Below are 114,393 nucleotides of genomic sequence, written 5' to 3' on the forward strand. Positions count from 1 at the left end.
GAGTAAGGCGAGGCAATCGATATTTAGGTGTGCCTACCCTGGTCATGGCGAAACGTTGTAATGTTCACGCGTCTACTACGAGGAGGCTCGATGAAACTGCATCTCGCATGGCCCGTGTCGGTTACGGCCGCGGCCTTGGTTCTAGCCGGTTGCTCCAGCAGCGAATCCGGCAGCACCGAAGAGAGCAGTGCTTCGAGCTCGGCCGAGACGTCGACGTCCGCGGCCGCCGCTCCGAGCCCCGAGGCCGAGAAGGCCGCGACCGACTACAAGGCCTACGCCGTCGGTCAGATCGACGAGCTCGTCGGCGCCGTCAAGGTGCTCACCGACGCGGTGCGGGCCAACAACCTGCAGGCCGCCCAGGACGCCTACGCGCCGTCGCGCATGCCGTGGGAGCGCATCGAGCCGCTGGCGGGTCTCGTCGAGGAGATCGACGGCAAGGTCGACTCGCGCGTCGACGACTTCGCAGGCGAGGACGATCCGGCCTTCACCGGGTGGCACCGCCTCGAGTTCCTGTTGTTCAACAAGAACACAACCGAGGGCGGCGCACCGTTCGCCGACCAGCTCGACAAGGACATCGCCGACCTCAAGACGCAGTTCGCCTCGGTCGAGGTGAAGCCGCTCGACGTGGCCAACGGCGCCGCCGAGCTGATCGAAGAGGTCTCCGAGGGCAAGATCACCGGCGAGGAAGACCGCTACTCCAAGACCGACCTCTGGGACTTCGACGCCAACCTGCAGGGCTCGCAGTCCGCGATCGACAAGCTGACGCCGGCGCTGCAGAAGGCCGATCCCGCCCTGCTCGGCAAGATCGACGGCGGCATCTCGCAGGTTTACGAGACGCTCGCGCCGCTGCGCAAGGGCAACGGCTGGGTGCTGTTCTGCCCGGAGAAGGATCAGTACCCGTCGCCGCGCTGCCCGGCCGTGACCGTGACGCCGCAGGTGGTCGACAAGCTCAAGGCGCAGCTGGCCGGGCTTTCGGAGAACCTGTCGCAGGTCGCGGGAGTCCTGAAACTGCAGTGACGTCGCGGCCACCACGCACCGGTATCTCGCGCCGCGGCTTCGTCACCGGGGCGTTGGGCACCGGTGCCGCGGTGGGAGCGGGCGCGATGCTGGCCGGGTGCTCATCGGCCGGTCCGGCCGCGCCCACTGTGCCGCAGGCCGCCCTGATCCCGTTCGAGGGCAAGCACCAGGCGGGCATCACCACGCTGCCGATCCCCGAACAGGGCCTGATGGCGTCGTTCAACCTGCACGTCAGCGACCGCGCCGGGCTGAAGCGGACCCTGCAGGAGCTCACCGAGGAGATTCGCGGACTGATGGCGGGCAAGCCGCCAGAAACCCGTGACCCGGCCTATCCCCCGGTCGACTCAGGCATCCTCGGCGACAAGCCGCCGGCCGACAACCTGTCGATCCTGGTCGGCGTCGGAGCCTCGGTGTTCGACAAGCGATTCGGGCTGGCCGATCGCAAGCCCAAGCAACTGGAAACCATGCCGTTCCTGGCCAACGACCGGCTCGACCCGAAGCTGTCACACGGCGACGTCTCGATCATCTTCGAGGCGGGCCACAACGACACCGTGCAGTTCGCGTTGCGGCAGTTGATGCGCCGCACCCGAAGCGAGCTGACACTGCGCTGGATGATCGACGGGTATGCCCGCGGCATCGGCGCGGGTAAGACATCGGAAGCCGCAACGCCGCGAAACTTGTTGGGATTCAAGGACGGAACGGCCAACCTCGACGTCGACGACGGCGCGCTGATGGACAAGCACGTCTGGGTGCAGCCCGGCGACGGCGAGCCCGAATGGGCGGTCGGCGGCTCGTATCAGGCTGTGCGCATCATCCGGATGTTCGTCGAGTTCTGGGACCGCACCCGCCTCGGCGAGCAGGAGGCGCTGATCGGCCGGAAGAAGGTCACCGGTGCCCCGTTGGGCATGACCGACGAGTTCGCCGACCCCGACTACGCCGAGGATCCCGACGGCAAGCGGATCCCGCTGGACGCCCACATCCGGTTGGCCAACCCCCGCACCACCGAGACCGAGCAGAACCTCATCCTGCGAAGAGGGTTCAACTACTCCCGCGGGTTCGACGGCGCAGGCCGACTCGACCAGGGCCTGGCGTTCATCGCCTACCAGCGCAGCCTGCAGAAGGGTTTTCTGGCGGTGCAGGAACGGTTGAAGGGCGAGCCGCTCGAGGAGTACATCATGCCGGTGGGCGGCGGGTTTTTCTTTGTGCTGCCGGGTATTACGGGTGCCGACCGGTTCCTCGGCGATCAACTCGTCGACTGACCGCGGCCTGCGTCGAGCGTGAAGCCACCGCGAGATTTCGGCGATTTCTTCGCACTGAGTGCACGTTCGAGGACGTGTCGGTGGCGCGAAGCACACTCCGTCACATGGGCGAGCCATTCATCGGCAGTGAAGCCATTGCGTCAGGCGCGCTGACGCCGTACGCCTTGCGCAGTCGGTTCATCGCGCTATACCCGGATGTGTATCTTCCGCCGGCCGCCGAAGTGACGGCTGCGATTCGCGCAAGAGCCGCGTGGTTGTGGTCGGGTCGCCGCGGTGTGGTCGCCGGACAGTCGGCCGCCGCATTGCACGGCGCGAAGTGGGTCGATGCTTGTAAGCCGGCGGAGCTACTCTGGGCGAATCGGCGGCCGCCGAGAGGTATTCGCACATGGTCTGACCGGTTCGCAGAGGACGAGATCGAATTGGTTGACGGCGTGTGGGTGACGACACCGGCGAGGACGGCTCTGGACCTGGCATGCCGATATCCGCTCGGCCGTGCGGTCGCGGCCATCGACGCCTTGGCTCGCAAGACGCACATGAAGATCGCCGACGCCGAGCTACTCGCCGACAGGTACCGGGGCAGACGCGGCATTCGGCAGGCCCATACCGTCCTCGATCTCGTCGATCCCGGCGCTGAGTCGCCGCAGGAAACATGATTGCGGCTGGTCGTCATCAGGAACGGCTTCCCGCGGCCACAGACACAGATTCCGCTTTACGACGAGTTCGGAGCACTGGTCGCCGTTTTCGATCTCGGCTGGGAGGACCGCAAGATCGCCATGGACTACGAGGGCGAGCACCACCGGATCAATCGCAGACGCTTCAATCACGACATCCGCAAAGCGGAAACGGTCGCCGAGCTGGATTGGACGGACATTCGGGTCACAGCGGAGGACGGTGAAGGCGGAGTGATCCGACGACTTTCAGCGGCGTGGCGTCGACGAGCGTGAAGCCATTGCGAGATTTCACGCCAATTCCCGCAGTGGGCGCACGTTCGGCGATCAGGAGGTAGCGGGCTCAGCCTCATCGACGGGTTCTTCGTCGACGGGTTCTTCGGTCTCACCCACCTCGTCGAGCTCCGCCTGTGCTTCATCGACAGGTTCGGGCGCGGGCTCGACAGCGCCCGGCCAGAATGCCCGCCACTCCTCCTCGGTGATGACCCCGAGCGACGCGATGTCGAGCTCCTCGGGCACGTCTTCACCGCGACGGTCCGCGGCGATCGCCTTCTCCACCGTGCGCACGGTATCCATGAACTCCAGAACCGTTGTCCGCAAGACATTTTCCGCATCGCCGTCCCGCGACACCGTCACGGCGGTCATCGAAGCCGGAATGAGGTCGCCGGGTAAGCCGGCCTGGCTGATGCGATCAATGACCTTCTGCGCCAACGCCAACGCGGGCTGGCCCGTCGGTACACCGTCCATCGAAGAGTTACGGGACTTCTCTGCGGCCTTGCGCTCTTCCCACTGCGCCAGTTGGTCTTCCAGCGATATCGACTCGCCCGCGAGCACCGCGGGTACGCGGTTGGCGAGCTTACGCAGGAGCGATTCGGCGACATCGTCGATGGTGAACGAATGGTGCGTCGCATCCTCGGCGATGCGGGCCTGGAACAGCACCTGCAGCAGCACGTCGCCGAGTTCCTCGCGCAGTTCGTCGGCGTTGCCGCTGCGGACCGCGTCGAACAACTCGTAGGTCTCCTCCAGCAGGAAGCGTCGCAAGGAATCGTGCGTCTGCTCGCTCTCCCATGGGCCCGCGGTGCGCAGCTTGTCCATCATCGCGACGGCATCGACCAGCCGCTCGCCCGGTTGCGGCTCGGGCGCGGAGATCAGCCGGTCGCCTGCCGCGAGGCGCGTCTTCACCGCCGGGTGGTCGGGGTCGGACGACAACAGCACCGGCGCGTCGTCACCCTCGTAGGCGGGCCGGGCCGACGGCAGCGACCACGGCACCTTGACCGGCATCTCTTCGGTGTACTGAACGTCGCCTGTCAGGAATTCGATCGCCTCGACAGGGATCAGCGAAGGGCGGCGCGGGTCGACCAATACGACGGTCATGGCCTCACCCCTTCAGACGTTCGACGACCGTTGATTTCGTTATACCCGACATGGGATGGCCGCCCCGCCCGAAGGCAGAGCGGCCATCGTGCCACATTTCACCGCTGGCGACCCCGGCAGTATGAGAAGAGCCCTGAGCCCCGCTGTGTCTGTCGATCAAACAGGTGAAACCGAGTTGGCGGTGATGTCGACGCTGCCCTGCGGTTTTCCGTTCAGGGCCAGAATCAGGTCGGCGACCATCTGCACCAACTCGAGATCACGGATGCGCGGTGCGCCGACACCGCTACCCGACCGCGGAATCGGCACCTGCACCGTCGACGTCGTCGCGCGGTAACCGGCACTTGGATGCATCCGCTTCAGCCGCAGCTGCCCCGAGTCCAGCAGCGTCATCGGCGACACCCGCAGCGTCGACGCCGACGGCGCACTGATCTCGGTGATGCCGTATTCACGGGCCAACAGCCGCAACCGCGCGATCGATACGAGCAGCTGCGCGGGTTCCGGCAGGGGGCCATACCTGTCGACGAGTTCGTCCACCACCGCGCCGACACCGTCCTGGTCGGCGGCCGACGCCAGGCGCCGGTAGCCCTCGAGCCGCAGCCGATCGCTGGCGATGTAGTCGGGCGGCAGATGCGCGTCGACGGGCAGGTCGATGCGCACATCCTTCGGTTCCGGCGCGGCGGCAACGGTTTTGCCGTCGGCAGCGGCTCGATACGCTTCGACTGCCTCACCGACCAGTCGCACGTACAGGTCGAACCCGACACCCGCGACATGGCCGGACTGCTCGACGCCGAGCACGTTTCCCGCGCCGCGAATCTCCAAGTCCTTCATGGCGACTGCCATGCCCGCGCCGAGCTCGTTGTTCTGCGCGATCGTCGCCAGCCGGTCATACGCCGTCTCCGTCAACGGAACCTCGGGCGGATACATGAAGTAGGCGTAGCCGCGCTCACGTGAACGCCCCACACGGCCCCGCAGCTGGTGCAACTGCGACAGGCCGAACGTGTCGGCGCGCTCGACGATCAACGTGTTGGCGTTGGAGATGTCCAGCCCGGTCTCCACGATCGTCGTACAGACCAGCACGTCGTACTCGCGGTTCCAGAACCCCTCGACGGTGCGTTCCAGCTGTTCCTCGGGCATCTGCCCATGTGCGACGACGACGCGCGCCTCCGGCACCAGCGCAGCCACCTTCGCGGCCGCCTGGTCGATCGAGCGCACCCGGTTGTGGATGTAGAACGCCTGCCCGTCGCGCAGTAACTCGCGGCGCAGCGCGGCGGCGATCTGCTTGTCGTCGTGCTGGCCGACGTACGTCAGCACCGGATAGCGCTCCTCCGGCGGCGTGAGGATTGTCGACATCTCGCGGATCCCGGCCAGGCTCATCTCGAGTGTGCGCGGGATAGGGGTGGCACTCATCGTCAGCACGTCGACGTGGGTGCGCATCGACTTGATGTGCTCTTTGTTCTCCACGCCGAAGCGCTGCTCCTCGTCGACGACGACGAGGCCGAGGTCCTTCCAGGTCACCCCGGTCTGCAACAGCCGGTGCGTGCCGATGACGATGTCGACCGAGCCGTCCTTCATGCCGTCGAGCACTGCGCGCGACTCGGCGGGGCCGGTGAACCGCGACAACCCCTTCACGGTGACCGGGAAGCCGGCCATCCGCTCGGCGAACGTCTGCAGGTGCTGATCGGCGAGCAACGTCGTCGGCACCAGGACCGCGACCTGCTTACCGTCCTGGACAGCCTTGAACGCCGCCCGCACCGCGATCTCGGTTTTGCCGTAGCCGACGTCGCCGCAGATCACCCGGTCCATCGGGATCGGCTTCTCCATGTCGCGCTTGACCTCGGTGATGGCGGTCAGCTGGTCCATGGTCTCGGTGAAGCCGAACGCGTCCTCCATCTCGGCCTGCCACGGCGTGTCGGGGCCGAACGCATGGCCCGGCGACGCCTGCCGCTTGGCGTACAGCGACACGAGCTCGCTGGCGATCTCACGGACCGCCCGCCGAGCCTTGGTCTTGGTGTTCGCCCAGTCGCTGCCGCCCAGCCGGCTCAGGGTGGGCGACTCGCCGCCGACATACCGCGAGAGCTGATCGAGTGAGTCCATCGGCACGAACAACTTGTCCGATCCGCCACCGCGCTTGCTCGATGCATACTCCAGCACCAGGTACTCGCGCCGCGCGCCGCCGACGGTGCGCTCCACCATCTCGACGAAGCGGCCGATGCCGTGCTGGTCGTGCACGACGAGGTCACCCGCGGTCAGGGCCAGCGGGTCGACGACATTGCGGCGCTTGGCCGCCAACCGCTTGCCGCCGGGGGCGCTCACCCGGTTGCCGGTCAGGTCGGTCTCGGTGACGACGACGAGGTTCGCCCCCGTCAGCACGACGCCGTCGTGCAGCGGGCCCTTGAGCACGCCGACGACGCCCGGTTTCGGCGTCTCACCCGACTCGAGCATCGCCGCGGGCGTGTCCGCATCCGCCAACTGCTCGCAGACGCGGTGCGCGGTGCCGGTGCCTGGTGTGACGATGGCGGCGGTTCCACCCGTCGCGACATGGGCCCGCAACATCGCGAAGATCTCGTCGACGCCCGACTGCTGTCCGCGGGCCGACGGCGACGAGCGAATGTCCAACTCGATCGCGTCCTCGGAGCCGAGTTGGCTGAGCGTCCACCACGGATGGCCGCCATCGCGGGCACCCGCGGCCACGCCGTCGAGGTCCAGATAGCCCGATGCGCCGAGCGCCTCGATGTCGATGGGCGCGTCGCCGCCGACCGCCGCCGTCGACCAGGACGCCTCCAGGAACTCACGACCCGTCTTGATCAGGTCGGCCGCACGGGTGCGGATCTTCTCCGGATCGCAGATCAGCAGCGGTGTCTCCGCGGGCAGATGATCGCTGAGCAGCGAAAGCTCGGTGGGCCGCAGCAGCGGCAGCAGGGCCTCCATACCGTCGACGGGAATGCCCTCGCCGAGCTTGGCCAGCATGTCGGGCACGCTGCCGGGCACCTCGTTGCCGGTGCGCGGGTGCTCGGCGGCCAGCTCGAACGCGCGGATCCGGACGTCGTCGGTCAGCAGCAGCTCGCGGCACGGCACCGCGATCATGACGTCGACGTCGATGTCCGGTATCGAGCGCTGGTCGGCGACCGAGAACATCCGCATCTCGGAGATCTCGTCGCCCCAGAACTCGATGCGCACCGGGTGCTCGGCGGTGGGCGGGAAGACGTCGAGGATGCCGCCGCGGACCGCGAACTCTCCTCGCTTGCCGACCATGTCGACGCGCGTGTAGGCCAGCTCGACCAGCCGGTGGATGACGGCATCGAAGTCGGCCTCGCCGCCCAGCGCCAGGGTGACCGGTTCGATCTCCGCCAGGTCTGGCGCCATCGGCTGCACCAGCGACCGCACCGTGGTGACAACCACGCGCAGCGGGGGACCCAGCCGCTCGTCGTCGGGTCGGGCCAGCCGCCGCAGCACCATCATCCGCGCGCCGACGGTGTCCACACCCGGCGACAGCCGTTCGTGCGGAAGCGTTTCCCACGACGGGAACAGCGCTGCCGAGTCGCCGAAGACGCCGTGCAGCTCGGCGGTCAGGTCGTCGGCCTCGCGGCCGGTCGCGGTGACCACCAGCAGCGGCCCGGCCTGGACGAGCGCGCAGGCGGCGAACAGCCTCGCGCTGGCCGGGCCGACGAGCGCGAGGTCGGCGGGTCGATCGGCGGCACGGCCGATGACGTCTTGCAGACAGGGGTCGCGGAGCGCCAGGTCGACGAGGCCGGCGATCGGGGTCTCGACACGAATGGTCCCCGATGCGGTCATGATGATGCCATCGTAGTTACTTGCGAATTGGGCGCGCTCACGTGCGCTGAGCGTCGATTACCGCGCCGAAATCGCTACTCGTCGAGCAGCTGCGGATCGTCCTCGAGATGCATCAGCCCGTTCCAGCACAGGTTCACCAGATGCGCTGCGACCACTTCCTTCTTCGGCTCGCGCACATCGAGCCACCACTGCGCCGTCATCGACACCGAACCGACCAACGCCTGGGCGTACAGCGGCGCCATGTCGGGGTCGAGGCCGCGCCGCTCGAAGTCCCCGGCGAGGATCGACGACACCTGGTTGACGGCCTCGTTGAGAAGCGTCGAATACGTGCCCGACGTGATGGCCGCAGGCGAGTCGCGGATCAGGATGCGAAAGCCGTCGGTGCGCTCGTCGACGTAGGTCAGCAGCGCCAGCGCCACCCGCTCGATGCGCAGCCGGGACCGGTTGTTGGTGGTCCTCGTCAACGACGACGTGATGCCGTCGAGCAACGCGGACATCTCGCGGTCGACGACGACGGCGTAGAGGCCCTCTTTGCCACCGAAATGCTCGTAGACGACGGGCTTGGAGACGTTCGCCCGCTGAGCGATCTCCTCGATCGAGGTGCCCTCGTACCCGCGCTGCGCGAACAACGTCCGCGCGACGTCGATGAGCTGGTGACGCCGCTCGGCACCGGTCATCCGGGCGCGGGGTGCACGCAGTTCCTTGTCGGGTAATGCCACACCGGTCAGCCTAGTTGCTTGGACTACCATCACGGGTTGATCAGTCCGTCGTGGTGTAATCGGCAGCACCTCTGATTTTGGTTCAGATAGTTCAGGTTCGAGTCCTGGCGACGGAGCGTCTGCAAGGGTGAAGAGATGACCGAGCACGGCCAATCCGCAATCCTGGTGATGGCCGCCGGTGCGGGCACACGAATGCGTTCCGACATCCCGAAGGTGCTGCACACGCTGGCGGGCCGCAGCATGCTCTCGCACGTCATGCACTCGGTGGCCAAGGTCGCCCCCCAACACCTCGTCGTCGTCCTCGGCCACGAGCGTGAACGCATCACCCCGGCCGTCACCGAACTGGCCGAGACCCTGGGCCGCACCATCGACATCGCCGTACAGGAACAGCAGCACGGCACCGGCCACGCTGTCGCCTGCGGGCTGACCGCCCTGCCCGGCGACTTCGCGGGCACCGTCGTGGTGACCTCCGGCGACGTTCCGCTGATGGACGCCGACACCCTGGCCGACCTGATCGTCACCCACAGCGCCGAAACCGCCGCGGCGACGGTGGTGACGACGACGGTCCCAGATCCGACGGGCTACGGCCGGATTCTGCGCACGCAGGATCGCGAGGTCATCGGCATCGTCGAGGAAGCCGACGCCACCCGTTCGCAGAAGGCGATCGACGAGGTGAACGCAGGCGTGTACGCCTTCGACATCGAAGTGCTGCGTTCGGCGCTCGACCGGCTGCAACCCCACAACGCCCAGCAGGAGCTGTACCTGACCGACGTGATCTCGATCATCCGGCAGGACGGCCGGATCGTGCGCGCCAAGCACATCGACGACGCCGCCCTTGTCGCGGGAGTCAACGACCGCGTGCAGCTGTCCGAGTTGGCCGCCGAACTCAACCGACGCATCATCGCCACCCACCAGCGGGCAGGCGTCACGGTCGTCGACCCGGCCAGCACGTGGATCGACGTCGACGTGAGCGTCGGCCGCGACACCGTCATCCAGCCGGGCACCCAGCTGCAGGGCGCCACCCGTATCGGCGGCCGCTGCGAGATCGGCCCGGACACCACCCTGACCGATGTCACCGTCGGCGAGGGCGCGACGGTGGTCCGCACTCACGGTTCGGCTTCGGCGATCGGCGACGGCGCCACCGTCGGCCCGTTCACCTATCTGCGCCCCGGCACCACGCTCGGCGACGTCGGCAAGCTCGGCGCCTTCGTGGAGACGAAGAACGCCACGCTCGGCACCGGCACCAAGGTGCCGCATCTGACCTACGTCGGCGACGCCGACATCGGGGAGCACAGCAATATCGGCGCGTCGAGCGTCTTCGTCAACTACGACGGCGAGACCAAACGCCGCACCACGATCGGGTCGCACGTACGCACCGGCTCCGACACGATGTTCGTCGCGCCGGTGACCGTCGGCGACGGCGCGTACACAGGAGCGGGCACAGTGGTCCGCGACGACGTGCCCCCGGGTGCGCTGGCCGTCTCGGCGGGCCCGCAGCGCAATATCGAGGGCTGGGTGGAGCGCAAGCGTCCAAACTCCTCCGCCGCGGAGGCCGCCAGGCGAGCCCGTGAATCCAGCGAAGGCGCCGAACCCGGGGACGATCAGACGACGTGAGCCGGTCGGTTTCCGTTTGTGTTCTGGCTACCCGGCCACGCACGTCCAGCCGTGAAACGTACGATAAGGCGACATCGATCCCCGACCGGCAAGGGCACACAGTGGGCACCGAGTGGACCGACAACCGCAAGAATTTGATGCTGTTCTCGGGTCGCGCGCACCCGGAACTGGCTGAACAGGTCGCCAAGGAACTCGACTCCCCGGTCACCCCGCAGACCTCCCGCGACTTCTCCAACGGCGAGATCTTCGTCAGGTTCGACGAATCGGTCCGCGGATGCGACGCGTTCGTCCTCCAGAGCCACCCTGCGCCGCTCAACAAGTGGCTGATGGAACAGCTGATCATGATCGATGCGCTCAAGCGCGGCAGCGCCAAGCGGATCACCGCGATATTGCCGTTCTATCCCTACGCGCGTCAGGACAAAAAGCACCGCGGCCGCGAGCCGATCTCCGCACGCCTGGTCGCCGACCTGCTCAAGACCGCAGGCGCCAACCGGATCCTCACCGTGGACCTGCACACCGACCAGATCCAGGGCTTCTTCGACGGACCGGTGGACCACATGCGGGCGCAGAACCTGCTCACCGGCTACATCGCTGCGAATTACCACGATCACGACATGGTCGTGGTGTCGCCGGACTCCGGCCGTGTGCGCGTCGCAGAGAAGTGGGCCGACGCGCTGGGCGGCGTACCGCTGGCCTTCATCCACAAGACCCGCGATCCGTTGGTGCCCAACCAGGTGGTGTCCAACCGCGTGGTCGGCGACGTGCGGGGCAAGACCTGCATCCTCACCGACGACATGATCGATACCGGCGGCACGATCGCCGGGGCGGTGAAGCTGCTGCGCGAAGACGGCGCCAAGGACGTGGTCATCGCAGCGACGCACGGCGTGCTGTCCGATCCCGCCCCTCAACGGCTGGCCGACTGCGGCGCTCGCGAGGTGATCGTCACCAACACCCTGCCGATCGGCGAAGACAAGCAGTTCCCGCAGCTGACCGTGTTGTCCATCGCGCCGCTGCTGGCCGACACCATTCGCGCCGTATTCGAGAACGGTTCGGTGACAGGACTTTTCGACGGGTCTGCGTAAGTGACTGAGTCCGTCATCTATCACAATCCCCGCTGCACGACGTCTCGCAAGGCGCTGGAGCTGTTGCGCGACAACGGGATCGAGCCGGAAGTGATCCAGTACCTGAAGTCGCCGCCATCGCGCGCCGAGCTGGTCAAGCTGATCGACGACGCGGGCATCGATGTGCGCACCGCGGTGCGCAAGCGTGAATCGCTCTACGCCGAGCTGAATCTCGACGACGCCGACGACGACGCGCTGCTCGACGCCATGGTCACCCATCCGATCCTGATCGAGCGACCGTTCGTCGTCACTCCACGAGGCACCCGGCTGGCCAGGCCGCTCGACTCCGTTCGCGAGATTCTGTGACGCGTCACCGCGCACGCGAGGAGCGAAAAAGGCACCGCGCACGCGAGGAGCAGAAAAGTACCCGCATAGCGGCGATCTTCGCGTTGCTGTCCATCGCCGCCGCGGGCTGCGGCGCGCAGTCCGCCGACTACACCTCGGTGTTGACCACCACCACGAGCGCCAAGCCGACCGAGACCGAGACGCCGGTCCCGATCGCGCAGTACCTGGAGAGCGCGGGGGTTATCGGAAAACCCGTCGCGGCTGACAAGCTGACCGACCTCGTCATCACCCTGCCGCGGCCTAAAGGCTGGGAGCCGTACAGCAATCCGCGGTTCGCACCGGGCACCCGCGTCATCGCCAAGGGCGACACCTACCCCACCGCGATGTTAATGGTCTTCCAGCTGACCGGCGGGGACTTCGACGCGAAGAAGGCCATCGAACACGGCAACGCCGACGCCAAGCTGTCGCAGAACTTCAAGGAGCTCAACGCGTCGCTCGATGACTTCAAGGGCTTCCCGTCCTCGATGATCGAGGGCAGTTACGACCTCAACGGCAGGCGAATGCATTCCTACAACCGCGTCGTCCTGGCGACCGGAGGGCCGCCGGCCAAACTGCGCTATCTGGTGCAACTCACCGTGACCGGCTACGCCGAAAAGGCGCAGGCCGATGCGCCCGACATCGAGTCGATCATCGGCGGGTTCAACGTCGCCCCCAAGAAGTAGCCGGCGCCGCGCGAGGAGCCGACAAGGCGCAGCCGGTTAGGGTGGCCGTCATGAGTGGATGGACTGCCGCCGACCTGCCCTCGTTCACCGGCCGCACCGTCGTCGTCACCGGCGCCAACAGCGGGCTCGGCGAAATCACCGCGCGCGAGCTGGCCCGGGTCGGGGCCAGGGTGATCCTCGCGGTGCGCAACACCGACAAGGGCGATGCGGCCGCTGCGGGCATGACGGGTGACGTCGAGGTGCGCAAGCTTGACCTGCAGGATCTCGCGTCGGTGCGCACCTTCGCCGACAGACTCGACGGCGTCGATGTGCTGGTCAATAACGCCGGAATCATGGCTGTGCCGTATGCCACGACCGTCGACGGGTTCGAAAGCCAGATCGGCACGAACCACCTCGGCCACTTCGCGCTGACCAACCTTCTGCTGCCGAAGATCACCGACCGGGTGGTGACGGTGTCGTCGATGCTGCACCTGCTGGGTTACATCAGCCTGAAAGACCTCAACTGGAAGTCTCGGCCGTACCTGGCGTGGCCGGCCTACGGCCAGTCGAAGTTGGCCAACCTGATGTTCACCAGTGAGCTGCAGCGCCGGCTGACCGCGGCGGGCTCCAGCCTCAAGGCGCACGCGGTGCATCCCGGGTATTCGGCCACCAACCTGCAGGGTCACAGCGGCAATGCGATCGGCGAGCGGTTCGCGAAGGCGGGCAACCGCCTGGCCACCGACGCCGCATTCGGCGCGCGGCAGACGCTCTATGCGGTGTCGGCGGACCTGCCGGGCGACACCTTCGTCGGCCCGCGGTTCGCAATGTGGGGCCCGAGTGGACCCGCGATGCGCAGTCCCCTGGCCCGCGACGCCACGAAGGCGGCCGCCCTGTGGGAGCTGTCCGAGCAGCTCACGGGCACCGAATTCGCACTGTGAGGCCCTGATCGGATAACCTGTGCGGGCGTCACGGCGAGGGTGGCACGTGCCACCGTTATCGACGGGATTCCGCAATACGTAGTTGCGACCCTGCCGCGGACGAGGACTGACCGGCACAAGAGGAGCAACACGCATGGCCAAGACTGCGGCTCGCAGCGAGAACAAACTGACGGCATCGGTACGCCAGGAGACCGGCAAGGGTGCATCGCGCCGCGCGCGCCGCGCCGGCCAGGTCCCCGCCGTGCTGTACGGCCACGGCGCCGACCCCCAGCACCTGCTGCTGTCGGGTCGCGACTTCGCCGCCGTGCTCAGGCACACCGGCACCAACGCCGTGCTGACCCTCGACATCGAGGGCAACGAGCAGCTTGCGCTGACCAAGTCTTTGGAGATCCACCCGATCCGGCGCAACATCCAGCACGCCGACCTGCTCGTCGTCCGCCGCGGTGAGAAGGTGACCGTCGAGGTCAACGTGATCGTCGAGGGTGAAGCGATCCCGGGCACGCTCGTCACCCAGGACACCAACACCATCGAGATCGAGTCCGACGTCCAGGCCATCCCCGACCAGCTGACCGTGTCGGTCGAGGGCGCCGACATCGGCACCCAGTTCACCGCGGGGTCGATCACCCTGCCCGGCGGCGTCTCGCTGATCTCCGATCCGGAGATGCTCGTCGTCAACGTCGTCGCCGCACCGACCGAGGAAGATCTCGAGGCCGAGGGTGCAGGCGAGGCCGCCGAAGGCGAAGCCGCAGAGGTCGTCGAGGGCGAAGAGGGTGCCGACGGCGAGGCGGGCGAGGGCGGCGACGCCGCCGAAGAATCCTCCGAATAGCCGGAGACTCTTCACCACATGGCCGAGCCACTCTTGGTGGTGGGCCTCGGCAATCCCGGGCCCAACTACGCCACGACGCGGCACAACCTCGGCTTCATGGTCGCCGACATACTCGCCGACCGGATGGGCTCGACGTTCAAGGTGCACAAGAAGTCCGGTGCCAAGGTCGTCACCGGCAGGCTCGCGGGCCGGGCGGTAGTGCTGGCCAAACCCCGGGTGTACATGAACGAGTCGGGCCGCCAGGTCGGGCCGTTGGCCAAGTTCTACTCGGTGCCCCCTGCCGACGTGGTGGTCATCCACGATGAGCTCGACATCGACTTCGGCAGGATTCGGTTGAAGTTCGGTGGCGGCGTCGCGGGCCACAACGGCTTGCGGTCGGTGGCTTCGGCGTTGAGCAGCAACGATTTTCAGCGCGTGCGGATTGGTATCGGACGTCCGCCCGGCCACAAGTCGGGAGCGTCGTTCGTGCTGGAGAACTTCGCCAAGGTCGAGCGCCACGAGGTGCCGGTGCTCTGCGAGCAGGCCGCCGACGCTACGGAGTTGCTCGTCGCGCAGGGCCTCGAGCCGGCCCAGAACACCGTGCACGCCTGGGATTAGCTCCTACCGCGAAATGGCATTCCAGCAGAGAAAGTGCGAGAGCGGGCAAGCGTGGCTGCAGTCTCGCGGAGTGTGGACGCGCTAGTTCTCGGTGCGACGCGCGTAGGCGCGCAATGCGACCGGTGCGAATATCGCCGTCAGCGCGAGCGAGTACAGGATGGTGGCGAGCACGGGGTGGTGCAGCGGCAGCTGCGCATCCGGCGGTGCGGCCGGACCGTTACCCCACAGTTCGCGCATCGCCTGTGCCAGCGATGACACCGGGTTCCATTCGGCGATGACGCGCAGCCAGTGCTGCATCGGCTCCGTCGGTGCAAAGGTGTTGGCCAGGAACGTGATCGGGAAGAGCACGGTGAACATCACGCCGTTGACCGCCTCGACCGAGCGCATCAGCGAGCCGATCAAAATGCCGAACCAGATCATGCCGAACCCGAATACCAGGATCAGCCCGAATGCCAACACCGCTTCTGCAACGCTTCCCCGGATCCGCCAGCCGATGCACAGGCCCGTCACCGCCATCACCACGACACCGATCGACGAGTGCAGCAGGCTCGCGACGCTGCGCCCGATGAGCACCGCTGACCGCCTGATCGGTAACGAGCGGAAGCGATCGATGATGCCTTTCTCGATGTCGGCGGTGATCCCTGTCGATACGACGAAGGCGGTGAAGACGATGGTCTGGGCCTGGATCCCGGGCAGCAGGAACTCGCGGTAGGACGCGCTACCCCTTGTCGCGATCGACGCACCGAACACGAAGGCGAACAGCAGCACGAACATGATCGGCTGCACCGTCACGTCGCTCAGCATCTCCGGCATCCGCTTGGTGTGAGTCATGTTGCGTTTGACCATGATCCACGACTGCTCGAGGATATTGGTCGGTCGGATCTGCGGCCTGTTCGATGTGGTGCTCGACTGTGGCACCGTGACGGTCATGCGCCCTTCTCCTCGGCTTGGTCGGCGTCGGCCCGGTGGCCGGTGAGCGAGAGGAACACGTCGTCAAGACTCGGCCGGGACAGGCCGATGTCGTCGACTTCGATCGCGCTGTCCTGCAGCCAACCGGCCACCCGGGTCAGCTCGGCGATGCCGGTGGCCGACGCGGTGAGCTGCCGCGCACCGACGTCGACGTGCACATCGGCGCCGGTACGGCCGAGCAGTTCGCGCGCTGCAGGCAGGTCGGCGGCATGCGAAACGGTGACGAGCAGGCTGGCCGTGCCTGCCTGCTGCTTGAGCTGGAGCGGCGTGCCGTGGGCGATGATCCGGCCGTGGTCGATGACCACGATGTCGTCGGCCAATTGGTCGGCCTCTTCGAGGTATTGGGTGGTCAGCAGCAGCGTGGTGCCCTGTGCCACGAGCCCGCGCAGCATCTCCCACAGATCGCTGCGGCTGCGCGGGTCCAGACCGGTCGTCGGCTCGTCGAGGAAGAGCACCGGCGGCGAGGCGATGAGGCTGACGGCGAGGTCGAGCCGCCTGCGCATCCCACCCGAGTACGACCGCACCGGCCGGTCAGCGGCGTCGGCGATCGAGAACTGTTCCAGCAGTTCATCTGCCAGCCGGTTGAGCTCTCGTCGGGCGATGCCGTACAGGCCGCCGATCATTCGGATGTTCTCGCGCCCGGTCAACAGTTCGTCGACGGTGGCGACCTGGCCCGTCAGGCCCATGTGGCGGCGCACCATGTCGGGTTCGTCGCGGACGTCGTAGCCGGCGACCCGGGCGGTGCCGCTGGTCGGTACCGACAGCGTCGTCATCATCCGGACCGTGGTGGTCTTGCCCGCCCCGTTGGGGCCGAGCAGCCCGAGCACGGTTCCAGGAGCCACGGAAAAGCTGACGCCGTCGACGGCGGTGTTGTCGCCGAACCTCTTCACCAGATCGACGGCTTCGATGGCGGAAGGAGAAGGCATGACACCCACCGTATCGGCGGCCGTCGACACCTCGTTACCCCGCGACGATCCGCGCAATGCCGCCGGATAGCGGCGTGTCGGACGCAGACAACGCCGGCGGAATTAGGTGACCAGTGCGACGGAGTTCGCGCGGCGCAGCTTGCCCGACGGTGTCTTCGGAATCGTGCCCGGGCCCAGCACCACGACGTTGCGCGGCCGCACGTCGACCTCGGCGACCACCTCGTGGGCCACCTGACGCTCGATGCGGTGCACGGCGTCGGGGTCCTCCCACGCGTTGGACTCCACGGCGACGGCGAACGTCTCCCTGGCGTGCCCGGCGTCGAGCCGCACCGCGACCGCGCAGCCGGGGCGAACGCCTTCGACGCGGCTTGCCGCCCGCTCGATGTCGGTCGGGTAGATGTTGCGCCCGGCCATGATGATGACGTCCTTCACGCGACCGCAGACCACGATATGTCCGTCGTCGGTGATGTAGCCGAGGTCGCCGGTGTCATACCAGCCGTGCTCGTCCTGAGCCGGGATGAAACCGCCCATGGTGATGTAGCCGGGGGTGACGGGCTCGCCGCGCAACTCGATGATGCCGACGCCGCGGGAGGGCATGACATTGCCCTGCTCGTCGATGATGCGTGCCTCGAGGCCTTCCAGCAGCGGGCCGAGGGTGGCTAGCCTGCGGGTGTTGCCCTTCGTCGCGGGCACCGCGCGCCGCAGAGCGGCAAGCAGATCGGCGTCGACCTCGTCGACCACCAGGCCGGCGTTGCACGGCGAGAAGGACACCGCCAGCGTCGTCTCGGCCATGCCGTAGGCGGGCAGGATCGCACCCGGCGTCAGGCCGAACGGCTTACCCGCGTCGAGCAGATCCTCGACGTCCGCGGGTTCGACGGGCTCGGCGCCCGAGAGCGCGAACCGCAGCGTCGACAGATCGAACTCGCCGGGCTTGGCCTGCCGCCGCAGCCGCTTGGCCAGTAGCGCGTACGCGAAGTTCGGCGCCGCGGTCATCGTGCCCTTGTACTTGTCGATCAGCCGCGCCCACAGCAGGGTGTCGCGCAGGAAGTCCATCGGCGTGACCTTGACCAGCTCGGCGCCGAAGTACATCGGAATCGTCAGGAAGCCGACCATGCCCATGTCGTGGAAGCACGGCAGCCAGCTGACCATGACGTCCTTTTCGACGTCGTACTCGGCGCCGATGAACATGGCTTCGGCGTTGGAGTAGATGTTGCGGTGGGTGATCTGCACGGCCTTCGGCGAGCCGGTGGAGCCCGACGTCAGCTGCATCAGCGCCAGGTCGTCCTCGTCGACGTCGATCGGATCGATCGGGTCGGACGCCAGCAGCTCGGGAACGGTCAGAACCTCGATGCCGTGCTCCTCGAGCACGGGCACGGCGACCATGAACGGCTCGGAGACGATGACGGCCTTGGCCTCGATCATCTGCACGACGTTCATGGTGTCTTCGGCCCAGACCACAAGGTCGGTGCGCGGAGTGGGCTGGTGCAGCATGGTCAGGCTGGCGCCGCGCATCCACAGGCCCTGAGCGGTCGGCGCGATCTCCACCGGGAAGCCGGCGAGCACGCCGACGGCGTCGCCATGACCGATGCCCGCGGCGGCGAGGCCACCCGCGATCTGGCGGGCGCGCTCGTGCACCTCGCCCCAGGTGTGACGGACGGGTTCGTGGGGTTCACCGGTCACCATGCCCGTAGTGGCGTTACGGGCACTGCGGTACATCTTCTCGGTGAATCTGCTCACGACAGCCTCCTCGGGGTCACCGCAAATGCCAAGGTTTTATGCTCCACCTGCTGGTAGGCGCCTTCTGGGAGGCGCGCGCACATTTGGAGCGCGGTTAGGTCTCGATTCGGTGATTCGCTAGGGCGGGACGCCCGCCCACCGGATTTCCCGGCGGCGGTAGCGTCCGCATCTTGACCGCTAGTTTTCACCGCTGATCATCTTAGGCAACTCTTAAGTAACTGCCAAACCAATGCAGCGATTGAGGTTCGTGTCACACCTGCGGTGTGGGCGCAGGAACCACCCGCGCGCCCTGAACCGGGCCGCTGGCCACCCGCACAGTGCGGCACACGCCCGCCCCAGCCAGCTCCGCACCGACGTTGACTGCCGACGACGACGACCGGCACAGGAACGCGCACGTCGGCCCTGAACCGGACACGACCCCGGCAAGGGCGCCCGCCTCGACACCCGCCCGCAGCGTCCGGCGCAGGCCCGGGTTGAGGCTCAGCGCCGCGGACTGCAGGTCGTTGCCCAGCAGCGGGGCCAATGCCGCCGCGTCTCCCGACGCAAGGGCGGCAAGCACGGGCTCGGGATCCTCGAGCGCGGGCGGCAGGGCGCGGTCCTTCGCATCGCGCAGCCGGTCGATCTCGGCGAAGACCGCCGGAGTGGACATGCCACCGTCGGCGAATGCGAGCACCCAGTGGAACGTGTTCCTGGCCAGCACGGTCGCCAGTTCCTCGCCGCGGCCGGTACCCAGCGCCGTGCCGCCATGCAGCGCGAACGGCACGTCGCTGCCTAGCCGGGCGGCCAAGGTGTGCAGGTCGCGGCGCGGCACGCCGAGCTCCCACAGCGAGTTGATGGCGACAAGCACCCCCGCCGCGTCGGCGCTGCCGCCTGCCATCCCGCCCGCGACCGGGATCGTCTTCTCCACGGTGATCGCCACGTCGGGGGCTCGACCGACGTGTTCGGCCATCAGTTCTGCGGCCCGCCAGGCGAGGTTGCGCTCGTCGGTGGGCAGCGAGGCCGAGCCCTCCCCCACCATCTCGAGTGACAGCACATCGGCGTTGCGGACGGTGACCTCGTCGAGCAGCGAAACCGCATGGAAAACAGTGGTCAGCTCGTGATAGCCGTCGTCGCGGCGGTCGCCGACTTCCAGATAGAGGTTGACCTTGCCCGGCACCCGCACGGTCACCGACCCGGTGGGAACCCACTCGGATGCGATGCTGCCGCCTGCCACGGCACGACATTAGCGCCGAGATGCCGCGCAGAAGAAGTCATGCGAGCAAAAGGCAGGGCGCTGGGCCGTCCTAGGCTGGGAGCGTGCTTCCCGTAGGCGTGGAGTTCGAGGGTTATGTCGTCGACACCACCCTCGGGCGTGGCGGATACGCCGCTGTGTACCGGGCACATACCGCCGCCGAGCCGAATCACGCTGTGGCGCTGAAGGTTCTCGACGAGCATCACCGCGGTGACGATCAGATCGCCAAGCTGCGAAAAGAATTCGAGTTCGCGCATCAACTCGACCATCCCCACGTCATCACCGTGTACCGGCAGGGCCACGGCTGGCTCACGATGGAGTTGGTCGATGGCGGCACCGCTACCCGCCTTATCACCTGGACCGACAAGCTCCGAACACTCGCCCAGATCGCCGATGCGTTGGACTACATCCATCAATGCGGGATCGTGCACTGCGACGTCAAGCCGACGAATATTCTTGTATCACAGGATTGCTCGCGGTCAGTGCTCATCGACTTCGGCGTCGCGTTCGCGGTCGCCGAGACGGTCGGCTGGCATGCGACACGCATCGAGACCTCGCTGCCGTACTCGGCGCCGGAGTTGCTGCGCGGCAGGCCGCCGTCCGCTCTCACCGATCAGTACGCGCTGGCATGCACCGCCGTGGAGCTGCTGATCGGCCGTCCGCCGTATTCAGCCGAGACGTGGATGGAACTCGTCGACGCACACCTCAGCAGGCCGGTGCCCAGCTACTCGAAGAAGATCCCTTGGGTGCCACGCCTTTTCGACACGTGGCTGCACAGAGCGTTGGCGAAGCTCCCCGAGAGCCGTTACGACTCTTGTGTGCAACTGATCGAACAGCTCGATCGCGCGCTGGGCTAGCGGCTACGGCGATTCAACGGGTTCGATGACGCGTTTCGTCTGGGGGTCCCAGACACCCGAGCGCTCCAGCAGCCTCACGAAGTCGGCGACGGACAGCGTCTCGCCCCGTCGGGACGGGTCGATGCTGGCGGCGAGCAGCCGTCGCGCCGACTCATTGCCGCTGCCCGCCCACTCGGCGAAGGCGTTGCGAGATGTCTTGCGGCGCTGGGCGAAAGCGATGTCGATCAGGTTGAACACCTGCTGACGGAAGCCTTCGTCGGTCGGCCACGGCGAGGTCTCGTACCGGTCGATGCGAACAAGACCCGAGTAGACGCGCGGGATTGGCCAGAACACCGTCGGTGACACCATGCCGTGCCTGCGCACTTTGCCGTAGAACCGGATCTTGGCGCTCGGCACGCCGTAGTCCTTGCCGCCGGGTTCGGCGGCCAGCCGCTCGGCCACTTCGGCCTGGACCATGACCATCACGGTGCGGATCGTCGGGAAATCGGCGAGCAGGTGCAGCAGGGCGGGAACGGCGACGTTGTACGGCAGGTTCGCAACCAGCGCGGTCGGCTGCTCGGGCAGGTCACCTGGTGCCAGGTCGAGCACGTCGTGATGCAGCACGGAAAGCCGGTTGATCTCGCTGTGCGAGTGCTCGGCGACGGTGTGCGGCAGTTGACCCGCCAGCACCGGATCGATCTCGACAGCGGTGACCTTCGCGCCGCGGTCGAGCAGTGCGAGCGTCAGTGATCCGAGTCCGGGGCCGACCTCGAGAACATGGTCGTGGCGGTTGACTCCGGATGCCGAAACCGCACGGCGCACGGTGTTCGCGTCGTGAACGAAGTTCTGGCCGAACGACTTGCGCGGCCTGAAGTCAAGCTCTTTGGCGAGGTGCCGAATTTCGGTACGGCCCAGCAATCTGATGGTCAGGACGCCCCCACTCTCCCGCTACATACGGGCCACGCACCCCAACCTTGACGGGCTCGAGTGACCTCAGCAATCGCGATCTGTTCTTCACGTGTTGCCAAATCTGCCCGAGCAGCATACCTCAGACCGCCGTTCCGCTCCCAGGTGTTTTGATCAAATTGCACACCGCCGAAGTATCCGTTGCCGGTGTTGATTGCCCAGTTGCCGCCGGCTTCGCATCCGGCCAGCGCATCCCACGTGCCGCCATTGGACACCGGCGGCACTTCCGTGCCCGGCTTCACACCCACCCGAAGCACCCCATCGACGGCCGGAGTGACGATGACATTGGCTACTGGCAACCTTCCGGTCTCCGCCCCGTTGACCTTCGCGACGGCAAACGTTACGTCTTGAACGCCGGGAGTTCCGGGGTTCTCGACGACCTGACGGCTCATGTTCATCGTCGGGTCCTCGATGCGCTGGTTGTTCGGCGGCAACGGCACGCGCTGGGTGACTTTCTCAATCCGGACCCGGGTGACCTTGATCTGCATGCCCTCCACAACCGGGGCGGAGGCGGCGGGCACCACCGAGTCGTTCTGATCCAGCGGAGCCCCTGCGGCGGCCAGCAGGTCGCCGACACTCGGCGCGGCCATCCGCACCGTCCGCATCACGCCACCGTCGTTGAGCTGCACGTTCTTGGCACTGACCACCGGTAGTGACATCCCGCCGAGCGGCACGCGGCTGCCGCGCGACGCCGCCGCGGGGGCCTTGTCCGCCATCGCCAGCTGAGCCAAAGCCTCGTCGACGGTGGACGCAGTCGTCCACAGCTCGCGGCTGCTCCGGCCGTCCTCGGAGATGTGCAACGGGCGGCTACGCCGCAGCACGATCGCCTCGGCCTGGTGCACGGATTGGTCGCCAGCCGGGTAGAGGTCGTCGCGGTCGCCGACGTCGTAGCCGTTCTCCGTGACGACGTCGATGACCCGCGACTTCATGGTCGCGACCGTCATTTCGGTGCCGTCGACGGTCAGCGTGACGGTCTTGTGGGCGGCCACCGCGAAGCCGCCGGCGAACGTGAGGGCGAGCAACGTCACGAAAACAAGCGCCCGCAGGTGCGGCGAGCGCGATTCATGGAGCTTGTTCAATGCATTCAAATCAGTGCTAATCCCCGACTCGGACCCCGGTCTGCTTCAGTCCCCCCGACATCGATCACAAGACGGTAACGAAACGTCTCAGCAACGGCAACTCGCGTCCCGTTCACCGCGTGTTCACAGCGAGGCCATAGACCAGGGCGGCGGTCGCCGACGTCTCGGCCGCCACGTCGACGGCGGGCCGGCCCACGATATCGGCCAGCGCGCGCACGGTGTAGGGCAAGCAGTACGGCTCGTTGGGCGCGCCGCGATAGGGATGCGGGGTCAGAAACGGCGCGTCGGTCTCCACCAACAGCTGGCCGGCCGGGATCAGCGTGGCCGCCTCGCGTAGTGCGCGGGCGTTGCGAAAGCTCACGGTGCCCGACAGGCTCAGCACCCATCCCGCGTCGACACAGGTCCGCGCCATCTCGGCGTCGGACGAGAAGCAGTGGAAGATGACCGTCGGCGGGGCCCCCTCGGCCCGCAGCACGTCGAGCACGTCGGCGTCGGCGTCGCGGTTGTGGATCATCAGCGGCTTGCCCATCCGCTTGGCCAGCTCGATGTGCCAGGCGAACGCCTCGCGCTGCTCGCCGGGCGTCGCGCAGCCGTCGAGTCGGCCGGGCCAGTAGTTGTCCATGCCCGTCTCGCCGATCGCCACGACGCGAGGGTGGCCAGCCAACCGTTCGATGACCGTCTTCGCCTCGTCGGTGAGCGCGTTGGCGCGCGTCGGGTGCAGCGCCACGGCTGCGTAGACCCGCGGGTCCCAGTCGGCGGCCTCGGTGGTCCAGCGGGCCGACTCGAGGTCGTCGGCGATGGTCACGACGGCCTGCACGCCGACGGCCGCGGCGCGGTCCAGGATTGCGCGCACGTCGTCGGCGGTCGCGGCTCCGCAGGCGTCGAGGTGGGTGTGGGCGTCGACCAGCGGGGACAACGGTTCGGGGGGCGGTGGCGCCGAACGGCTACTGCTCACACGCACACCATAAGGTGGTGTGGAAATGAGCGAGCCGTACTACATAACGACAGCGATCACGTACCCGAACGGTGCTCCGCACATCGGGCACGCGTACGAATACATCGCCACCGACGCCATCGCCCGTTTCAAGCGGCTTGACGGCTTCGACGTGCGCTATCTGACCGGTACTGACGAGCACGGCCTGAAGATGGCCGAGACCGCTGCGGCCGAGGGCATTCCGACCGCAGAGCTGGCTCGCCGGAATTCCGACGTGTTCCAGCGGCTGCAGGACAAGCTCAACATCTCCTACGACCGATTCATCCGCACCACCGATGCCGACCACATCGAGGCATCCATCGACATCTGGAAGCGGATGAACGAGTCCGGCGACATCTATCTGGACTCGTACAAAGGGTGGTACTCCATTCGCGACGAGCGCTTCTTCACCGAGGCCGAGACCAGCGTCGGCTCCGACGGAGTTCGCATCGCGACCGAGACCGGTGCGCCGGTGACATGGACCGAGGAAGCGACGTACTTCTTCAAGCTTTCGTCCTATGCCGACAAGCTGCTCGCCCATTACGAGGCGCACCCGGAGTTCATCGGCCCCGACGTCCGGCGCAACGAGGTGGTCAGCTTCGTCTCCGGTGGACTGCGCGACCTGTCGATATCGCGCACGACCTTTGACTGGGGCGTGCAGGTGCCCGACCATCCCGACCACGTGATGTACGTCTGGGTCGACGCATTGACCAACTACCTGACCGGCGTCGGCTTTCCCGATACCGACTCCGAGGCTTTCCGTCGGTTCTGGCCTGCGGACCTGCACATGATCGGCAAGGACATCATCCGGTTCCACACCGTGTACTGGCCCGCGTTTCTGATGTCAGCCGGAATCGAGTTGCCGCGCAGGGTGTTCGCGCATGGCTTTGTGCTCAATCGTGGCGAGAAGATGAGCAAGTCGGTGGGCAACGTCGTCAACCCGGAGAACCTCGTCGACACCTTCGGCGTCGACCCGGTGCGCTACTTCTTCCTGCGGGAGGTGCCGTTCGGGCAGGACGGCAGCTACAGCGAGGACGCGATCATCAGCCGCATCAACGCCGACCTCGCCAACGAGCTGGGCAACCTCGCGCAGCGGTCGCTGTCGATGGTGGCCAAGAACCTCGACGGGATCGTGCCCGAGCCGGGCGATTTCACCGACGAGGACCGCGCGCTGTTCGACGAAGCCGATGCGCTTTTCGGCAAGGTGCGAGCGCACTTCGAGGTGCCCGCGATGCACCTCGCGCTCGAGGCCGTCTGGGCGGTGTTGGGTGAGGCGAACCGGTACTTCTCGTCGCAGGAGCCGTGGGTGCTGCGCAAGTCGGAGGCCGAGGCCGATCAGCGCCGCTTCCGCACGGTGCTCTACACGACGATGGAGGTGGTGCGGGTAGCGGCGCTGCTGTCGCAGCCGGTGATGCCGGAGTCGTCGGCCAAGCTGCTGGATCTGCTGGGCCAGCCAGATGACCAACGGACTTTCGCCGCGATCGGCACCCGGCTGGCCCCTGGCACGCACCTGCCCGCCCCGGTGGGCGTGTTCCCTCGTTACCAGGTGGAGTGACCTCGGCGAGCAGACGCAAAAGTTCCCATTCCTCGGCGTGTCACGGCACTTTTGCGTCTGCTCGCGGGAAACGAGAGTGACGCGTGTCACACTCTGTCACGTCTCGGTCGTCGGCGGTGTCTTGAGGGCATGACTGATCACAACGCACCCAAGAAGGTCGTCGTCATCGGCGGCGGCTACTCCGGCACATTGGCGGCCAACCACCTCCGGATGCGCGGCGACATCGACATCACGATGGTGAACCCGCGACCGAAATTCGTCGAACGAATCCGGCTGCACCAAGTCGTGGCCGGTAACTACGACGCGACGGTCGATTACGGCTCACTGCTCGGCGCGGGCATCAAGCTGGTCGTCGACGAAGCCACCCGCATCGACACCGCGGACCGGCACGTCGAGCTGGCATCGGGCGGCGCGCTGGACTACGACTACGTCATCTATGCCGTCGGCAGCACCGGCGCCGTACCCGCATCAGTGCCCGGCGCGGCCGAATACGCTTATCCGATAGCAGAGTTGGAGCAGGCGCAGCGCCTGCGCGCCGCGCTCGACGACGTGCATCCAGACGCCCCGGTGACCGTTGTCGGCGCCGGGCTGACCGGGGTCGAAGCGGCCAGTGAGCTCGCCGAGCAGGGCCGGAAAGTGACGCTGGTTTGCGGCGGTCAATTAGGGCCGTACCTGTCCGCGCCGGGACGGCGGTCGGTCGCCAAAGTGTTGCGGAAGCTCGGAGTCACAGTGCTCGAGGCCGACGTCGTCACCGAAGTGCGGCAGGACGCGGTGGTCTTCGCCGATGGCGCCGTCCGTCCGAGCGCTATCACCATATGGACGGCGGGTTTCGGCGTACCAGAACTCGCCACTGTCAGCGGCCTGCGCACGGATTCGCTGGGTCGACTGCTCACCGATGAGACCCTGACGAGTGTTGACGATCCGCGCATCGTCGCCGCGGGCGACTGTGCCTCTCCGTCGGGCGCACCGCTGCGGATGTGCTGCGCATCAGCCTCTCAGCTGGGGCCGCAAGCCGCCAACACGGTGTTGAGCCGAATCGGGGGAACGCAACCCGCGGACTTCGAGTACGGGTTCGCAGGAGCGTGCATCAGCCTCGGCAGGCGCGCCGGGCTGCTCCAGTTCGGACGCAAGGACGACAGCCCGGTGGATTACTTCGTCGGCGGACGCATCGCAGCGTCGCTGAAGGAGGCGATCTGCAAGGGCACGGTGTGGGGACTGCGCCGCGGTGCACGCAAGCCGACCTTCGGTTTCTGGTTCAAGGGCGGCCCGCGTCCCGAGCAGCCGGCCTTCGCCTCCCGGGTGGTCGCGGAAACGTGACCACCCCGGGGAGCGAGCATGCCGAGCGGTTCATGCATCTGCGGCCGCTGCTGTTCACGATCGTCTACGAAATCCTCGGCTCGGCAACCGAATCCGACGACGTGCTGCAGGACAGCTATCTGCGGTGGGCCGAGGTGGACCTCGCGACCGTTCGCGACACCAAGTCGTACCTGGCGCAGCTGGTGACCAGCCAGGCGCTCAACGCGCTGCGGACGCGAGCCCGTCGTCGCGAGGACTACGTCGGGCCGTGGCTACCGGAGCCGGTTCTGCTCGATTCTGATGCGTCGGCTGATGTCGTTCTCGCGGAATCGGTTTCAATGGCCATGCTGGTGCTTCTCGAAACACTCACTCCCGACGAGCGGGCGGTGTTCGTCCTTCGCGAAGTGTTCGGCTTCGACTACGACGAAATCGCGGGCGCGGTCGGCAAATCCACGGCGTCGGTGCGCCAGATGGCGCATCGCGCCCGTGAGCACGTACATGCGCGGCGTAAGCGGTTCGGCCCTGTCGACGCGAAGCGCAACGCCCAGATCACCGAGCAGTTCCTGGCCGCGGCGAGCACCGGCGACATGGAGGGGCTGATGGCGCTGCTGGCGCCGGGGGCCACCTGGACCGCCGACCACGGCGGCAAGGCGAGCGCGTTGCCGCGCCCGCTCGTCGGCGCGAGGAAGGTCGCAACTGTGATGATGGCGCTCTTCCGGGCGTCCAAACGGATGGACCTGAGGTTCGAGATGGCGGTCTACAACAGCGCGCCCGCAATGGTGATCTACAGCGGGGGCGACCATCTGGAGGGCTTATTCGTCTTCGAGATCATCGACGACCAGATCACCAACCTCTACGCGATACGCAACCCGGACAAGCTGGCTAATATCACGATTCCCCGCATGCTCAGCCGATCGTGACGTCCGCCACACCGCGGGAAAAGCTGTCACACTCCGGATGTGGGTGGTGTCTCGAGGTCAGACCGGCCCAACGGAGAGCCGGGGTGACCCGAGGAGATACAGAATGACCGAGAACAAGGCCCGCGTCGTGGTGATCGGCGGCGGCTACGCCGGCGTGATGGCCGCCAACCGGCTCTGCAAAGGCGCCGCGGACGTCACGCTGGTGAACCCGCGCGCGACGTTCGTCGAGCGGATCCGGTTGCACCAGCTCGCGATCGACAACGACGACGCGGTGGAGGACTACGCGACGATCCTCAACGGCGACATCCGGCTCGTCGTCGACGGCGCCGAGCGCATCGACGCCGCTGCCCGTCGCGTCGAGCTGACGTCGGGCGCGGCGCTGAGCTACGACTATCTGGTCTATGCAGTCGGCAGCACCGGCGCCGTGTCGGCCGGTGTGCAGGGTGCACGCGAGTTCGCCTATCCCCTGAGTGAACTCGAGCAGGCCCAACGGCTGCGGGCCCGGCTGGCCGATACCCCGATGGCGGCGCCGGTCGTGATCGTCGGCGGTGCCTGCCCGGTATCGAAGCCGCCTCCGAGTTCGCCGCGGCGGGCCGGACCGTGACGCTGGTCAGCGACAAGCTGGCGCCGTCGCTGAGCGATCCTGGCCGCCGGTCGGTGGCCAAGCGGCTGCGCAAGCTCGGTGTCACCGTCATCGAGACGCCCGTGTCGGCGGTGACAGCCGACGCGGTTCTGCTGGCCGACGGGCAGGCGCTGCCGAGTGCCGTGACCGTGTGGACCGCGGGCTTCGGCGTTCCCGGCCTCGCCGCGGCCAGCGGACTCACCACCGACGCAGCGGGGCGGCTGCTCGCCGACGAGACGCTCACCAGCCTCGACGACGACCGGATCGTCGGGACCGGCGACGCCGTCTCGCCGTCGGGCCTGCCCTACCGGATGAGCTGCCAGGCGGCCCTGCCGTTGGGCGCCCAAGCCGCGAACACCATCCTGAGCCGCATCGCGGGCACCGATCCCGCGGAGGTCAGCGTGCCGATGTCCGGTCAATGCATCAGCCTCGGCCGCGGCGCAGGCACGGTGCAGCTTCAGCGCAAGGACGACACCCCGACAAACGCGTACATCGGCGGCAGGGCGGGTGCGTTCGTCAAGGAGCAGGTGTGCCGGTGGACGCTCAAATGGATGGCGGGCGAGGCGAAGAAGCCGGGCTCGTACAGGTCATTGAAGGGCGCCGACCGCAGGTTGCAGCTGTCGGAAGCCGGAAAGCTGGCTGCAATCCGATGAGCGCCAAGCCGGGTGACGAACACGCCGAACGGTTCACGCATCTGCGTCCGCTGCTGTTCACGATCGCCTACGAGATCCTGGGCAGTGCAACGGAATCCGACGACGTGCTGCAGGAGAGTTACTTGCGCTGGGCCGACGTGGACCTCGCGACGGTGCGCGACACCAAGTCCTACCTCGCCCAGCTCGTCACCCGGCAGTCGCTCAACGCCCTGCGGGCGCAGTCCCGAAGGCGCGAGGACTACATCGGCCCGTGGCTGCCCGAACCGTTGCTGGTCGAATCCAAGGACGCGTCGGCCGATGTGGTGCTCGCCGAATCGGTTTCGATGGCGATGCTCGTCGTGCTGGAGACGTTGAGCCCCGACGAACGCGCGGTGTTCGTGCTGCGCGAGGTATTCGGCTTCAGCCACGAGGAGATCGCGTCGACGATCGAGAAGTCGCCCAGCGCGGTGCGTCAGCTGGCGCACCGGGCACGCGAACATGTGCAGGCGCGCCGCAAGCGGTTCGAGCCCGTCGACCCGACGATGTCGATGGAGATCACCGCGCGTTTCTTCGCCGCCGTCTCGACGGGCGATGTCGACGGACTGCTGAAGATGCTGGCGCCCGACGTCGTGTGGACCGCCGACAGCGACGGCAAGGCGACCGCCGCCCGCAGGCCGGTGAGGGGCGCGGAGAAGGTGGCGAAGCTGGTGGTCGGGCTGGTCCGGGTGGCAGGCGAATCGGGCCGCGTCGAACCGGCGATGTACAACAACGCGCCTGCGCTGAAGCTGTATCTCGGCGACAGTTTCGAGGGCATCATCACCGTCGAGATCACCGACGGGCTGATCAGCAACTTCTACGCGATGCGCAATCCCGAGAAGTTGTCCGGCATTGACATCCCGCGGCAGATCAGCCGCGACGTCTGACAAGCTGAGTCGATGCGGATCGAGCGGCTCGGCGACCCCGGCAGCGCCCCGCGGGTGCTGCGCGCGATCGCTGCTGCCGCGGAGCGACGCGGCATGGCGCCGCCAGGCGCGTTGATCGGCGAGTGGTTCGGCTCAGGGGCGGTCATCGCGCCGTCACTCGCGGTCGAGCCCGTCAGCGATTTCGGCGCGCTGGGTAACGCTCAGCGTGACCAGGCGCGCCGAAATCGCGACGACGAGGCCGTGGGTGGTGGCTGGTTCGGCTACCTGTCGTATCCGGATGCCGGGGCCGACGGACGTCCACCGCGTATCCCCGAAGCCGCCGGCGGCTGGACCGACTGCGTGCTGCGTCAGGACAGCGACGGGCACTGGTGGTACGAGAGCCTCACCGACGCAGCACTTCCGGAATGGGTCGAAGAAGCACTGCGGAATCCGTTGCCTGCGAGCGACTTCCACATCACATGGGGCGAAGCTGATCGCGACGCGCATCGGCGGGGTGTGCTCGCGTGCCTCGAGGCCATCGCCGCGGGCGAGATCTATCAGGCGTGTGTGTGCACGCAGTTCGCGGGCACCATCGATGGCGCACCGATCGACTTCTTCGTCGACGCCGCCGAACGGACTTCGCCTGCGCGCGCGGCGTTTCTGGCGGGTGACTGGGGTGCGGTGGCGTCGCTTTCACCCGAGCTGTTCCTCCGGCGGGCGGGTGATGCGGTGACGTCGAGTCCGATCAAAGGCACGCTGCCGCGGTCGGCGGATCCCGCGGCGCTGCGGGCGTCGGTGAAGGACGTCGCAGAGAACATCATGATCGTCGACCTGGTCCGCAATGACCTGAGCCGCGTTGCGGTGACGGGATCGGTGACGGTACCGGAGCTTCTCGCGGTGCGACCGGCGCCGGGTGTGTGGCATCTGGTTTCCACCGTGTCCGCGCGCGTACCGATCGACATGCCGATGGCGCAGCTGCTGGACGCGGCGTTCCCGCCCGCATCGGTCACCGGCACACCGAAGGCGCGGGCCCGCCGACTGTTGGCGGGCTGGGAATCGCATCGGCGCGGGGTTTACTGCGGCACAGTCGGTTTCGCGTCACCGATTGCGGGGTGTGAGCTGAACGTGGCAATCAGAACCGTCGAGTTCGGCGCCGACGGCTCGGCGGTACTCGGCGTCGGCGGCGGCATCACAGCGGACTCCGATCCCGATCGCGAATGGGACGAATGCCTGCACAAGGCGGCGCCGCTCATCGATACAGCCGACAGCGCTCGACGAGCACCTCGGCCAGCAGTTCGGGCTCACTGACCATCAGGTTGTGGCAGGTATCCATCGGCAGCATGGTGTGCACCCCGCCCAGCGCTGCAATCGACCGCTGCTGCGACGCCACCGACAGCGCGCGGTCACGCAGCGTCAGGATCCAGGTGCGCGGCACGTCGTCGGGAAGACCGGACCGGTCGACCTTGTCGAAGATGATCGACGACGACTCCGGGTAGAACCGGACCCGGTTGAACCTGCGCTGCGAGCGCGTCATCCCGTTGCAGAACACGAACTCCGCCAACAATGGTGGCAGAGTTCCGGAGATGCGCTTGTGCGCGTTGCGGCGGGTGTAGCGTCCGATCGGACCCGGCAGAGTGTCGACGACGGCGGCTCCCTGCGGCGGGACGAAAGCGGCGGCGAGCACCATCTCGCGCACGCGCGACCGGCCGAGCTTGGCCACGACTCCGGGCACGGTGAGCCCGGCAAGGGAATGGCCCACGATGACGAACTCGCCGATATCTGCATCGTCGATGTCGGCGAGCAACGAGTCCACCCAGTCGTCGATGTGGGCGTCGAGAAGGTCGCCGCGTTTTCCGCGCCGCCCGGGCAGGTCGAGCGTGAGCACGGCCAGATCCGGTGCCCGGCGGTGGATTTCGTCGACCGTCGCATCCCAGCAGTCGGCGGCGTGCTGGCCGCCGTGGACGAGGACGAGCGCGGGCAGCGTCACGGCGACGTGGGCGCTCCGGGTGTAGCAGCCGAGAGCGCGGCTATCCAGCCTGCGGTACCCGAGAAGACGTAGAAACCGATCTCACCCGCGGCAGTCTCCACGATCAGATGGTTGTGTCCGCCAACCACCGATCCCTTGAAGACGGCCGCCTCCCGCACGCCGGTGATCGCGTCGACGGGCACGTCGATCAGCTTGCCGGTGAGTGTCAGAAAAACCAGCCGGCGTCCCGTCAGCGCAATCAGTCCCGTGTTCTTGACCATCGGATAGCCGGGTGCCGTCGCTCCGCGGTACGAGCCCTTCTCCGGTGCTCGCACAACCGTTTCGCCCTCGATCTCTGTCGCCAGCCGGCCTGCCGCGGCGCGTGCGCGACGGCGAAGCCACGCGATGATCGGAATCCAGACCAGCACCAGCACGGCCAGGACCCCGACGACGATCAAAACCACAGATATCGCGGTACTCACGAGGGCCCACCGTTCTCTCAATCGCGCGAGCGCAGAACCGCATCGTAAAGCTCGCGCCGCGACGGCGAGCCGGGATTGGCGGCGACGACCTGTGCGCACGCGTCCTTGACCCGCGCGCCGTCGTCGACGAGCGCGGTCACCTCGGCAACCAGCGTCTCCAGGTCCGCGTGCGGTTCTGCGCCGGCCAGCACGATGGTGATCTCGCCCAGCACACCGTCGACGGCCCACTCGGCGAGTTCGGCGAGCGAGCCGCGGACGACCTCTTCGTGGGTCTTGGTCAGCTCGCGGCACACCACGGCGCGGCGCTGCGGCCCGAGCACCTCCACTGCGTCCCGCAGGCAGGCCGCGAGCCGCCGAGGCGACTCGAAGAACACCGCGGTGCGCTGCTCGGCGAGCAGGCCCGTCAGCCATGTCCTGCGGGCCGAGTGCTTGCGCGGCGGGAATCCCTCGAAGCAGAACCGGTCGGCGGGCAGCCCCGAGACCGCCAACGCCGTCGTCACCGCCGAAGGCCCCGGTAGGCAGCTCACGGTCAGCCCGGCGTCCACGCACGCCGACACCAGGCGGTAGCCGGGATCGTTGATCACGGGCATGCCCGCGTCGCTGACCACAAGCACCGTCGCACCGGACTTGATCTCCTCGACGAGCGCGGGCACCCGTGTCGCCTCGTTCTGGTCGAACAGGCTCACGACTTTCCCGGCAATCCGCACGTCGAGGGCCTTCGCCAGCGTCCTGACGCGGCGGGTGTCCTCGGCCGCGACCACGTCGGCAGTGCTCAGGCCGCTGATCAGCCGCGCGGAGGCGTCAGCGGGCAGCCCCAGCGGGGTGGCCGCCAGCAGCAATCGACCGGGACTCATCACAGCACAGCCTACGATCGCATCCGTGACCGCCACCGCCATCGAATCGCAGTCGCCCGCGCGCTCGGTGCCGGTGATCAGCCCGGGGCCGCTGATGCCGGTCGCCGATTTCGGGCCCGTCGACCGCCTCAACGGCTGGGTGATGACAGCGGTTGTCACCTCGCTGGCCGCGATGACGCGGTTTCTCAACCTGCGTTCGCCCACAGATGCGGGCACGCCGATTTTCGATGAGAAGCACTACGCCCCCCAGGCCTGGCAGATGTTGCACAACAACGGCCTCGAGGACAATCCCGGTTACGGGCTTGTCGTGCACCCGCCGGTCGGCAAGCAGCTGATCGCCTTCGGCGAGGCCCTCTTCGGCTACAACGGCCTCGGCTGGCGGTTCACGGGTGCGGTGCTCGGGGTCATCGGGATCGCGCTGGTGGCGCGCACCGTGCGGCGGATCAGCCGCTCGACGATGGTCGGTGCGATCGCCGGGCTGCTGCTGATCTCCGACGGGGTCAACTTCGTGGCGTCGCGGACGGCGCTACTGGACGGCTTCCTCGCCTTCTTCGTGATCGCGGCGTTCGGCGCGTTGATCGTCGACCGGGACCAGGTGCGGGAACGCATGCACGTCGCACTGCTGGAAGGTCGGATCGGCGAAACGCCGTTGGGACCGCGGCTCGGCGTTCGCTGGTGGCGCTTCGGCGCAGGTGTTTTGCTCGGATTGGCCTGTGCGACAAAGTGGTCCGGGCTGTACTTCATCGTGTTCTTCGGGCTGATGACGCTGGCGTTCGATGTCGCGGCCCGTCGGCAGTACCGCGTGCCGAGGCCGTGGGCGGGAATGCTGCGCCGCGACCTCGGGCCGGCCGTCTACGCGCTTGGCCTGATTCCGTGCGGTGTCTACCTGGCGTCGTATGCGCCGTGGTTCGCGTCGGAGACGGGGGTCAACCGGTACGAGGTCGGCCAGTCGATCGGGCCTGGCGGATTTCTGCCCGACGCGATCCGGTCGCTGTGGCACTACACGCACGCGGCGTACCGGTTTCACGCCGGGCTGACCAACGCCGACGGCAACCACCACCCGTGGGAGTCCAAGCCGTGGACATGGCCGATGTCGTTGCGCCCCGTGCTGTATGCGATCGACCAGGACAACGTCCCAGGGTGCGGCGCGCAGTCGTGCGTGAAGGCCGTGATGCTGGTCGGCACGCCCGCGATGTGGTTCATCGCAGTGCCGGTGCTCGGCTGGGCGCTGTGGCGGGCGTTCGTGAAGAAGGATTGGCGATACGGCGCTGTGCTTGTGGGCTACAGCGCGGGCTTTCTGCCGTGGTTCGCCGACATCGACCGGCAGATGTACTTCTTCTATGCCGCGACGATGTCGCCGTTCCTCGTGATGGCGATCGCACTGAGCTGCGGCGACATTCTGCACCAGCCGAACCAGAACGCCGAGCGGAGAACGCTGGGCCTGATCGTGGTCAGTTGTTATGTGGCGCTGGTGATCACGAACTTCACGTGGATGTACCCGATTCTGACGGGCCTGCCGATCTCGCAGTCGACATGGAACCTGCAGATCTGGCTGCCCAGCTGGCGCTGATTGTGCTCCCGCTCGCGGGGAGCTACAAGTGGTCGCGGGCTGCGGGGCAGGACATGCAGCGGGGCCCGCCGCGGCCGGTGCCGAGCTCCGAGGCGGCGATCGGTAGCACTTCGATGCCTGCGTCGGCGAGGCGTGCATTGGTTTCGATGTTGCGCTCGTAGGCGACGACGACGCCCGGCGCGACCGCGAGCGTGTTGTTGCCGTCGTCCCATTGCTCACGCTCGGCGGTGACGGGGTCCAGGCCCGTGGCGATCACGCGCAGCTTCTCGATACCCATTGCGTTCGCGGCGGCTTCGACGAACGGCGCGGCGTCGTCGATCCTCACCCCGCCGTCCCCGTTGCGATGAATGGTGAACGCCGACAGCGAGTCGACGATGTTGGGATACATGACGGCGGCATCGGTGTCGACCATCGTGCAGACGGTGTCGAGGTGCATCTGCGCGCGCTCCTGCGCGATCGGCACGGCCAGCACCGTGTGGGCCAGATCGTCGTCGAACAGGCTGCGCGCCAACGCTTCTGCTCCGGCAGGCGTCGTGCGCTCCCCCACCCCGACGGCGACCACACCGGGCGAAAGCAGCAGCACATCACCGCCTTCCACCGGCGCGGACCGGGACTCGTAGGCTCGCCGCACGCCGAGGAACCGCGGATGGTGCGCATAGATCAGGTCGGTCAGCGACGTCTCGCGAACCCGAGCGGGCAGTGCCAGCGACGTGATCGCCACCCGCGGGCCGATCCAGAACGACGAGTCGCGGGTGAACAGCAGATTGGGCAGTGGCTCGATGACGAAGTCGCCGCCGTGGTGCATGCGGCGAACCAGGGACACCTCGCCAACTGCGATCGGCAGCTCGGTGAACGTCATCCCCGCCATCAGGACATGCGCAAGCCCCGCCGGCTCCAGCGTCCGCAGGTACGTCGAAAGATGTTGAGCCAACGGCAGTCCGAGCCGTCGCGAGTCCACCGCGGCCGAGATGCCGTGCATCCTTGCCGCGCCGCTGGCCAGCGCCTCGGTCAACAGGTCCGACACCAGCAGCACCTCGACGCCGCGCGAGCGCAGGACCTCGGCGAACGCGTCGTGCTCCGCCTGCGCCTTGGCCACCCAGGGCAGCCCGTCGAACAGCAATGCGTCGTTGTTGCGCGGCGTCAGGCGCTGCAGCTCGGCGCCGGGACGGTGCAGGATGACCACCCGCAGCGTCCCGACCTCGGAATTCACCCCTAGCGCGGAACCGGACACAATAAGCACCGTAGCGCGGCAGACGCCTTTTGCTCCTCGCGTGCGCGCCGCCACCTCAACTATGGTTTAGGTGTGGACATCCACGAACTGACGCCGGGCGAGATGGCCGACCGCAGTGGGGTGGCCGTCTCGGCACTGCACTTCTACGAACGCGAGGGTCTGATCGCCAGCAGGCGTACGTCGGGCAACCAGCGCCGCTATGCGCGCGAAAGCTTGCGGCGGGTCGCGTTCATCCGCATGTCACAGCGGCTCGGCATCCCGCTTGCCCGGATTCGCGAGGCCCTGGCCACGCTGCCCACCGACCGCGTTCCGACCAGTAAAGACTGGGCCCGGCTCTCGGCAGGTTGGCGCCAGGACCTCGACGACCGCATCCTGCATCTGCAGCGGCTGCGCGACAATCTCACCGGCTGCATCGGCTGCGGCTGCCTGAGTCTGAAGACCTGCGCACTGTCCAATCCAGGCGACGTACTCGCCGGCCAGGGGCCCGGCGCGGTGCGGCTCTAAAAAATCGAACGCGTGTGCGATAAGCTGAAGCGCATGGAGGTGGCGCTGCAGAGCTCTCTCTTCGACCCCGCCCCCGAGCGCCGGCATCTCGGTGACGGCGCCTGGGTTGAGGTGCGGTCGGGCTGGGTGACCGACGCGGACTCGTTGTTCGACGAGCTAATGGACGCCATCCTTTGGCGCGCCGAGCGCAGGCAGATGTACGACCGCGTTCTCGACGTCCCCCGGCTCGTCAGCTTCCACCACCTGATCGACGAGCCGGTCCCCCATCCCGTGCTCAAGCAGATGCGCAGACGGCTCAACGACGCTTACGGCGGCGAACTCGGCGAACCGTTCACCACCGCGGGCCTGTGCCTCTACCGCAACGGCGACGACAGCGTGGCCTGGCACGGGGACAACATCGGCCGCAGCAGCATGCAGGACACCATGGTGGCTATCGTAAGTTTGGGTGCCACAAGGACATTCGCGTTGCGCCCGCGCGGAGGCGGTAAGTCGCTGCGGCTGCAGCACCACCACGGTGACCTGCTGGTGATGGGCGGCTCGTGCCAGCGCACCTGGGAGCATGCGATACCGAAGACGGTGAAACCTGTCGGGCCGCGGATCAGTATCCAGTTTCGGCCGCACGACGTGCGTTGAGCCTCAGGCTTTCACGGCGGACACGCCGGCGGCGAGCAGTGCACCCGCGCGCTTGGTGTCGACCGGGGCGACGGGCTTGTTCGGGACGACGAGCGGGTTGGCGGTGACGATGACCAGAAGCGATCCCAGCCGGGCGATGTAGTTGTACAGCTCACCGGTGCGCGGCTTTCCATCAACCGTCGTCTGGATCACCCGGTGGGAGCCCTGCGTGTCGGCGCCGTCGATCTTCGGCGCGTCGACGGTCTCGATAAGCCCGCGCATCACCGGGCCGGCGAAGCCCACTTTCTTGCAGTTCTCCGGCGGGCCGTTCACTGCGATCTTCTCCGAGGTCTCGACCGCGATGACGATGAACCTGTTGCCGTCGCCTTCGGCGGTGAGCGCCGCCATGTTTCCCTTAACGCCGGCGGGCAGAACCTGCTGGTTGGCGAACTTCGCGCAGTCGGCAGGATCAAATTTGATTTGCGCAGGGAGCTTTTGGGGCTCGACGATGCGAGGGTCGATTGCCGTCGGCGCGATGTCGGTGACCTTGAATGGCGCGGGGAAATCCGATCGAAGACTCTTGATATTGGCGATGTCGGCGCGGGACAGGTCGGGCTCTGCCGATTCGGCGGAGCCGCACGCGGCGAGCGCGCCGACGCATGCGATGCCGAGCACCGCCCTCAGGTTCAACATCGCCGCCAATGTACCCGCCGACACGGGCTCAGCCCCGTAACGCAGACACCGTTTTGACCAATAGATCGGCGGCGAATTCCCGGCCGAGCGGAGGGTTCGGCGACCCCGGATCGGTGACCACGGTGACGAACGCCAGGTAGTCCTCGAAATAGGCGCTGAACGTGTACGCCGCGGACGTCGTCTCGGTACCGCCTTCGACGAAGGTGTTGGCCCGCGTGTCGATGCCGACGGTGGTGGCATTCTCGATGGCGGGCGCCTCGATCAGATTGACGGTGCCCGTGGCGTTCCCCGACGCGATCGTCCACTGCCCACAATCGGCGACGATCGCCGGGTCCAGGGCGACCGGAGACGCGTGCGACCCGGTGACCGCGACGTGCACGATGCCGCCGGGCCCGGACCCCGACCATCCCTTCGTCGTCGCCTCGTCGGTGGGCGGGTCCGCCAGTACTCCACATTGCGGCGGGTCGGTGACCCATCCGGGCTTCAAGCCCCAGAACGCCGCAGGCGAGGCGGGCCCGCCGAGTTCCGCTATCTCGTACCCCGGCGGCAGCTGGCTGCGAACGCGGCTGATCCTTGCCGGGTTGACCTGCGCCTTGGCTGTGGACGTGGTGGTCGCCGAGGTCTGTGTGGACGTGTCCGGTTGGGCGCAGGCGTTGACGACGCAGAGCACCGCGAGAGCGTGGATGAGCCCGGTCCGGCACACGCCCGTTTGATACCACACGAGGCGATTTGAACCGATCGGCAACACTTTGCGTGTCTAAAGCGATCATTAAGTGGGTCGGACCTAAAGAAATATGGAGAACTGTCATGCGCACAGCAGCGTGGGGTATGGCAGGGGGGATCGTGGTGGCGGGCGTGGTGCTCGCGCCGACAATGACAGCAATGGCTGAGCCCATTCAACCGGGCGGCGCCTACGCGACTATCGGGCAGCTCGAAGCCGCGGGATACGACGTGAATGTGGACCGGGTGGGCAGCGCCCCGCTCGATCAGTGCATCGTGACCAGTGTGCGGAATCCGCAGGACATCACCCGGACAATCCGGGTCGATAACGGCCGCAAGGGCGACGAGCGAGACTTCGACTACGTGGAAGTCGTGGTGCGCCGGACGATCACCGTCTCGCTCAACTGCGACGCGCGTCCCTAAGCGGCGTCGTCCTGGCCTGCCGGTTCATTGGCGGCCGGTGTCTGCGATCCGGATGTAGTTCGCTGACCGGTCAAGGTATTGACGATGCGCGAGACCGGACCTTCACCCGGGCGGATTCCCAGGGGCCGGTGGCTGGAATCGGCCTTGAGCCCTTCACGCCACTTCTCCAACGGCAGCAACGGCTTGATGGCCTCCGAGGTTCCTGCCTTTGATGTGTCTGTGTCGTTGCCGAGCTCATCCGCGTCCGGCACGACGGTGAGCTTGTTCTCGGCACCGCCTTGGGGAGCCGCAGCCGTCTGCAGGGCACTCTGGTCGTCGTAGTCGCCGGCTCCCGTGGGGAGACCGATGTTGTCGTCGACTGGTTGGCCTGTGGTCTTGTCGTAAGCCTGGCCGCCGACACCGAAGGGCCGATAGACATCCGCCGTTCCTAGCGGCCGCAAGGTCGAGCCGGCTCCGGTGGCCTGCTGCACGGTGTCATCGATACCCACCGGGATGGCCCCGAGCATGTTGCCGACGAGATTTATCGGATTTCCGATCGGGCTCAGCTCGAACGGCACGTGCTCGCCCGGGCTCAGGTCGCGGCGGTACTTGTCCTCTATCCATACGCGTAGCAAGGCGTCTGGAAGCGCCAGGACCGGTCCCGGCACACCGGCCTGCTCGATAAGCATGAGCAGCGGCAGTCTCGGTGCGGTCACCATGTAGTACGTGGTGTCACCGTAGGTGTCTTGATAGATGACGTAGGGATCATTGGGGTCAGTGCCGCCCGGTGCGATTGACCTGTCTGGCATTAGACCGTGTAGGAGGCTGTAAGCCGCGATCGAATTCGCGAATGCCAGCGGATCAAGTCGAGCCGGAGCGTCGCCACCCAGGAAGTCGTATTGCTGCGCGACATCGACCGTCGGGAAGACGAGGTCGTCCTCTTCCGCTGGACTGCAAGGATCAGCGGTCGGACAACTGTTCTGTGTCGGCCCGTAGAACGGAATGCCGATTATCGGAATCGTTTGGCCCTCGAATCCACGTCCCAGGATGCCTCCGTTCGGCCGCATGGGATTGGAGACCAGCACGAACTCCGTCCCATCCAAGTTCTGATCGGGCGTGGGGTCATTGATCAAGTCGTTCTTGACGAGCGAGGCGATTACGGCGCTCTGTGAGTAGCCGAAGACAATGAAGTGTTCATTCGGACCAGGAAGCGGGGGCTCTCCAGCGGGGCTATCTACGTCAGGATCATTGTTGTAACCACAGTTGTTCGCGGTGTTGTCGATACACTGCCCTAAGTTCTGACGGCCGGCAGCAACGGAGTCTTCGAAGGTCGTCGTACCAAACGCGGGGAAGAACTCGGCCGGATAGGTCACGGCGTAGGTGTCGACGGACCCCGCCGGCACGGTGAGACCTGGCGCGATGAAGTTGTTCACCGCTTGCGCAAAGTAGCTGTTGACAAAGTCGTCCGTGTCGCCCGTCGGCGACAGCGGATGGTCCGTTCCGCCCATGATCAACGCCGTCGTGGCCAGTAGCTGAACGGCGGATGTGATCGCCGTCGACACCACAAGCGCCGGCACGGCGATCAGCGCCACCAGGACAACGACCAGCGAACGCGCAATCGCCTTCATTAGCGGAACTTCCCTTCCCCACTTCACCGAATCGCGCCCGCCCACTTTCAGCGACGACGCTAAGAAATCACTGCGAGTCCCCACCTCCCAGTACAAAAGCATTTTGCACCATATCTGAAGGAATTGATAGCTATACGGGCAAAGTTTTCTGAGTCTCGCGAAGCGGCTATCCATTGCGCGCAAACCGGCCGCTGCGCCACCTTGCGAGGCAAACCGATGTCGCACCCCGTCAGCTCCGGATGACGACCGGCGCACCTTCGCGGCGATTCTCCCTCCATCGGCGTTTTGCCGACCGTAGAGTCATGGCGCAGATTTCAACCGACACGGGAGACCCAATGAGAAAACTGAGGGCCGGCGGCATCGCGATTCTTGCCGTCGTACTCGGCCTCGGCCTGGCGAGCTGCAGCTCCGACGAAAAGAAGGATGACGCGGGCGGCTCAGCGCAGGCTTCGTCTTCGAAGGCGCCGAGCACCACAAAGGCGCCCTACTCCCCGACGATCCCCGAGTACATCAAGCAAAATGGCATCACCGAGGCGCCGGTGAAGAAAGGCGATCCGGGGTCACCCGACGTAATTCTTCCGTTCCCACCCGGTTGGGAAGACATAGGCCCCGGCACCCCCGCGTGGGCCTGGGGCGGGATCAAATTCACCGGCGACCCGGCGGTGGCCCAGAACCCGCCGACGATCATCGCGCTCCTCTCAAAGCTGACGGGCAATGTCGATCCGGCGAAGATCCTCGAGTTCGCCCCCGGTGAGATGAAGAACCTGCCCGGTTACGAAGGCGATGGTGTCGGCTCCGCCACCAAACTCAGCGGTTTCGACGCCTGGCAAATCGGCGGCACCTACATCAAGAACGGCGTCAAGCATGCTGTGGCGCAGAAAACGGTCGTCATCCCGGCACGTGACGGCGTGTTCGTCCTGCAGCTCAATGCTGACGGCACGGAGGATCAGATGGGAGTCCTGGCGGACGCTACCAACATCATCGACGAGCAAACCAAGATCACTCCGGCGCCGTGACGGCGGTTCAGCCCTCCGCACCGATCGAGCCGCGAGCGCCGCAGCGCGGGCAGACTCGAGAGGAGCGGGGCCGCGACATCAGCGCTGCCCAAGCGGAGGCCGAAGCCGAGACCCCGACGGTGAAGAAGTACCTCAAGATGGCAAGCCCGCAGTTCCTGTGGTCGATGGCCGAGGGATACCCCGTGGTGCTCAAGCAGTTCATCCAGTTCTGTTTGATCATCATCTATCCCGACCAGAGAAAGCACCATCCCGAGGAGTACGCCGAATCGCAGAGGAAGAAGTAGCGACAAGGCGTGGGACTCTTAGATCGCTCGTCAAATGTACGCGTGACGGTGACGCCTGACGTGGTTCGTCCGCGCCAGGCGGTCACCGCCACCGTTACGACCGCAAAGCCGATCGACAAGGTGACTGCGGCGCGGCTGGAATGGGGCTACGACAACTTCTATCGCTACCAGTGGGCCGGTCGCGCCGACTCGGCGGCCGCTGCGGCCAACGACACGCTGTGGATGGCCGGGGAAGTCGGCACCAACTACGGCGGTGAGCGCGACACTGACGACTGGGTCAGCGTGAGCAACGTCGAACTCCCGATGGTGATGGACGAATTCACCGGCGCAACAGACAGTTTCAAGGTGCCGTCGTGGGCGCCGGGCTCATCGGCAGAGGTGGCCCGGTGGGCGTGCCGGCTCGTGATCGACCGCGGCGGACGCGACGTCGACGTACGCGCCGAGTTTCGCGTGGTGATCGGTACGGCCGACGTCGACGTTCCCGACGAACCGATCGAGCGCTACATGGGTGAGGGCGCCACCCATATCGATATCCTGATTCCGTCGTCGGTTTGCATTGCCGGCCAAGACATCACGGGCCAACTCGTGTGTCGCCCACAGCAGGACCTGCCCACCGCCGACATCGCCGTGTACTGGCAACGTCACCGTGAACACCATCCGCTCAAGCGTTATCCGGGCCAGGACGGGGCGCTCGACGGGCCACCGCTGTATCTGGGCAAGAAGATCCCGATGCGTGGCGGAACCGAGTTCGGCCTACCGTTTGCGCTGCCGTTACCCGCCGACGCCGCGCCCACCGCGACGGCGGTGCACTCGTCGGTGTCGTGGTTCATCGGCGCGCGGATCTCCTACACCGGCTTCACCACACATCAGCTCGAACGCGTCCGGCGGCCGATCGCGGTCGTCAATGCCGAATAGTCAGGCCCGCGAGACAGCCGACGCGTCGGCGACCTGCTCCGCTGTCGGTCGCACTCCCGTGTAGCGCTCGAACTGTTCCGCGGCCTGCAGTGCGATCACCTCGCCTCCGGTGATGACCTTCACACCTGCCTCACGCGCCGCGACTACCAGCGGCGTCTCCGACGGCAACGCCACCACATCGAAGACGGTGTGCGCCTTGCGGATTGTCGGGTTCTCGAAGGGACTCGTCTGAGCTCCCGGTCCGCCGGCCATCCCGATCGGCGTCACATTGACGATGACGTCGGCCGTGTGCACTCCCACCTCGGATGCGTAGTCGTAGTCGAGCTGACCTGCCAGCGCGCCGCCGGTCTCCTCGTTGCGGGCGACCAGCAACCCGTTGCGAAACCCGCTGTCTCGGAATGCCGCACCGACCGCACTGGCCATACCGCCGCTGCCGTGGATCAGCACTGACTGCGAGCTGTGCAGGCCGTGCTCGTCGATGAGCCGCTGCACGGCGATGTAGTCGGTGTTCGAGGCGGACAGGTGTCCGTGGTCGTTGAAGATCGTGTTGACGGCATTGATCGCCCGAGCGGAGTCCTCGACCTTGTCGACGAGCGCTAGGACGTCCTGCTTGAACGGCATCGACACCGAGCAGCCACGGATTCCGAGCGCGCGCACGCCACCGATCGCCGCGCCGATATCGGTTGTGGCGAACGCCTTGTAGATGAAGTCGAGCCCCAGCAGGTCGTAGAGATAATTGTGAAACCGCGTGCCGATGTTGCTCGGCCTGGCGGCCAGCGATATGCACAGCCTCGTGTCCTTGCTCAGCGGTGGTCGCATCAGCCGACCGCTCCAATGACTTGCCGTGCCACAGCATGGATTTCGCGGTAGAGGTCGCGGGAGATCGATATGTCGCGCAACGACGGTACGTCGATGACGGTCGTCACCACGCCGAGATCCTCACGCTGCCACTGCGCGCCGAAGCTGTCGAGGATCTTGCGCATCGCGAGGTTGTCGGAAAGGACTCGCGCCGTGAACCGCCGCACACCGTCGCTGCGCGCGGCAACGGCCAACGCCGCCATCAGGAACGAGCCGATACCGCGGCCTTGGTAGTCGTCTCCGGCGATGAACGCCACCTCGGCGACGGTCGGGTCGGCTTCGTCGCGCACGAATCGGGCGTCGGCCACCACCGGCCCTTCCGGCCCTTCCGTCATCACCCAGACGAAGTGGTCCTTGTAGTCGACCTCGAAAAGGTAGGTCATCAACGACTTGCTCGGCGACCGCGGTGTCTGGAATCTGCGGTACAGCGTCTCGCTGGAGAACTCGATGGTGCCGTCGGAGGCGCGTTCGCTGTCGCCGGGTAGCACCGGTCGCAGGTAAAGCCAAGAGTCGTCGCGCATTTGGATCGGAATGGGGGTGATGAACGCGGCGAGGCGCTGGCGCGCCGTGCGTACCATCCTGTCCATTACGCCGGGCACGTCGAGCATGGCGGCGAAGGCGCCGTGGCCGCCGACCCACCCGGTCATCGGCTCTGTCGCCACCACCGTCGCGGTTCTCGGCGTTTCGCGCAGCAGCGCGATTTCGCCGACGATCAGCGGCGGCGACAACTCAAGGACGGTCGGCACCCCGTCGCCGTCGGCATGTGTGACCTCCGCTTTTCCGGAGTTGATCAGGAGAAACGATTCCGCGCGCTCTCCCTGGCGCATCAAGACCTTGCCCGCCGCCGCACTCAGCGGGCGAAGCAGCGCCGCCAGCGACACCAGAGCCTCCGGACGGCAGCCCTTGAAGATGTCGAGGGCGGCGAGTTCGTCGGCGCTGACGGCCGTCAGTCCGGCCACGTGACGAGGCTACCGTCCCGGCGCGTCGGGTGCGGAGAACTCCGTGGCCTGCGTTCGGCCCCGCAGCACCTCGCTGCCCTTGGCGGTCCACTGCCCGCGTTCGTCGGCATCGGCCCGCTCGATCGCCGCCGACGAGCACAAAATTCGCCGATCCGACGTCTTCGCGAGGTCCGCGAGCCGCGCCGCCTCGTTGACCGGGTCGCCGATCACCGTGTACTCGTATCGGTTCTCCGCACCGATGTTGCCCGCGAAGACCGGACCCGCCGACACACCGATCCCGAAGTCGACCAGGGGCAGCTCCTTCAACTGCTCGCCGAGGGCGCGGGCGGTCGCCAGCGCCGCCGAAGCGGCGCCTTCGCTGTGAAACGGCGCACCGAACACCGCCAGCGCCGCGTCGCCCTGGAACTTGTTGATCATCCCGTCTCTTGCGTCGACGGCGTTGACGACGATGCGGAAGAAGTCGTTGAGCACCTCGGCGACCCGTTCCGGCGGATGGCTGGCCGCCAGTTCCGTCGACCCCGTCAGATCGATGAACAGGATCGCCGCTTCCTCGACGTCGCCTTTCATCGACGCGCCCTCTTCGATGGCACGGCGGGCGACGTTGGTACCGACATGCTTGCCGAACAGGTCGCGTACCCGTTCGCGTTCCGCGAGACCGGCGACCATTCTATTGAATCCGGCCTGCAGCCTGCCGATTTCGGAACGTTCGAACATGTCGACCTCGGTGTCGAACCTACCCTTCTCGATCTCGGCCATCGCGTCAACGACTTCGCCTATCGGATCGGAGATGGATCTCGACGTGAGGATCATTGTCGGCAGACCCAAAAGGACCGCCGCCAACGCAACAACCAGCGCCGCGCTTTCGACCGACGCCGTCTTCGGGATCAACCAGCCGTTGGTGCGCACGACTACCAGCGCAACGATGACAAGGCACGGCAGCGCACTGCAGAGCAGCCAGAGCAGAATCAGCCGCGCGAAGACGCTGGGGGCCGCGACGAGGCGTTCCGAGGCGTGAGTCGCGGCCGCAAGCATCGGGCGAATGAGTCTGATCGTCAACAACAGGCCGATACCTGTCGCGGCCGATCCGCCGAGCACGACACCGAAAGCCGTTGCCACGACAACGCCCATCCCGCCGTCCAGGTTGAGCAGGACCGAGATGGCCCCGCTGATCGTCCACGTGCCCGCAAGGAGCGCGGATTGGCGAGCGAACAGCCGGGTCAACCCTTTTCGCTGCTGATCATCAGGCTCGAGACCGTGGTTGAACCACTTCAGCGTCGGCGAGATGTTCAACACAGCGCCCACTACGATGACGACCGTGCCGACGGCGACCAGCACTGCCGAGCCGATGATATTGGCCCTGGTGAAGTAGTTCTGCGCGCCGGTGAGCGCCTCACCGCCGAGCGGGATCAGGATTGCGACGGCCGCGGTGATCGACAGCAGGTATGCACCTGCGAGCCGGCTCGCATAGTTGGCCGCCAAGCTGCTCATGTGAACAAGGTAGCGACCTGCGCCGCTTTACGGGATCGCCTTGAACTCCATGTGCAGTTCGGCGAGTCCGCGCATGATGAATGTCGGTTCATAGTCGTATCGGCGGGCGTCCTGCGGACCGTGGTGCTCCTCGGAGATGCGGAAATCGGTCAGCCTGTCGAGGATCCGGTTCAGCGAGATCCTCCCTTCTGTCCGCGCCAGCGGGGCTCCTGGACACGAATGCACGCCGCGGACGAATGCGATCTGCTCGCGGACATTGCGCCGGTCGGGGCGGAATGTGTCGGGGTCGTCGAACTTGCGGGCGTCGCGGTTGCATGCGCCGGGCAGCAGCATGACGGTGCTGCCCGCGGGCACAGCGGTTCCGCCGATCGTCGTCGATGTGCGGGCCATCCGGAAGTGCGACTTCACCGGGCTTTCGATCCTCAGGGTCTCCTCGAGAAACGCCGGGATCCGGCCACGGTCCTCACGGAGATACGTTTCGTACTCCGGGTTCTCGGCCACGATGCGCATCGCGGAGCTGACGAGCTTCGTCGTCGTCTCGGTTCCTGCGGCGAAAAGGAACGTGGAGAGATTCATCACATCTTCGATGTCCGGCGTCGACCCGTCCTCGTACTTGGCCTGCGCCAGTTCGGTCAGCACGTCGCCCCGCGGGTCGCGGCGGCGATTCTCGATGTAGGCGTAGAACTTGTCGTTCAGCCACTGCAGGGGGTTGTGCGTGGTGGGCGCCTCCTCGCCGAGTTGACCGACCAGTTCGCCGGAGAACACGGCGCGAAACTCCTCGTGATCCGCGGCGGGCACACCGAGCAGGTCGGCAATGACCAAGAGCGAGAACGGCTTCGCGTAGTCGTCCAGGAACTCGCACGATCCGCGATCGACGAAGTTGTCGAGCTGTAGGTCGGCGAGCCGCCACATGAAGTCCTCGTTCTCCTTGAGGCGTTTGGGCGTGATGAGTTTGTTCAGCAGACCCCGTGTCCTGGTGTGCAGCGGCGGGTCCTGGGTGGTGATGTGCTCGCTCATCGGGACCGCCATGCGGTGCTGCTCGATCAGGTCGGAGACGTCGTCGCCGCCCGGCCCGAACGGCATCCCGGCGAACGGGCCCGCCACCGAGTTGCACGATGAGAACGCCGGGTCCTTGTAGACCGAGAGCGCCTCCTCGTAGCCCGTCACCGCCAGCACGTTGAACGGCGTGGCCTGTGTGACAGGACATTTCGACCGCAGGTGATCGAAGTACGGGTACGGGTCGGGAACGAGCGACTCGTCGGTGAAGAAGTCGACTGTGTCGAAGTCGGTCACGCAACACTCCTGTTCATGGCGAGCTTGGCGCGGGGACGGGGTCGTAGAGCACTGGTAGTGAGGTCGGCGAGCGAAACACCATGCCGCGGATGTGCGGGTCGTCGCCGTCGGGGTCCAGTCGCAGGTTTCCCAGCCGGTCCAGCAGGAGGTTGACCGCTGTGCGCATCTCGAGCCGCGCCAGATGCATGCCGAGGCAGACGTGCACGCCGTGTCCCCAACTGATCGGTACCTTCGCCTGCCGGAAGATGTCGAACCGGTCAGGGTCGGGATAGCGGTCCTCCTGCCGATTGGCGGCGCCGAGCATCGGCATCACCGAACAGCCCTGCGGGATCGAGACTCCGCCGAGTTCGGTGTCGCGCGTCGCGACCCGCGTGATGTTGAGTAGCGGGGCGTCCCAGCGCACCGCCTCCTCGATGGCCTGCGGGATCAGCGACCGGTCCGCGCGGACCGCCTCGAGTTGATCCTCGTTGGTCAGCAAGCCGAACAGCAGGTTGCCGAGCGATCGGTACGTCGTCTCCACCCCGGCGGGCAGCAGCAGCCGGATGAAGGAGTAGATGTCCTCGTCGTCGAGCTTGTGCCCGTCGATTTCCGCCGCCGCCAGGCTGCTGATCAAGTCCTCGCGCGGTTCTTTCCTGCGCTCCTGCAGGATCGGCTTGAAGTAATCGACCAGCGCCTGCGACGCGGCCAGGCCACGCTCCGGGTTGACGGTGAAGCTCAGCATCGAGATCGACCAGCGCTGAAACTGCGGAAAGTCCTTCTCCGGCAAGCCGAGCAGCGCGGCGATGATGCGGGTCGGGTACGGGAACGTGAACGTCTTGACCAAGTCGGTCCTGCCGTCGGCGGCGAACGTGTCGATCAGCTCATTGCCGATGCGCCCGACTATCTCGTCCTCCCAGCGCACCAACGCCTTCTGGGTGAACGCCTTGGTGACCAGCGACCGGAGCCTGCCATGCACCGGTTCGTCCATGCCCAGCATCACGCCGTGGCCCAGCACGTCGCCGAAGATCTGGATCACGGCGTTCGACGAGAACGTCTCGTTGTCACGCAGCATCTGCTGGATATCTTCGTGCCGGTAGACGATGAAGACGGGCTTGCCCTCTTCGCCCGGCATCGCGGACATGTCGATGCGCTGAATGGGTGTCTCGCGACGCTGTTTGGCCAACTCGGGGTACGGGTCACGCACGTTCCCCGAGACGACGTCGTCGAATGCCCCGAAGTCCTCGAGGTCGTCGAACAAATCTGACATGCTGCTCCTTCTAACTCGCCGGATAGGCGACGGACTTCACTTCGGTGTACTGGTCGAACCCGCAGAGCCCGTTCTGCCGTCCGACACCGCTGTCCTTGTAGCCGCCGAACGGTGTGTCGGCGCCGTAGCCCACCGTGCCGTTGACGCCGATGAATCCGGCGCGCAACCGTTTACCGACGGCAAGGGCGCGCTCGAGCGTCCCGGCCATCACATTGCCCGCGAGCCCGTACGGGCTGTCGTTCGCGATCCGCACCGCGTCGTCCTCGTCGTCGTAGGGAATGACCGCAAGCACGGGACCGAAGATCTCTTCCTGCGCGATCGTCATCGCGTTGTCGACGTCGGTGAAAAGCGTTGGCCGCACGAAATATCCCTTATCGAAGCCGGTCGGCGCCTCGGGGCCGCCGACAAGGGCGGTCGCCCCCTCGTCGACGCCCTTCTGGATGTAGCCCAGCACACGTCCGCGCTGTCTTTCCGAGATCACCGGACCGCACAAGGTGCCCGGATCCTGTGGGTCGCCGGGCATCTGGCTTTCGTAGATCCCCCTCAAGATCTCGACGCCTTCGTCGTACCGGGACCGGGGCAGAAGCATTCGGGTGGGGTTGGCGCAGCCCTGTCCGGCGTGCATGCACGGCGCGATGCCCATCATGCAGCCGACCGCGAAGTCGGCATCCTCGAGCACGATGGTGGCAGACTTGCCGCCGAGCTCGAGGAAGAGGCGCTTCAGGGTGGCAGCGCCTTTTTCCATGATTCGCTTGCCGACGACTGTCGACCCGGTGAATGAGATCAGGTCGACCTTCGGTGACAGCGTCAGTTCCTCGCCGACGAAGTGATCCGAGGCGGTGACGACATTGACGACACCCGCTGGAATGTCGGTTTTCTCGACGATCAGCCTGCCCAGCCTCGTCGCGTTGAACGGAGTGTTCGGCGCCGGCTTCAGCACCACGGTGTTGCCGGTCGCCAGCGCTTGGCCGAGTTTCTGGATGGTGACTTCGAACGGGAAGTTCCACGGCACGATCGCGCCGACCACGCCGACGGGTTCACGCCACACGACACGAGTGGTGTTGACGCCGGTGAGCGAGATCAACGCATCGCCGAGCGATGTCTCCCAGGGGTATTCGTCGATCAGCTTGGCCGGGTACCGCAGCGCGTCGGCCAGCGGGGCGTCGAGCTGCGGCCCATAGGTGATCGCCCGGGGACAGCCGACCTCGAGGATGAGTTCCTCGCGAAGCTCCTCCTGCTCCGACTCGATCGCGTCCTGCAGTTGCAGCAGGCACTTCTGCCGAAATGCATGATCGGTCGACCACATCGTCTCGTCGAATGCGCGCCGTGCAGCGTCGATGGCGCGGTGCATATCGTCCTTGGACGCGTCGGCGACCTCACCGATGACTTCTTCGGTGGCCGGGTTGATGTTGGTGAACGTGCCGGATGAACCGTCGACGAGCTTGCCGTCGATCATCATCTTCGATTCGAAACGAACCGTAGGTGTGTCAGCCATTCTCGTCGCGCTCCTTGGTGTGTGGGTCGGGTGCGCCCATGGTCGCGTGCGGCGTGCCTGCGAGGGCGCCGAATCGGGGGATGCCCATCATCAGACGCGTCAGCGTGTGCATCGCGGCGGCGGGTAGCACTTTGTTGGCGATCAACAGCATTCGGGCGTCGGGTCCTACCGAACGCCGGACGAAGGGCTTGGTGCCTTCGAGTGCCTCGGCGAGGCCGGCGGCGAAGCGCTCGGGCGACTTGGCCGCCCGCCTCATCGCCTCGCGCCCGCGCTTGTCCATGGTGTGGTGGTGTCGGGCGTATGGGCCGTCGAGAACCCGGCTGTCCGTGGTGCCCGCGTCGGTGATGATCTCGGTGTCGTAGGTACCCGTCACGAGGATCGTGACGCCGATACCGAACGACGCCACCTCACCGGCCATGGATTCACCCCACCGCTCCAGGGCGCCCTTGACAGCGGAATAGGGTGCGGTGGCGGGCATTCCCCGCACACCGCCCGCACTCGAGATCAGGACGATGCGGCCTCGACCAGCAGCCCGCATCGACGGAAGCAGCGCCTTCGTCAGCGCCACGGGGCCGAAGATGTTGGTGGCGAACATGGTTTCCCATAGACTCATCGGCGCTTCTTCGGTCATGCCCGCTGCGGAGATGCCCGCATTGTGCACGAGCGCGTACGGGGCGCCGACGGCTTCGGTGATCGACTTCGCCGCCGCCGCAACCGATGCGGAGTCAGTGAGGTCGAGCGTGACGCCGATCAGTCGTGGATCGTTCTCAGCCGCGCCCGTCGCCGCGCGTAGCCTCTCCATCCCGGTGTCCACCGACCGCATCGCGCCGACGACCTGCCACCCGCGCTTGTACAGCAGCGCGGCCGAAGCCAGCCCAAGCCCCCGTGAGGCCCCGGTGATGATGACAGACCGAGGTTCAATCATCTCTGGTCTTCGGTCGCACAGCGCATACTCTTGCTACCCGGTTCGACGTCGGGACGGCCGTCCGGCAGCCCCTGCTGCCAGGTCGACCACTTACCGACGGAGTACGGTCCTTCGGCGCCGTTCTCCTCGTAATACCCCTGGGGGTCGTACACCTTCGCCTCGGGGAACGGCCAGGGGCAGGCCACCGATGTGGCCAGTCCGCTCGCCTTGATCGCCCAGAACCACCCGCCATAGGCGAAGTACGAAACGTTGATGATCGCGAACATCACCAGGAACGTGCCGAGAACCGGCTTCCTCGGGAACAGCTTTGCTTTCGCAGCGAGCTTCTCCGCCACCGACTTCCCTGTGTCGTCGCGGTAGACAAGGATGGCCGCCGGGATCATCACGAACGTCACCGAGAGCGACTCCCATATCAGCGGGAATTGGAATGTGCTGCCCGGGAATAACGTTCCGAACGGAATTGCCTGCGAATAGATGTACAGCCCGGTGCGCACCAGGCTGATCTCCAGGATCGCGTCGAAGATGAAGCCGATCACCAGCACCAGTCCCCCGAGGCTGATCAGCGGGTGCCGGGAGACGAAGGACTCCGGCCCGTACTTGGCCTGCCATTTGCGCAAGATCCAGATCGCCGGGAAGTACGGACCGAAATAGAAGGTGACGTAGCCGAAGACGATGAACGGCTCGACCGTCGGCGACATCATGATCAGGTACCAGCTCTCCGGCCAGTGCAGCAGCGCCGGGTTGTACACCGCGTACGGCGACCAGTTCATGATCGGGTCCTGCCACACGATCAGCGTCGTCACCAGAACCATCAGGAGCACCGGGCTGCCGGGGTTCTTCCGCCAGCCGCGGATGAAGACGATGGTCAGCACCACGACCATGATCAAGGCGCCGACCTGCGGAATGACCTGCCAGTGGTCGAACCCGGTCAGGAACTCGACCGGGCGGGGCCGCCCTTCGACATTCGGATTCGCAACCCGGGGGTCGACTTCGGTGCGCCCGACGGCCGCGAACAACCCTAGGAAGCCGAGCCACGCAAACAGTGAGATCCACCGCCCCCAGTTCGGGCCTGTGCGCGCAGTGCCCGGAGACCCAGCCTGTGACTCGAGCGGTGAAGATTCCTGTGTCGTCATGTCAGGCTTCCTCACCGAATCGGTCGACTAGTTGGGAGTTGACGCCGTCCGGGTCGAGTGTCCTTGCCACCAGGTAGCCGGAGCCCATCCACGCGCGGCGGGTCCATTTGCCAAGCGACACACGGGTTCCCGGGGCGCCGGAAGCAGCAGGCATCATCTTGACTCGCTCGAGCGCCTCCTTGACGCCGCGCGGGCTCAACGGATGGGCATCGGTGAAGGCGCGCACCAGAGTGGCGGCGACGTCGTGGTTGACCACCGACACGCAGTACTCGGGTCGACTGCCGTTGTACTTTTCCGCATACCGATCGAGCCATGCCTGCCCGACCGGGTTGTTCTCGTCGTACTGGTCGACGCCGACCCACCCGAGGAACGCGTTCCACATGATCGGGTTGACCCAGGCGTTCTGAAATGCCGTGGTGGTGAACCGGGGCGGTTCCCAGCCGACGGCCTCGAGCGCGGGGTTGATGAACACGATGCCGAAGCCGAATCCCAGGTGCACGATCGCCTGGGCCTTGGCCTCGTACAGCGTACTCACGGCTTCGTTGATGTCCTGTGCCGTCTGCGCGATCGCCACCTCTGCCACGATCCGGACACCTTTTCTGGCACAGGCACTTCGGAGGTTCCTAAGGTAGCTCTCGCCGATCAGGCTCTGCTCGACCAGCACTCCGATCTCGGTCAGTCCCCGTTTCGCCACCAAGTCGGTCAAGAAGATCGGCTCGTCGGTCATCGATCCCTGGGGGAACGCGAAGGTCCACTCGCCAAGCCAGTCGTCGGTACCCGTCACGCTGATGGCCGGAACCTTGAACCGCTCTTCGATCGCCTCGCGCACCGGAACGCAGTTGTCGGTGATGTTCGGGCCGAACACCACCAGGCAACCTTCGTCGACCAACTCGCCGTGAGCGTCGATCACCGATTTGACCGAGCCCTTGGGCAGGCCTTCCACCTCGCGGTAGATCATCTGCACGGGCCGGTCCATCAATCCTTGTTGGACCGCCTCCTCGAAAACGAGGTCGAAGGTCTGGGTGAACGAGGCTTTCAGCTCCTCGGGGAATCCCGGTGGCAACGTGAAGTCCATCAGGTAGCCGACTTTGATCGGCTCGGCCGTGCTCTCGTAGGACATGCAGCCTCCTGCTGTGTGCGAGCCGTCAGTCGATGGGGGGTTGTTCGGCCAGGTAGGCGTCGATCATCTCGACGAGACCTCGGGTCACCGTCTTATCGTCGGTCAGCGGCCCGGCGATCGCCGCGCGCGCCGCATCGCGGGGGCTCAGTCCCTCGGCGATGAGTTGGCCCGCGGCGATCAACACACGCGTCGACGCCACCTCACGCAAACCACCGGTCTCCAGCCGGCGGATGGCCTGCCCGAGCCGGACGAGTTCGGCGGCGCGTTCGTGCCCAACGCCCGCCTCGTTGACGAGGATCTTCTCCTCGACATCCGGCGTGGGAAAGCCGAAGTCGATGGCGACCATGCGCTGACGGGTCGAGTCCTTGAGGTCTTTCAACACGCTCTGGTATCCGGGGTTGTAGGACACGACAAGGCAGAAACCCGGTGCCGCATCCAATGTCTGGCCGAGCCGCTCGAGCGGCAGTTGGCGCCGGTGATCGGCCAGCGGGTGCAGCACCACCGTGGTGTCCTGGCGCGCCTCGACGACCTCGTCGAGATAGCAGATCGCCCCTTCGCGTACCGCTCGGGTGAGCGGGCCGTCGACCCACTCGGTGTCACCGCCGCGAAGCAGGAAGCGTCCCACGAGATCCGCGGTGGTCAGGTCGTCGTGGCAGGAGACGGTGACGAGCGGACGGTCCAGATCGTGGGCCATCGCTTCGACGAACCGTGTCTTGCCGCAGCCCGTCGGACCCTTCAGCACGACGGACAGGCCCTGTCGGTACGCGGCCTTGAACACCTGCTCTTCGTTGGCCACTGGCACGTAGTAGGGGCGCGGCGGCTTCACCGGCATCGTTTCCTCTCTCGGCTTCCGCTTTCGAGCACACTAGCGCGGAACAGATGTTTGGTTCAAGACTGTAAGTCTCATAAAACCTTGCGGCGCAGGTCCGCGGTCCGCAGTGCGGCACGAAACAGCGGTCCGATGACGTCGGCGAGCTGCGTCGGCTTGGGTATGGACGCGTGCGCCGCGCTGCCGAACACCTTGCGCAGTTCGCCGGTGTCGGTGCCCGCGCCGATCGTCAGGCACAGGCAGCCGATCCCCTGCTGACGGGCTTCGGATAGCGCGCGGCGGGCGTCGGCGGCGCCGTGGACGCGTTCATAGCCGTGGTCGTAGGCCAGTCCGTCGGAGAGCACGACGAGCAGTCGTCGGGATGTACCGGCCTTCTCGCTGATCACCGCGGTGCCGTGGCGAATCGCCGCGCCCAGCCTGGAGTACGCCCCTGGCGTGAGGCTGGCCAGCCGCTGCGACACCTTCGCGTTCAGGTTCTCGTCGAAGCGCTTGACGGGAAACATGTGCACGGTGGACCGCCCCTGTGACTGATAGGCGTAGAGCGCAACGCGATCGCCGAGCTCGTGCAGCGCGATGGTCAGCGCCGCGGCGGCCGTTCGCTGCTGTTCGTGCACCGTCTGGCCGAAAGTCCCTGCCTCTGCGGAGGATCCGGAGACGTCGAGCAGCACGAGCACGGCCAGATCGCGTCGGCGCCGCAGACTGTCGACATACACGGCCTCGGCGGGCGCCGACCCCGCAAGCAATTCCACCCGCGCCTCGACCGCCGCGTCGACGTCGATGTCGTCACCCTGCGCCTGGCGGTGGGCGCGGTCCAGTCCGATGCCGAGTCGGGTCAGCGGCCTGCGCAGCGCATGGACATCGGGGCGTTCCAGTTGGCGGCCCTGCTTGGCGGGCGCGTCGATCTCGTGGACGGTGCACCAGTCGGGCTTGTAGCGCCTCCGGTGGACATCCCACTCCGGGTACTTCCGACCCTCCCCCTCACCGGCCGCGGCGTCGTCGCCTTCAGACGGTGGAGTCGCCGTCGACGTGACCAGACCCGCACCGCGAATTCCGTTGTGCGAACGATGTGTTTGTGTGTCGGCGCCGGGTGGCCCATTGCCGTTGAGTTGTCTGACCCGGCTCAGCATGCGCTGCAGCAGCTTGCCGATCGCACCACCGCCACCGACCGGGCTGGAGAACGGATCCCCGTCGTCGCCGACGACACCATCGGCATCGTCGTCGAGTTCGGCGAGGTTCTTCGACGGGTCGCGGCGGGGGCTGTGGCCCCCCTCGCCGTCTGCTTGACCGACACTCGCTTGGGTGGCGAGCAGGTTTCGAGGCTTCAGCACACCGAAGCTGACGGGCGGGTCGGTAACCTCACCGCTCACGGCGACGGCAAGCGACTCCGCGGGCGAGCCGACGCGCGCGGCCACATCGAGGTCGATGAGCGATCGCACGGAATACGGCAGCAAGTCCTCGTTGGCGGCCAACGCGCGGTGGCCTTCCACGGCGAGGTACTTCCTGGCCAACGCGGCTCGGCGACCGAGTTTCCGCAGGACTTCGGGGTCGAGACCGCCACCGGCGAGCAGCGACGCCTGTACGGTGACCGATTCGAGCTGCCGCTTGGGCGGTTGCGACGCATCGACGAAAACCGTGATGCCGTCGGTCCACGCGGGCTCGCCGGGGCCGCCCGATGCCACCGCCAGCGTGCGGCCCGCCAGCGCCGACGCCAGCAGGGCAAGCCGCTGCGGACCGTCGTCGTCGACCGTCGTCGGACCCGTCTCCACCAGACCTCGCTTGTTGACCAAATATCTGTTCCGACAGTAGTGTCCGGACCCGGGCCAGTCAACGAGCCGGGAGCAGTCATGATCACCTTCGAGGGACAGGTTGCGGTCGTCACAGGTGCCGGGCGCGGGCTCGGCCGCCTCTATGCGATGGAGTTGGCACGACGTGGCGCGTCGGTCGTCGTCAACGATCTCGGCGGGACCATGCACGGCGCAGGCGCCGACAGGTCCGTGGCCGGCCAGGTCGTCGAGGAGATCGCAGCGGCGGGCGGAACCGCTGTCCCGTCTCACGACTCCGTCGACCGTGCGCGGCCTCGCCTGCCGCGCCGAGCCTGCTGACAGATCGCGAAACAGCGACGTTTCGCGATCTCCCCGCAGTGTCGAGCCCCTGATGCGACCCGTCTGAGCGGCGCTTTCCTCGCGTCGGGCCACCAGGCGCGGACCGGGCCTTCTGGTAGCGTTAACCAAACATTGGGTCAGTCAGGCAAACCCGCGACGGGAGTCAGCAGCCGTGGAGGTGTTGTGGGGCGTCCGCCGGTGACGCCGACGAACGCCGGCCAGGCCTACGGCGACGGCACCAGACGCACCGAGATCCTGCAAACCGCGGCGTCGTTGATCGCCAGCTCCGGCCTGCGCACCTCGCTTCAGGAGATCGCGGACGCGGCCGGCATCCTTCCCGGCAGCTTGTATCACCATTTCGAGTCGAAGGAAGCGATCCTCGTCGAGTTGCTCAATCGGTATCACGCCGATCTGGATCGCATCGCCGAGCACGCGCAGGGGAAGCTGGACGACCCGACGTCGTTGTCGGCCTTTGACCGGATCGTCGATCTCAGCGCCGCGATCGCGCAGTGCGCGGTGACCCACGGCGCGGCGCTGCAGATGACCTTCTACGAGGGACACGGTCCGAACAAGGAACTCACCGCCCTGGCGCAACAGCGGCCGACGGCGATCCTGGACGCGATGGCGCAGACGTTGCGGGCCGCCCGCTGGAGCGGCTATCTGCAGTCCGATGTCGACCTGCCCGTCCTCGCCGACCGGCTCGTCCAGGTAATGCTGCAGGTCGGGCTCGACGTGATCCGGTACAACGCCAGCGCCGACAAACTGGCCGATCTGCTGTGCCGGATCCTGTTGGAGGGCCTGGCAACTGGCTCACCAACCGATGCGCAACTCGACGGGTCGGCCGCGTTCATCGCGGCTGACGATGTGGTGAAGTCGTGGAGCGACGACGCCGACGCCGAACCCGGCGACAAGGCGGCCCATGTCCGAGCAGTCGCGCGCGCGGAGTTCGGCCGCAAAGGCTATGAGGTCACGACCATCAGGGATATCGCGTCGGCCGCCCAACTCGGCACCGGCACGGTGTACCGCCTGATCGGGTCGAAGGATCAACTGCTGGCGTCGATCATGCAGTCGTTCGGCGAGAAGGTCGCCGAGGGCTGGACCCGCGTGCTGCGCTCCAACTCATCGGTGATCGAGAAGCTCGATGCATTGAGCTGGGTCAACACCAACGTGCTCGACCGCTTCGGAGACGAGTTCCGCATCCAGCTGGCCTGGATGCGGCAGTCTCCCCCAGACGCACCGAACATCGGCTGGCTCTTCGGCAAGCGCATACGGCAGATGAAAACGCTGCTGGCCGAGGGTATTCGAGCCGGCGAGATCGCGGTCGACAGCCCGGCGAACGAGACGCTGGCGCGGTCGGTCATCGGCGTCGGATGGATACCGGAGAACATCCTGCACGAACTCGGCACGCGGGCGTCGCTCATTCACCAACGCAACACGATGTTGCGCGGAGTCGTAGCGAACGCCGACCGACAGCTCTGACCTGCCGGAAAGCCCATTCTCGAAAATGTGGCCGTGCTTCTCTGAAATGGAGAGTACGTTGTTGGAGCATGCAAACGGTTCGTAGCTTCTGTCGAGTGTGCACATCGGTCTGTGGGATCCTCGTCGACGTCGAAGGCGACGAGGTGATCCGCGTCCGTGGCGATCAGGACCACCCGTTCTCCCGGGGTTACACGTGTGCCAAGGGGCGTGCGCTGCCGCAGTTGCACCACCATCCGGACCGACTCGAACGGCCGCAGATGCGGGTCGACGGCCGGCTGCAGGACACCACTTGGGACGCATGTCTGGACGACCTGAGCACACGGCTCAAGGACATCATCGACCGCCACGGCCCGCAGTCGGTCGGCTTCTACTTCAGCACCATGGAGAGTGCCGGGTTCCGGATGGCGGAGGCCTTGCACGCGGCGATCGGCACCCCGGCCAAGTTCAGCCCGCTCACCATCGACGGCACGGCCAAGCCGTTGGTTTCCGACCTGGTCGGCGGATTCATGGGCCTCTCCGGCCGAACGGATTTCGACAAGACCGACTTCTTGCTGCTCGTCGGCGTGAATCCCGTTGTCTCGCATGGTCACGCGATCTCGATGCCCAATCCCACCGGAACGGTCCGCGAGATCGCCAAGAGGGGGCAGGTGTGGGTCATCGACCCGCGGCGCACGGAGACGGCGCGGCTGGCGACCGGCCACCTTGCGCCGCGTCCGAGCACCGACCATGCGGTGCTCGCGTTCCTGGTTCGCGAGATCCTGCGCGACGGCATGAAGAAGGATGTGCCGGTTCAAGGCGTCGATGCGCTGGCGGCGGCGGTCGAGCCGTTCACCGTGGAGCACACCGCCATGTTCGCGGACGTACCCGAACCCGATTTGATGCACCTGTGCGACGCGGTGCGCAGCGCAACGTGCGTCGCGATCGAGACCGGGACAGGTGTCACCATGACGGCCGATCGGGCCAACGTCACCCAATGGCTTGCATGGGTGCTGATGATCCTCACCGGCGCGATGAACCGGCCGGGCGGAACCTGGTTCCATCCCGGATTCGCCTATCAGCTCGAGACTTTCGGCGACCTGCTGCCGATAACACCGATCGAAGGGTCCTTCGGTCCGGGCCCGAGCAGCCGCCCGGAGGCGCAGGCGTTCATCAACGAATGGCCGTGCGCGGTGCTGCCCGACGAGGTCGAGGCGGGCAACATCCGCGCCCTCATCAACGTCGGCGGCAGCCTCGTCACGTCGTTTCCCGAGACGGGTAAGCTGATCCCGGCACTGCAGAACCTCGAACTGTTCGCGACCACCGAGATCATCGACAACGAGACCACCCAGTTGGCCACTCATGTCCTGCCGACCAAGGACCCGTTGGAACGGCCGGACATCACTATTCACGACATCCTGAGTTCACGCGTGTCCGTGCAGTACACCCCCGCGGTGGTGGAGCCGGTCGGCGAGCGCAGATCGATGTGGTGGGTGTTCGCCGAGATCGGCACGCGACTCGGGTATGAGATGGGCAATCTCGGCGATCCGGCGACGAGCACCGACGACGATGTGCTCACGGTGTTACTGGCCGGCGCCAGAAGCAAATACGACGAAGTGGCGGAAAAGGGTTGGGCGGAGGCCGCTCGCGAGCTGCCGGCGGCATGGGTCGACGAGCACATCGAGCGGATGGGCGGTTGGCGGCTGGCCCCGCCGCTGCTGGTCGACCAGCTCGCGGCCCTGGAAGCACCGGCCCCGTTGGTCATGGTTCCTCGACGGCAACGCAAGAAGCTCAATGCCCAGCTCGACATCCTCGGCGAGCCCGCCGAGATACTCGTCCATCCCGCTGATGGTGCTGCGGCGGGCGTGATCAGCGGTCAGCCGGTGACCGTCCGCAGCGCGAACGGCGAACTGACCGGCATCGCGAAGGTCGATGATTCGATCCGGCGCGGAGCGGTGTCGATTCCGCACGGCCACCACGCGGCCAACGTCAACCGGCTGACGAGCAAGGACGACATCGACGTGGTCACGGGCATGGTGCGCTATTCGGGTATACCGGTCAGCCTGCACCCGGCGTGACTAGCCGAGTCTGACCGGCAGCTTGGCCCATCCGCGCACACTCGCTGTGTGCGCCTTCGCGGCGTTGTCGTAGTCGACTTCCCAGTCGGGCCAGCGCTTGAGTACCTCTTCGAGCACCACTCGCGCCTGCATGCGCGCGAGCGCCGATCCGAGGCAGAAATGCAACCCCTGCCCGAAGCTGAGATGCGCACCGCCGCGGTGGATGTCGAAGCGGTCCGGATCGGCGAAATGCCGTTCATCCCGGTTGGCAGAGCCGTTGAGCAGTAGCATCACCGAGCCCTCGGGAATGACCTGGCCCAGGCATTCGGTATCTCGCGCGAGCGTGCGCGCCTGCACGGGAGACGGTGCCTCGTAACGCAATACCTCCTCGATCGCCCGGGGTATCAACGAGAAATCGTTCGCAAGCTCATGGCGCTGGTCCGGGTGCTCGGCGAGGAGTTGACCCGCGAAGCCGATCAACCGCGTCGTCGTCTCGTTGCCTGCGCCCGCGATCATGCCGGTGTACATCAGCACCTCGGTCCGAGTCAGCCGCCGGCGTGTGCCATCCTCATCCACCTCGGCGTTGAGAAGTTGGGTCATCAGGTCGTCGGAGGGATGGTCGGCCCGCCAGTCGATGTACTCGGCGAACAGCCGGTAGCTGTTGTCGAACAAATCCTGACGTACTCCGCCGAACTTCCCGTCCTTCAGCGTTAGCGAGTCGTTGGAGGTGTCGCGAATGGTCGCCTGGTTGTCCTCGGGAATGCCCAGCAGGTATCCGATTGTCTGCATCGGGATCATCGCACCGATGTCTCCGATGAAGTCGAACCGGTCCGAGCCAACCAGTGGCTCGATCGCGCGCACGCAGTACTCCCGCGTCAGCGGCTCGATCGCCTCCATCCGCCGTGGTGTGAAGACCCGAGAGAGCAACTTGCGATGGAGGTCATGAATGGGTGGGTCCTCGAACAGGATGATCCCGGGAGGGACATCCATGCCGCTGAGGATGACGTCGATCGTGGTGCCGCGCCCCGACCGATAGGTGTCCCAGTTGTGCAGCTCGCGGGCGACGTCCTCATAGCGGCTCAGCGCATAGAAGTTGTATTTCTCGTTGAAGTACAACGGCGCCTCGTCCCGCAGCCGCTTCCAGACCGGGTAGGGATCGTCGTCGATCGCGAAATCGTAAGGGTCGTAATAGACGTCGACCGCGCTCGCGTCCGTCATCGCGCCGCCTCGGACATGACGACCTCGCCGACCCGCTTCAGGTACGGCCAGGCGATGTCCGGCGGCACACCGCCGCACAGCGGCGAAAGGTTCAGCACCTCACCGGCACGCACCCGCGTCACCGCTTCGGAGACGCTGTAGATCCGATGCGACGTCGGGTTGGCCCGAAGCTCGTCGACCGTCTTCACATCGGAGAAGCCCGCGCTGTAGTCGTTGCCCGGATTCCAGTCGGCGTACGCGCGCACGTCGTGCAGCAGGTACTGACCGATTTCGTCCCACGCCTTGTCGACGTCGTCGGCGACGAAGCAGACGGACGGGGTTTCGCGGTCCGGTAGGAAGATCGGCCCGGGTTCGTGCCCGTGCTCATGACAGGCCTCCTGGTATGCCTCCTGCATACCGTCGACGTTCGCGTTGCCGAGCATGCCGAGCCCGTATCGGCCTGCCCGCCGCGCCGCCGCCACCGAGCCGCCGCCCCACATCAGCATCGGGCCGCCCTCGGTGTACGGCTGCGGTGTGGCGTTGATGCGTCTGCCGTCGAAAATCGCCTCGCCGGAGAGCAGTTCGCGCAGCAGGGCCAGTTTCTCGTCGGCGAGCCGCCCGCGGCTGCGCATGTCCACACCGAAGTGTTCGAACTCCTCCGGCCGGTAGCCGAGCGCGAGGATGTAGGTGGCGCGGCCCTTGCTGATGATGTCGAGCACCGCCATGTCCTCGGCGAGGCGGACCGGGTCGTAGAACGGCAGCAGCAGAATCAGGCTGAGCGGGAGGCGTTGGGTGCGTCCGGCGATCGCGGCGGCGAGGATGAGCGGCGACGGTAGATAGCCGTCGTGCGCGCCGTGATGTTCGCAGAGCACGGCGGCGAGGGCGCCGTGGTTCTCGGCCCATTCGCACATGTCCGTCGCGGCGGAGTACAGCTCCACCGTCGGCGCGCCGATCTCGGGAGCGCGCATGTCAAAACGGAGCATGTACATGGCGCCTCCAGTGCTCGATTTCTGCCCTATGGCTGTTCTAGCAGCGAATTCACGACCGTCATGCAGAAATCGCCGAGTCGGCTCATTCGAAGGCGTGCCGCGGCAAGGTGCTCGGCATGTCGAGGCTGCTGAGCAGCCCTGCGGGCGCGTCGATGACGTACGGGATGGCGTTGACGACGCGCATGGCGGTGGCGGCCATCGCGGCGCGGCCCGCCCCGTACCCTTCGGCGTCGCCGAGATTCATCGCGCAGTGGATGTCGGGGTCCCCCTCGATGTCGACGCGATAGGTGGCGTCGAACTCCGATGTCGGCCAGTCGGGCGCGACATCGCGGACCATCCGAATGATGTGTTCGATCACGATCGCCTCCCGGCCGTTGACCACCCCGGCCGCCCTGGTGAGCACCGCCCCGCAGGTGCCCGCCGCGATGGTGCCGAAAGCGACCTCGATATCGCGCTCGGTGAGCCGCCTGTCCAGCGAGCCGCGGACCTCGGAGACATCGACACCGAGGCCGTCGGCCATCAGATGGATCGGCGCCTTCCACGCCATCCAGCAGAAGCAGGGGGTGCAGGCGGCGATCGCGGACGCTCAGGTAGATGCCTGCGACGGTGAACAGAATGCCGCTGGCCCAGCCGAAGATCACCGCGCCCGTGAGCAGGGGCGTCAACTCGGTGTTCACCGCTCGCGCTCGTCCCGTGCGCCGCCACGGGCTTCAGGGTCGAAGTACAGCACCAGGACGAAGATTACAGCGATCAGCCCGAACAGCGTGCCGAGCATGATGAGTTGGCCCACGACGGCCCCTTCCGCATGTCCTCCAGATCGATAATAGTGGACACTATTAAAACCGGTTGGTCAAGGCCGTCTAGGGTGGAGCGCTGTGAACACGTCGGGCCGGGCCGTGCGCAGGCCCCCGGGCGAGGCGCGTCGACTTCTGCTCGACGCCGCCCGTGAGCTGTTCGCGCGCAAGGACTATCGCAGCACGACAACACGTGAGATCGCCGAGACCGCAGGCGTCACGGAGTATCTCTTGTTCCGCCACTTCGGCTCCAAGGCCGGACTGTTCCGCGAAGCGCTGGTGCTGCCCTTCACGAGTATCGTCGATGAGTTCGCCGCGACCTGGCAGACCATCGATCACGAGGCGACCGTCGAGGAGGAATTGGCGCGCCACTTCGTCGAACGGGTCTACGACGTGGTCGTCGAACGCCGGGGTCTGCTTCTCACGCTGGTCGCATCCGAGGCGTTCAGCGACGAGGAGATCGCCGACGCGGGAATCGCCGACATCAGGCGGGCGCTCGGGGTGCTCGGCCGGATCAGCGGCGAGGGAATGCAGTTGCGCGGAATGCAGTCCAGCCAGCCGGATCTGGCTGCGCATTCGACGATGGCGATGATCGTCGGCATGGTCGCGCTGCGGTCGACCTTCTTCGGCACGAAGCCGCCCTCACGGGACGCGATCGTCGATGAACTCGTTCAAGCCACCCTGCACGGTTTCCTGCACCGCGGCGATTAGCCGCGCAGGGTGGCGTGGGGGCTCTGGCCGTAGGCCGACCGGTAGCTCGCCGCGAACCGGCCCGTGTGAGCGAAGCCCCACCGCCGCGCGATTTCCGCGACGGTGACCGTCATCCGGTTGCCGGCCTGCAGGTCGCGATGCGCGTGGTTGAGGCGGACCGTGCGCACGTACTGCATAGGCGTGCAGTCGAGATGTCTGCGGAACATGTATTGAATCGCGCGGGGCGATACGGACACCGCTTCGGCAATGTCTGCGAGAGAGATGTCGCGCTGGGCGTTGTCGTCGATGAAGGCGATGGCCCGGCCCAGCAGCGTCGGCGTGCTGTCGTGCCGATCGACCGCGGTGGGTTCCGTCAGTGCCGTATTGGGGTAGGCCGTCAGGATGGCGGCCGCCAGATGGCGTTGCGCCGCACCCGCGATCAGCGGATTCTGCGCCGCATCCGGGTCGGCCGCGACGGTGTCGCGCATGTAGTCGATCGCAGCGGCCAATTGCCGATTCGCCGCGTCCGACACCGGCGCCGACCCGGTGAGCCGCACGTCGCCGCCGCCGCGATTCTCCGCCAACTGTCCGAGGAAGGCCTTGTCGATGAGAACGGTGTCCCAGCGGCCGCGGTGACAGGCCCCGCTGAACGGCTCGGCCTCGAGTGCGCCTATTGCGCCGACCCGACCGGGTCCGAACACCTCGGGAGGTCCCTGCTTGGTGGCCAATTCCATGGCCCCGGAACGCAGTCGAGCCAGCAGAATCTTCTCGGGCGGCACCATGGTGAAGCTGAAGGTGTAGCCGAAGTCGGCTTCGTCGATACTCGTCGATCCGACGAGCGACCGCACGATGTGTGCGGGCATCGGGACTCCGCGTCGCTGCGCGTCCATCCGGATCCGGCCGAAGAACGCGCTGACGACTTCTTCGGCGACGCTGACGTCATCGGTGTCAAGGAGAACTGAGCACATGAATTCGGCCTCTTCGTCAACGACACGATTTCATCGGCGGCCATCATCCTGAGCCAGCCTCGACGCCGGAGTCATCGCCTCGGCGCCGCAAGTTTCATCTTGCAGAGCCGCCCGCCGATGCGTCAACGCGCAGCCGTGACGAAATGATGACGTCAGGGACTGGCGAAGCCCGCCGCATCGAGAGCCTTCTGGCCCGCTTCCCCGGTCACCAGCTCGACGAACTTGCCGGCCAGGTCGGCGTGCTTCGACTGTGTGAGCGTCGCTATCGGGTAGGTGTTCACGGCATCGGCGGACTCCGGGAAAGGCACCGCGGTCACCGTGTCGCCCGCACCCCGCGCGTCGGTGACGTAGACGAGTCCCGCGTCGGCCTCGCCGCTTCTGACCTTGCCGAGCACGTCGGTCACCTGGGACTCCTCGCTGACGGGGTCCAGTCGCACGCCGGTTGCCTTCTCGATGTGCTCGGTCGCTGAGCCGCACGGCACCTGCGGTGCACACACCACGACGGACAGGCCCGGTTGCGCGAGGTCTTCGAAGGACGCGATGTTCTTCGGATTGCCCGGTGTCGCAACGATTGTCAGTGTGTTGGACGCGAAGTTCACCGGTTGCTCCGCAAGCAGGCCTGCGTCTGCTGCCTTGTCCATGTTCTTGGTGTCCGCGGAGGCGAACACGTCGGCGGGCGCACCCTGCGTCAACTGGGTCACCAGATCGGAGGACCCGGCGAAGGCGAACTGGATGTCGCTGCCCGGGTTGTCGGCCTTGAAACGTTCGCCGATCTCGGTGAACGACTTCTTCAGCGAGGCGGCGGCGAACACGGTGAGCCGGTTACCGTCGCTGCCTGCGTCGCCTGAATAGCCGCATCCGGCGACCGCAAGGCCGATGACGGCGAGGAGAACGGCGGCGTCGCGAACTCTGATCAGCGACACGCGCGCATCATATCCGCAAGTTCGGCTGCGGCTCCCGCTTCTGTCCGCATGTGCGGATCTCTCCCAGACCGCGCTTGCGCCTTAATCGGTTTCGGGCAGCGACGCCCCTACCGCCAGCTCGGCGTACTGTCGCATGAGTCGCAATGCGGTGGCGCGGCTCAGTTCCGGGTCGCGCGCGACGATGCGGTAGCCGAAGTAGTCCTCCATCGACATCAGCGACATCGCTATGTCGTGCGCGGGATGCTGCAAGCGGAACGCCCCGCGGTCTGCGCCGGCGTTCAGAAGGTCGGTGTAGAGGTCGACCTGGTGGTGGTAGATGCCTTGTACATCGCGGCGCTGGTCGAGTTCGAAACCGGCGGAGAGCACGGCCCGCCAGATCGCGCGCCACTCCGCGTCCTCGGGGCCGGTCGGCAGACCGGCAGCCATCGTCATAGTCAGCTGCTCGCACGGGTCGTCGTACTCGGTTCGAAGCCTGAGCCGGTCGTCGTAGAAGCGGACGTCGGAGCGCAGCGCGAGCTCGGAGAGCAGCTGTGCCATGTTCTTGAAGTAGTAGCGCACAGCGTTCGTCGTCAGCCCGAGTTCGGCAGCGAGGTCGGAGAGCTTGAGCGTGGCCAGGTCGTGGCGCTCGATGAGCGCGATGGCGGCATCCATGATGTCGCCACGCCTCTCTACCTGCCGGTTCGGCCGCGCCATGTCTCCGTCACTCCTGTCGCTGCCCGGTGCGGGTCCAACATATTCTGCACTTTCTCTTGCGTCGTGGCTCGCACCGGCGCATAGTTATTTTCCCCTTAGGAAAAAAACTCTTCATGGAACGAGGATAGAAGGTGCGTGCCAGAGACCTCGGCGTGGTCATCGGAAAACACCCGACCGGACCGGCGAACGCCATCACCGACGTCGCGGGCGTGCGGGTCGGCCACACCACCCTCAACGCCGACGGGCCGCCCGCCGTGCACACCGGCGTCACCGTCGTCATCCCTCACGACGACATCTGGACCGAGCCCGTCTTCGCGGGATCGCACCGGCTCAACGGCAGCGGTGAAATGACCGGGCTGGAGTGGATCCGGGAGTCCGGCGAGCTGACCGCCGCGATCGGACTCACCAATACGCACAGCGTCGGCGTCGTCCGTGACGAACTGGTGGCAGCGCAGGTCCGGGCCCGCGGCGAGGGCCTTTACTGGTCGCTGCCTGTAGTCGGTGAGACCTATGACGGTCCGCTCAACGACATCAACGGCTTTCATGTTCGGCCCGAGCACGTGCGATCGGCACTGGACAAGGCTTCCCCTGCCCCGCCTGCCGAAGGCAACGTCGGCGGGGGTACCGGCATGATCTGCCACGGCTTCAAGGGCGGCATCGGCACCGCTTCACGCGTCACTGATACCGCGGCCGGGCAGTACACCGTCGGGGTCCTCGTTCAAGCCAATCACGGTCGGCGCGAACGCCTTCGGATCAACGGTGCACCCGTCGGCGAACTGATCGGACCGTCCCAGGTGCCGCTGCCGGACCTGCCCGCAGGGTACGAACCGGGGTCAGGCTCGATCATCGTCGTGGTCGCCACCGACGCCCCGCTGCTGCCCCATCAGTGCACCCGATTGGCGCAGCGCTCGGCGCTTGCGGTGAGCCGACTCGGTGGAACGGGTGAGCAGTACAGCGGCGACCTGATGCTCGCGTTCGCGACGGGCAACCGCGGTATCCCGCCCTACGCCTGGGACGAGGATGCCGGCACCGCGCGGCCCGAGATATCGCTGCGAATGGTGGCGCCGCAGTTGATGACCCGGCTGTTCGATCTCACGATCGACGCCACCGAGGAGGCCATCGTCAACGCCATGGTTTCGGCCACCACGATGACGGGCCGCAACGGCTTCACCGCTCACGCCATCGATCACGACCTACTACGACAAGCAATGTCCGCCACCCGTCGATTCCAGGAGATCTCATGACCACACCGACCCAGACTGAAGGGCGCCGCCTGACCGGGCACCTCGGCCCCGTCGGCATCGTCTTCATGGTCGTCGCGGCCGCCGCGCCGCTCACCGTGATCGGCGGCAACATGCCGCTGGCCATGGGGCTCGGCAACGGTGCGGGCGCACCGGTGGGATTCGTCATCGCCGCCCTGGTGCTGCTGGTGTTCAGCATCGGCTTCGTGACGATGACGCCGTACGTGCCCGAGGCGGGCGCGTTCTTCTCGTATGTGACCGTCGGTCTTGGCGAGCGAATGGGCAAGGGCATCGCGGTCGTCGCGTTGATCGCCTACACCGCAATACAAATCGGCATCTACGGATACATCGGTTGGGCGATCTCCGACACCGTGAACCACTACGGCGGCCCGACGATCCCGTGGCCGGTTTACGCGTTCGCCGTGCTGGCGATCGTCGCGGTGCTCGGGTACCGGCACATCGAACTGAGCGCCAAGGTGCTCGGGGTGGCTTTGGCTCTCGAGATCGGCATCGTCGTCATTCTGGACATCGTCATGGTCGCCAACCCGGGCCCGGCAGGCGTCACCGTCGCATCCTTCGACCCCGGCGTGTTCACGCAGGGCACGATCGGCATCGCGATCCTATTCGCTTTGACCGGGTTCATCGGCTTCGAGGCCACCGCGGTCTTCCGCGACGAGGCCCGCGACCCGGAGCACACCATCCCCCGCGCCACCTACGCCGCGGTGATCATCATCGGCGCGTTCTACGCAATCACCGTGTGGGCGTTCGTCGTTGCGATCGGTCCGGATCAGGTGACCGGCGTAGCGCAGAAGACGCTCGACGGAGAGGGCAACATGCTGCTGGACACCGCCGGCGACATGCTGGGCACGGCCGGTCGCGACATCATGAACATCCTGCTGCTGACAAGCCTGTTCGCCTGCGTACTGTCCTTCCACAACGTGATCGCTCGCTACCAGTTCGTGCTGGCAGGGAAGGGCCTGCTTCCCGCTCGGCTGGCGAAGGTGCACGACGACCATGAGTCGCCGTCGTTCTCGTCGTTGGTGCAGACCGTCACGGCCGCGGTCATCGTCGCCATATTGGCGATCCTCGGTATCGATCCGCTGGTCGGTGTCTTCGGCTCGATGGCAGGTGTCGCCACGGTGGGCATGGTCATGCTGATGCTCACCACGTCGATTGCGGTGCTGGCTTTCTTCGTGCGCAATCGGGAACGTGCGTCTGGCCTGTTGTGGACGACCCGGATCGCACCTGCGCTGGCCGTGCTGGGGCTGCTCGGCAGCCTGTGGCTGGTGTTGTCGAACTTCACCTTGGTGACCGGCGGCAGCGCGACGCTGAGCACCGTCTTGGCCGCGATTCCGTTCGTGGGGCTGATCGTCGGGTTCCTGGCCTGGCGTCCGTCGCAGTCGCTGTCGGCGGCGGTTTCAACGGACGCTTGAGGTGTTCACCCCTGGTGTCAGTCGCTCTCGGCGATGAACTCGAGGCCGGCGCGAATGGCGGGCCGGTGGCGGAGAATTCGGTAATGCGCCAACCGGCCGAGCCCTCGGGTGGTCAGCAGGTGTGCGCCTGCCCATGATGTGGCCAGACGTTCGGTGGCCGCATAAGGGCTGTCCGGATCGTCGGGGTCGTGGATGAGGAGCAACGGCGGATAGTCGGCTCGTCGACCGATCCGCGTCATGTTGGTCTCTTCCAGCGGCATTGAGATGCGGACTTCCAAGCGGCGGTGCAGGCCGGCGCGGATCCGGTGGCCGAACCCGTGGCGCGCGGCGAACAGGTCGAGATAGAGAGGGAAATCGCCCATGGGCGCCAGGAGGACCAAGCGTCCTACGCTCGCGCCCCTCGCTGCGGCTAATGCAGTTGAATTCGCTCCAAGCGAGTGCGCTACGACCGCGTGGGCGGGCCCGTGGGTCTCGATCACGGCCGCGATCGCGTCCGCGCACTCGGTTGCAGTTGTACGGCCGGGCGCGAGCTTGCCCGGATCGGATTCGTTGTGGCTGGGCAAGTCGAAGGCAATGACGCGATACCCGGCCTCCACCAGCGGTTTGATGAACATTCCCAAATGCGGACGCCGGCCGCCCCAGCCGTGAACCAGATAAATCGGCGCGCCCTCGCCCCATTCCTCACCTGCGATCCGGTGCCCGTCCCAGAACGCCTCTATCGGCTTTCCTGTGGGGACACCAGGCGGCATGCGCAGACTCGACTCGACTACGGGTGGAGTGCACCACAACTCGACTGCCCACCGCGACCCCCAGGCGGGCGCGAATCTCTCGAGTAGGCCGAATATCCGGCGCACTCGGGCCTCCACTGGGGGGAGGATGCCGGAGCCGACGACGTCGAGTGGAGCAATCTCGCCAGTGGTTGTGTGCGCCGCCGCCGGTCCAGATGCCTCTTCAGTCATGAGCCTCGGTTGCGTGCGAAGTGGGCTGGCACGCGTCGACTATATAGCTGGGTTGCGCCGACAACCTTGGTGACCGGCGGCAGCGCGACGCTGAGCACCGTCCTTGCCGCGATTCCGTTCGTGGGGCTGATCGTCGGGTTCCTGGCCTGGCGTCCGTCGCAGTCGCTGTCGTCCGTCTGACGTATTCGTCTCAGGTGCAGCAGCGGGGGTCAAGGACAATGCACAGCGCACCGAGGGCGTCGCGGTGCGGGCGGTGGAAAACGTTCATCCCGCGACGGTCTGACTCGACGAGTCCGGCGCGGCGGAGCTGGCCGAGGTGGTGGCTCACGGTGGATTCGGTAAGGCCGAGAACCTTCGCCAGGTCGCCGCTGTTTTGTTCGCCCTCTTGAGAGCTGAAGAGGTAGGACATGATCTTCACGCGTGCCGGGTCGGCGAGTGCTTTGAGCCGAAGAGCCACATGCAGGGCGTCCTCGTCACTCATCGGTCCCGCCGCTACGGGTGCACAGCAGACCGGCTCAGAGATGTCGATGGTCGGCAGCGTCTTGGGCATGAAGCCATTCTGCCAGGGTCCTTGACATATATCAAAAAGGTGTGCATCATCGCTGTCAGCGCGCTAGTTCGATATATGTCTCACAGGTAGGAGGATCATCATGTCCCGCGTTCAACTGGCTCTCAATGTCGACGACCTCGACGAGGCCATCACGTTCTACTCCACGCTGTTCAACACCCAGCCCGCCAAGGTCAAGGAGGGGTACGCGAACTTCGCCGTCGCCGAGCCGCCGTTGAAGTTGGTGTTACTGCAGAATCCGGGTAAGGGCGGCACGATCAACCACCTCGGGGTGGAAGTCGAGTCCAGCGAGCAGGTGCACGCCGAGCTCGCTCGCCTCTCGGGCGAAGGATTGTTCACCGACGAGGAAATCGGCACCACCTGTTGCTTCGCCACGCAAGACAAGGTGTGGGTCACCGGTCCCGCCGGGGAGAAGTGGGAGGTCTATACGAAACTCGCTGACTCCGACACCTTCGGCTCCAGCCCGCAGCATCCCAGCGACGATGCGGAAGCCGGTGTCTGCTGCGGTGGCACTGCCGCCGAAAACGACAAGGCGGCTGCGGCAAGCTCCTGTTGCTGAGCGAACGCATCATCAGATCGGCGGGCACCTACCACTGGCGGGTGCCCGCCGATTCTCATCTCCGCAACAGTTCATCCGGTGTTTCATTGTGTCTTGATTCGATGACTGTCAATATCGATGGGTGTCTAAGTCGCGGCTCCCGTTGATCGACATCGCGGGGTGTGAGGTTGCACCGCTGGTGCGTGAACCGTTGACCACGGAAGCCGCCGTCGAATTGGCTGGGATGCTCAAGGCATTGTCCGATCCCGTGCGACTGCGGCTTCTCAGCGTGATCGCCAGCCACAGCGGCGCGGAGGCGTGCGTCTGCGACATCTCGACGGGCATCGACCTCACCCAGCCGACCATCTCCCACCACCTCAAAGTGCTACGCAATGCTGGACTGCTGCACAGCCAGCGGCGTGGGTCGTGGGTGTACTACCGCGTGATCCCCGAAGCATTGCAGAAGCTGTCCGTCGTGTTGGGTGCAGACGCGTTGATCGGAGGCCGGTAGTGGCGGGCACCGATCTTCCGCGCCGACTGCTCGCAGAGTTCGTCGGTTCTGCCCTGCTCGTCACCGTCGTCGTCGGTTCCGGTATCGCCGCCGCGCAGTTGTCGGCCAACGATGTCGGATTGCAGCTTCTGGAGAACTCCACGGCCACGGTGTTCGGCATCGCGGTTCTCATCTTGATGTTCGGCCCTGTTTCAGGTGCACACTTCAATCCCGTTGTCACAGGAGCTGACTGGCTTCTCGGTCGCCGTTCGGGTAGCGGCATCGTCGGCAGTGACGCGGTCGCGTATGCCACGGTGCAGGTCATCGGCGCGGTGGCCGGGGCATGGCTGGCCAACGTCATGTTCGACCGCCGCGTTTTCGAACTGGCCACCAAAGAGCGCATCACCATTGGGCATCTCGTCGGCGAGGTCGTCGCGACCGCAGGGTTGGTCACGTTGATTTTCACTCTGGCGCGAACTGGTCGCGCCGGTCTATCCGCGGCGGCGGTCGGCGCGTATATCGGAGCCGCCTACTGGTTCACCAGTTCAACCTCGTTCGCCAACCCGGCGGTCACGGTTGGGCGAATGTTTTCTGACAGCTTCGCCGGCATCGCACCAAGCTCTGCGCCAGGGTTCATCGGTGCGCAGATCGTCGGCGCACTGGTCGGTTTGGCGTTGGTTGTGACCCTTCATCCCGACGCCGCCAAGACGGCTGACGACGTTGTCGTACCGCATCGTCCGACCGGATGGAGAGCAAAGTGACCGATGGCAAGCCCACAGTGCTGTTCTTGTGCACCCACAACGCGGGGCGCTCCCAAATGGCCCTCGGATTCTTCGGTCACCTCGCGGGCGATAACGGTGTCGCGTGGTCGGGCGGATCAGAACCCGGCAACGAGATCAATCCGTCCGCTGTCCAGGCGATGTCTGAGGTGGGTATCGACATCACCGGCGAGTTTCCCAAGCCGTGGACCGACGAGATCGTCCAAGCCGCCGATGTCGTGGTGACCATGGGGTGCGGTGACGCCTGCCCGATCTTTCCCGGTAAGCGGTACGAGAATTGGGAGTTGCCCGACCCCGCCGGTCAGGATGTCGATGCGGTCCGGCCAATCCGCGACGACATCGAAGAACGCGTCCGCAACCTACTCTCCGACTTGGGAATCACGCCAGGTCGCTAGCAGGAGTCACGTCGCAAAGCGCCTCGACGACATACTTGCTCGTCCGTCCGGTCGGTGACGACTGCAATTTTCTAGCGGAGTTCGAGCATGTGTCGGCTCAGCTGTCGTAGTCGACTGCGACCGTTGGGGTGGTGGGATGGCATTGACAGGTCAGTATGAAGCCGGCCTCGACCTCGGCTCTGTTAAGTGCAAAATTTTGCTCCATCGATACTGCTCCTGTTGTGATCCTGGCTTTGCAAGTGCCACACGCGCCGCCGAGACAGGCGTACGGCGCGTCGATGTTGTTTTTCAGCGCGGATTCGAGGACGGTTTCACCCGCGGCGAGTTCCACGGTGTGATTCGCGCCGGACAGCGTGATGGTCACTTCTGACTTGGGAAAGTCATCGACGTGTGCGGGTCGGTTCGTGCCGCGGAACAGTTCGAGGTGTATCCGCTCGGTCGGCACCTCAACAGATGCGAGGTCATCGCGCATTGTCGTGACGAGATCGCTTGGGCCGCACAGGTACCAGCGGTCGATCGAAGTAAGATCGCCGGCGAGCAGGGGTTGAATCATCGCCAGGTCGATGCGACCGCGAAGAGAGGCGGGGTGGTGCGCCTCTGCGGAGCGGATGTGAAAGATGCGTAACCGGTCTGCATATCGAGATTCGAGCTCATCGAGTTCGGTGGCGAACATGGTCGACTCTGCGGTTCGGTTGCCGTAGAAGAGGGTAAAGCAGCTTTCCGTCTCAATCTCCATGGTGGTGCGCATGATCGACATGATGGGCGTGATGCCGCTCCCGGCCGCTACAGCGACATAGTCGCGCCGTGCGAGTGGATCAAGGGGTGCGCCGAAGCTACCCGTGGGCGTCATCAGCTCCAGGACGTCACCGGCTCGCAATGTTTCGACCGCGAAGGTGGAGAACATCCCTCCGTCGATGCGCCTTACGCCGATCGCCAGTTGTCCCGATGTGGCCGAGGTACAAATCGAGTAGTTTCGTCGCACTTCCTGCCCACCGATGTGGTGTCTAACCGTCAGGTGTTGACCTGCCTGGAATCGGAATTGGGCGCTGAGGTGATCGGGAACGTCGAAAGTGACTTTGACGCTGTCTGGTGTCAGGGGCTCCACGCTTTTGACAGGGATCGGGTGGGTGCTGGCATGGCGCGCGGCGGAGGAACGCGGCATTCGGACTGGCAGCAGCGCGGCTAGTTTGCCGTTGAGGCGTTTCCACTCGCGGTACGCCGGGGCGTTTAGCTGCTGCCCGAAGACGGTGCTTATTGCCGCATCGCGCTCGAGGTAGGCGTCCTCATTGCGTCGCCATGCCGCGACGTAGCGGTAGAAGGGAATGGACGGGTGTAGGTGGTGGACCAAGTGATAGTTCTGCGACAACAACAGGGGCGTGAGGATCCACTCTGAGCCGACGCGGTTGCGGGTCGCGCGATAGCGGTTCTCGCGTTGGGTCTCTTCCAGGTCGTGGTGTGGCAGCCAGTCGAACCACCAAGCCAGTACGAACATCGCCACCCGCTCGGGAATCAGGTAGATCAGCGCGAGCATCCACAGGTGTCCGGTGAAGGCAGCCAACACGATGGCTGTCACCGAAAAGGTCATCAAGGCCACCGTTTCGAGAATCTCCGCAGGTGGGCGCCTGCGCAGGTTACGTACCAAGAAACCGATGTATGGCAGATCCATCGCCGGGAAGCGGACGGGTAGCTGCCACCAGGGTGCGGCGCTGACGAAGTGATCGGGATCGGACCCACCCTCATTGGTGTTGCGGTGGTGCTCAATATGGATGAACGCGAACGATTTGAATGAAATCAGAGGCGAGACGAAGAACATCGCTACGCGACCGAAGGCGACGTTGACCCAGCGATGTGAGCTGATCGAGTAATGCGAGGCGTCGTGCAACACGGTGAACAGGACGAAGATTGCTGCGGAGTTCGCGGCGATAGTGGCAATTGCAGGCAAAGTGTCGGTGAGGGCAGCCCACGTTGATGCGCCGAAGAGCGCAAGCGCGAGTGTGAAAATGCCGACTATCGGCCAGGACAGCGTAGGAACCTGCTCGCCCGGATTTGGCAAAGCGTGGTGCGAGGCCACTAGTGGGGGTTTGGACGGTTGGGTCGTAGTCAGCATCGGAGTCCTTCGCGCTTCGGGGTCAGATGCCAACCTACGAACGGCCGGTGTCGGTCAACAAGACCCCCTCGGCCCTCTACGGTGTGCTGCTAGCACATTCGGCGCGCTCAGGCTCCAGCAAGTGAGGCTATGATTCGGGCAAAACCGAGGCCCCCAGCACGTCGCACACGAGTAGGGCGGCGTGCAGTTCGGCGACTTTGATCGTTGCGGGCCGGCCCCTGCGCTCTTCGGCACGACGCACCCTTTGCAGGACCGTGTTCTTGTGGATGCCCAAGGTGCGTGCTGCGGTCGTCAGACTCCCTTGCGCGTCGAGAACGGCCAGGAGTGCGGCGCGCTCGCCGCGTTCTTTCGTATCGTCTCGGGCGAGATCGCCGAGCTGAGCGGCAACGAAGGCCCTCGCCGCATCCAGGTCGCGCGAGATGGCGTCCACCAACGCAACGTCGCTGAACTCGGTGATCGATGGCGCTGCGCGCCCCGACAGTTCGATGATCCGGCGAGCGCGTAGCGCCTCGAGGTGGGAGGTGCGAAAGCCCGCAGCCCCCGGATGTGCCGAGCCCACCGCGATGTGAACGTTTTCGCGTTCGCCGGGAAACTCCGTCGCCATGCCCGTCAGCGAAGTCCTCACGTCTCCCGTCATCGATACCCATCCCCACACCGCGACTGGGCCGTCGGCCACGACGAGTGAGTGACTCACCCCGAGATACCTACCAACCTGCCTGGCGAATCCCTCGAGGTCGACGCCGCGGTCGTCGGCCCAGCACACGAAACCGATCTGTCGACCGGTGAGCCGGTGGCTGAGCACTCGTTCGGCCCGAGCGAGATCGACACGTTCGCCGGCTAGCAGTGCCCGCACGACGTCGTCGCGCTCGGCTCTTGCCTGGTTCTGGCGTCGGTCGAGCTCGGCGACGTACTCGGCAGCCACCAGACTGGAGATGCGGTCGATGTATCGAAACCCGTACCGCTCGAGATCGATGAACGTTCTCAGTGCCGCAGTGGGGTCGTCGATTCTGTCAGTAAGCCAGTCGGAAAGCTTCTCGGTGAAGTACTCATGACCCAACCGATAGAACCGCAGCATCACATCGACGCTGTGCCCTCGTGATGCCATTGCTCGCGCGTGTTCGAGCGCAGTTACCGGCGCCTCCGCAGCCGCCACGTCAATCCCATGACGGAACATCGAAAGTACCGCTTCGAGATTCGACGAGCACGATCCCAGGGACAGGCCGCGAAGCTCAGCATCCCCGCCGACCTCCGGTATCCGCTCGACTATGTACGCGTGCATGTCCTCGGCCAGGCTGGACACATTCGTCAGCAGAGACGCAGCGATACCCCTTCCCGCGTCCGCGCCGTGGGCCGGCTCTAGCGCGTCCATGACAGCACACTAACGTCGACAGAACTGCGACAGCCGGCCGTTCGCTGTCGACGCAGCACCGCACTTGTTGAGTGACTGGGGGACGCAAACCGGTCCGCGGGTCCAAAATGGGCCGAAATGCGAAAACGCGTCAATGAATCGCCAGCCCGATCACCTCTCTCACCGCAAAACAACCCGAAACCGCGCTCGAAGCGCTCGTGAACGCCCAAGACGTCACCGACATCGCGACCCGATACGAAGCCGGGCAAACCACTCAGCAGGTCGGTGCTCGTTACGGCATCTCCCATACGACCGTCGCTGCGGCGCTTCGGCGTGCATTTGCGGCCCCGCCCAGGATGGGGCTAAGCATCGCTGCCCCGTAGGGACACACGAAGGTGTTTACGGCGACAACACACACGCCGTCTTCGGCGCCGTTACCGGACCAAGCGGTTAGGTGTCTCACGCACTATCCGATGCGAAGAACGGAGTCGCCATCGCCGATAACACCGCCGCAGCGCTGGTCTATGGCCACCGCTACTGCACTACGATATTGTGATCCACATCACATCATGTGCGGCATTCGTTTCGCCGGACAGCGAGCGTCTAATCAGACGTCACAACTCGAACGCAACGGGAGCGGGGATAACTATGACAAGTGCTCAATCGGCGTCAAAGACCACAGGCGCAGCAGGCGCGGTGCCGTCGAGCGAAAACGTTTTGAGCAGTTCGCACGGCACGACCACGATCGCCGACACCGTCGTCTCCAAGATCGCCGGCATCGCCGCGCGTGAAGTCAACGGTGTCTTCGCCCTCGGCGGCGGTGGAGCCGCCCGCATGGTCGGGCAATTGCGCGAACGCATCCCCGGCGCCAGCGTCAATCAGGGGCAAGGGGTTTCGGTGGAGGTCGGGGAACGGCAGACCGCCGTCGACATCGATATCATCGCCGAATATGGGGTGGCCATGACTGACCTCGCTAGTGGGATACGCCGCAATGTGATCGCAGCTATCGAGCGGATGACCGGGCTCGAAGTCACGGAGGTCAACATCACCGTTCACGATGTGCATCTCGAAGACGAGGATGACGCCGACGAGCATGCCGGACCCGCCCGAGTGCAGTAATGACGGCTAGCACCCCGGCGCCGAACGAGCCGGCAGACCGCGTCGCGGCGGCGGTGCGGGCGGTGCCCGGCGTGGCCGACCTGCACCCGGGCATGTTCGGTGAAGTCGGCACGTACCTGCCCGGACGGCGCGTGCCCGGCATCCGCATCGACGACGGCGCGGTACAGGTGCACATCTGCGTGGTGTTCGGCGCCTCCTTGCGCGACACCGCCGCTGCGGTGCGTGCCGCCATCGCTGCGCAACTGCCCGACGCCACCGTCATAGATGTCACCGTCGAAGACGTGATCCGCGGCCAGCCGCGGTGACACTTTCGACATGAGGCCATCATCTCTCTTGGGAAGGACACAAAGTGACCACTAGCACAGTTGGACTGATCGCCGGCTTGCTGCTCGGATTGGCCGCCGCCGCAGGCGGTTTCACCGGCTTTTTGATCGCGCTCGTGCTCGGCGTGATTGGTTACATCATCGGTGGGCAGCGCGACGGGGAATTCGACGTGATGGCGCTGCTGCGGGGTCGCGACCGTGGCTGAGCCGTCAGACGCTGATCCCGGCGATCGTGGAACACTCGTCGTCAAGGACAGGGTTGCTCAGCGCATCGCGGTTCGTGCTGCCCGCGACACCGCGGGCGTGTTGCCGCAGGACGCAACGATGACCAAATTGATCGGTCGCGAGCTGCCCAAGGTGACCGTAATGATCTCGGCGGATCGGGTGCGCGCGGCCGTCGACGTTGCGGTGCCTTGGCCCTGCCCGCTCACAGACGTCGGCGCGGCGGTGCGGCAAAACGTCGGCACGGCCTTGCACCGGTTGGCCGGGCTGGAGGTCGACGGCGTTGATGTCACCGTCTCGAAGGTGGTCTCGGAAATTGAGACCACGCCCGCCCGGGTGCTGCAATGACCACCACCGACCTCGGGCAAGGCGGCGCCGACCGCACTCCCGACCAATGGCAAGGCGGCGATCACGACCGGTCGACGGCGCTTCCTGCGGCCGCCCCCGTCCCCGTCGCACCGCTGGCCGCGTCCTATCTCGGAGCGCTGTGCGGGATAGCGCTGGTGGTCCTGGGCGCGGTCGGCATCCGCGACGGCATCGTCGCGGCCGGCTGGATAGACGGCCGGCTGTGGACCCGCATGACGGTCGACTGGATCGACGGGCAGACTTTCCACGGCTGGATGGTGCCGGTCGGAATCATCGCAGCACTGCTGGGCCTGTTGTGCGTGGTGCTGGCGCTCAAGCCACGCCGTAAACGCGCGGTGGCATTGTCCGCACGCTCCAGCGTCTATCTCGAACTCTCCGACGCTGAGCGGGTGGCCGCGGCCGCGGCGCGCTCGGTCCCCGGCGTCGTGGACGCCAACGCTCGCGCGCGTCGCCGCCAAATCACCGTCCGCGCCCGCACAACTGGTGCTGATCCCGCCGAGCAGCGTGCTGCGGTGAGCGGCGCGGTCACCGACGCGCTTGCGCCGCTGACCGACGCCCCCAGAATCAAAGTCCGTGTGAGCACCGGAGGACGCCGATGAGACCCTTCGTGACCGGCGTCGACCGCCTCGGCACCCTTGTACTGGGTCTTCTTTTGCTCGCGATCGGCGTCGGTTTCCTCGCGTGGGCCGTTGTCGACGTCGACAATGCCACCGTGTTGACCGCTCCGGGTCTGGCAACCGCAGCCGGGTCGGCCTGGTGGCCATGGGCCACGGGCGCCGCCGGCGTGGTGTTGGTGCCGTTGGGGATGCGCTGGCTGCTTAGCCGGGGACCCGCCGAACGCCCTAGGCCGCTGACGCTGCCCGGAAGCGACCAGACGGGAAGGCTGACCGCCGACCTCAAGTCGCTGGCGAGCGCCGCCGCCGACCAGCTGAGCAGTCATCCGGCGGTACGCTCGGCGAAAGGTTCGGCGATCGTCGACCGCGGCGCGCCGAGTATTCAGCTGAAAGCAACCGCGTCTTCCGCCGAGACACTGGCAGAGGCGGTTCGCGCCGCCGATGACATCGCGACGACTGCGACCGGCATGCTCGGCGACGCCATAGTCGTTCGCACTCGACTGCACGTCGACACCAAACGCCGCGCCGAGCGACGCCTCGCCTGACTGCTCAGAGGTGAGCATCGCCTCGGTGGTGCACGCAGGTCTGGACGCTGGGATGGCAGCGCACCGGTACTGGCGACCAGCTAGCTGGCACGCCGCCCCCGGGGAAGCGCTTAATCGTCTAGCCGTACTGATTCGAGAGGTTAGGTACGCGGGTGGCGGGTGGTTGGCCTCCGAGTGCGGTGTTGCCGCGGTGGTAATTGTAGGTGCAGCCAGCCGGCAACGACGGTGGGGAATTGTTACGAGGACGACTGCAAGCACACCCGACTGGGTAGACAACGTTCGACGATCCCCCGTTCGGGGAGCAGCAGAGAGAGTGATGAGCCATGAGCGGTTCCGATAAGGCCAGTAACAAAGTGCAGCGGCTCAGGGGCAAGGCGAAAGAGACAATCGGCCGTGCCATCGGAGACCCCGCGCTTGAAAATCAAGGCGGACGCGATCAGCGCGGATCGCATCTGAAAGACGCTGGTGAAAAGATCAAGGACGCGTTCCGCCCCAAGCGACGCAGGCAGCAGAAGTAGGCGGGGGTGCAGGGGCATAGATGCGGCTGACACTGCTCTAACTCGCGAGAAAGGACGCCAACCGCAGCGGTTGGCACGATAGGCTTGCCTGATCATGCGCGGCGGACTACAGCTGCGCCTGAATCCCGGAAACCGCAAGCGATCCGAATGACTTCGCGGGGTTCGAGTAAGGACGCGAAGGTGTCGGGTCAGTGGAGCTAAGGGGAATCGAACCCCTGACCTACTCGATGCGAACGAGTCGCGCTACCAACTGCGCCATAGCCCCTGGTCGGTAGCACAGGCTACCAGTGCACCCGCTGCCGCCGGAAACCGGCAGGACCGCGGACGTCTACTGCCCGGCCGCCCTCGGCAGGTCGTATCCATGCATCGCAGGCGCGTAGTCGAGGTGCTCGAACATCGGGTCCTCGTCGTCGATCTCAAGCACCACCGCACCCGGCCTGCGCAGCCGTGCCGGCACCAGGTCGAGGTCGTGGTCCTCGGTGTTCTCGACGCCGAGGCGCGCGCGTGCCGCCCGCGTTGCCCGGCGCCGCATCAACCGCTGCTCGATGCGCGTCTGACGCCGCAGATAGCCCAAGTAGAGCAGTGTCACCGCGCCGGTGCCGCCGCACACGTACCAGCCCCACGGCGCCTGGAAGTACGCGTAGGCCGCCGACGCCATCATCATCAGCGTCATGAACGCCAGCATCCGCTTGCGGAACTTGTACTTTCGGGCGCTGATCGCCGCGGCCTTCGCCGGGTCGTAGCGACGCCGCCGCGAGGCCCCCATCGAGTCCGCGATCCGCAGATCGGTTTCCGCAGCTGCCTCGAGGCCGGAAGAGTCGTCGACGTACTCGTACTCGTCGGCGGTACCGTCGTCCGCGTCGTCATCTTCGTATTCGTCAGTCGCGACTTCGTAGATCGCGGTGTCGACGTTCTCCTCTTCGGACTCCTGGACCTCGACGACCTCGTCGGCCTCATCGCCGTCGTCGGGTTCCTCGAAATTCAGTGTCAGCTCGTCGCTTTCAGCGAGCTCTTGCTCAGCCGACGCGCCAACCGGCAGGGCGCCCACCGGCTCCTCGATGACATCGACGTCGAGGTATTCGGGTTCGGCGACCTCGACGACGGGCGCCGCGAGCACCACCGTCTTCTCCGACTCGTCGTCTTCCTCGTCTTCGTAGTCGTCGTCGAAATCGTCGTCGTCGAAGGTCTCGTCTAGGTCGTCCTCGGACGGTCGCCAGGCCGGGTCGCTGCGATGCCCCGACGCCGGTCCCCCGCGTTTGAGCAGCCGTGCGCTGGTGGTGGTGTTGAGGACCCGCGTCGCCAGCGCCACATCGCTCGTCCGCCTGACGGCGTCGCGCTTGCTGATCAGCATCGGAACCAGAACGAAGAGCCAGAGCACGACAAGTGAGATCCAAAGGAGGGACTGGGGGATGCTCGGCATGACGCCTGCTCCTTTCCCCATCAGGCTAGGTCCGTGACCAGCGCGTCCGTCATTGGGGCGCCGAGACAATTACACACCTGTAATTCGCTGGTGACAAGCACCAACAGTCACTTATGTCACATTTGCCACAGGCCTCTTAAGCAGGGCGACTGTGCGCGTGCATACGCGAATCGCCGACCCTGTGGACAAATCCGCACAGTCGGCCGGTTGTGTCGGAGTCCGGCGGCACGCTCCGGCCATGGGGGATGAACTCGAATGGCCGCTGCGCGGATGGGAAGCCGTCGAAGCCGAAGCGCTGACGGCCCGGCAGCTCAAGAGGTTCTACACGCCGGTCTACCCGGCGGTGCACATTCCGCGAGGCGCGGAGCTTTCTGCAGCTCAGCGCGCGATCGCAGCCTGGTTGTGGTCTCGCCGATGCGGGGTTGTCGCCGGCTTGTCCGCCGCTGCGATGCTGGGCGCCAAGTGGATCGACCCGGCACTGCCCGCCGAGATGATCCACACCAACCGGCGGCCCCCGCCGATGCTGACGGTGCACACCGACACCGCCGCGGCATGCGAGATCCAACGCGTGGACGGAATGCGCGTGACGACCGCTGCCCGTACCGCTTTCGACATCGCCAGGCGTCGTGAACTCGTCGAGGGCGTCCAGCGTGTCGACGCTCTGATGAACGCCACCGACGTCAAGGTCTGCGACGTCGAAGACGTGATCGCTGGGCATCCGGGGGTCCGCGGCCTCGAGCAGCTCCGCCGAACGCTCGAGCTCGTCGACGGCGGGGCCGAATCCCCCTACGAGTCGCTGACGCGGTTGCTATTCGTGCGCAGTGGATTTCCGCGGCCCGAAACGCAGATACCCGTCGTCGACGACTACGGAGTTCTCGTGGCCGTCATCGATATGGGCTGGCGCGACTACCTGGTTGGCGTCGACTTCGAAGGCGCACACCATTGGACGGATCCGCGACAGCGGCGATGGGACGCCGAGCGCTACACGCGGTTGGCCGAAATCGGGTGGACCGATTTCCGGGTGACGAGCGGCATGGTGCACAACGCTTCGAGAACGCTGTTGCGGCGCGTCGGCGCTGCACTCGTCGCGCGCGGCTGCCCACAGACGTGGTGACTGTGCGCCTACTGACGCGGCTGCGGCGTGTTGCGTACGCAGACGCACAGTCGCGAACCCGAACCCGAACCGAACGCCTCAGGCCCAGCTCGCGTGCCCGTCGCGCACCAGCAGCGACGTCACCGAGCCGTTGATCTCCTCGACCGTGATCGCCACCAGCAGGTGATCGCGCCACGCGCCGTCGACTTCGAGGTACCGCCGCAGCAGACCCTCCTCGCGGAAGCCCGCCTTGGCCAGAACGGCACGACTCGCGGCGTTCTCCGGCCGCACCGTCGCCTCGAGTCGATGCAGCCGCACCGGGCCGAACGCGTGATCCATGCCCAGCGCAAGCGCCGCTGTCGCCACTCCCCCGCCGATGTGCGACGTGGCCACCCAGTAGCCGATCCAGGCCGACCGCAACGCACCGTGCGTGACGTTGCCGATCGTCAGCTGGCCGCCGAACTCGCCGTCGACCTCGATCACATACGGCAGCATCCGACCCTTGCGCGCCTCCGACCGCAATCCTGAGCACACCGTCGGCCACTGTGTAATCGAATGCCGGACATCCCAATTGACTTCGGTGCTCGGCTCCCACGGCTCAAGGTGCGCACGGTCGGCCAGCCTGATGCGGCTCCACACCGCGCCGTCGCGCAGCCGCACCGGCCGCAGCTTGACCACCCCACCGGGAACCCGGATCGGCCCGCACGATATCGGCCAGCCCGGGTGGGCCGCAGACGATCGCCACAGGGTCACGACGGGATTGTCGCTTACCCGCGCTGCGCGAGAAAGGCGACGTCGACGATCTCGCCGGTGCGAACCTCTTCGGCTTCACTGGGAACCATCACCAGACAGTTCGCCTCGGCCAGCGTCGCAAGTAGATGCGACGACGCACCGGGCGCGCCGCCGAGCGCCTGCACGAGGTACTCGCCGGTGTCCTGATCCCGCATCAGCTGCCCGCGCAGATACCCCTTGCGGCCGGCAACCGAGGTGATCGGCGACAACGCGCGCGCCTGCACCACCCGCCGCATCGGTTGCCGCTTGCCCAGCGACAGCCGGATCAGCGGCCGCACCATCACCTCGAACACCACTAGCGCGCTGACCGGGTTGGCGGGCAGCAGAAACACCGGCACGCCGTCGACGCCGAGCTGACCGAACCCCTGCACCGAACCCGGGTGCATCGCGATGCGGGTGACCTCCACCTCGCCGATCTCCGACAGCACCGCGCGCACACTTTCGGCGGCCGCCCCGCCGACGGCGCCCGCGATCACCACCACCTCGGCGCGGTTGATCTGACCCTCGACGACGTCGCGCAGTTCCTTGGGGTCTGTGTCGACGATGCCGACGCGGTTCACCTCGGCGCCCGCATCCCGGCCGGCCGCGGCGAGCGCGTAAGAGTTGACGTCATAGACCTGCCCGTTGCCGGGCGTGCGCGAGATGTCGACCAGCTCACCGCCGACGCACATCACCGACAGCCGCGGCCGCGGATGCACCAGCACGCGTTCGCGGCCCACCGCCGCCAGCAGACCGACCTGCGCGGCACCGATGATCGTGCCCGCGCGCACCGCCACATCGCCGGGCTGGACGTCGTCGCCGGTACGGCGGACGTACGCACCCGAGCGCACCGGCCGCAGCACCCGCACCCGCGACTGTCCGCCGTCGGTCCAGCGCAGAGGCAGCACCGCGTCGGCGAGCGTCGGCATCGGCGCGCCGGTCTGCACACGGGCGGCCTGCCGCGGCTGCAACCGCGACGGCGTGCGTTCACCCGCTGAGATCGTCCCCATCACGGGCAGGCTGACCTGCTGCTCGCCCTCGTCGGCCGTATCCTCGCCGTCGTCGTCTGCTCCGCGGATCGGCGTCACACCGAGCACGTCGACGCTTCGCACCGCGTACCCGTCGATGGCGGCCTGGTCGAAGCCCGGCAGCGGGCGCTCGGTGACCACTTCCTCGGCGCACATCAGGCCCTGTGCTTCTGCAATCGCGACCCGCACCGGTCGGGGGGCTACCGCAGCGGCCGTGACTCGTGCCTGTTGCTCCTCAACCGAACGCACAAGACGCCTTTCTGAAGTCGCGGGGCCAGGGACGCGTCAGCAGTCGACCAGCCCCAGCCGTTCCACCAACCACCGCCGCAGATCCGGGCCGTAGTCGTCGCGTTGCAAGGCAAAGTCAACCGCAGCCTTGAGGTAGCCTCCGGGATTTCCCAAGTCGTGTCGATCCCCGCGATGCACGACGACGTGTACCGGATGGCCCTCGTCGATCAGCAGTGCGATCGCGTCGGTCAGCTGGATCTCGCCCCCCGCACCCCGCGGCACCCGGCGCAGGGCGTCGAAGATCTTGCGGTCCAGCACGTAGCGGCCGGCGGCGGCATAGGGCGACGGCGCATCATCGGCCTTGGGCTTCTCGAGCATGCCCCTGACCCGTAAGACGTTGGGATTGTTGCTGTCTGTGACGGGTTCGATGTCGAATACGCCGTAGGCGCTTATGTCTTCCTTCGGCACCTCGATGGCGCACAGCACCGAGCCGCCGCGCTTGGCCCGCACCTTCGACATCGTCTCCAGCACGCCGGTCGGCAGCACAAGGTCATCCGGCAGCAGCACCGCGATGGCGTCCTCGTCGGGCCCGAGGGCCGGTTCGACGCAGCCGACCGCGTGACCCAGGCCAAGCGGCTCGGCCTGCACGACGGATTCGACCTTGATCAGCCCGGGCGCCCGGCGGACCTTCTCCAGCATCGACTTCTTGCCGCGCTCCTCGAGCGTCCCCTCGAGGACGAGGTCCTCGACGAAGTGGGCGACGACGCCGTCCTTGCCTTCGGACGTGACGATGATCAGCCGCTCCGCGCCCGCCTCGGCGGCTTCGGCGGCCACCAGCTCGATGCCTGGCGTGTCCACGACGGGCAGCAGCTCCTTGGGCACCGTCTTGGTCGCGGGCAGGAATCGGGTCCCAAGACCGGCGGCTGGGACGACCGCCGTGCGCGGTATGGAGACCAGGGCGCGTGTCATCGCCCCACAGTATCGCCCACCGGTCGAGCGCCGCCCGCGTCCGCGCCGTGACATCGTTGGTGTGTGGAGTCCGGCAGCAAGACCGCGATGCGCAAGGCGATCCTCGCGGCCCGCCGCGGGGTCGCCCCGGAAGTCCACGACGCGGAGGCCGAGGCGCTGTGCGGCCATCTGCCCGAGGTGCTCGGCATCGCGCCGATCGTCTGCGCCTACGTGCCGATCAGATTCGAGCCCGGCTCGATGACCCTGTTGGACATGCTGCTGCGGCTCGGCAAGCAGGTGCTGCTTCCGGTCGCGCGCAGCGATGATGACGGCGTGCCACTGCCGATGCAGTGGGGCCCCTACCGACCCGGCGCCCTCGTCCCCGCCCGGCTGGGCCTGCAGGAGCCGCAGAAGCCGTGGCTACCGGCGGCGGCGATCGCCGATGCCTCTGTGGTGTTCGTGCCCGCGCTGGCCGTCGACCGGGCCGGGGTTCGGCTGGGCCGCGGCGCCGGCTTCTACGACCGGACGTTGCCATTGGCCCGTCCGGCGGCGCGGCTCGTCGCGGTGGTGCGCGACGACGAACTTGTCGACGAACTGCCCGCCGAGGCACACGACGTCCCGATGACACACGCGCTCACACCGCGCCGCGGGCTCGTCGCGCTTGGTTAGCAGCGCGCCAGCACGTCCCGCATGGCCTGCTTCTCCTTCGCTGAGACCGGCACGGGAATGACGCGACCCACATAGCGGTTCTAGCACTTAAGCCGGTAGAGTGCTAAGTAGTTAGACCATCACGGAGGGTTTTTCGTGCCTACCTATTCCTATGCGTGCACCGAGTGCGACAACAAGTTCGACATGGTGCAGGCCTTCAGCGACGACGCGTTGACCGAGTGCCCCAAGTGCGAGGGCCGTCTGCGCAAGCTGTTCGGCAAGGTGGGCGTGGTCTTCAAGGGCAGCGGCTTCTACCGCACCGACAGCCGCGAGGCGGTCAAGAGCTCGTCCAACGGGTCCGCGAAGAGCAGCTCAGAAGACTCGTCGTCGAGTTCGTCGGAGAAGAAGTCCGATTCCTCGAAGTCGGACAGCTCGGGCTCGGGTTCGTCGAAGTCGGACAGCAGCACGAGCTCGTCGACCGCAAAGGCCGCAGCGTCCAGCTGACCCCTGGTTATCCACAGGCCGTCCTGACGGCGCCCCCGCCGGGGCCCTGCTGTCTAGCGTGGCGGCCATGGGGGAATCACTCAATCCGTCGGCGTTGAGCCGGCTCATCCACGACCGGCGGCCGGACTGGACCCGCACCGTCGCCGCGCGCAGAGCGGTGGCGGCAGGCCTCGTCGTTCTCGCCGCCGTCGCCGCGCTGCGTTCCGACCCGCACGGAGACCAGACCGACATCGTGGTGGCTGCACGCGACCTCTCCCCCGGCGTCGAGCTGACCGCCGCCGACGTTAAGCTCGAAAAGCGTTTGGCCACAACAGTTCCCGATGGTGCATCGGTAACCGTCGACACCGTCGTCGGGTTTACTCTCGCCGGCCCGGCGCGCCGCGGCGAGGTGCTGACCGACGTGCGACTGCTCGGCCCTCGGCTGGCACAGTTATCGGCGGGCCCGGACGCCCGCATCGTGCCCCTGCATCTGTCCGACACGGCGTTGTTGGATCTCGTGCGGCCCGGCGACGTGGTCGACGTGCTGGCGGCCGCCGACGACGACATCGATCCGCGCGTGGTGGCCACCGATGCCGTCGTGGTGCTGGTGTCGGAGAAGCAGAAGGGGCCCGGCGCCGGCGGGGACCGCGTCGTGCTGGTCGCGCTGCCTGCCCACGCCGCCAACGACGTCGCGGGCGCGACGCTCATGCAGGCGGTGACCCTCACGTTTCACTGAGCTGTCCTGGTCCGCAGTGCGACTAACGTGTCAATCCTCCCGACCAGGCCTCACAACAGCTTCAGGAAGGATCCCAACGCATGATGAAGGGCTTCAAGGACTTCATAACCCGGGGGAACGTGATCGACCTGGCGACTGCCGTCGTCATCGGTGCCGCGTTCACCGGATTGGTCAGCTCCTTCACCGACAATGTCGTTCAGCCGCTGGTCGACCGCGTTGGCGCGGGCGGCGACAGGGAGTACGGCATCCTGAAAATCCCCCTGGGCGGAGATCAGTTCATCGATCTCAACGCAGTGCTCTCGTCGGCGATCAACTTTCTCATCGTCGCGGCGGTTGTTTATTTCGTGATCATCGTGCCGTACAAGAAGATGAAGGAACGCGACCCGAAGGTCGAGGAAGCAGAAACCGAGCTGACGCTCCTCACCCAGATCCGAGATCTGTTGTCCGAGAACGGTGCAGGCTCCGGCAGGCATGGGGCCACACCAGCCGCCCTCGAAGCCGAGGCCGCCAAGGCGAGGAAGTCCGACTCGTCGTAGACCCGCACACACGCACAAAACAGCCCCCGCCTTTCGGCCGGGGGCTGTTCCGTATGACTGGCAGGGAGTTATGCCATGTCCCAAGGCTCGCCGTAGGTGGTGACGCTGTCACCGCTTGCGGAGATGAGACGGGCGAACGGACGCAGCAGCACGCCACCGGCCGCACCGGTCACGGTGCCGTGCGCGTTGGAGACCGCCACGCCGCCCTGCGGGCCTGCCACGTCAACCGAGAAGGTCGCAACCTCTTGGATGCCGGGCCCGTTGCCCAGGTCAGAACTGATCGACACACCCGGGAACAGGTTCGGCGTGATGACCGAGCCCAGCGGGTTGAACACCGGGAACAGCGATGCGTCGTCGAGCAGGATGTTTGGCGTGGTGTAGCTGAAGTTGATGCCGACGCCCAGCGACCACGGGAAGCCGATCTGGTAGCCCAGCTCCAGCGTGCCCTCGAACTCGTCGGCGCCGGCGCCGGCGACGTTGTACTTGGCACGCCCGGAGTGGAACCACTCACGGGTCAGCCGGTTGCGGTCCAGGGGGAACACGCCGTTGAGAAAGGTATCCCACTGCTGAATCGTCAAAGTCCGGTCCTGGCCGTCAACCAGACTCATCTCGTTGTCCAGTACTGCGTGAGAGGTACCGGTGCTCGCGAAAAGAGCCGCGATGGCGGCTACCATCGCGATCAGCACCCGACTTATTGCCTTCATGTTCTCCCTAGCTCTGTCGGCGGTGACCGTCGCGGCTCACCGAGTTGTTTCCGTGCTGGTAGTACGCCTACACCACACACGACGCAAGAGTCACACGTGTGACAAATGAGAGAGTCCACATTCTCTTCTTACGTTTCGCTCATCGTTGACACGAGGAACATAACGGGAGGGCATCAGCGCGGCAACGCGTACGGGTACGTGTGACAGTGCGGATAGGGACGGCACAAAGTTTGCTGGAGCCGGGGGTATCCCGCCTCGGACACGCCCGCGTCATACACACCCTTCAACCCCGTTCAGCACCGCTGCATCGGCCCGTGCACACCAGTGACAGGCCCTGCCACTAGGCATTCTCACCTGCGGTTACTTGCGCTTAGCCTGATTTGAACCATCATTCATGATGAGGCGGAACATTGTTGCGCAACCAGTTCTCATGGTCGCCGTCGGCGGCGGATGAATTCGTTTCCCGTTCGTCGGTCGACGCCTGGGGCAGTTCCTCGCCGAAGACTTTGTTAACTAGGTCGCGCGGCGGCTTAGAGGGCGAGGTCACAACCGGCCCCGGCTGTGACCAAGATCACAATCCGGTGCGGGCAGATGTTCACCCGTGCGTAACGCAAAAGGGATTGCCGAAGAGACCCCGCTCCTGTTAGGTGCGGGGTCCGCTCCAGCCGGAAAGCAAATTCTTAGATCTCCAAGCTTGATAGCTGGCCGATGATTTGAGTGGCCAACGGGTTGAGTGTCGCCATGCCGTCGCGGACCGCGGAGCGAGAGCCGGCGATGTTCACGACCAACGTGCTGCCCGAGACGCCGGCAAGGCCTCGCGACAGTCCGGCGTCGATGATTCCCGCGGCCAGGCCGGACGCTCGCAGCGCCTCGGCGATGCCGAGAAGCTCGCGATCCAGAATGTCGCGCGTGGCCTCGGGCGTCACATCGCGCGGCGTCACCCCCGTGCCGCCGACCGATACCACCAGATCGACGCCGCCGATGACAGCCGTGTTCAGCGCGTTGCGGATCTCCACCTCGTCGGAGGACACCACCACGACACCGTCGACGACGAAGCCCGCCTCATGAAGCAACTCGGTGACCAATGGACCGCTGTGGTCCTCCTCGCCGTGGGCAGTCCGGTCGTCGACGACGACGATGAGTGCCCGACCGACCAACTCCCCTGGCTGTTCCATGAGTGCCACCGTATATCCGGCCGATGACGTCGGCGCGGCTACTCTCGCCGTCGGCGTGCCCGGTGCCTCGGTCACTGCTGAGCCTTCCCCAGCGTCACCTGCACGGTCTGCGGTTTGCCTGAGGGGTCGATGTAGGTCAGCGTGACCTTGTCGCCAGGGGGCCTGGAGCGGACTGCCGCGACAAGCGCGTCGGCACTGCCGATGACGCGGTCGTCGACCTTGGTCACGACAACCCCGCTCGGCAGGCCTGCGGCGGCGGCCGCGCCACCGCTGGTGACCTCGACGATCTTGGCGCCGTGCGCGGATGCGTCGTTTCCGACCTGCACGCCGAGCGAGGCGTGGGAGGCGTTGCCGTCCTGGATCAACTCGTCGGCAATGCGCTTTGCCTGGTCGATCGGGATCGCGAAGCCCAGCCCGATCGAGCCACCCTGCGCGTCGGCGGAGTCGCCGCCGAGGGTGGCGATCGCCGAGTTCACGCCGACGAGTTCGCCGTTCATGTTGACCAGCGCGCCACCAGAGTTGCCCGGGTTGATCGCGGCGTCGGTCTGGATCGCGTCGAGCACGGTGTTCTGGTTGCGGATGTCTCCGCCTGCGGCGACCGGCCGGTTCAGCGCGCTGATGATGCCCGTGGTGACGGTGCCCTCGAGGCCGAGCGGCGATCCGATCGCGACAACGTCCTGGCCGACCTTGAGGTCGGCCGACGAGCCGATGGTGATCGGGGTCAGGTCGGAGACGCCTTCGGCCTTGATGACGGCGATGTCGCTGCTCGGATCGGTGCCGACGACGCTGAACTTGGCCGTGCGGCCGTCGGCGAAGGTGACCGTGGTGTTGCCGCCCTTGCCGCCCGCCACGACGTGGTTGTTGGTCAGGATCAGGCCGTCGGACGACAGGATGATGCCCGAGCCCTCTTCCGAGGCCCGGCCCATATCGGTCTCCAACTTCACCACGCTGGGCACCACCTTGGCCGCGACCTGTTCGACGGATCCGGCGGGCAGGCTGGCCGCGGGCACGCTGGGCGCCGCGGTGATCTGGGTTCCACCGGAGACGTTGTCGGGCTTGGCCATAAGGGCGACGCCGCCACCGATGCCGGCCGACACGACGGCGATCGTCAGCGCGCCCACCGTCAAGGCGCCAGCGCGCGATCGCTTCTGTGGACGTGGGGACTGCGGCTGCTGCGGTGGAGCGTCGCGGTAGGGGTCATAGGGGTGCTGCCGGAAGGCCTGGTGATGCGGGTGCTGTCCGTGAGCATGCTGCTGGTGGGCTTGCTGCTGAGCCCGCTGCTGCTGGGTCGCGTAGCGCCAGTCGTAGGGCTGCTGCTGGTAGCCGGTCTGCCCGGGATATGCCGCCGTGCGGTCATCGCCTGGCCGACGGCCGTGATGCGGCGGCGGCGGTGAGTACCTCGGGTCGTTCGTCATGTCGCTACGGGCTCTTCTCTCGAGTTCTAAGAACGGACGGCGCCTTCACTTCTTCAACGAAGCTCGCACTTTCACGGTGCCCGGAGGGGCTGAGAATGCGCTTAGAGATTGTTCGGCACATCCACAGACCTTCGCACGCGGTCCTTGCCGACCATTTACCCATTGTCGGCGCTGGCCACCCGTTGTGTGGCGACCTGGGCAGGCCGTGTCGCGGGGATCACCCGCCCCGGCAGGAGGACGTAGATCGAAGTGCCCGGCGGCTGGCCGCCGCGCACCGTCTCCTCCACCCGTAGCGCGCCGCCGTGCTTGAGCACGACCTGCTTGACGATGGCCAGCCCGAGGCCCGAGCCCGGCATCGCCCGCGCGGCGGTGGAGCGGAAGAACCGCTCGAACACCAGCTGGCGTTCGTGCGGCGGGATGCCGGGGCCGTGGTCGGAGACGACCATCTCGGCGTGCATGGGATCGGTCTGGGTAAGCCGGACGCCGACCCGGCCGTTGGCCGGACTCCACTTGGCGGCATTGTCGAGCAGGTTCAGCACCGCCCGCGACAACCCTGCCGCGTCGCCGTACACCTGCCACGGGATGACGTTGACGTCGAACTCGATGTCGTTGCGGCGCCGTCGCACCCGCTCGAGGCAGCGGTCGATGATCTCGGACATGTCCACGGGCTCGTGCACGATGCCGCCAGCCTCGTCGCGGGTCAGATCGACGAGATCGCCGACGAGCGTAGACAATTCCTCGATCTGAGCGATGACGTCGGCACGCAGTTCGGCCATCTCGTCCTCGGGTATCCGGGGTGCGCCGGGCTGCTGAGAGGCCATCAGCAGCTCGACGTTGGTACGCAACGACGTCAGCGGGGTACGCAACTCGTGGCCCGCGTCGGTGACCAGCCGGGCCTGGCGTTCGCGTGACTCGGCCAGCCCGCGCAGCATCATGTTGAAAGCCTGTGTGAGACGGGCAAGTTCGTCGCTACCCACCACGGGGATGGGACGCAGGTCGTCGGTGCGGGCCACCCGTTCGGCGGCCTCGGTTAATCGGGCCACGGGTCGCAACCCCGCGCGCGCGACCATGCCGCCCGCGAACGCGGCGATCGCCACGCCGATGCCGCCGACGATGAGCAGGACCGTGCCGAGCCGTTTGAGCACCTTGCTGGTGGGCGCCAGGCTCTTGGAGATCAACAACGAACTGCCGTTGTTCAGGTGAACGGCCAGCACGCGCTGATGGTTGGCGGTGCGCAGCGACAGCAGAAGTTGGCCGGACATCACGTCCTTCTCCTGCTTGCCGATCGGCAGCGTCTGGCCTTCCTGGTTGGCGGTGTAGATCGAGCGGCCGGGGTTCACCAGCATCGCGTTGACGTCGGAGTAGGCGGTGCCCTCGATGGCCTTGCCGGGATCGGCTGCCAGCGAACCGCTCTCGATCAGCAGACGAGCCCGGCTGTGCAATTGATTGTCGATGTCCTCGTAGAGCGCGCGGGAGACGACGACGTAGACGGCGAGCGCCATCAGCACGACGACCATCGCCACCATCGACATCGCCAGCAGCATCACCCGCCAGCGCAGTGACAGGGAGCTAGTTTCAGGAAGCGAACTGGGCCGGAACGGTAGTGGACGAAAACCAGCCATCAGGGCGGTGTCTCACGCAGCACGTAACCCACCCCGCGCACGGTGTGGATCAGCCGCGGCTCACCCTCTGCTTCCGTCTTACGACGTAGATAACCGACATAGACCTCGAGGGCATTGCCCGACGTCGGGAAGTCGAATCCCCACACTTCCTCGAGGATGCGGCTGCGGGTGAGCACGCGCCGGGGGTTGGCGATCAGCATTTCCAGAAGCGCGAACTCGGTGCGGGTGAGGCTGATCTGGCGGGTTCCGCGGGTGACCTCGCGGGTCACCGGGTCCAGACTCAAATCGGCGAACGTCATCGCAGGCGATTCGCCGCTGTCGTCGGGCGTGGTGCGACGCAGGAGCGCGCGCATGCGCGCGAGCAGTTCCTCGAGCGCGAACGGCTTCGGCAGGTAGTCGTCGGCGCCCGCGTCGAGACCTGCGACGCGCTCGGACACCGAGTCGCGGGCGGTGAGTACGAGGATGGGCAGATCGTCGCCGGTGCTGCGAAGCTGACGGCACACCTCGAGGCCGTCCAGTTTCGGCATCATCACGTCCAGTACGAGAGCGTCGGGCCGATCGCTGGCGATCAGGTCCAATGCTTCGAGGCCGTCCTGAGCCAGCGCGACGGAATAGCCGTTGAAGGAGAGCGAGCGACGAAGGGATTCGCGCACGGCACGGTCGTCGTCAACGACAAGGATTCGCACGGCCACCAGTGTTAACCCATCGCCTGAGAGTGACCTGAGAGGCGCGCCGGGGCGCGCGTGAGCTAACGGCGGTCGAGGTCGATCAGGCCGAGTCGGGCAGCCTTGAGCAGACGACGCGGGACCTTGTGCTGCTGACCTGCAACCGTGACCCCGACGAGTTCGGTGCGCTTGGCCTTCCACTGCGAGCGGCGGCTACGGGTGTTCGAGCGCGACATCCGGCGCTTGGGCACAGCCATGGGTAGAAGCTCCTCTTGAGGGGTGCTGCCGCGCAGCGTTCGGCTACGGCAATTGGGTATCAGGATAGCCGGTGACCTGCGCGGCCTCCAAAACGCCGATTATCGGCGCCGACGGATTCCGGCGAGCCGTTGCGCGTGCGACGGGGATCCGGGGTCCTGACGCGGGTTCTCGCGGTTGAAATCGCGCATCATGCCGTCGATCCGGCGGCCTTCGGCGCGGAATCGGCGCACGAGCCAGACCATCGCGGCCGCGAGGACGGCCAGGACGATCCATGCGAGCCAACTCATACGCACCCCTTCAGCCGAGCGTAGCCTCCGAACTGTGGGATTTCGGTGCGAATACCCATGCTGAGCGCTGTTTATCGGGCCTCACGCGCAATCGGGGTGCCTTGACGGCGGACCGGTGGTACCGGCTAACCTACCGGTTGGTTGGCACGCAGATCGATGAGGAGGATGCGTGACGTCGGCGCACGGGAGACGCAACACCGTTTTGGCACCGGTGCGCATCGGGAACTGCTCCGGCTTCTACGGCGACCGTCACGCGGCGATGCGCGAAATGCTGACCGGCGGCGACCTCGACTACGTCACCGGCGACTATCTCGCCGAGCTGACCATGCTGATCCTCGCCCGCGACCGGGCCAAGTCCGCCGACCGCGGCTACGCCAAGACCTTCCTCAGCCAGCTCGAGGAGTGCCTTGGCCTTGCGCTCGACCGGGGCGTGCGGATCGTCGCGAACGCCGGCGGGCTGAACCCGGCGGGTCTTGCGACGGCGGTGCGGACGCTGGCCGAACGTCTCGGCCTGCGGGCCACGGTCGCCCACGTCGAAGGCGACGACCTGGTGGCACGCGCGAGCGAGCTCGGCTTGGGAGCGGCGACATTCGGCGGGGGCACACCGCTGGCCGCCAATGCCTATCTCGGCGCATGGGGCATCGTCGACTGCCTCAACAGCGGGGCCGACGTCGTTGTCACCGGGCGCGTTACCGATGCGTCGGTGATCGTCGGTCCGGCCGCCGCGCACTTCGGTTGGGCGCGCGACGATTACGACTGCCTCGCCGGTGCGGTGGCCGCAGGCCACGTCATCGAGTGCGGCGTTCAGGCGACGGGCGGCAACTTCGCGTTCTTCACCGAAGTACCCGATCTGACCCACGCGGGTTTTCCACTGGCCGAGATCTACGACAACGGCGGCTCGGTGATCACCAAGCACGCGGGAACCGGCGGTGTGGTCAACGTCGACACCGTCACCGCGCAGCTGCTCTACGAGATCACCGGCGCACGGTATGCGAATCCCGATGTGACACTGCGGATGGACAGCATCGAGCTGTCGCCCGACGGAGCCGACCGGGTGCGCATCGACGGTGTTCGCGGCGAACCGCCGCCACCCACGCTGAAGGTGTCGCTGAACAGCATCGGCGGTTTCCGCAATGCGATGACGTTCGTGCTGACCGGCCTCGACATCGACGCCAAGGCCGACCTGGTGCGCCGGCAGCTGGAAGCCGGGCTGACGGTCAAGCCTGCCGAGCTCGAGTGGCGGCTGGCCCGTACCGACCACGCCGACGCCGACACAGAGGAGACGGCTAGCGCACTGCTGCACTGCGTGGTCCGCGACCCCGATCCGGCCAATGTAGGACGCAAGTTCTCGTCCGCCGCAGTCGAATTGGCGTTAGCCAGCTACCCGGGCTTCACGACAACGTCCCCGCCGAGCGATGGCCAGGTGTACGGCGCGTTCACGCCGGGCTACGTCGACGCGGCCGACGTTCCCCATGTCGCGGTGCACGCCGACGACACACGCGTACACATTCCTGCGGCAACTGAAACGAAGGTGCTGGAGCCCGTCGCGCCGTTCGCGTTGCCCGAACCGCTGCCGTTCGAGGACACCCAGCGCGTCCCGCTGGGCCGCATCGCAGGCGCCCGCAGCGGTGACAAGGGCGGCAACGCCAACGTCGGCGTGTGGGTGCGCACCACCAATCAGTGGCGGTGGCTGTCTCACGCGCTCACCGTCGAGAAGTTGCGTGAGATGCTGCCCGAGACCGCCGATCTGGAAATCACCCGCCACGTGCTGCCCAACCTGCGGGCGGTGAACTTCGTCATCGACGGCATCCTCGGCGAGGGGGTGGCCTACCAAGCGCGCTTCGACCCGCAGGCCAAGGGCCTCGGCGAATGGCTACGCAGCCGACACATCGACATCCCGGAGAGCCTCCTATGAATACTTGGCACAACCCCGAGCGCGAACAACTGCGAAAGACCGTGCGCGCGTTCGCCGAACGTGAGGTGCTGCCGTACGCCGACGAGTGGGAACGCTCCGGCATGCTGCCGCGCGAGTTGCACCTCAAGGCCGGCGAAGCGGGGCTGCTGGGCGCGGGCTTTCCCGAGGCGGTCGGCGGTGGCGGCGGAGACGGCGCCGACGCGCTGACCATCTGTGAGGAGATGCACTACAGCGGAGCTCCAAGCGGGGTGTTCGCGTCGCTGTTCACCTGCGGCATCGCGGTGCCGCACATGATCGCGTCGGGCGATCAACGGCTGATCGACACCTATGTGCGGCCGACGCTGCGCGGCGAGAAGATCGGCTCGCTGGCGATCACCGAACCCGGCGGCGGCTCCGACGTCGGGCATCTGACCACCAGGGCGACGCGCGACGGCGACGACTACATCATCAACGGCGCGAAGACCTACATCACCTCCGGCGTTCGTGCCGACTTCGTCGTCACTGCGGCTCGCACGGGCGGTCCTGGTGCAGCGGGGGTTTCGCTGATCGTCGTCGACAAGAACACACCCGGGTTCGAGGTGACGCGCAAGCTCGACAAGATGGGCTGGCGTTCTTCAGACACCGCCGAACTGTCCTACACCGACGTCCGAGTGCCCGCCGCGAACCTGATCGGCGAGGAGAACACCGGCTTCCTTCAGATCGCGGGCGCCTTCGTCTCCGAGCGGGTCGGGTTGGCTGCGCACGCCTACGGGGGCGCACAGCGTTGCCTTGACCTGACCGTCGAATGGTGCCGCAACCGTGAAACCTTCGGAAAGCCCCTGATCTCACGGCAGTCCGTGCAGAACACGCTCGCGGAGATGGCGCGCCGCGTCGACGTCGCGCGGGTGTACACCCGCAACGTGGTCGAGCGGCAGCTTGCAGGTGAGACCAACCTGATCACAGAGGTGTGCTTCGCGAAGAACACCGCCGTCGAGGCCGGTGAGTGGGTCGCCAACCAAGCGGTCCAGCTCTTCGGCGGGATGGGATACATGGCCGAGTCAGAAGTGGAACGGCAGTACCGCGACATGCGGATCCTCGGGATCGGCGGCGGCACAACCGAAATCCTCACCTCGCTGGCGGCCAAGACATTGGGGTACCAGTCATGACGGCGCTGGCTTCGACGCTAGACCCCCGATCGCCCGGGTACGCCGAGGCCGCCGACGCGATGGCCGCCAAGCTAGCCGAACTCGACGCCGAGCACGCCAAGGCGCTGGCGGGCGGTGGCGAGAAGTACGTCAAGCGCCATCACGACCGCGGCAAGATGACCGCGCGTGAACGCATCGAGATGCTCGTCGACCCCGACTCACCCTTCCTCGAGCTGAGCCCGCTGGCCGCATACAGCAGCGACTTTCAGATCGGCGCCAGCGTGGTGACTGGCATCGGAGTGGTCGAGGGCGTCGAGTGCATGCTGGTCGCCCACGACCCGACGGTCAAGGGCGGCACCACCAATCCGTGGACTTTGAAGAAGATGTTGCGGGCCAACCAGATTGCGCTGGAGAACCGACTGCCGGTGATCTCGCTGGTCGAGTCTGGCGGCGCCGACCTGCCGACTCAGAAGTTGATCTTCATCCCCGGCGGACAGGGTTTCCGTGACCTGACCCGGCTGTCCGCGGCGGGCATCCCGACCATCGCGCTGGTGTTCGGTAACTCGACGGCGGGCGGCGCCTACATCCCCGGCATGTCCGACCATGTCGTGATGATCAAGGAGCGCTCGAAGGTGTTCCTTGCCGGGCCGCCGCTGGTGAAGATGGCCACGGGTGAGGAGTCCGACGACGAATCGCTCGGCGGCGCCGAGATGCACGCCCGCACATCGGGTCTCGCGGACTACTTCGCAGTCGACGAGCTCGACGCCATCCGCATCGGTCGCCGCATCGTCGCGCGGCTGAACTGGCGCAAGCAGGGCCCGACCCCAGGCCCGGTGACAGAGCCGCTGTTCGACTCCGAGGAACTGCTCGGGATCGTTCCGTCGGATCTCCGGATTCCGTTCGATCCGCGCGACGTGATCGCCCGCATCGTCGACGGCTCCGATTTCGACGAGTTCAAGCCGCTCTACGGGTCGTCGCTGGTGACCGGCTGGGCCGACCTGTACGGCTATCCGATCGGCATCCTCGCCAACCACCGCGGTGTGCTGTTCAGCGAGGAGTCACAGAAGGCCACGCAGTTCATCCAGTTGGCCAACCGCTCGAACACGCCACTGCTGTTCCTGCACAACACGACCGGCTACATGGTCGGCAAGCAGTACGAGGAAGGCGGGATGATCAAGCACGGCTCGATGATGATCAACGCCGTGTCCAACTCGACCGTCCCGCATATCTCGCTGCTGGTCGGCGCCTCCTACGGCGCGGGGCACTACGGCATGTGCGGACGCGCATACGATCCGCGTTTCCTGTTCGCGTGGCCCAGCGCGAAGTCGGCGGTGATGGGCGGCGCCCAACTCGCGGGCGTGCTGTCGATCGTCAACCGCGCGGCTACCGAGGCCCGCGGCGGGCAGGTCGACGAGGACGCCGACGCGGCGATGCGCGCCGCCGTCGAAGGACAGATCGAGGCAGAGTCGCTACCGATGGTGTTGTCCGGAATGCTCTACGACGACGGCGTCATCGACCCCCGCGACACCCGCACCGTACTGGGAATGTGCCTGTCCGCCATCGCCAATGGCCCGATCGAGGGGACGTCGAACTTCGGCGTCTTCAGAATGTAGACAGCCGATGACTACACGAGTTCTGGTCGCCAACCGCGGGGAGATAGCCCGCCGCGTCTTCGCCACCTGCCGTCGTCTCGGCATCGGCACCGTTGCCGTCTACACCGACCCCGACGCAGGCTCGCCGCATGTCGCCGAGGCCGACGCGCGGGTACGCCTGGAGGGCCGCAACGGATATCTCGACGCTGCGCAGTTGGTCGCGGCCGCGCGAGCATCAGGCGCCGACGCCGTGCACCCCGGATACGGATTTCTCTCCGAGAACCCCGATTTCGCAGCCGCAGTGCTCGACGCCGGATTGACGTGGATCGGTCCGCCGGTCGCCGCCGTCGCGGCGATGGGCTCCAAGATCGAGGCCAAGAAGATGATGTCCGCGGCGGGTGTGCCGGTGCTCGAGGAGCTCGACCCCGAGACCGTGAGGGCCGACCAACTCCCCGTGCTGATCAAGGCATCGGCCGGCGGTGGCGGACGCGGCATGCGGGTGGTGCGCGACCTGTCCGAGTTACCCGGCCAGGTGGAGGCCGCGCGCCGTGAGGCGCAGTCGGCGTTCGGCGATCCGACCGTCTTCTGCGAGCGCTACCTCGCCACCGGTCACCACGTCGAGGTGCAGGTGCTCGCCGACGAGCACGGCACCGTGTGGTCGGTCGGCGAACGCGAATGCTCCATCCAGCGGCGCCACCAGAAGATCATCGAAGAGGCGCCGTCACCGCTCGTCGAACGCACTCCGGGCATGCGCGACAAGCTGTTCGACGCGGCGCGGCTTGCCGCGACTGCGATCGGATACACCGGCGCGGGCACGGTCGAGTTCATGGCCTCCGGCTCAGAAGACGGGGCCGGCGACTTCTTCTTCCTCGAGATGAACACCCGGCTTCAGGTCGAGCACCCCGTCACCGAGGCCACCACCGGCCTTGACCTTGTCGCGCTGCAACTGCACGTCGCCGACGGCGGCCGCCTCGACCCGGAGCCGCCGCCTGCGCGCGGGTACTCCATCGAGGCACGGCTCTACGCCGAGGACCCGGCCAAAGGCTGGCAGCCGCAGGCAGGCAGGGTGCACCACTTCGGAGTTCCCAACACGACAACGGAATTCGGGCTGCTGGACAAACTCGGTGTGCGCGTCGACACCGGCATCGTCGACGGCTCCGAAGTATCGGTGTTCTACGACCCGATGCTGGCCAAGGTCATCTCCTACGCGCCGATGCGCCGTCAGGCCGCAGGCCTGCTGGCCGACGCCTTGGCCCGCACCCACATTCACGGCGTGCGCACCAACCGCGACCTTCTCGTCAACGTGTTGCGCCATCGCGCATTCCTCGACGGCGCGACGGACACGGCGTTCTTCGACACTCACGGCCTGGCGGAGTTGGCGTCGCCGCTGGCGGATGACCGTGCGGTCGAATTGTCGGCGCTGGCGGCGGCGCTGGCCGATGCCGCCGAGAACCGCACGACGGCAACGGTGTTCGCTGCGGCCCCCAGCGGCTGGCGCAACGTCAACTCCGGCTTCCAGGTCAAGCGCTACGACGACATCGCGGGCAAGACGCACGACGTCCGCTATCGCTTGACGCGGGGCGGGCTGGAACTGCCAGGGCATGATGCGGTGAGCCTGGTTTCGGCGACACCGACCCAGGTGGTGCTAGCGGTCGACGGTGTGGACCGGCCGTTCGACATCGCCCGACACGGCTCGGATCTTCACGACGTCTACGTCGACTCGCCTCTCGGCCCAGTGCAACTCGTCGCGCTGCCTCGGTTCCCGGATCCGTCGGCCGCGCTGGCGCACGGTTCGTTGCTCGCGCCCATGCCGGGCTCGGTGCTGCGGATCGCCGCAGCGGCCGGCGACACCGTGACCGCGGGCCAGCCGCTGATCTGGCTGGAAGCCATGAAGATGGAGCACACCGTGGCCGCGCCCGGCGACGGCGTGCTCGTCGAACTCAACGTCGAACCCGGCCAGCAGGTCGACGTCGGCGCCGTACTCGCCCGTGTGGACGACCCTCACCGCGCACGCGAGGAGCAGAACGACGAAGGAGACCAACGATGACCGAATCCGGATTCATCGAGAGCGAAGAACGTCAGGCGCTGCGCATGTCGGTTGCGGCCATGTGCGCCAACTACGGGCAGGACTATTACCTGGAGAAGGCACGTGCCGACCAGCACACCGATGAGTTGTGGACCGAGGCAGGCAAACTCGGCTTCATCGGCGTAAACCTGCCCGAGGAGTACGGCGGCGGCGGCGCGGGCATGTATGAGCTGTCCATCGTGATGGAGGAGATGTCGGCGGGCGGTTGTCCCCTGCTGCTGATGGTGGTCTCCCCCGCCATCAACGGCACCATCATCGCCAAGTTCGGCACCGACGACCAGAAGAAGCGGTGGCTGCCCGGTATCGCCGACGGCACCATCACGATGGCGTTCGCGATCACCGAACCCGATGCCGGCTCGAACTCACACCGCATCACCACCACCGCCCGCCGCGACGGCAGCGACTGGCTCCTCAACGGACAGAAGGTGTACATCTCCGGCGTCGACCAGGCGCAGGCGGTGCTCGTGGTGGGCCGCACTGAGGATCACAAAACCGGCAACCTCAAGCCCGCATTGTTCATCGTGCCCACCGACACCCCGGGGTTCACGTGGACCAAGATCGACATGGAGATCGTCAGCCCGGAGAACCAGTTCCAGGTCTTCCTCGACGACGTCCGGCTGCCGTCCGATGCGCTGGTCGGCTCGGAGGACGCGGCGATCGCCCAGCTGTTCGCCGGCCTGAACCCCGAGCGGATCATGGGCGCGGCCAGCGCGGTCGGCATGGGCAGGTTCGCGATCAACAAGGCAGTCGACTACGTGAAGACCCGCCAGGTGTGGAAGACGCCGATCGGCGCGCACCAGGGCCTGTCACATCCGTTGGCGCAGAACCACATCGAGGTCGAGCTCGCCAAGCTCATGATGCAGAAGGCCGCGACACTGTATGACAGTGGCGACGACGTCGGTGCTGCCGAGGCGGCGAACATGGCCAAGTACGCAGCGGGCGAGGCGTCGGTACGCGCGGTCGACCAGGCCGTGCAGTCGCTCGGCGGCAACGGGCTGACCAAGGAGTACGGCATCGCCGCGGCGGTGACGGCGTCGAAGCTGGCGCGCATCGCGCCGGTCAGCCGTGAAATGGTGCTCAACTTCGTCGCGCAGACGTCGTTGGGTCTGCCACGCTCTTACTGATGAAAACTGTCGTCCACTACTCCGTCGAAGGTCCGGTCGCCCGTCTGACGCTGGACTCGCCGGACAACCGCAACGCGCTGTCCACCGCGCTGGTGAGTCAGCTGCGCCAGGGTCTGTGCGACGCGGCGGACGACTCGTCGGTGCGGGCGGTGGTGCTGACCCACACCGGACGGACGTTCTGCGCGGGCGCCGACCTCTCGGAGGCCAGTGGCGGCGACCCGGCCGAGACGGTCGCCCACAATGCGCGACAGCTGACGTCGGTGCTGCGGGCGATCCTCGAGCTGCCTCAGCCGGTGATCGGAGCCGTCGACGGTCATGTCAGGGCAGGCGGGCTGGGGCTCGTCGGAGCGTGCGACATCGTGGTGGCGGGCCGCAACAGCACTTTCGCCCTGACCGAGGCGCGGATCGGGGTGGCGCCGTCGATCATCTCGCTGACGCTGCTGCCGAAGATGTCCGCGCGAGCCGCGGGTCGCTATTTCGTGACCGGTGAGAAGTTCGGCGCCGACGAGGCCGCGGAGATGGGCCTGGTGACGGTCGCTGTCGACGACGTCAATGCGGCTGTTGCCGGGTTGACGGCCGAGATCGCGAAGGGCTCGCCGCAGGGCTTGGCCGCGTCGAAAAGGTTGACCACGTCGGCTCTGCTGAGTTCGTTCGACCAGCACGCCGAGGCGCTGACCAGGCAGTCCGCAGAGCTTTTCGTTTCTGACGACGCGCGCGAAGGAATGCTCGCATTTCTACAGAAGCGTCCGCCGGCCTGGGTCAACTGACCCATACCTGGGAGGGCTCCCGCGGCCGTGAGAGCAAACAATGTTTGCTGGGTTCGCTGCGCGCCATGCTGAGAAAAGCGGCGTAGCGGCCTAGGCGTGTCATTCACATGCCCGTGCGGCAGCAGCAGAGGGGTCCGGATCAAGCGGTTGTCGAATACCACCGGCGGGAGTCACGGCAGCGGTGCTGAAGTATCCTTTGAGCTGCTCATTTGTCCGTACTCTCAGGTTTGGAAGCGCCAGCAAACAATGTTTGCTGGATCGTTTCAGGAAGCTTCCGGGAAGCCACAAGTCGCTGACGTCGGGGGTAATAAGAAAGCACTTGCGCGATTAGCCAAGTAGTGGGCTATAGTGTGTTAACTGAGCGGCGAGCACGTCACTGCGAACCCCTCACAAACTTCAAGTCAAGGAGAACGAATGAGGATCAAGTCAATCGCCGCCGTTGGCGCCATGGGCGTCGGCTTGGGCATCGCCAGCTTCATCGGCGGCACCGGCACCGCATCGGCCGCCTGCGATGAGGCCCTCACCCCGCCGCTGGAGCGTGCGAACTGCCTCGTCAGCCGGGACCTCCTCGGCGGTTTCCTGCCGAGCATCGACCCCATTACCGCATACAACACGTTCGTCAACGGCGACCCGGAAGACACCGATTTCGGCAGTCTTGGCATCGCCCACCAGGGCGAGACTTTCGTGAACAGCCTCACGGGCACGGGTGGTTTCCTGTCGGGGCCCATCTCGTCTGTGCCCGAGGGTCCCTGATCCTTCGATAAGTCAACGGGCACTTACGCACAGCGCAGGTGCCCGTTTTCTTTTGCGCGTAGGGTCAGTCAGCGATGGCTCGTGACGTTCTCATCACTGGCGCGACCGGCACACTCGGGCACCGAGTGGTCGGCGAAGCCACCGAGGCCGGTCACAAAGTCCGCGCGCTGAGCCGCAGACACCACGTCGGCTACACCGGCGTCCACTGGGCGCAGGGCGACCTGCTCAGCGGCGAGGGCATCGACGCCGCGCTCGACGGCATCGACACCGTCATCCACTGCGCCACCCAGGGCACGCGTGCCAAGGACGTCGTCTCCGCCACCAACCTCATCTCGGCCGCACGCCGCGCGAAGACGGCCAACATCATCTATGTGTCGATCGTCGGAATCGATCGCATCCCGCTTCCCTATTACAAGACCAAGCTGCGCGTCGAAGAGGCGCTCGCCGCGTCGGGACTCGGCCACACGATCGTCCGCGTCACGCAGTTCCACGATCTGATCGAGACGTCGTTCTCTATGCAGCGCTTCACACCCGCGCTGATCGCGATCAAGGACGTCCGCTTCCAGCCCATAGACACCCGTGACGTCGCGTCGCACCTGGTGTCGCTGATCGACAAGGAAGCCGCCGGTCGGGTTGACGACATCGGCGGGCCCGCGGTCTTCGGCCACGACGATCTGGGCCGCATGTATGTGACGTCGCGCGGCAGCCGTCGACGGGTGGTTTCATTGCCAGTGCCCGGTGGCATCGTCGCCGGCTTCAAGTCCGGCGCTAATCTCGTGCCGGCAAATCCAATCGGCACGATCGGCTTCGCCGAGTACCTAGTTGCAACTACATGACTTTCCTGTGCTTATTCGTACCTTCGCCGTACGCTCGACAGTGATGAGCACTCCAACGTCGCGAAATCAGTCGGACCCCGCAGCGGACACCGATCGCGTACACGTTGCACAGCTCCTCGCCGACGCCGCCGCAGCGGGTCGCCTCCCGATGAGTGAGTACGAGAACCGGCTGACCAAGGCCTACGCGGCCAAGACGTACGACGACCTCGAGCGCCTGAGTTCGGATCTGCCCGGCGCCTTGACCAGCGCCGTGAGGGGCGGGCCGCTCCATCCGGCTCCGTCGACGGTGCTGCTGGCGATCATGAGTGGATTCGAGCGCCGTGGCCGGTGGAATGTTCCGAGAAAGCTGACGACCTTCGCGCTGTGGGGCGGCGGCGTGGTCGATCTGCGCTACGCCGACTTCACGTCACCCGAGGTCGAGATCCGCACCTACTCGATCATGGGCGGCCAGACGATTCTTGTTCCGCCGGAGGTCAACGTCGAGTTGCATGGCCACGGCGTGATGGGAACGTTCGACCATCTCGAGAACGGGCAGGGCGTACCCGGCGCACCCCTGGTGAAAGTCAAGGGCTTCTCGCTGTGGGGCAAAGTCGCCGTCAAGCGCAGGAAGCGCAAGGCCGGCTAGCACCGACCCTGCGCTGCCGCTTGCGGTTAGCAGTCCTTGAACCCGAATACCGGCGCTCCGCTCGCGGGGTCGCCCTTCAAGTTGCATTCGCGGACCGGAAGTACGTTTCCTAACTGATCTGCCGGGGCCGTGTTGAGCACACCCTTGAACGCGCCGTTCGATCCCGTTGTCTTGTCGTAGTAGTACTTGCCGTCGGCCTGGTCGTACCTGACCTTGCCGGCCTGCCCGAACGCCTCGTGATACCCGGCACCAACCGGCGAATCGTCAAGTGTCTTGTTGATACCCGGAGTCTGATTGAAGACCGAATCGCCGAACTGCTGCGCGGCGCGCAGACCCGGCGCGGGGTTGTTGAGGTCCGGGCGGCCGACCGCGGTGCCCGGCGTATTCGCCTCGACCTCATTTGCGGTTGGTGCTGCCGCTGCCATGCCTGCCGGCGCAAGAGCCGCGAGTGCGCCGCCGGCGGCCAGGCCGCCGATCACCGTCCGCGTGCGCACAGATCTTTCGGACATGCGCCGATGCTTCGCCATCTACAGGGTCCCCTTCACGAAAGCGGCCGCCCCCTCGGGCAGCTCGTCCCGCGAAATGTAGCGCACGCGTCGACGGTTGTCGCGAGTAAATGCATATCACTGCAACGCAATTCGGCTCCGACTGAGCGACCCGGTTATCCACAGTCGGGACTTTATCCACAGGCGGCAATTTTCCTCTGACACATCGCACACACGTTCGAATAGCGTGGAAGGCATGAAGTCGCAGCAGCAAAAGCAGATCGGCGCCGCACTCGATGCGATCGACGCCGGTTACGCGCAGCTGCGCGCGGCCTGCTCGGACTCGGTCGGCAATGCGTTTCGCGTCGAGGTCGCCGAGCGCCTCGAACGCCAACACCGGGTCAACCGGGGCCAGATGTACCGCGTCTTCGGCGAGCTCATCGAACCACCCGACGGGCCCGACGACCCCGACCTGCCCAAAGGCACCGTCATCTCGAAACTGCTGTGGCAGCGGCTGCGCATCACCAGCGGCGACATCAAAAAGCGCATCATAATCGCCGGCCGCATCCGCCCGCGCCGGACGCTCACTGGACCACAGCTGCCGCCCGAACTCCCCTGTCTCACAGAGGCCCTCGAGAACGGCGACGTCGGCGAAGCCCACATCGACGCGGTCTGCGAGGGCGTCGACGCATTGCCGTCGCGGCTCAATCACAGAAAGGGCACGGCCGAACGGATTCTGGTCCGCCACGCCAAAGAAGACGACGCCAACTTCGTCGCGAAGACGGCTCGTGACATCGCTGCGGAACTGAGCCCCGACGACGACTTCGATGAGCAGGATCGCAGGCGCAAGAGCGGATTCAGGATGGGCAAGCAACGCGTCGACGGCATGAGCTACATCGCCGGCTGGGCTGACCCCGAACTTCGCGGGTACATCGAAGCCGCGAATGCCGCCGTCAGACCCGGCCGCCACCAACCACACGATCCGGTCACTGATCCAGAACACGAGCCGGAGAACGACCACTCGCCCGCCGACGCCGAGCAGTTCGAGTTGATCGACGACCCCCGACCGGAACTCGACACCGACGCCCCCGATGACGCAGCCGCAGACGCAGCCGATCAAACCGCAGACGAACCTTCAGGCGTCGAGCACGTCGCGGTGGAACTCGATACTCGCAGCGCGGCCCAACGGCTTCACGATGCCCTCAAACTCGGCTTGAGAGCGGCGCTCGCCTCAGGCGCCTACGGCCAGCACCGCGGCCTGCCGGTCACCGTCATCGCCACTACCACGCTGGCTGAACTCGACCAAGCCTCCCACGCCATCAACAATCCGGCCATCCCGATGCCACCACCGGCACGCACCGGCGGCGGCTCGCGCCTACCGATGCGCGACCTACTCCGCATGGCCGCCAACGCGATCCACTATCTGGCGGTGTTCGACGACCACACGGGCCGGCCGCTGTACCTGGGCCGCACCAAGCGCATCGCCACCGTCGACCAACGCATCATCTGCTACGCCCGCGATCGCGGCTGCACACGGCCCGGCTGCACCGAACCCGGATACCACTGCGAAGTGAACCACGAACCGGCCTGGGGCAAAGGCGGCCAAACCGACGCCGACTGTCTCTTCTTCGACTGCGGGCCCGACCACGCCCTCATCACCAAGGGCCTACTCCAAACCAAGATCACCGACGCCGGCCGACTCGCCTACACCGACGACACCGGTCCACCCGAGATCAACCTCGCCCACCATCCCGAAGAACTCCTCAAAGAACTCTTCGACGACGACGATCCCTAACGGCGGCGGCGCGAACGCAGATAGTCACCGACGACGGCGGCTCCCAAGCCATCGAGATCGGGCACTACGACGCGCCCTTCGACGCGCCGCGCCACTTGATCGATGAACCGGGCCAGGCCCGGATCGTTGCCGAGCCGGAAAATCGTGACCTGCGCACCGAGGCGGGCCATATCGTCGAAGCCCTTCACGGTGTGGGCGATCGTCCGCGGATGCGGTGGGTAGTCGAAGAACACTCCCGGCGGCTGAGCCGCCGAATCTAACCCAGTGCCGTCTCGATAGCTCTCCAGGTGCGCAGTCGGTTCACCGTCGGTGACCACCAGCACCACCGGCTGCGCGTTCGGGTGACGGCGCAGATGCCGCCCGGCAAGCGCCAGCGCATGGTGCAGGTTCGTGCCCTGCTCGTAGACACCCTCCAAGCCGGTCAACTCCGCCGCCGACACCGTCCGCGCATAGCGGCCGAAGGCAATGATCTGCAACGCATCCGACCGGAACCGGGTGCTCACCAAGTGACTCAAGGCCAGCGCTGTCCGCTTCATCGGCAGCCAGCGGTTCTCCATCACCATCGAGAACGAGGTGTCCACCAGCAGTGCCACCGCGGCCTGCTGACGCGTCTCGGTCTCCGACACCTCGACGTCCTCGACCATCATCCGAATCGGCGTTTCCGCCTCGCCCGCGCCCGCCTGCCGCAGCACGGCGTTGGTCAGCGTGCGGGTGACGTTCCACGGCTCGGTGTCGCCGAACTGCCACGCCCGCGTGGCGCCCGTCAGCTCGCCCGCCGCGCCGGCCCGTCGCGTCTCCCGTTCTCCGTGCCGGCCCGAAAGCTGCTGCGACACATCGCGCAACGCGGTCTGACCGAGCTGGCGCATCGCCTTCGGCGACAGCCGCCACTGCCCGTCGGCGCCGCGATCCAGGAAGCCCTGGTCCATCAACGCCTTCTCCAACTCGGACAGTGTGCGCGCGTCCACGGCGGCCTCTTCGCCGAGCTGGCGGGCCAGCGCCTCGAGGTCGACGTCATCCATCGTCGCACCCGCATAGCTCTGCGAGAGCGCCTCCGCCAGCTGCTCGAGCTCCGCGATGTCCTGCATGGCCTGCGCACCCTCGCCCATACCCATCGGGTTGTCGCCCGAGAACCGCGACGAGCCCGTCCAGTCCTCGCCCGGCCGCGCCGCCTGCAGATGCCCGTCGAGCCGGTTGAGCGCATTCATCAGCGACGGCGAGCCGAAAGCCTGCTGCGCCAACGCATCCAGCTCGGCACGTTGATCGGGCGACAGGCTGTTGCGGAACCGCTGCGCGGCGGCCGCACGCTGGGCCAGCGAATCCAGCAGCTCGTCGACGTTCTGCGGGTTCTCCGGGAAGAACTCGCCGTGCTTGGCCATGAAGTCGTCGAAGTCCTCCTTCGTGTCCTCGCCGCGGGAGTGCTTGTCCAGCAGATCGTTCAAGTCGTCGAGCATGTCGTTGACACGCTGACGGTCCTCATCGGTGGCGTTCTCCAGCGCCTGCTTCATCCCGGCGAACCGTTGGTCGAGCATCTCGCGGCCCAGCAGATCCTTGATCTGCTCGTACTTCTCGCGCGCTTCCTGGCTGCGCCAGTCATAGTCGGACAGCTCCTGGACGGCCTTGGCAGGCGACGGCGGCAGCGACTCGATCCGCATCTCGTTGAACCGCGCGTCGTCGTCCAACGCACGCGCCAGTTCCTTGCGCTCGGCCAGCACGGCCTCGTCGAGCAGCTTCTTGATCTCCTGCAGCGTGCCGTCGAGGTTGTTGCGCTGCAACAGCTCCCGGCGGCGGCGGTTCGCCTCGGCGGCCAGCTTGTCGGCGCCCTTCATGTTCTGCGTGCCTCGTCGCAGCAGCTCCTGCAGCGCCCGACGCGGAGACGAGCCCTCCATCACGTCCTGCCCGATCGCCTCCAGCGCGTCACGCAGATCCACCGGCGGCGCCAGCGGATCCGGACCGCCGGTGTAGCCGGAGTAACGAGACGAGCGCCCGTGCCCGCGTCTAGCCATAGACGGTTTCACCCTCGCCGGACACCTTGTCGATGCGCTTGGCCAAATACAATGCCTCCAAGGCCAATTCGACTGCGGCGGCACGCTGGCCGTCCGACGTCGCACCCAGGCGCTCCTGCACCTTGGCGATCGCGGGCACCTCGGGCACCACAGCGAGCACGTCGCGCGCCGACACCCGCTCGCCCGTCGTCACCGCGTTGCCACCCTCGATCGCGACCACCAGCGGGCCGACGTCGATACCGCCGAGCAGCCGCTGTGCGGTGTCGGCCGTCGCGCGCCGCAGCAGATGCTCGAGCACCGCCTGCTCGCGGCCCTCCTCACCGGACTCGAACTCCAGCTTGCCGCGCAGCACGTCGATCACCGTGCCGAGGTCGACCACGCGCGCCACCGGATCCTTCTCACCGAGGATCGCCGAGCGGTGCCGCGCCGCAGCAGCGACCGTCTCCGCCGCCGCGATCGCGAACCGCGCCGACACACCAGAACGCTGGTCGATCGACGTCGACTCACGCAGGTAGCGAGCGAAGCGCGCGAGGATCTGCAGCAGGTACTCCGGCACCTCGGCCGCGAGCTGCGCCTCCTGGCTGATGACGCCGACCTCGGCGTCCAGCTCCAGCGGGTAGTGGGTGCGGATCTCCGCGCCGAAGCGGTCCTTCAGCGGGGTGATGATCCGCCCGCGGTTGGTGTAGTCCTCGGGGTTGGCGCTGGCGACGACCACCACGTCGAGCGGTAGCCGCAGCGTGTAGCCGCGCACCTGGATGTCGCGCTCCTCCATCACGTTGAGCATCGACACCTGGATGCGCTCGGCGAGGTCGGGCAGCTCGTTGACCGCGACGATGCCCCGGTGCGCCCGCGGGATGAGCCCGAAGGCGATGGTCTCGGGGTCGCCGAGGCTGCGGCCCTCGGCCACCTTGATCGGGTCGATGTCGCCGACCAGGTCGGCCACGCTGGTGTCGGGGGTGGCCAGCTTCTCGAAGTAGCGCTCGCTGCGGTGCCGCCACTCGATGGGCAGATCCTCGCCGGACTCGGCGGCCCGCCGGATCGACTCCGGCGTGATCGGCGTGTACGGGTGCTCGCCGAGCTCCGACCCCGCGATCACCGGCGTCCATTCGTCGAGCAGGCCGGACAGCGAGCGCAGCAGTCGGGTCTTGCCCTGACCGCGTTCGCCGAGCAACACCACGTCGTGGCCCGCGATCAGCGCCCGTTCGAGCTGCGGAAGCACGGTGTCCTCGAAGCCGAGGATTCCGGGCCATACCTCGCGGCCCTCTGCCAGCGCGGCCAGCAGGTTCTCCCGGATTTCCTCTTTGACGCCCCGCTCGCGATGGCCGGAGGCACGCAGCTCGCCGACGGTGCGGGGCAGATTGTTAGATGACGTCACTACTCCACGCTACGACTGCTCGGGTTCTGCGGCAGCGGCTACGCCTTACGCGAACATGACGTCGCGGAAAAGCAGCAGCCTGCGCACGCCTCGGCTAGGCGTGATCGTGACCGCTGTCACGCCGCGCGAGGTTGTCGGCTCGTGCGGTGACCTCGACGGAGCGCACGGCGCCGACATCGCCGAGCACATCCTCGAGCGCACCGACCCAATGGTGGTAGTAGCTCCACCGCGTGCGCTCGTCGGCCGCCGCCTCCCAGCGGGCGATACGGGCAATCAACGCCGCTTGAAACCGCTGCCAGGTGAACGCATCGGCCTGGTTCAACGCGACGGCCATGGCGAAGGCCCGGCTCTCCCAGGGTTCGGCGAACACCAGCTCACCGTTGGATCGCGGCGGCGCGGCGGCACCCTCGAGATCCATCGGGACGGTCATGGCGCCCCGATCTTCGCCACGCCGACCATCGCGTCGCGGGTGACAAGAGCCACCAGTTCGTCCTGCGACCATCCGTCGGTGCCTGCCGGGCGCTGGGGCAGCACGAGCCAGCGGACCTCGCTGCTCGAATCGTGGACCGTGATGTGCACGTCGTCGGCGAGGCCAAGGCCCATCTCGCGCAGCACTTTTCGGGGTTCCTTCACCATCCGCGCCCGGTACGCCGGATCCTTGTACCAACTCGGCGGCAGACCGAGCAGCTGCCATGGATAACACGAACACATCGTGCAGACCACGGCGTGATGGGTGGCGGGACCGTTCTCGACGACCACGACGTACTCCGTCTGCGGCCCGAGGAAGCCCATCTCGCGGATGGCGGCGGTGCCGTCGTCGAGCAGCCTGCGCCGGTACTCGGGATCCGCCCACGCCTTGGCCACCACCTTGGCTCCGTTGAGCGGCCCGATATCGGTTTCGTAGGTCCTGATGATGGCGTCCAGCACCGTCGGGTCGATGAGGCCGCGCTCGGTGAGCAACTGCTCGAGCGCCTCGGTGCGCAGGGACGCAGAAATGCGTTCTGCCGAATCAGACACGCTCATGGGGCCTTCTCCAGATAGCTCTCGAACATCTCGATCGTCACTGCGAACTCTTCGGCGCCGTCACCCCACAGCTCATGTGAATCGAACTGCACGGTGTACACGAACTGCGGGCACTCACCCTCGAAGTGCGCGTTGGTGTCGGGAAACACGAACGCGGGCTCGATCAGCGTGACGACGCCGGTGTGACCGCGGATATATCGCGGCAGCCGGGTGTGTCCGGCCGGCGAGAGGTCCTTGGCGCGTACACGCTCACCGAGACAGAACGCCGGTTCGCCCTCGACGTGGCGAAGTGAACCGTCGGCGGTCGACGCATGGCCAGACTCGGGCGGTTCCGGCGTGGGCGCTTCCTCGATGCCATCGCCTCGCAGATTGCGGGCCCTCGCGTCGACGGCCGACGGTGCGAGGACTCCGCTTTCGGTCAGGGTGCGCTCGGCGCCGTTGAGCCAGCGGCCGAAGTAGCCGTCGTCGAGGTAGGCCCGGCGGTCAAGGCGCTCCAGCGAGTGCCGGAACGAATCCACGTTGCCGTGCGCCAACCGATTGGCCAGCAGGCTGAGCGCGAAGGCCCTGCCGTGCCACGGTTCCGGAAATGGCGGCTCGTCGGGCTGCGGCCGTGTCGCCGGACCCCAGCCGTCGGCACCTCCCATATCGGCGATTCCGTCCATGGCATGCACCTCCCACCGACTCGCCCTGCCGAATCAACTCGATCACATACGGACCGGCGGTGAGGCATTTCTGAGTGTTTTCCGGCCACCGAAGGCTTCGGCCGTACCGACAGTCAGGAGTCGGACGGGGGCAGCATCTGGAAGCCGGTGAGGATGGTTTCGGCGTCGCGCTTGTAGGCCGGATCGTCCGCGTCGCCGCTCTGCACCGTCATCGTCATCGCGTACGTGGTGTCTTCCGTGGTCAGCACGGCGGTGACCACCCTGGCCGGGTGCGGCGGCAGGAAGCCGAGCATCGGCGTCGTGTAATCGATCATCTCGGCGGGCAGTTCGCACACCGTAGTGGGGGTCACCTCGATGTCCGTCGCGCCGATCTCGGTCTCCAGCGCATCCTGCTGAGCGTCGAACACCTCGCGCGGCTCGGCGATACCGCGATGGCTCTCCAGCGTCACCACCGCCGTCGGCGAGAAGCCGTCGCGCGCGAGGCTCCGGTTGCGCATCGTGAAGCGGATCAGCTCGGAGTCCATCATCGTGACCCGCTCCCACCCCTCGGGCTGGGGGATCGCCATGACGGGCTCTTCGTCGGTGTGGTCGGGGATCGACGTCATCGGCGCGTCCACCGACGTGCAGTCCGACGCGGTGGCGGCGGCCCTGCCCATATCGGGCGCCGCGACAACGCGGGCGTCCTCGACGACGCGCGTGCACGCCGCGGCGAGCACCAACGCCGCGGCACCGGCAACCACCGCAACAGAACGCGCCGCCCTCGCCATGGACGGCAACCTATCAGTGAGCGAAGTGGCGCGCTCCGGTCACGTACAGCGTGACACCGGCCTTGGCGGCCGCCTCGGTGACCAACTCGTCGCGCATCGACCCACCCGGATGCACGATCGCCTTCACTCCGGCGTTGGTCAGCGTCTCCAGGCCGTCGGGGAACGGGAAGAACGCGTCGGAGGCGGCCACCGCGCCGCGCACGCGGTCGCCGCCGCGCTCGACCGCGAGGCGGGCCGCGTCGACGCGGTTCACCTGGCCCATGCCGACGCCGACGGTCGCGCCGTCGGCGACGACGACGATCGCGTTGGACTTCACCGCCCGGCAGGACCGCCATGCGAAGACGAGGTCGGCCAGCGTCGCCGGGTCGGCGGGCTCACCGGTGGCCAGCGTCCAGTTGGCCGGGTCGTCGCCGGCCGCGTCAAGTGCGTCGCGCTGCTGCAGCAGCAGGCCCCCGCTGATCGGCCGCACCTCGATGCCGGTGACCGACGGTTCCGACGCCACCAGTACGCGGATGTTCTTCTTGCGCGCGAGCACCTCCACCGCGCCGTCCTCGTATGCGGGGGCGATGATCACCTCGGTGAAGATCTCGGCGACGGTCTCGGCCATTTCGACGCTGACCGTGGTGTTGGCCGCGATGACGCCGCCGAACGCGCTCAGCGGGTCGCATTCGTGGGCCTTGCGGTGGGCGTCGGCGACGGACTCCGACGAGACGGCGATACCGCACGGGTTGGCGTGCTTGATGATGGCGACGCACGTGTCCTCGTGATCGAACGCGGCCCGCCATGCGGCGTCGGCGTCGGTGAAGTTGTTGTAGGACATCTCTTTTCCGTGCAGCTGCTCGGCCTGCGCCAGACCCGGCCACGCGGTGTCGTCGGTGTAGCGCGCCGCCTGCTGATGCGGGTTCTCCCCGTAGCGCAGTACGCCGGTGCGCCGCCATGTGCGGCCGAACCAGGCGGGCAGCTTCTGGGCAGGCTCCTCGGGGGCCAGCGTTTCGCCCATCCAGCTCGCCACCGCCACGTCGTACTGGGCAGTGTGCCGAAATGCCAGTGAGGCCAGTATCTTCCGCTCCGCGAGCGTGAATCCGCCTGCGCGCACGGCTGCCAGCACGCCGTCGTAGCCGCGTGGTTCGACGACCACCGCGACGCTCGGATGGTTCTTCGCAGCGGCCCGCACCATCGACGGTCCGCCGATGTCGATCTGCTCGACACACTCGTCCTCGCTTGCGCCGGAGGCCACCGTCTCGCTGAACGGGTACAGGTTCACCACGACGAGGTCGAACGCCTCGATGCCGAGCTCCTCGAGCGCGGCGGCGTGTTCGGCCTTGCGCAGGTCGGCGAGCAGACCGGCGTGCACCCGCGGGTGCAGCGTCTTGACCCGGCCGTCGAGCACCTCGGGGAACCCCGTCAGCTCCTCCACCGGAGTCACCGGAACACCGGCGCCCGCAATGGTTTTCGCGGTCGACCCGGTCGACACGATGGCCACGCCCGCGTCGTGCAGGCCCTTGGCCAGTTCGGCAAGGCCGGTCTTGTCGTAGACGCTGACCAAGGCCCGCCGGACCGGCTTTCGCCCGTCCCCGGAGGCGCTTGGCGCCGACACCGTCTCAAACCCCGTCATCCGATGACCGCCTTTCGTCCAGTCCACGTCACGCCGCTCGTCGCCAGCGCGGCAAGGACGTCTACCAAGAGTTTGCGTTCGACGACCTTGATGCGCTCGTGCAGGGTCGCCTCGTCGTCGTCGTCGAGCACCTGCACCGGTTGCTGCGCCAGGATCGGGCCGGTGTCGGTGCCCGCATCCACCAGATGCACGCTGCAACCGGTCACCTTGACGCCATAGGCCAGCGCGTCGGGCACGGCGTGCGCGCCGGGAAACGACGGCAGCAGCGCCGGATGTGTGTTGAGTATCCGGCCCATGAACCGCGAAAGGAACACCGGACCAAGGATTTTCATGAACCCCGCCGACACGATCAGGTCAGGCTCGTGCGCGACGGTCGCGTCGGTGATCGCGGCGTCCCACGCGTCGCGGTCGGGATGATCGCTCAGGCGGACCTTGTAGCTGGGCAGCGACGCCGCGGATGCGATTTCGACGGCCCGGCAGTCGCGGTCGACGCCGACAGCAACGATACGGGCCGGGTAATCGCCGACCGCGGACTCGAGCAGGGACTCCAGCAGCGAACCGGTGCCCGATGCCAGCACCACGACTCGCGCCGGTGCGCTCGGGGGCACGCGGAGGGGT

General features: G+C 66.4%; 109 protein-coding genes, 2 tRNA genes and 5 pseudogenes (1 of these 116 running past the window's edge). 57 read left to right on the forward strand and 59 right to left on the reverse strand.

What is annotated here, in order from left to right; genetic code table 11:
• Window positions 1–90 precede the first annotated feature (90 nt).
• The 3 genes and pseudogenes from C6A82_RS21170 to C6A82_RS21180 all read left to right on the forward strand — a co-directional run bounded on the left by C6A82_RS21170 (window position 91) and on the right by C6A82_RS21180 (window position 3,220).
• Window positions 91–1,017: an EfeM/EfeO family lipoprotein gene (locus tag C6A82_RS21170; protein ID WP_105347699.1), complete on the forward strand. Its 927-nt coding sequence runs from the start codon at window positions 91–93 to the stop codon at window positions 1,015–1,017.
• Complete coding sequence (gene efeB, locus C6A82_RS21175) at window positions 1,014–2,276, forward strand: iron uptake transporter deferrochelatase/peroxidase subunit (protein ID WP_105347697.1); 1,263 nt, start codon at window positions 1,014–1,016, stop codon at window positions 2,274–2,276. The genes C6A82_RS21170 and efeB overlap by 4 nt, the downstream gene beginning before the upstream one ends.
• Before the next feature lie 104 nt (window positions 2,277–2,380).
• Window positions 2,381–3,220 (forward strand): annotated as a pseudogene (locus C6A82_RS21180) (hypothetical protein).
• Between the two features lie 51 nt (window positions 3,221–3,271).
• Here C6A82_RS21180 and C6A82_RS21185 read toward each other — a convergent pair.
• From C6A82_RS21185 to C6A82_RS21195, 3 genes are all read right to left on the reverse strand, one after another.
• Window positions 3,272–4,318 carry a nucleoside triphosphate pyrophosphohydrolase gene (locus C6A82_RS21185; protein WP_105347695.1) on the reverse strand — a complete coding sequence of 349 codons (1,047 nt, stop codon included), beginning with the start codon at window positions 4,316–4,318 and terminating at the stop codon, window positions 3,272–3,274.
• 156 nt (window positions 4,319–4,474) lie between these two features.
• The gene (mfd, locus tag C6A82_RS21190) at window positions 4,475–8,110 is read right to left on the reverse strand and encodes a transcription-repair coupling factor (protein ID WP_105347694.1); all 3,636 of its coding nucleotides are present in this window, start codon (window positions 8,108–8,110) and stop codon (window positions 4,475–4,477) included.
• A 74-nt stretch (window positions 8,111–8,184) separates the two neighbouring features.
• Window positions 8,185–8,787, reverse strand: coding sequence for a TetR/AcrR family transcriptional regulator (locus C6A82_RS21195; RefSeq protein ID WP_105347692.1), 603 nt, complete (start codon window positions 8,785–8,787; stop codon window positions 8,185–8,187).
• An 86-nt stretch (window positions 8,788–8,873) separates the two neighbouring features.
• On the opposite strand from C6A82_RS21195, the gene C6A82_RS21200 reads away from it, so the two are divergent.
• From C6A82_RS21200 to pth, 8 genes are all read left to right on the forward strand, one after another.
• Window positions 8,874–8,945: transfer RNA gene (locus C6A82_RS21200), tRNA-Gln, on the forward strand.
• Window positions 8,946–8,964: 19 nt separating this feature from the next.
• Window positions 8,965–10,443, forward strand: a complete 1,479-nt coding sequence (gene glmU, locus C6A82_RS21205; protein WP_105347690.1) for a bifunctional UDP-N-acetylglucosamine diphosphorylase/glucosamine-1-phosphate N-acetyltransferase GlmU — start codon at window positions 8,965–8,967, stop codon at window positions 10,441–10,443.
• Between the two features lie 101 nt (window positions 10,444–10,544).
• Window positions 10,545–11,525, forward strand: coding sequence for a ribose-phosphate diphosphokinase (locus C6A82_RS21210; protein WP_105347689.1), 981 nt, complete (start codon window positions 10,545–10,547; stop codon window positions 11,523–11,525).
• Window positions 11,526–11,870, forward strand: a complete 345-nt coding sequence (gene arsC / locus C6A82_RS21215; RefSeq protein WP_105347683.1) for an arsenate reductase (glutaredoxin) — start codon at window positions 11,526–11,528, stop codon at window positions 11,868–11,870.
• A gap of 65 nt (window positions 11,871–11,935) precedes the next feature.
• A complete protein-coding gene (locus C6A82_RS21220; protein WP_105347721.1) occupies window positions 11,936–12,571 on the forward strand; it encodes an LpqN/LpqT family lipoprotein in 636 nt (211 codons plus the stop codon).
• A 50-nt stretch (window positions 12,572–12,621) separates the two neighbouring features.
• Entirely contained in the window at window positions 12,622–13,488 is an 867-nt protein-coding gene (locus C6A82_RS21225; RefSeq protein WP_105347720.1) for an oxidoreductase, read from the forward strand.
• A gap of 133 nt (window positions 13,489–13,621) precedes the next feature.
• On the forward strand, window positions 13,622–14,314 hold the full coding sequence (locus C6A82_RS21230; RefSeq protein ID WP_105347681.1) for a 50S ribosomal protein L25/general stress protein Ctc: 693 nt from the start codon (window positions 13,622–13,624) through the stop codon (window positions 14,312–14,314).
• An 18-nt stretch (window positions 14,315–14,332) separates the two neighbouring features.
• On the forward strand, window positions 14,333–14,911 hold the full coding sequence (pth, locus tag C6A82_RS21235; protein ID WP_105347679.1) for an aminoacyl-tRNA hydrolase: 579 nt from the start codon (window positions 14,333–14,335) through the stop codon (window positions 14,909–14,911).
• An 81-nt stretch (window positions 14,912–14,992) separates the two neighbouring features.
• Here pth and C6A82_RS21240 read toward each other — a convergent pair whose 3' ends face one another.
• The 4 genes from C6A82_RS21240 to C6A82_RS21255 form a co-directional block, all read right to left on the reverse strand.
• Window positions 14,993–15,841, reverse strand: coding sequence for an ABC transporter permease (locus tag C6A82_RS21240; protein WP_105347678.1), 849 nt, complete (start codon window positions 15,839–15,841; stop codon window positions 14,993–14,995).
• The gene (locus tag C6A82_RS21245) at window positions 15,838–16,806 is read right to left on the reverse strand and encodes an ATP-binding cassette domain-containing protein (RefSeq protein ID WP_105347718.1); all 969 of its coding nucleotides are present in this window, start codon (window positions 16,804–16,806) and stop codon (window positions 15,838–15,840) included. The genes C6A82_RS21240 and C6A82_RS21245 overlap by 4 nt, the downstream gene beginning before the upstream one ends.
• A 102-nt stretch (window positions 16,807–16,908) precedes the next feature.
• Window positions 16,909–18,543, reverse strand: coding sequence for a fatty acyl-AMP ligase (locus tag C6A82_RS21250; protein WP_105347676.1), 1,635 nt, complete (start codon window positions 18,541–18,543; stop codon window positions 16,909–16,911).
• Between the two features lie 250 nt (window positions 18,544–18,793).
• Window positions 18,794–19,756, reverse strand: a complete 963-nt coding sequence (locus tag C6A82_RS21255) for a 4-(cytidine 5'-diphospho)-2-C-methyl-D-erythritol kinase (protein ID WP_105347674.1) — start codon at window positions 19,754–19,756, stop codon at window positions 18,794–18,796.
• An 83-nt stretch (window positions 19,757–19,839) separates the two neighbouring features.
• Here C6A82_RS21255 and C6A82_RS21260 point away from each other — a divergent pair, with 83 nt between their 5' ends.
• Complete coding sequence (locus tag C6A82_RS21260; RefSeq protein ID WP_105347673.1) at window positions 19,840–20,631, forward strand: serine/threonine-protein kinase; 792 nt, start codon at window positions 19,840–19,842, stop codon at window positions 20,629–20,631.
• A gap of 3 nt (window positions 20,632–20,634) precedes the next feature.
• Here the strand turns inward: C6A82_RS21260 and rsmA are convergent, their stop codons facing one another.
• From rsmA to C6A82_RS21275, 3 genes are all read right to left on the reverse strand, one after another.
• The gene (rsmA, locus tag C6A82_RS21265) at window positions 20,635–21,540 is read right to left on the reverse strand and encodes a 16S rRNA (adenine(1518)-N(6)/adenine(1519)-N(6))-dimethyltransferase RsmA (RefSeq protein WP_105347671.1); all 906 of its coding nucleotides are present in this window, start codon (window positions 21,538–21,540) and stop codon (window positions 20,635–20,637) included.
• The gene (locus tag C6A82_RS21270; RefSeq protein WP_105347669.1) at window positions 21,537–22,664 is read right to left on the reverse strand and encodes a resuscitation-promoting factor; all 1,128 of its coding nucleotides are present in this window, start codon (window positions 22,662–22,664) and stop codon (window positions 21,537–21,539) included. Before C6A82_RS21270 ends, rsmA begins: the two co-directional genes overlap by 4 nt.
• A 103-nt stretch (window positions 22,665–22,767) precedes the next feature.
• Window positions 22,768–23,610, reverse strand: a complete 843-nt coding sequence (locus C6A82_RS21275) for a TatD family hydrolase (protein WP_105347668.1) — start codon at window positions 23,608–23,610, stop codon at window positions 22,768–22,770.
• Between the two features lie 25 nt (window positions 23,611–23,635).
• On the opposite strand from C6A82_RS21275, the gene metG reads away from it, so the two are divergent.
• The 6 genes and pseudogenes from metG to C6A82_RS21305 all read left to right on the forward strand — a co-directional run bounded on the left by metG (window position 23,636) and on the right by C6A82_RS21305 (window position 30,863).
• Window positions 23,636–25,183 carry a methionine--tRNA ligase gene (gene metG, locus C6A82_RS21280; protein WP_311101455.1) on the forward strand — a complete coding sequence of 516 codons (1,548 nt, stop codon included), beginning with the start codon at window positions 23,636–23,638 and terminating at the stop codon, window positions 25,181–25,183.
• A gap of 129 nt (window positions 25,184–25,312) precedes the next feature.
• Window positions 25,313–26,500 carry an FAD-dependent oxidoreductase gene (locus C6A82_RS21285; protein WP_311101456.1) on the forward strand — a complete coding sequence of 396 codons (1,188 nt, stop codon included), beginning with the start codon at window positions 25,313–25,315 and terminating at the stop codon, window positions 26,498–26,500.
• Window positions 26,497–27,399, forward strand: coding sequence for an RNA polymerase sigma factor SigJ (gene sigJ, locus C6A82_RS21290; RefSeq protein WP_311101457.1), 903 nt, complete (start codon window positions 26,497–26,499; stop codon window positions 27,397–27,399). The genes C6A82_RS21285 and sigJ overlap by 4 nt, the downstream gene beginning before the upstream one ends.
• Window positions 27,400–27,502: 103 nt before the next feature.
• Window positions 27,503–28,674: pseudogene (locus C6A82_RS21295) on the forward strand (NAD(P)/FAD-dependent oxidoreductase).
• Window positions 28,671–29,576: an RNA polymerase sigma-70 factor gene (locus C6A82_RS21300; RefSeq protein ID WP_105349093.1), complete on the forward strand. Its 906-nt coding sequence runs from the start codon at window positions 28,671–28,673 to the stop codon at window positions 29,574–29,576. The pseudogene C6A82_RS21295 and the gene C6A82_RS21300 overlap by 4 nt, the downstream one beginning before the upstream one ends.
• A 12-nt stretch (window positions 29,577–29,588) precedes the next feature.
• Window positions 29,589–30,863 (forward strand): aminodeoxychorismate synthase component I, encoded by a 1,275-nt coding sequence (locus tag C6A82_RS21305; protein ID WP_105349094.1) that lies wholly within the window; start codon window positions 29,589–29,591, stop codon window positions 30,861–30,863.
• Here the strand turns inward: C6A82_RS21305 and C6A82_RS21310 are convergent.
• Genes C6A82_RS21310 through rsmI form a run of 3 tightly spaced genes read right to left on the reverse strand, consistent with a single transcriptional unit; the run spans window position 30,805 to window position 32,857 of the window.
• A complete protein-coding gene (locus C6A82_RS21310; protein ID WP_105349096.1) occupies window positions 30,805–31,542 on the reverse strand; it encodes an alpha/beta fold hydrolase in 738 nt (245 codons plus the stop codon). The genes C6A82_RS21305 and C6A82_RS21310 overlap by 59 nt on opposite strands.
• The gene (locus tag C6A82_RS21315; RefSeq protein WP_233217172.1) at window positions 31,539–32,003 is read right to left on the reverse strand and encodes a hypothetical protein; all 465 of its coding nucleotides are present in this window, start codon (window positions 32,001–32,003) and stop codon (window positions 31,539–31,541) included. The genes C6A82_RS21310 and C6A82_RS21315 overlap by 4 nt, the downstream gene beginning before the upstream one ends.
• A 17-nt stretch (window positions 32,004–32,020) precedes the next feature.
• Window positions 32,021–32,857, reverse strand: a complete 837-nt coding sequence (gene rsmI / locus C6A82_RS21320) for a 16S rRNA (cytidine(1402)-2'-O)-methyltransferase (protein ID WP_105349147.1) — start codon at window positions 32,855–32,857, stop codon at window positions 32,021–32,023.
• Window positions 32,858–32,951: 94 nt separating this feature from the next.
• Here rsmI and C6A82_RS21325 point away from each other — a divergent pair, with 94 nt between their 5' ends.
• On the forward strand, window positions 32,952–34,427 hold the full coding sequence (locus tag C6A82_RS21325; RefSeq protein ID WP_105349146.1) for a dolichyl-phosphate-mannose--protein mannosyltransferase: 1,476 nt from the start codon (window positions 32,952–32,954) through the stop codon (window positions 34,425–34,427).
• Between the two features lie 22 nt (window positions 34,428–34,449).
• Here the strand turns inward: C6A82_RS21325 and arcA are convergent, their stop codons facing one another.
• Window positions 34,450–35,658 carry an arginine deiminase gene (arcA, locus tag C6A82_RS21330; RefSeq protein ID WP_105349097.1) on the reverse strand — a complete coding sequence of 403 codons (1,209 nt, stop codon included), beginning with the start codon at window positions 35,656–35,658 and terminating at the stop codon, window positions 34,450–34,452.
• A gap of 72 nt (window positions 35,659–35,730) precedes the next feature.
• Here arcA and soxR point away from each other — a divergent pair, with 72 nt between their 5' ends.
• Both soxR and C6A82_RS21340 read left to right on the forward strand, forming a co-directional pair.
• Window positions 35,731–36,162 carry a redox-sensitive transcriptional activator SoxR gene (soxR, locus tag C6A82_RS21335; protein ID WP_199193966.1) on the forward strand — a complete coding sequence of 144 codons (432 nt, stop codon included), beginning with the start codon at window positions 35,731–35,733 and terminating at the stop codon, window positions 36,160–36,162.
• A gap of 33 nt (window positions 36,163–36,195) precedes the next feature.
• Window positions 36,196–36,795 (forward strand): alpha-ketoglutarate-dependent dioxygenase AlkB, encoded by a 600-nt coding sequence (locus tag C6A82_RS21340; protein ID WP_105349099.1) that lies wholly within the window; start codon window positions 36,196–36,198, stop codon window positions 36,793–36,795.
• 3 nt (window positions 36,796–36,798) lie between these two features.
• On the opposite strand, the gene C6A82_RS21345 is transcribed toward C6A82_RS21340, so the two are convergent.
• Together C6A82_RS21345 and C6A82_RS21350 are read right to left on the reverse strand one after the other, a co-directional pair.
• The gene (locus C6A82_RS21345; protein ID WP_105349151.1) at window positions 36,799–37,467 is read right to left on the reverse strand and encodes a DUF5642 family protein; all 669 of its coding nucleotides are present in this window, start codon (window positions 37,465–37,467) and stop codon (window positions 36,799–36,801) included.
• Window positions 37,468–37,495: 28 nt separating this feature from the next.
• On the reverse strand, window positions 37,496–38,188 hold the full coding sequence (locus C6A82_RS21350) for a DUF5642 family protein (protein WP_311101459.1): 693 nt from the start codon (window positions 38,186–38,188) through the stop codon (window positions 37,496–37,498).
• Window positions 38,189–38,274: 86 nt separating this feature from the next.
• On the opposite strand from C6A82_RS21350, the gene C6A82_RS21355 reads away from it, so the two are divergent.
• The gene (locus tag C6A82_RS21355; protein ID WP_105349101.1) at window positions 38,275–38,610 is read left to right on the forward strand and encodes a hypothetical protein; all 336 of its coding nucleotides are present in this window, start codon (window positions 38,275–38,277) and stop codon (window positions 38,608–38,610) included.
• Here C6A82_RS21355 and C6A82_RS21360 read toward each other — a convergent pair.
• Window positions 38,607–40,217, reverse strand: coding sequence for a PE-PPE domain-containing protein (locus C6A82_RS21360; protein ID WP_158261677.1), 1,611 nt, complete (start codon window positions 40,215–40,217; stop codon window positions 38,607–38,609). The genes C6A82_RS21355 and C6A82_RS21360 overlap by 4 nt on opposite strands.
• A gap of 302 nt (window positions 40,218–40,519) precedes the next feature.
• Here C6A82_RS21360 and C6A82_RS21365 point away from each other — a divergent pair, with 302 nt between their 5' ends.
• The 3 genes from C6A82_RS21365 to C6A82_RS21375 are packed head-to-tail and all read left to right on the forward strand — an operon-like array spanning window position 40,520 to window position 42,432.
• Entirely contained in the window at window positions 40,520–41,233 is a 714-nt protein-coding gene (locus C6A82_RS21365; RefSeq protein WP_233217174.1) for an LpqN/LpqT family lipoprotein, read from the forward strand.
• Window positions 41,230–41,517, forward strand: coding sequence for a hypothetical protein (locus C6A82_RS21370; protein WP_105349106.1), 288 nt, complete (start codon window positions 41,230–41,232; stop codon window positions 41,515–41,517). Before C6A82_RS21365 ends, C6A82_RS21370 begins: the two co-directional genes overlap by 4 nt.
• Before the next feature lie 42 nt (window positions 41,518–41,559).
• Window positions 41,560–42,432: a hypothetical protein gene (locus C6A82_RS21375; protein WP_233217176.1), complete on the forward strand. Its 873-nt coding sequence runs from the start codon at window positions 41,560–41,562 to the stop codon at window positions 42,430–42,432.
• Here C6A82_RS21375 and C6A82_RS21380 read toward each other — a convergent pair whose 3' ends face one another.
• The 11 genes from C6A82_RS21380 to C6A82_RS21430 form a co-directional block, all read right to left on the reverse strand.
• Entirely contained in the window at window positions 42,433–43,251 is an 819-nt protein-coding gene (locus tag C6A82_RS21380) for a shikimate 5-dehydrogenase (protein WP_199193967.1), read from the reverse strand.
• Window positions 43,251–44,249, reverse strand: coding sequence for a GNAT family N-acetyltransferase (locus C6A82_RS21385; RefSeq protein WP_105349111.1), 999 nt, complete (start codon window positions 44,247–44,249; stop codon window positions 43,251–43,253). Before C6A82_RS21385 ends, C6A82_RS21380 begins: the two co-directional genes overlap by 1 nt.
• Window positions 44,250–44,258: 9 nt before the next feature.
• On the reverse strand, window positions 44,259–45,737 hold the full coding sequence (locus C6A82_RS21390; RefSeq protein WP_105349113.1) for an adenylate/guanylate cyclase domain-containing protein: 1,479 nt from the start codon (window positions 45,735–45,737) through the stop codon (window positions 44,259–44,261).
• A gap of 27 nt (window positions 45,738–45,764) precedes the next feature.
• Window positions 45,765–47,030 (reverse strand): cytochrome P450, encoded by a 1,266-nt coding sequence (locus C6A82_RS21395; protein ID WP_105349114.1) that lies wholly within the window; start codon window positions 47,028–47,030, stop codon window positions 45,765–45,767.
• 13 nt (window positions 47,031–47,043) lie between these two features.
• A complete protein-coding gene (locus C6A82_RS21400; protein ID WP_105349116.1) occupies window positions 47,044–48,276 on the reverse strand; it encodes a cytochrome P450 in 1,233 nt (410 codons plus the stop codon).
• 10 nt (window positions 48,277–48,286) lie between these two features.
• Entirely contained in the window at window positions 48,287–49,771 is a 1,485-nt protein-coding gene (locus C6A82_RS21405) for an aldehyde dehydrogenase family protein (protein WP_199193968.1), read from the reverse strand.
• A complete protein-coding gene (locus C6A82_RS21410) occupies window positions 49,764–50,696 on the reverse strand; it encodes an SDR family NAD(P)-dependent oxidoreductase (protein ID WP_105349119.1) in 933 nt (310 codons plus the stop codon). Before C6A82_RS21410 ends, C6A82_RS21405 begins: the two co-directional genes overlap by 8 nt.
• A complete protein-coding gene (locus C6A82_RS21415) occupies window positions 50,693–51,829 on the reverse strand; it encodes a spirocyclase AveC family protein (RefSeq protein WP_105349121.1) in 1,137 nt (378 codons plus the stop codon). The genes C6A82_RS21410 and C6A82_RS21415 overlap by 4 nt, the downstream gene beginning before the upstream one ends.
• Window position 51,830: 1 nt before the next feature.
• The gene (locus tag C6A82_RS21420; RefSeq protein ID WP_105349122.1) at window positions 51,831–52,949 is read right to left on the reverse strand and encodes an ABC transporter substrate-binding protein; all 1,119 of its coding nucleotides are present in this window, start codon (window positions 52,947–52,949) and stop codon (window positions 51,831–51,833) included.
• 25 nt (window positions 52,950–52,974) lie between these two features.
• On the reverse strand, window positions 52,975–53,781 hold the full coding sequence (locus tag C6A82_RS21425) for a CbbQ/NirQ/NorQ/GpvN family protein (RefSeq protein ID WP_105349124.1): 807 nt from the start codon (window positions 53,779–53,781) through the stop codon (window positions 52,975–52,977).
• Between the two features lie 71 nt (window positions 53,782–53,852).
• Window positions 53,853–55,544, reverse strand: a complete 1,692-nt coding sequence (locus C6A82_RS21430; protein WP_199193969.1) for a nitric oxide reductase activation protein NorD — start codon at window positions 55,542–55,544, stop codon at window positions 53,853–53,855.
• Window positions 55,545–55,622: 78 nt separating this feature from the next.
• Between C6A82_RS21430 and C6A82_RS21435 the strand changes: the two are divergent.
• The 3 genes and pseudogenes from C6A82_RS21435 to C6A82_RS21445 form a co-directional block, all read left to right on the forward strand.
• Window positions 55,623–55,844 (forward strand): annotated as a pseudogene (locus C6A82_RS21435) (short-chain dehydrogenase); the annotation flags it as partial.
• Window positions 55,845–56,063: 219 nt separating this feature from the next.
• Window positions 56,064–57,359 (forward strand): TetR/AcrR family transcriptional regulator, encoded by a 1,296-nt coding sequence (locus C6A82_RS21440; RefSeq protein WP_105349127.1) that lies wholly within the window; start codon window positions 56,064–56,066, stop codon window positions 57,357–57,359.
• A gap of 68 nt (window positions 57,360–57,427) precedes the next feature.
• Window positions 57,428–59,413: a molybdopterin-dependent oxidoreductase gene (locus C6A82_RS21445; protein ID WP_105349129.1), complete on the forward strand. Its 1,986-nt coding sequence runs from the start codon at window positions 57,428–57,430 to the stop codon at window positions 59,411–59,413.
• Here C6A82_RS21445 and C6A82_RS21450 read toward each other — a convergent pair whose 3' ends face one another.
• The 3 genes and pseudogenes from C6A82_RS21450 to C6A82_RS21460 form a co-directional block, all read right to left on the reverse strand.
• Window positions 59,414–60,610, reverse strand: a complete 1,197-nt coding sequence (locus C6A82_RS21450) for a cytochrome P450 (RefSeq protein ID WP_105349131.1) — start codon at window positions 60,608–60,610, stop codon at window positions 59,414–59,416.
• Window positions 60,607–61,578: an LLM class flavin-dependent oxidoreductase gene (locus C6A82_RS21455; RefSeq protein WP_105349133.1), complete on the reverse strand. Its 972-nt coding sequence runs from the start codon at window positions 61,576–61,578 to the stop codon at window positions 60,607–60,609. Before C6A82_RS21455 ends, C6A82_RS21450 begins: the two co-directional genes overlap by 4 nt.
• A gap of 82 nt (window positions 61,579–61,660) precedes the next feature.
• Window positions 61,661–62,143: pseudogene (locus tag C6A82_RS21460) on the reverse strand (dihydrodipicolinate reductase); the annotation flags it as partial.
• Between the two features lie 310 nt (window positions 62,144–62,453).
• Between C6A82_RS21460 and C6A82_RS21465 the strand changes: the two are divergent.
• The gene (locus C6A82_RS21465) at window positions 62,454–63,083 is read left to right on the forward strand and encodes a TetR/AcrR family transcriptional regulator (RefSeq protein ID WP_105349134.1); all 630 of its coding nucleotides are present in this window, start codon (window positions 62,454–62,456) and stop codon (window positions 63,081–63,083) included.
• Here C6A82_RS21465 and C6A82_RS21470 read toward each other — a convergent pair.
• The 3 genes from C6A82_RS21470 to C6A82_RS21480 all read right to left on the reverse strand — a co-directional run bounded on the left by C6A82_RS21470 (window position 63,080) and on the right by C6A82_RS21480 (window position 65,646).
• Window positions 63,080–64,030 (reverse strand): helix-turn-helix transcriptional regulator, encoded by a 951-nt coding sequence (locus C6A82_RS21470; protein WP_105349136.1) that lies wholly within the window; start codon window positions 64,028–64,030, stop codon window positions 63,080–63,082. The genes C6A82_RS21465 and C6A82_RS21470 overlap by 4 nt on opposite strands.
• 152 nt (window positions 64,031–64,182) lie before the next feature.
• Window positions 64,183–64,947 carry a molybdate ABC transporter substrate-binding protein gene (gene modA, locus C6A82_RS21475; RefSeq protein ID WP_105349154.1) on the reverse strand — a complete coding sequence of 255 codons (765 nt, stop codon included), beginning with the start codon at window positions 64,945–64,947 and terminating at the stop codon, window positions 64,183–64,185.
• Window positions 64,948–65,034: 87 nt separating this feature from the next.
• Window positions 65,035–65,646 (reverse strand): TetR family transcriptional regulator, encoded by a 612-nt coding sequence (locus C6A82_RS21480; RefSeq protein ID WP_105349137.1) that lies wholly within the window; start codon window positions 65,644–65,646, stop codon window positions 65,035–65,037.
• A 131-nt stretch (window positions 65,647–65,777) separates the two neighbouring features.
• On the opposite strand from C6A82_RS21480, the gene C6A82_RS21485 reads away from it, so the two are divergent.
• A complete protein-coding gene (locus C6A82_RS21485) occupies window positions 65,778–66,890 on the forward strand; it encodes a P1 family peptidase (protein WP_105349139.1) in 1,113 nt (370 codons plus the stop codon).
• Window positions 66,887–68,320: an APC family permease gene (locus C6A82_RS21490; RefSeq protein ID WP_105349141.1), complete on the forward strand. Its 1,434-nt coding sequence runs from the start codon at window positions 66,887–66,889 to the stop codon at window positions 68,318–68,320. Before C6A82_RS21485 ends, C6A82_RS21490 begins: the two co-directional genes overlap by 4 nt.
• A 17-nt stretch (window positions 68,321–68,337) precedes the next feature.
• Here C6A82_RS21490 and C6A82_RS21495 read toward each other — a convergent pair whose 3' ends face one another.
• Both C6A82_RS21495 and C6A82_RS21500 read right to left on the reverse strand, forming a co-directional pair.
• Window positions 68,338–69,279 (reverse strand): alpha/beta fold hydrolase, encoded by a 942-nt coding sequence (locus C6A82_RS21495; protein WP_105349142.1) that lies wholly within the window; start codon window positions 69,277–69,279, stop codon window positions 68,338–68,340.
• Window positions 69,280–69,469: 190 nt separating this feature from the next.
• Window positions 69,470–69,829: an Rv2640c family ArsR-like transcriptional regulator gene (locus C6A82_RS21500; RefSeq protein WP_311101461.1), complete on the reverse strand. Its 360-nt coding sequence runs from the start codon at window positions 69,827–69,829 to the stop codon at window positions 69,470–69,472.
• Window positions 69,830–69,929: 100 nt separating this feature from the next.
• Here C6A82_RS21500 and C6A82_RS21505 point away from each other — a divergent pair, with 100 nt between their 5' ends.
• The 4 genes and pseudogenes from C6A82_RS21505 to C6A82_RS21520 all read left to right on the forward strand — a co-directional run.
• Window positions 69,930–70,406: an ArsI/CadI family heavy metal resistance metalloenzyme gene (locus C6A82_RS21505; protein WP_105341686.1), complete on the forward strand. Its 477-nt coding sequence runs from the start codon at window positions 69,930–69,932 to the stop codon at window positions 70,404–70,406.
• A 121-nt stretch (window positions 70,407–70,527) separates the two neighbouring features.
• A complete protein-coding gene (locus C6A82_RS21510) occupies window positions 70,528–70,896 on the forward strand; it encodes a helix-turn-helix transcriptional regulator (protein WP_199193574.1) in 369 nt (122 codons plus the stop codon).
• Window positions 70,896–71,636: an MIP/aquaporin family protein gene (locus C6A82_RS21515; protein ID WP_105341687.1), complete on the forward strand. Its 741-nt coding sequence runs from the start codon at window positions 70,896–70,898 to the stop codon at window positions 71,634–71,636. The genes C6A82_RS21510 and C6A82_RS21515 overlap by 1 nt, the downstream gene beginning before the upstream one ends.
• A pseudogene (locus tag C6A82_RS21520) lies at window positions 71,618–72,049 on the forward strand (arsenate reductase ArsC); the annotation flags it as partial. The gene C6A82_RS21515 and the pseudogene C6A82_RS21520, both read left to right, overlap by 19 nt.
• Window positions 72,050–72,146: 97 nt before the next feature.
• Here C6A82_RS21520 and C6A82_RS21525 read toward each other — a convergent pair.
• Together C6A82_RS21525 and C6A82_RS21530 are read right to left on the reverse strand one after the other, a co-directional pair.
• Complete coding sequence (locus C6A82_RS21525) at window positions 72,147–74,156, reverse strand: fatty acid desaturase (protein ID WP_311101462.1); 2,010 nt, start codon at window positions 74,154–74,156, stop codon at window positions 72,147–72,149.
• Window positions 74,157–74,283: 127 nt separating this feature from the next.
• The gene (locus tag C6A82_RS21530; protein WP_105344318.1) at window positions 74,284–75,525 is read right to left on the reverse strand and encodes a CdaR family transcriptional regulator; all 1,242 of its coding nucleotides are present in this window, start codon (window positions 75,523–75,525) and stop codon (window positions 74,284–74,286) included.
• A 627-nt stretch (window positions 75,526–76,152) separates the two neighbouring features.
• Between C6A82_RS21530 and C6A82_RS21535 the strand changes: the two genes are divergently transcribed.
• The 7 genes from C6A82_RS21535 (at window position 76,153) to C6A82_RS21565 (ending at window position 79,211) form a co-directional block, all read left to right on the forward strand.
• Window positions 76,153–76,623, forward strand: coding sequence for an Asp23/Gls24 family envelope stress response protein (locus C6A82_RS21535; protein WP_105344320.1), 471 nt, complete (start codon window positions 76,153–76,155; stop codon window positions 76,621–76,623).
• Entirely contained in the window at window positions 76,623–76,928 is a 306-nt protein-coding gene (locus tag C6A82_RS21540; RefSeq protein WP_105344322.1) for a hypothetical protein, read from the forward strand. Before C6A82_RS21535 ends, C6A82_RS21540 begins: the two co-directional genes overlap by 1 nt.
• A gap of 44 nt (window positions 76,929–76,972) precedes the next feature.
• On the forward strand, window positions 76,973–77,152 hold the full coding sequence (locus tag C6A82_RS21545; RefSeq protein ID WP_105344324.1) for a hypothetical protein: 180 nt from the start codon (window positions 76,973–76,975) through the stop codon (window positions 77,150–77,152).
• A complete protein-coding gene (locus tag C6A82_RS21550) occupies window positions 77,145–77,516 on the forward strand; it encodes an Asp23/Gls24 family envelope stress response protein (protein WP_105344326.1) in 372 nt (123 codons plus the stop codon). The genes C6A82_RS21545 and C6A82_RS21550 overlap by 8 nt, the downstream gene beginning before the upstream one ends.
• Window positions 77,513–78,133 (forward strand): DUF6286 domain-containing protein, encoded by a 621-nt coding sequence (locus tag C6A82_RS21555; RefSeq protein ID WP_105344328.1) that lies wholly within the window; start codon window positions 77,513–77,515, stop codon window positions 78,131–78,133. The genes C6A82_RS21550 and C6A82_RS21555 overlap by 4 nt, the downstream gene beginning before the upstream one ends.
• Before the next feature lie 8 nt (window positions 78,134–78,141).
• The gene (locus C6A82_RS21560; protein WP_142405929.1) at window positions 78,142–78,693 is read left to right on the forward strand and encodes an alkaline shock response membrane anchor protein AmaP; all 552 of its coding nucleotides are present in this window, start codon (window positions 78,142–78,144) and stop codon (window positions 78,691–78,693) included.
• 323 nt (window positions 78,694–79,016) lie between these two features.
• Window positions 79,017–79,211 carry a CsbD family protein gene (locus tag C6A82_RS21565; RefSeq protein ID WP_105344332.1) on the forward strand — a complete coding sequence of 65 codons (195 nt, stop codon included), beginning with the start codon at window positions 79,017–79,019 and terminating at the stop codon, window positions 79,209–79,211.
• Window positions 79,212–79,403: 192 nt separating this feature from the next.
• Here the strand turns inward: C6A82_RS21565 and C6A82_RS21570 are convergent.
• Both C6A82_RS21570 and glpR read right to left on the reverse strand, forming a co-directional pair.
• Window positions 79,404–79,476, reverse strand: a tRNA-Ala gene (locus tag C6A82_RS21570).
• A 63-nt stretch (window positions 79,477–79,539) separates the two neighbouring features.
• Entirely contained in the window at window positions 79,540–80,631 is a 1,092-nt protein-coding gene (gene glpR / locus C6A82_RS21575; protein WP_105344334.1) for a gephyrin-like molybdotransferase receptor GlpR, read from the reverse strand.
• A 238-nt stretch (window positions 80,632–80,869) separates the two neighbouring features.
• On the opposite strand from glpR, the gene C6A82_RS21580 reads away from it, so the two are divergent.
• Window positions 80,870–81,745, forward strand: coding sequence for a hypothetical protein (locus tag C6A82_RS21580; protein ID WP_105344336.1), 876 nt, complete (start codon window positions 80,870–80,872; stop codon window positions 81,743–81,745).
• 78 nt (window positions 81,746–81,823) lie between these two features.
• On the opposite strand, the gene C6A82_RS21585 is transcribed toward C6A82_RS21580, so the two are convergent.
• The 3 genes from C6A82_RS21585 to C6A82_RS21595 are packed head-to-tail and all read right to left on the reverse strand — an operon-like array spanning window position 81,824 to window position 84,720.
• Window positions 81,824–82,477, reverse strand: a complete 654-nt coding sequence (locus tag C6A82_RS21585; protein ID WP_105344338.1) for a GNAT family N-acetyltransferase — start codon at window positions 82,475–82,477, stop codon at window positions 81,824–81,826.
• A 14-nt stretch (window positions 82,478–82,491) separates the two neighbouring features.
• Window positions 82,492–83,772 (reverse strand): gephyrin-like molybdotransferase Glp, encoded by a 1,281-nt coding sequence (glp, locus tag C6A82_RS21590; RefSeq protein ID WP_105344340.1) that lies wholly within the window; start codon window positions 83,770–83,772, stop codon window positions 82,492–82,494.
• A 36-nt stretch (window positions 83,773–83,808) separates the two neighbouring features.
• The gene (locus tag C6A82_RS21595; RefSeq protein WP_105344342.1) at window positions 83,809–84,720 is read right to left on the reverse strand and encodes a UTP--glucose-1-phosphate uridylyltransferase; all 912 of its coding nucleotides are present in this window, start codon (window positions 84,718–84,720) and stop codon (window positions 83,809–83,811) included.
• A gap of 63 nt (window positions 84,721–84,783) precedes the next feature.
• On the opposite strand from C6A82_RS21595, the gene C6A82_RS21600 reads away from it, so the two are divergent.
• From C6A82_RS21600 to mscL, 4 genes are all read left to right on the forward strand, one after another.
• Entirely contained in the window at window positions 84,784–85,368 is a 585-nt protein-coding gene (locus tag C6A82_RS21600; protein WP_233216884.1) for a 5-formyltetrahydrofolate cyclo-ligase, read from the forward strand.
• A gap of 135 nt (window positions 85,369–85,503) precedes the next feature.
• Complete coding sequence (locus C6A82_RS21605) at window positions 85,504–85,851, forward strand: FmdB family zinc ribbon protein (RefSeq protein ID WP_105344344.1); 348 nt, start codon at window positions 85,504–85,506, stop codon at window positions 85,849–85,851.
• Window positions 85,852–85,918: 67 nt separating this feature from the next.
• The gene (locus C6A82_RS21610; RefSeq protein ID WP_105344346.1) at window positions 85,919–86,566 is read left to right on the forward strand and encodes an SAF domain-containing protein; all 648 of its coding nucleotides are present in this window, start codon (window positions 85,919–85,921) and stop codon (window positions 86,564–86,566) included.
• An 80-nt stretch (window positions 86,567–86,646) separates the two neighbouring features.
• A complete protein-coding gene (mscL, locus tag C6A82_RS21615; protein WP_105344348.1) occupies window positions 86,647–87,102 on the forward strand; it encodes a large-conductance mechanosensitive channel protein MscL in 456 nt (151 codons plus the stop codon).
• 68 nt (window positions 87,103–87,170) lie between these two features.
• Here mscL and C6A82_RS21620 read toward each other — a convergent pair whose 3' ends face one another.
• The 7 genes from C6A82_RS21620 to C6A82_RS21650 form a co-directional block, all read right to left on the reverse strand.
• Window positions 87,171–87,806, reverse strand: a complete 636-nt coding sequence (locus tag C6A82_RS21620) for an MspA family porin (RefSeq protein ID WP_105344350.1) — start codon at window positions 87,804–87,806, stop codon at window positions 87,171–87,173.
• Window positions 87,807–88,486: 680 nt separating this feature from the next.
• Window positions 88,487–88,981, reverse strand: a complete 495-nt coding sequence (locus C6A82_RS21625; RefSeq protein ID WP_105342885.1) for a molybdenum cofactor biosynthesis protein B — start codon at window positions 88,979–88,981, stop codon at window positions 88,487–88,489.
• A gap of 71 nt (window positions 88,982–89,052) precedes the next feature.
• Entirely contained in the window at window positions 89,053–90,396 is a 1,344-nt protein-coding gene (locus C6A82_RS21630; RefSeq protein ID WP_105342883.1) for a S1C family serine protease, read from the reverse strand.
• A 155-nt stretch (window positions 90,397–90,551) separates the two neighbouring features.
• Complete coding sequence (locus tag C6A82_RS21635; protein ID WP_105342882.1) at window positions 90,552–92,018, reverse strand: HAMP domain-containing sensor histidine kinase; 1,467 nt, start codon at window positions 92,016–92,018, stop codon at window positions 90,552–90,554.
• Window positions 92,018–92,704 carry a response regulator transcription factor gene (locus C6A82_RS21640; RefSeq protein WP_105342888.1) on the reverse strand — a complete coding sequence of 229 codons (687 nt, stop codon included), beginning with the start codon at window positions 92,702–92,704 and terminating at the stop codon, window positions 92,018–92,020. Before C6A82_RS21640 ends, C6A82_RS21635 begins: the two co-directional genes overlap by 1 nt.
• Window positions 92,705–92,766: 62 nt before the next feature.
• A complete protein-coding gene (gene rpmF, locus C6A82_RS21645) occupies window positions 92,767–92,940 on the reverse strand; it encodes a 50S ribosomal protein L32 (RefSeq protein WP_105342880.1) in 174 nt (57 codons plus the stop codon).
• Window positions 92,941–93,039: 99 nt separating this feature from the next.
• Window positions 93,040–93,228, reverse strand: coding sequence for a hypothetical protein (locus C6A82_RS21650; RefSeq protein WP_105342879.1), 189 nt, complete (start codon window positions 93,226–93,228; stop codon window positions 93,040–93,042).
• Window positions 93,229–93,439: 211 nt separating this feature from the next.
• Here C6A82_RS21650 and C6A82_RS21655 point away from each other — a divergent pair, with 211 nt between their 5' ends.
• The 9 genes from C6A82_RS21655 to C6A82_RS21695 all read left to right on the forward strand — a co-directional run bounded on the left by C6A82_RS21655 (window position 93,440) and on the right by C6A82_RS21695 (window position 104,050).
• Window positions 93,440–95,143, forward strand: coding sequence for an acyclic terpene utilization AtuA family protein (locus tag C6A82_RS21655; RefSeq protein WP_105342886.1), 1,704 nt, complete (start codon window positions 93,440–93,442; stop codon window positions 95,141–95,143).
• Window positions 95,140–96,288, forward strand: coding sequence for an acyl-CoA dehydrogenase family protein (locus C6A82_RS21660; protein WP_105342877.1), 1,149 nt, complete (start codon window positions 95,140–95,142; stop codon window positions 96,286–96,288). The genes C6A82_RS21655 and C6A82_RS21660 overlap by 4 nt, the downstream gene beginning before the upstream one ends.
• Window positions 96,285–97,880 carry a carboxyl transferase domain-containing protein gene (locus C6A82_RS21665; protein WP_311101463.1) on the forward strand — a complete coding sequence of 532 codons (1,596 nt, stop codon included), beginning with the start codon at window positions 96,285–96,287 and terminating at the stop codon, window positions 97,878–97,880. The genes C6A82_RS21660 and C6A82_RS21665 overlap by 4 nt, the downstream gene beginning before the upstream one ends.
• Window positions 97,881–97,887: 7 nt before the next feature.
• A complete protein-coding gene (locus tag C6A82_RS21670; RefSeq protein WP_105342794.1) occupies window positions 97,888–99,906 on the forward strand; it encodes a biotin carboxylase N-terminal domain-containing protein in 2,019 nt (672 codons plus the stop codon).
• Window positions 99,903–101,069 (forward strand): acyl-CoA dehydrogenase family protein, encoded by a 1,167-nt coding sequence (locus tag C6A82_RS21675; protein ID WP_105342792.1) that lies wholly within the window; start codon window positions 99,903–99,905, stop codon window positions 101,067–101,069. Before C6A82_RS21670 ends, C6A82_RS21675 begins: the two co-directional genes overlap by 4 nt.
• On the forward strand, window positions 101,069–101,836 hold the full coding sequence (locus tag C6A82_RS21680; protein WP_105342791.1) for an enoyl-CoA hydratase family protein: 768 nt from the start codon (window positions 101,069–101,071) through the stop codon (window positions 101,834–101,836). Before C6A82_RS21675 ends, C6A82_RS21680 begins: the two co-directional genes overlap by 1 nt.
• A gap of 414 nt (window positions 101,837–102,250) precedes the next feature.
• Complete coding sequence (locus C6A82_RS21685) at window positions 102,251–102,589, forward strand: hypothetical protein (protein ID WP_105342790.1); 339 nt, start codon at window positions 102,251–102,253, stop codon at window positions 102,587–102,589.
• 74 nt (window positions 102,590–102,663) lie between these two features.
• Complete coding sequence (locus C6A82_RS21690; RefSeq protein ID WP_105342788.1) at window positions 102,664–103,425, forward strand: SDR family oxidoreductase; 762 nt, start codon at window positions 102,664–102,666, stop codon at window positions 103,423–103,425.
• 43 nt (window positions 103,426–103,468) lie between these two features.
• Window positions 103,469–104,050 (forward strand): DUF1707 domain-containing protein, encoded by a 582-nt coding sequence (locus C6A82_RS21695; RefSeq protein ID WP_105342786.1) that lies wholly within the window; start codon window positions 103,469–103,471, stop codon window positions 104,048–104,050.
• Window positions 104,051–104,076: 26 nt separating this feature from the next.
• On the opposite strand, the gene C6A82_RS21700 is transcribed toward C6A82_RS21695, so the two are convergent.
• On the reverse strand, window positions 104,077–104,559 hold the full coding sequence (locus C6A82_RS21700) for a hypothetical protein (protein WP_105342784.1): 483 nt from the start codon (window positions 104,557–104,559) through the stop codon (window positions 104,077–104,079).
• 232 nt (window positions 104,560–104,791) lie between these two features.
• On the opposite strand from C6A82_RS21700, the gene C6A82_RS21705 reads away from it, so the two are divergent.
• A complete protein-coding gene (locus C6A82_RS21705; protein ID WP_105342796.1) occupies window positions 104,792–106,330 on the forward strand; it encodes an HNH endonuclease signature motif containing protein in 1,539 nt (512 codons plus the stop codon).
• Here the strand turns inward: C6A82_RS21705 and C6A82_RS21710 are convergent.
• The 8 genes from C6A82_RS21710 to purN form a co-directional block, all read right to left on the reverse strand.
• Complete coding sequence (locus C6A82_RS21710) at window positions 106,327–108,333, reverse strand: VWA domain-containing protein (protein WP_311101464.1); 2,007 nt, start codon at window positions 108,331–108,333, stop codon at window positions 106,327–106,329. The genes C6A82_RS21705 and C6A82_RS21710 overlap by 4 nt on opposite strands.
• Window positions 108,326–109,708, reverse strand: coding sequence for a sigma 54-interacting transcriptional regulator (locus C6A82_RS21715; RefSeq protein WP_105347950.1), 1,383 nt, complete (start codon window positions 109,706–109,708; stop codon window positions 108,326–108,328). Before C6A82_RS21715 ends, C6A82_RS21710 begins: the two co-directional genes overlap by 8 nt.
• 94 nt (window positions 109,709–109,802) lie before the next feature.
• Window positions 109,803–110,138: a nitrile hydratase accessory protein gene (locus C6A82_RS21720; protein ID WP_105347949.1), complete on the reverse strand. Its 336-nt coding sequence runs from the start codon at window positions 110,136–110,138 to the stop codon at window positions 109,803–109,805.
• Window positions 110,135–110,731 carry a nitrile hydratase subunit alpha gene (nthA, locus tag C6A82_RS21725; RefSeq protein WP_105347947.1) on the reverse strand — a complete coding sequence of 199 codons (597 nt, stop codon included), beginning with the start codon at window positions 110,729–110,731 and terminating at the stop codon, window positions 110,135–110,137. Before nthA ends, C6A82_RS21720 begins: the two co-directional genes overlap by 4 nt.
• Window positions 110,728–111,393: a nitrile hydratase subunit beta gene (gene nthB / locus C6A82_RS21730; RefSeq protein WP_105347945.1), complete on the reverse strand. Its 666-nt coding sequence runs from the start codon at window positions 111,391–111,393 to the stop codon at window positions 110,728–110,730. Before nthB ends, nthA begins: the two co-directional genes overlap by 4 nt.
• Window positions 111,394–111,506: 113 nt before the next feature.
• Window positions 111,507–112,160, reverse strand: a complete 654-nt coding sequence (locus C6A82_RS21735; protein ID WP_105347943.1) for an LpqN/LpqT family lipoprotein — start codon at window positions 112,158–112,160, stop codon at window positions 111,507–111,509.
• Between the two features lie 13 nt (window positions 112,161–112,173).
• On the reverse strand, window positions 112,174–113,775 hold the full coding sequence (gene purH, locus C6A82_RS21740; protein WP_105347942.1) for a bifunctional phosphoribosylaminoimidazolecarboxamide formyltransferase/IMP cyclohydrolase: 1,602 nt from the start codon (window positions 113,773–113,775) through the stop codon (window positions 112,174–112,176).
• Window positions 113,772–114,393, reverse strand: the 3' portion of a protein-coding gene (gene purN, locus C6A82_RS21745) for a phosphoribosylglycinamide formyltransferase (protein WP_105347940.1). The gene runs 8 nt beyond the window's last position; only the last 622 of its 630 coding nucleotides appear in the window; the start codon falls outside the window, past its right edge; its stop codon occupies window positions 113,772–113,774. The genes purH and purN overlap by 4 nt, the downstream gene beginning before the upstream one ends.

Source organism: Mycobacterium sp. ITM-2016-00318, assembly GCF_002968285.2.
Lineage (GTDB): Bacteria > Actinomycetota > Actinomycetes > Mycobacteriales > Mycobacteriaceae > Mycobacterium.

Coding starts and splice junctions, on each gene's coding strand:
- C6A82_RS21720 (WP_105347949.1), bottom strand. CDS start 110,138: ATGACCGTCCCGATGGATCTCGAGGGTGCCGCCGCGCCGCCGCGATCC.
- C6A82_RS21490 (WP_105349141.1), top strand. CDS start 66,887: ATGACCACACCGACCCAGACTGAAGGGCGCCGCCTGACCGGGCACCTC.
- C6A82_RS21365 (WP_233217174.1), top strand. CDS start 40,520: ATGGCGCAGATTTCAACCGACACGGGAGACCCAATGAGAAAACTGAGG.
- C6A82_RS21360 (WP_158261677.1), bottom strand. CDS start 40,217: ATGAAGGCGATTGCGCGTTCGCTGGTCGTTGTCCTGGTGGCGCTGATC.
- C6A82_RS21535 (WP_105344320.1), top strand. CDS start 76,153: ATGACAAGTGCTCAATCGGCGTCAAAGACCACAGGCGCAGCAGGCGCG.
- mscL (WP_105344348.1), top strand. CDS start 86,647: ATGATGAAGGGCTTCAAGGACTTCATAACCCGGGGGAACGTGATCGAC.
- C6A82_RS21620 (WP_105344350.1), bottom strand. CDS start 87,806: ATGAAGGCAATAAGTCGGGTGCTGATCGCGATGGTAGCCGCCATCGCG.
- C6A82_RS21635 (WP_105342882.1), bottom strand. CDS start 92,018: ATGGCTGGTTTTCGTCCACTACCGTTCCGGCCCAGTTCGCTTCCTGAA.
- C6A82_RS21185 (WP_105347695.1), bottom strand. CDS start 4,318: ATGACCGTCGTATTGGTCGACCCGCGCCGCCCTTCGCTGATCCCTGTC.
- C6A82_RS21245 (WP_105347718.1), bottom strand. CDS start 16,806: ATGCCTTCTCCTTCCGCCATCGAAGCCGTCGATCTGGTGAAGAGGTTC.
- C6A82_RS21495 (WP_105349142.1), bottom strand. CDS start 69,279: ATGACTGAAGAGGCATCTGGACCGGCGGCGGCGCACACAACCACTGGC.
- C6A82_RS21660 (WP_105342877.1), top strand. CDS start 95,140: ATGAATACTTGGCACAACCCCGAGCGCGAACAACTGCGAAAGACCGTG.
- C6A82_RS21650 (WP_105342879.1), bottom strand. CDS start 93,228: ATGAGTTGGCTCGCATGGATCGTCCTGGCCGTCCTCGCGGCCGCGATG.
- C6A82_RS21355 (WP_105349101.1), top strand. CDS start 38,275: ATGCGCACAGCAGCGTGGGGTATGGCAGGGGGGATCGTGGTGGCGGGC.
- C6A82_RS21680 (WP_105342791.1), top strand. CDS start 101,069: ATGAAAACTGTCGTCCACTACTCCGTCGAAGGTCCGGTCGCCCGTCTG.
- nthB (WP_105347945.1), bottom strand. CDS start 111,393: ATGGACGGAATCGCCGATATGGGAGGTGCCGACGGCTGGGGTCCGGCG.
- C6A82_RS21400 (WP_105349116.1), bottom strand. CDS start 48,276: ATGTCAGATTTGTTCGACGACCTCGAGGACTTCGGGGCATTCGACGAC.
- glmU (WP_105347690.1), top strand. CDS start 8,965: ATGACCGAGCACGGCCAATCCGCAATCCTGGTGATGGCCGCCGGTGCG.
- C6A82_RS21610 (WP_105344346.1), top strand. CDS start 85,919: ATGGGGGAATCACTCAATCCGTCGGCGTTGAGCCGGCTCATCCACGAC.
- C6A82_RS21555 (WP_105344328.1), top strand. CDS start 77,513: ATGACCACCACCGACCTCGGGCAAGGCGGCGCCGACCGCACTCCCGAC.
- glpR (WP_105344334.1), bottom strand. CDS start 80,631: ATGCCGAGCATCCCCCAGTCCCTCCTTTGGATCTCACTTGTCGTGCTC.
- purH (WP_105347942.1), bottom strand. CDS start 113,775: ATGACGGGGTTTGAGACGGTGTCGGCGCCAAGCGCCTCCGGGGACGGG.
- C6A82_RS21225 (WP_105347720.1), top strand. CDS start 12,622: ATGAGTGGATGGACTGCCGCCGACCTGCCCTCGTTCACCGGCCGCACC.
- C6A82_RS21300 (WP_105349093.1), top strand. CDS start 28,671: ATGAGCGCCAAGCCGGGTGACGAACACGCCGAACGGTTCACGCATCTG.
- rsmI (WP_105349147.1), bottom strand. CDS start 32,857: ATGAGTCCCGGTCGATTGCTGCTGGCGGCCACCCCGCTGGGGCTGCCC.
- C6A82_RS21530 (WP_105344318.1), bottom strand. CDS start 75,525: ATGGACGCGCTAGAGCCGGCCCACGGCGCGGACGCGGGAAGGGGTATC.
- C6A82_RS21500 (WP_311101461.1), bottom strand. CDS start 69,829: ATGCCCAAGACGCTGCCGACCATCGACATCTCTGAGCCGGTCTGCTGT.
- C6A82_RS21625 (WP_105342885.1), bottom strand. CDS start 88,981: ATGGAACAGCCAGGGGAGTTGGTCGGTCGGGCACTCATCGTCGTCGTC.
- C6A82_RS21390 (WP_105349113.1), bottom strand. CDS start 45,737: ATGAGCAGCTTGGCGGCCAACTATGCGAGCCGGCTCGCAGGTGCATAC.
- C6A82_RS21240 (WP_105347678.1), bottom strand. CDS start 15,841: ATGACCGTCACGGTGCCACAGTCGAGCACCACATCGAACAGGCCGCAG.
- C6A82_RS21425 (WP_105349124.1), bottom strand. CDS start 53,781: ATGCCGGTGAAGCCGCCGCGCCCCTACTACGTGCCAGTGGCCAACGAA.
- C6A82_RS21285 (WP_311101456.1), top strand. CDS start 25,313: ATGACTGATCACAACGCACCCAAGAAGGTCGTCGTCATCGGCGGCGGC.
- C6A82_RS21700 (WP_105342784.1), bottom strand. CDS start 104,559: ATGTCCGAAAGATCTGTGCGCACGCGGACGGTGATCGGCGGCCTGGCC.
- C6A82_RS21665 (WP_311101463.1), top strand. CDS start 96,285: ATGACGGCGCTGGCTTCGACGCTAGACCCCCGATCGCCCGGGTACGCC.
- C6A82_RS21505 (WP_105341686.1), top strand. CDS start 69,930: ATGTCCCGCGTTCAACTGGCTCTCAATGTCGACGACCTCGACGAGGCC.
- metG (WP_311101455.1), top strand. CDS start 23,636: ATGAGCGAGCCGTACTACATAACGACAGCGATCACGTACCCGAACGGT.
- C6A82_RS21675 (WP_105342792.1), top strand. CDS start 99,903: ATGACCGAATCCGGATTCATCGAGAGCGAAGAACGTCAGGCGCTGCGC.
- C6A82_RS21415 (WP_105349121.1), bottom strand. CDS start 51,829: ATGACGACACAGGAATCTTCACCGCTCGAGTCACAGGCTGGGTCTCCG.
- C6A82_RS21480 (WP_105349137.1), bottom strand. CDS start 65,646: ATGGCGCGGCCGAACCGGCAGGTAGAGAGGCGTGGCGACATCATGGAT.
- C6A82_RS21195 (WP_105347692.1), bottom strand. CDS start 8,787: ATGACCGGTGCCGAGCGGCGTCACCAGCTCATCGACGTCGCGCGGACG.
- pth (WP_105347679.1), top strand. CDS start 14,333: ATGGCCGAGCCACTCTTGGTGGTGGGCCTCGGCAATCCCGGGCCCAAC.
- C6A82_RS21695 (WP_105342786.1), top strand. CDS start 103,469: ATGAGCACTCCAACGTCGCGAAATCAGTCGGACCCCGCAGCGGACACC.
- C6A82_RS21450 (WP_105349131.1), bottom strand. CDS start 60,610: ATGACGGACGCGAGCGCGGTCGACGTCTATTACGACCCTTACGATTTC.
- C6A82_RS21525 (WP_311101462.1), bottom strand. CDS start 74,156: ATGCTGACTACGACCCAACCGTCCAAACCCCCACTAGTGGCCTCGCAC.
- C6A82_RS21455 (WP_105349133.1), bottom strand. CDS start 61,578: ATGTACATGCTCCGTTTTGACATGCGCGCTCCCGAGATCGGCGCGCCG.
- C6A82_RS21685 (WP_105342790.1), top strand. CDS start 102,251: ATGAGGATCAAGTCAATCGCCGCCGTTGGCGCCATGGGCGTCGGCTTG.
- C6A82_RS21420 (WP_105349122.1), bottom strand. CDS start 52,949: ATGTCCTACGAGAGCACGGCCGAGCCGATCAAAGTCGGCTACCTGATG.
- C6A82_RS21705 (WP_105342796.1), top strand. CDS start 104,792: ATGAAGTCGCAGCAGCAAAAGCAGATCGGCGCCGCACTCGATGCGATC.
- C6A82_RS21170 (WP_105347699.1), top strand. CDS start 91: ATGAAACTGCATCTCGCATGGCCCGTGTCGGTTACGGCCGCGGCCTTG.
- C6A82_RS21710 (WP_311101464.1), bottom strand. CDS start 108,333: ATGGCTAGACGCGGGCACGGGCGCTCGTCTCGTTACTCCGGCTACACC.
- C6A82_RS21410 (WP_105349119.1), bottom strand. CDS start 50,696: ATGATTGAACCTCGGTCTGTCATCATCACCGGGGCCTCACGGGGGCTT.
- C6A82_RS21340 (WP_105349099.1), top strand. CDS start 36,196: ATGGAGGTGGCGCTGCAGAGCTCTCTCTTCGACCCCGCCCCCGAGCGC.
- C6A82_RS21325 (WP_105349146.1), top strand. CDS start 32,952: ATGCCGGTCGCCGATTTCGGGCCCGTCGACCGCCTCAACGGCTGGGTG.
- C6A82_RS21470 (WP_105349136.1), bottom strand. CDS start 64,030: ATGTGCTCAGTTCTCCTTGACACCGATGACGTCAGCGTCGCCGAAGAA.
- C6A82_RS21690 (WP_105342788.1), top strand. CDS start 102,664: ATGGCTCGTGACGTTCTCATCACTGGCGCGACCGGCACACTCGGGCAC.
- C6A82_RS21565 (WP_105344332.1), top strand. CDS start 79,017: ATGAGCGGTTCCGATAAGGCCAGTAACAAAGTGCAGCGGCTCAGGGGC.
- C6A82_RS21540 (WP_105344322.1), top strand. CDS start 76,623: ATGACGGCTAGCACCCCGGCGCCGAACGAGCCGGCAGACCGCGTCGCG.
- C6A82_RS21595 (WP_105344342.1), bottom strand. CDS start 84,720: ATGACACGCGCCCTGGTCTCCATACCGCGCACGGCGGTCGTCCCAGCC.
- C6A82_RS21735 (WP_105347943.1), bottom strand. CDS start 112,160: ATGGCGAGGGCGGCGCGTTCTGTTGCGGTGGTTGCCGGTGCCGCGGCG.
- C6A82_RS21445 (WP_105349129.1), top strand. CDS start 57,428: ATGCAAACGGTTCGTAGCTTCTGTCGAGTGTGCACATCGGTCTGTGGG.
- C6A82_RS21230 (WP_105347681.1), top strand. CDS start 13,622: ATGGCCAAGACTGCGGCTCGCAGCGAGAACAAACTGACGGCATCGGTA.
- C6A82_RS21670 (WP_105342794.1), top strand. CDS start 97,888: ATGACTACACGAGTTCTGGTCGCCAACCGCGGGGAGATAGCCCGCCGC.
- C6A82_RS21405 (WP_199193968.1), bottom strand. CDS start 49,771: ATGGCTGACACACCTACGGTTCGTTTCGAATCGAAGATGATGATCGAC.
- rpmF (WP_105342880.1), bottom strand. CDS start 92,940: ATGGCTGTGCCCAAGCGCCGGATGTCGCGCTCGAACACCCGTAGCCGC.
- C6A82_RS21380 (WP_199193967.1), bottom strand. CDS start 43,251: ATGCGACCACCGCTGAGCAAGGACACGAGGCTGTGCATATCGCTGGCC.
- C6A82_RS21305 (WP_105349094.1), top strand. CDS start 29,589: ATGCGGATCGAGCGGCTCGGCGACCCCGGCAGCGCCCCGCGGGTGCTG.
- nthA (WP_105347947.1), bottom strand. CDS start 110,731: ATGAGCGTGTCTGATTCGGCAGAACGCATTTCTGCGTCCCTGCGCACC.
- mfd (WP_105347694.1), bottom strand. CDS start 8,110: ATGACCGCATCGGGGACCATTCGTGTCGAGACCCCGATCGCCGGCCTC.
- C6A82_RS21630 (WP_105342883.1), bottom strand. CDS start 90,396: ATGACGAACGACCCGAGGTACTCACCGCCGCCGCCGCATCACGGCCGT.
- C6A82_RS21580 (WP_105344336.1), top strand. CDS start 80,870: ATGGGGGATGAACTCGAATGGCCGCTGCGCGGATGGGAAGCCGTCGAA.
- C6A82_RS21345 (WP_105349151.1), bottom strand. CDS start 37,467: ATGTTGAACCTGAGGGCGGTGCTCGGCATCGCATGCGTCGGCGCGCTC.